The organism is Rhodococcus sp. NPDC059969 (assembly GCF_042738325.1).
Lineage (GTDB): Bacteria > Actinomycetota > Actinomycetes > Mycobacteriales > Mycobacteriaceae > Rhodococcus_F.
This window is the reverse complement of record NZ_JBHWUF010000005.1, coordinates 56497-170011: the sequence shown is the minus strand read 5'-3', so window position 1 is coordinate 170011 and position 113515 is coordinate 56497. Positions and strand designations below refer to the sequence as shown.

Below are 113515 nucleotides of genomic sequence, written 5' to 3'. Positions count from 1 at the left end.
CTCACCAGAAGTCTCGCTGCTGTTGCTCTGCGGTTTGTTCCCAAGGAAGCGGCGAAAGTCGCAAGTTTGGTCGTCGTCTTCGCGTTGGCGATCTTCGTCGTCAACGGCGCCCTCTACAACGGGCTCATCGCGTTCGCGAACTGGAGTTTCTCCGGAGCGGACAACGACACACCAGATGGTATCGATCAGCCTTTGATCGCCGAACGCAGTGGTTCGCCGATGTCTGCCGAGGCGTGGGATTCACTGGGCAAGGAAGGACGCACCTTCATGGGTAGCGGGCCGTCCGCTGGTCAGATTGCCGCGGTGACCGGCCGAGACGCGAAGCAGCCCATCAGGGTGTACGCCGGGCGTGAGTCGTCCGATTCCGTCGACGGCGTCGCGCAGCGGGTCGTCGCCGAAATCGAGCGCACCGGCGGGTTCGACCGTGCCGTCCTGGCAGTGGTGACCACCACCGGCCGCGGCTGGGTCAACGACGACGTGGCGTCCGCCTTCGAATACGTCCAGGGCGGCGACACCGCCATCGCGGCGATGCAGTACTCGTTCCTTCCCAGCCCCTTGGCATTCATCGCCGACCGCGAAACCCCGATGGCCGCAGGCCGGGCGCTGTTCAACTCTGTCTACGCGAAGTGGATCGATCTGCCGCTCGACAAGCGTCCCAAGCTTGTCGTTTTCGGCGAGAGCCTCGGATCGTACGGGGGACAGGCCGCGTTCGCGGGAGCACAGGACATGGCGACACGTGTGGATGGGGCATTGTGGTCGGGCACTCCGAACTTCACCGCTCAATGGCAGGAGATCACGGGCAGTCGTGACTCCGGCTCACAGGAAGCCGTGCCGGTGATCGACGACGGGCAGTCGATCCGTTTCGCTGCCTATCCGGAGGATCTCGAACTGGATGCGCCGTGGAACGACTCTCGCGTTGTGTACTGGCAGCATGCCAGCGACCCGATCGTCTGGTGGTCCTTCGACCTGCTACTGAACAAACCGGACTGGCTTGCCGAGCCTCTCGGCCGTGATGTCGATCCGGGAATGACGTGGATACCGTTCGTGACGTTCTGGCAGGTGACACTCGACATGGTCTTCTCGGCTGACGTGCCGCCTGGTCACGGGCACAACTACGGAGCCGAGGCGGCGGATATGTGGGCGCAGATCCTGCACCCCGAGAACTGGTCGCAGTCGGACACCGACGCGATTCGCGGCGCCTTGACGAACAACTTTCAACCCACCAAGTAGTAGTGCGGAGTACGGACCTCGCGACGGTGTCTCGTCGTTGGACCGGGAGTACTCGCTCTTGATCGTTCGATCACTGTTTGTCAGCTATCTAACAAGGAGCGCGATGCATTCATCAAGAACACTCGTAGCTGCGGTGGCGCTGAGCGCGATCACTGTATTTGCCGGGGCTGGGTCCGCGGTTGCCGCGCCGGCGATCGGATCTGTCGACTTCGGTTCGTCGAGCGGATCCGGAACCGGTTCGTCGAGCGGGTCCCATTCTGGTTCTGTCGATTTCGGATCCGGCGGACCGGACGTCGAGCATCCGGTGTCGACCTGCTTCTGGTCCGTGCCGATCAATCCCGAGCGCGCGGACCCGCAGCTCAACTACGCCTTTCCTGACACCGCGGCGATCTATTGGGCTGCGCAGTTCACAATCCCCGAGGATGCCGAGTTGGTTATCCGAGGGCAGTATGCGCATGCGCGCTATCAGTCGTTGAACTCGTACAACGCGGCAACCGCTATGCCGACCGCCGTCCTCAATGACATTTCGACTGCTCCGGACGCAGGCTCGCGCAATACCTATCTTCCCGGTGCCGATCGATCGAACGAAGGTGCCAGGTCGTACACGGCTTCCGTCCTCAACGAGGCCTCGCCTGCTGAGCCGAAACCCAACACCTTGTATGCCGGTGTGCCAGGTCAGGGCCGGATAAGCCTGCTTTATCGCATCTACCTGCCGGACAATGGGCGTGATCTCACCGGGGGCGTAGGGCTGCCGGAGCCAGAGCTGCACCTTGCCGGTGGTCAGGTGCTGCGGGGGCAGGATCTGTGTTCAGCGGTCGGTGCGGACAACGGAATCTTGAAGCCGGCTTCGCTGCCGCTGGACACGTACAAGGCATTGCGTGACCAACCGGGCAAGCCTGCGACATTCCCTTCCGAGCAGACACCTGTCTGGCGGGCGTACTACAGCGCCGAGTTCACGCTCGGCTGTACCTATCTCGGCAAATGCGATGGCACACCCCAGCGGGTGGGCGGGCAGTACTCCAACATCGACAACAGCTACGTCACAGCCGAAGTCAACCGTGGGTTCGGCGATGTTTTGGTACTTAGGGGAGAGTTGCCGAGGACTCCGAAGACGACTACCGGCGCAAAGAATCTCGACAGCGCTGTCGACATGCGGTTCTGGTCTATGTGCAGCAATGAATCGCTGGCAACGACGAAGGTAGCTACGTGTCTGTTCGACGAGCAGATGGCCACTGATGCGGATGGTCGCTACACGATTGTCGCGTCGCTGCCTGAAGACCGACCCGCAAACGCTACGAAGGAATGTGGGGTGTCATGGCTGTCGCTCTCGCCGGCCGGTGATGGCGCGGGGCATCTCGACGATTCCCTTCTGATCATGCGGAACATGCTGCCGGCCAAGGACTCCAGTCACGCCGCACACGATACCAAGACGCCCGGTGACGAGAAGGCTGTGATGGCGCAGTACTTGCCGGACGGGCAATATACGTCCAAGCTCGCGTTCGAGGAGAGTGGCTGCGCGAAGTAGACCGACTGACTCTAGGAGTGAGTTCAGCGCCTGGGATTGCGTCTGGGCGGTCCTCATCGACGGTGTCGGCTGCGCTCAGTTGCGAGCGCAGCCGACACCGTTTGGCGCCTGTACGCGTCAATCGATTGGACGAGGGCAGTGCCAGTTTGCGTTGGCGATGCACATCGCGAGTGAATCAAGGAGGGCGGTTCGGGCACTCATCCCTTTCGAATGAGGCGTAAACGATGCAGGCGCACAGGGTGTCAGCATTGGCGCGCAGCGGTATCGACTGCGCCCCGATGAGAAACGAGTTTTGACATGGGTTCCGTTATCGGAGATCTCCTCCCCATTGCGGTCGGTGTCGCCGTATCGCCGGTAGCCGTCATCGCCACTATCTTGATGTTGCTCTCCAAGCGAGCGGGTAGCACCAGCGTGGGGTTCGCCGTGGGCTGGTTACTCGGAATCTTCATCGCTACAGTTCTTTTCGTGATTCTGTCCAGTGCCATCAGCACTTCGGACGATGGACCGTCTGCCACGGTTTCGTGGATCAAACTAGCCCTCGGTGTCCTCCTGTTTACGGTCGGGGTCAAGCAGTGGAGGGGGCGCAGCGGCGAGCACGAAACACCGACGTGGATGCAAGCCGTCGACGAGATGACCGCGGTCAAGGGCTTGGGCCTCGGATTCGCGCTCGCAGCGATCAACCCGAAGAACCTGCTCATGTGCATCGCGGCCGGAGTGTCGATCGGTTCGGCATCGCTGGCGACCAGCGGAGTGATCACCTCGATCCTCGTCTTCACGATCATCGCCAGCTCAACTGTCGCGATCCCGGTCATCGGATACCTGGTGGCTGCTGATCGCCTGCGCGAGCCGTTGGCCAATCTCAAAGTCTGGCTCCAAGACAACAACACCACGGTGATGAGTGTGTTGATCCTGGTCGTCGGCGTTGTTCTGATCGGCAAGGGAATCGGCGGAATCTTCTGACACCCACTCTTTCACGTGGTGTGAACGCACAATTCCCGGATGATCGTTCGATCAGGCTGGTTTAACCGCGTAGTCGCCGTCGGCGTGGCCGATCAGTTGCCATCCGCCCTCGATCGGGGACAGTCGGACGTCGGAGAGATTCGTGATCTCGAGCTGTGGCCGGTCGGTTCCTGGGTACCAGGCCTCGACCCTTCCGGAGCCGGCCCCGGTAAACCCGTTGCGCGACACCTCCGTCAGCGTGCCGGGCGCTGCTCGCGGATACGCTCGCGAGAGTGGAACGGCGAATCCCTCGACGAGCCCCAGTGATTCACCGGACGGGCAGTCGATGCGATTCAGATTTCCCTGTGGCTGGTGGGTATTGCCGTCGCGAACGGGGTGGGGGTCACCGCACGCTTGGTTCCATGACCACCACGCGCCGCCCATCCGGTACTTGTCTGTGGCGTCGACGAAGCGTTCGACGTCTGCTCCCTGCTCGTCGGCGTCCCCGAACCAACCCCATTCGCCCGTCCACAACGGGGCGTCGTACCAGGCGGCGGCGCCGTCGGCGATCCGAAATCCGTCTTCGATCGCGGGGAATTCGCTACTGACCGTGATGGATTCGCTGTAGAGGTGGGGCGAGAACACCACCAGAGGATCGGTCAGGTACTTGCGCGGGGGCAGTGCGTCGAAGCCGAATGCCGACCAGATCGCACTGGGTTCGAAGAACACGAGGTGCGGGAACCCGCCTGCTTCGGCTTGCCGGATGGCGTCGGTGGCGCGCTGGTAGAACTGCCCGATCTGGTCTGCTGCAGTGAAGGGGTCGCGCAGACCGGGGTTCGGTTCGTTCAACAGGTCGTATCCGGCCACCGCGGGTTCGTCTTTGAACTCCGCGGCCAACTTCGCCCACGTCGCCACCAAGCGACTCTGGATTCCTTGCTCGTCGTCGTAAAACGCCTGGAAGGCATGGGCGATGGCCGGCGCAGCTTCCCGGAGCCCGCCGATGTTGCAGGTTGTCCATCCGCCGGTCAGGGTTGCCCACTCGGGTGCGCCGTCCCAGCCGACCCCCGGCCGCATGAATGATGGGCACGACTGGTCGCTCGGGGTGCCGACGTGCGGGCCCCATGCGTCCTGGTGCATGTCGAGAACGGTGTAGATGCCGTGGTCTTTCGCATCCTCGACCGCTGCGCGAATGCGGTCGACGTACGCAGTGTCGAATGCTCCGCGGGTCGGTTCGAGGAGTGACCACGCGACGTTGAGTCGTACGACGTTGAAGCCCAGAGCTGCCATGTGCGCGAAGTCCGTTCGTCCCAGCGGAGTAACGGTGGGTAGTCCGGTGCCGTTGGTTGCGTAGTCGTTAAGACCGTTGGCGTTTACGCCGCGTAGCAACACCGTTCGTCCGTCGACGTCCTTGATAGTGCGATCTGCGACGGTCAGTTGGGGGAGGGACCAGCCCGATTCCGGTGGTGCGGCGTGAGCGGCCGGAGCTGCAATCTGAAGTGCCAGGATTGCAAGGGTGGCAAGCAGCAGCGCGCGCATCCGTAAACCTTTCTAGACAAACGTCCAATTCCGAGATGAGGCTAGCGTGACAACGCCCTTTTCCGGCGCGCTTTGCTCATACCTGCCACGGTCGCCTTGTTGCCGAGTACACGTCGGCTACGTGCTGTTGCTGGAGGTGCGATCATTGTCGACAAGTCTCGACCCAAGGGAGCCCCGGTGAAGCTTGCATTGACCGATCTGATCGAACGAGTGTCTCGTGACGATGCGGCGAGTACCCGAGCGTTCTACGAGTCGCGGCCCGCCGGCGTCGGTCCGAGTTCACTGCAGGAACTGCTTGTGGTGCGAGCCTCCCGAGTGGTTGACCCAACACCCGCGACCCGGGCAGTTGAACACACGCTCGACATCGAGGGCCGATCCGTCTCGGTGCGTGTAGTCACGCCGAAAGACGGCGATGTCAACGGGATCTACCTATATCTTCCGGGTGGTGGTTTCTACATGAGTTCAGCGGCTAGCTCTGACGCTCGTAGTATGAGACTTGCCGACGCGATCGGAGTAGCAGTGGTTACCGTCGACTACCGGCTTGCGCCGGAATTCCCCTGGCCGGCAGCGCCGGACGATTGTGAGGCAGCCGCATTGTGGCTGCTTGACGTCGCTGCCGAACGGTTCGGGACGACCAGGCTCGCCATCGGTGGCATGTCGGCGGGAGCAACCTTGGTGACGACGACGTTGCTGCGCCTTCGCGATCGAGGTCTGGCCATGTCATTTTCGGGTGCGGTGCTGGAAGCGGGCACGTACGACGTCAGTGCCCAGACTCCCGCTGGCCGCACCATCGGCGACGAATACTTCATCGAAGCCTATGTGGGCCATGTCGGTGACCGCACTCTCCCGGATATTTCTCCGACATTCGGCGACCTGAGCGGCTTGCCGCCGACCCTCGTTGTCGTTGGATCAGAAGACGTGGTCCTGGCTGAGAACCTTGCGATGGTGGCGCGACTGTCGGCGGCCGGAAACGACGTCGACTTGCGTCTCTATCCTGATGTCCCGCATGGATTTACAAGCCATCCAACGCCTGTTGCCCGCCGCGCTGCGCTCGATATAGGTGCTTGGCTTGGGCATTGTCTCGACGCCGAGCCGGCGTGACAGGCAGGGGCGTGGTTCAGCGTGCAGTGGACACGGGACTTGCGTTCGATGTCAGATGTTGGCAAGTGTTTGACGATGAAACAACTCTAGGCTCACCATCGATTTCATCAGGCCGTCAAGTGTTCGCGCATCCCATCCCGTCAGATGCTGCCAGCGGTCGAGTCGATAAGTGACAGAGTTTGCATGCAGATGGATGTCACGGGCGGCAGCGCTGACGGAGAACCCGCTTCGGGCGAAGGCGCGGACTGCATCCATCAGATGTGAGTGCTCTTCGGCCACGGCCGCCCCAGCCTGCAGGAGTGGCAGAAGCTCGTTCTGGTGGGCGGCAAGGGTGGCGATGAGCCATTCATCGGTAAAACTGACCGTCGTGCCCGGCGCTGTCGCCAACTGCACTGTGCGCTCGGCATCGGTGATGCTTTGAGCTGCGCCGACGAGTCCGACCCGGGGCATCCCGATACCTATTGACGTTCGTGGATGATCTCGCATGATTGCGTGGATGACGTCTTCGATCGGTTCGCCCTGACACATCACGATTACTCGGGTGCCGTGTCGACTGCATTGTGCGACAACGTGCACGGAATCCAGGGTTCGTTGCAGGTGTTCCACTTGTGCTTCTGACCATTCGTCTTCGACGACCGATAGCGCTTGGAACGATTTCTGTGGATCGAACCCGAGGGTTTGTGCCAGCTCTCGGGCGCTGCTCATTTCCATATCCGTTGCACTGTGCAGTGTTTCGAAGAATCGATAGCGAATGCCGGCGCGAATGGCCTGCTCGCTGCGCGTCGCCTCGGAGTGTCCGACCGCGACTGCGCTCGTTGCAGTGTGAACGAGGTCCCAGAGTTTGCCGCCCGCCTGCAGCAGTTCGTGTGTTGGTTTCGTGGACCGCTCGACCATTGTGTTCCAGAGCTCCCGAGAGGCAATGTGATAGGTCTCGATGACATTGGAGAGCGGGAGCCCTTGCATCGCACGGCGGCGCCCGAGCTCGCGGTTTCGGTCGGTGTCTTCTGTGGTGAACGTTTCGTTCTCGGCAACGGCACACAGCATTGCGGACAACTGTTTACGGATGTAGTTGCCTTGCTCGGCCACTGGTACCGCGGAGTAGGCCGGGAGTTCGCTGCGAATCTGCTGTACCGCGCGCTCGGTGAGCGCTTCGAGCTCGTCGGAAACCTCGCGACACAACCGGCGGATCGTGTCCTCTTCTTCGACGTCGGACACGTTCACCGGCTTCTCCTTCATGCGTGCTTGGTGCGTCCCGTGAATATCACGAACGAGCGTCGCGGATTCTGGGGTTCGCCCATGGTCCCGCCATAGTGACGGGAGGCACACTCAACGCTAGACCGGACGACGATTCGACGGCAAAACGCCCCTCGCCTCATCTGCTCCGGATCGATCAACGGCTAAGGAGCCACAATCATGTCCAACGAGGCGAAGAGTGCCTTGCTCGCAATCGGAGTTCCGTTCGTCGGGGTGCTGGGCGGGATAGTTGCGCTCTCCGAATCCGAAATGACTGTTCTCGGATTCCCAATTTTGTTCGCGTGGCTTTTTCTGTGGATGCCCTTGACTTCGCTATGTCTCCATTTGGCATGGAAGTTATTCGACCGCAAGGACTTCGAGGAAGCGGAACGAATCGAACTGGCTCAGGCCAAGGCCGAGATCGGGGATCCGACATGATCGCTGCAACATTTACGCTCGTGCTACTCCTCGCGCTCGGCGCCGGGGTGCTTTCACGCCGTGGAAGCAAGAAGGAGATCTCCGACTACCTGGTGGGTGGGCGATCGTTCGGTCCCGTACTGGTTTTCATCCTGGGGGCAGGTGAGGCGTACAGCATCGGCACGCTCATCGGATTCCCCGGCGGCGTGTACGCCCACGGGGCAAGCTACGGCGTCTGGTTCATCGGATACATCTTGCTTGCCTACCCGATCGGATACTTCTTTGCGCCCTATCTCTGGCGGGCAGGCAAGCGGTACAACGCGATGACGCTACCCGACGTGGCAGGGCGGCACTTTCGCTCGCGCGGACTGGAACTGACAATCGCGATTGCCTCGGTAGTCTTCCTCATTCCCTGGGGGCAGTTGCAGCTTGCCGGCCTCCAGGTCGCACTGAGCGGACTGGGCATCACCATCAACCCGACGGTGGCGGTTTTTGTCGGCGCCGCGCTTGCTCTCCTCTTCCTCCTGCTTTCGGGTGTGCGAGCACCGGCGTTCGTGTCCTACGTCAAGGATGCAGCTCTGCTGTTGGGAGCGATCTTGATCGGACTCGCCGCCACGGCCAAATCGGGCGGCATCACGAAGCTCTTCGCTGATGCAGCAACGCATGGGGCCGGGCAGGCTTCGCAATCCACCGTCACCGGTTCGTCGCTGACCTTCGTGCTCACCACAATCGTGTTCCAGTCACTCGGCTTTTTCGTTTTCCCGTTCATCGTGCAGGCGGTGTTGTCGGCGAAGTCCGAGGCAACCCTCAAGCGAGTCGCCCGATTCAACCCGCTGTACATGCTCATGTATCCCTTCCTCGTCGCTGCAGCCTTCGGCGCAATTTCGTTGCTGCCGAACAAGCTCGAGGGCGCAGAGTCCAATGAGGTGCTCCTGCAACTGTCCCGCCTCGTGCTCCCGGACTGGCTGACCGGAGTGGTGGCGGGTGGTGCGGCACTGTGCGCGATCGTGGTTCTGTGTGGTTCGGCGCTGGGAATCGGCTCGATCGTTTCTCGGAACATCGTTCCTGGAATACCCGAATCAAGTCAGCGAGTGTGGGTGCGTGGGGTGATCGTCGCCTATCTCGGCCTCTCGCTGCTCCTCACGCTCGCCGCACCCCAATTGCTGCTGACGCTGGTGAACACCGCGTACTACGGGGTGACCCAGGCCGTGGTGGTGTTCGCGACGATGATCTTCGGATGGAAACTGCGACCGGCAGCGCTCGCGATGGGCGTGGTACTCGGCGACGTGGTGGTGCTCTGGCTGTACCTCGACACACACGGAGCGGTATCGACGTGGTTGTCGGACCACGGCATCAACATCGGTGCCGCAGCCCTCGTGCTGAACGTGTTGTTCGTGTTCGCTACCCGGCTGATGTGGCCTCCTGTCGAAGCGGTTTCGGGCCTCCGCGCAGAAAATCGATCGGCACCAGCGCCTTGCCCCGTCACCCCGACTGCGAAGGCGGATATCTGATGACCAGGACATTACTCACTGCAGATGCAATCCTCACCCACGATGCGGCGTCACCTCAGGTGGAGGCCCTTGTCCTCGATGGAGGCCTGGTTGTCGCCACCGGAAGTCGAAAGGACATGGGGGAGCACGTCGGACCGCAAACTCGTCGGCTCGATCTACCTGGCGCAACTGTGATCCCGGGGCTCATCGAGTCGCACATTCACCCGACCTACTCCGGCTTGACTGACGGATGGGCTGATTGCCGGACACCCCCGTGCGCCTCGATCGCGGATATCCAAGCGGCGCTGCGGAACTCCGCTCCCACTCACGGCTGGATACGTGGATGGGGGTACGACGACACCCAACTTCGAGAAGGTCGCCATCTCACACGCGATGACCTCGACGCAGTCTGCACTGACCGCCCGATAATCGTTCTGCACATCTCGGGGCACTTTGCGGTGGCAAACACCGTTGCGCTCGCAACTGCAGGTATCGACGAATCGACGGTTGATCCCGAGGACTCGCAGTTTCCGCGTGGGGCGGACGGGAGGCTCACCGGGATGGCCTGGGAAATCGATGCCGTGGCCCGGCTGAGCGCCGCGATCCCAGACCTGACAGAGGCGGAGGTGCAGACCGCGCTGCTGCGTAGCTTGACGCTGGCGCGTTCGCGGGGAATCACGACCGTGCACGATCTCGGGGTCGGCCTGTCGGCGGGCATGCAGGAATTGGCCGCCTATCGTGCCCTGGACGCCATGGGCCAGATGCCCGTGCACACGGTTGGCTTCCTTCGGGGTGATCTCGCGATCGCGGAACTGGAGGGAGGGAACATTGCTTTCGCAGCTAATCCGGACCCAGGGTCACGCTTCCGTTTGGCCGGCGCCAAATTCTGGGCGGATGGGTCCATTCAAGGGTTGTCCGCAGCTCTGCGGACCCCGTACACGTGCAGCCCGAACCATCACGGTGATCTGCTCTATCCTCAGGAGCAACTCGACGCCATGGTTCTCCGGGTCCACCGCGAGGGAGGGCAGGTCGCGGTGCACGCCAACGGCGATGCGGCCGTAGCCGCCGCTATCTCGGCTCTGCGAAGTGCACACTGCAGCGACAATCGTCGAGCGCGGCACCGTATCGAGCATTGCCAGGTCAGTGGGCCTGCGGACCTGGAAGCGATACGTGATGCCGAGATCGGGGTGAGCTTTTTCGTCAACCATGTCTTTCATTGGGGCGATCGTCACCGTGACCGTTTCCTCGGTCCTGAGAGAGCCGGCAACCTGGACCCGCTGGCGTGCGCCGATGACATCGGCTTGAAATTCGGGCTGCACTCGGATTGCCCGATAACTCCGATGGATCCCCTCCAGACGATTAGGACCGCTGTGAATCGACTGACCATGGGCGGTGCCGTGCTTGGCTCCCACCAACGGATCGGAGTGCAGCGTGCAGTACAGGCCATGACCGTGGACAGTGCGTACTTAGTTCACGATGAAGGACGGGCAGGGATGCTGGCGCCGGGTCGCCGTGCGGACCTTGTCGCACTCGACGGCACTCTTGCTGCTCTGGCAGATGCTTCGATCGCCATTCCGCAGCCTGCACTGGTCATGGTCGACGGCCGGTAGCTCGTTAGATTGATTTCTTCGCAACGGTTGCCAGCTCGATGTCGAGATTTGTGCAGTTGCTCGACAGTGAAGTTGTTCAGCGACGGACAGATACGGGTGCCGCCGCGGCCGCGGTCTGTCGTTCGAGCGGGTCCAGCGTGGTCGATGGAACTGCAGTGACGGGATTGTGTTCCTTCCCGCATGATGGCGGCTGTCCGGGCACCTGAACACATGTCCGGTTTCTGGGCCAAAGTCGGGACGAGGAGCGCGCCGCCCTTGTAATCTCGCACGTGGTTTGCGGGGCGCGGGGTCCTCCCGCACAGCGAGTGAGAGGATCAGAATGACGACTGCTTACGCGCGCCGCCGAGGGGTGCGCCCTTTCGGAATTACCCTCGCTGCACTGGTTGCCGTGGGTGCGGCCCTGACCGGTCCCACACTCGCCTCCGCCTCGAGCGACGACCTGCAATTGGGTTCGAGCCAGTTCGGATCGTCCGGGGAGCAACCGCCGCTGCCGGAGATCCCACCGCCGTCCGCGGCCGAGATCAGGCTCGACGAGGCGCGGAACTTCCGCGACATCGGCGGCTACCGGACTACCGACGGCAGGACCGTCCGGACAGGCCTGGTGTTCCGTTCCAACAAGCTCAGCTCGCTCAATGAGACTGATCTGGCAAAACTCACCGCCGCGAACCTGACCCTCGACGTCGACCTGCGCAACGCCTCCGAACGTGCGGAGGATCCCGATCGGATCCCCGCAGGGGTCACCTACCAGGTCGCCGACGTCGTCAGCATCGAACACGGCATCGCGTTCCACGAGTTTGTTCCCCTGACCCTCGGTCGCGCGTTGATCGACGGCGCTGTCAAGGGAACCTCGAACATCGGCCAGAGCATCGGCTACCCGTTCATGGTCAACTACCGTGGTTCCGATGTCGCCTTCCATGACCTGCTGACTGCGATCGCGAACAACTCCGACGGCGCATCCGTCTACCACTGCAGTGCAGGGAAGGACCGCACCGGTTGGGGTACCGCGATCCTGCTGACCATTCTCGGTGTCCCGCGTGAGTTCATCAGTGCCGATTTCATGGCGTCGAACACGTACCTGGGCCGGGACGACGCGGTGGACCTGTCGTGGCTCGATGCGGCGTATGCACAGGTCGACCGACTCTACGGCGGTATGGATACTTACGTACGGGAGGGCCTCGGCGTGGACCAGGGCACTATCGACTCTCTGCGCGCCAAGCTTCTCCTCTAGGGGCAGCCCCACACCTCGGCCTCTTGCCCACTCGGACCCGCTGCTGTCCCAGTGCGACTGATGGTTGCGGAATGCGTACTTGTGGGGCACTGCTCCCGTGGTGGGCCCGAGGTTTCTTGGCCGTGTGCGATCACCAAGTGGCGCAAGCACTTTGCTGGCAGAAAGCGAGCCTGATCATGCACTCGAGGCGGGCCAATTGGTCAGCATCGAATCGAGTGCCTCAAGGATCCTGGACCAGCTTTCGGCGCTGTCCGGTGCGCTGTGGCTGAACGATCCACCCAACTCGAGGCTGGCGTACCCATGGAAAACGCTGCCGAGCAATCGAACTGCGTGGGTCTGATCGAGATCGGTGAGGTTGTACCCGCGAAGAATTGATCGCATCATCTGCGAGTGTCTGAAGCCCGCGCTCGCAGCTGCGGCCTCCGGTGTGAGGCGCATCTGTGACGCGGCGTATCGGCCGGGGTGTGCCCTCGCGTAGTTGCGGTACACGTTCGCGAAGGCGGTCAAGGCGTCGCGGCCGGACCGACCGGCCACGGCGTCGGCAGCCTCGTCGGCCATCTCCTCCAAGGCGAGCAGCGCGATTCTGGTTTTGAGGTCGTTCGAACTCTTCACGTGCGAGTACAGGCTTGCCACCTTGACGTCGAACGCTCTGGCGACCGCCGATACGGTCACCTGCTCGAAGCCCACCTCGTCGGCCAATTCGGCGCCCGCCACGGCGAGGCGTTCGGGTGTCAGTCCTGCGCGAGGCATGTCCGTGGGTCCTGTTCGTCGAGAAGTGAAACCGCTTGCCTAAATAGTATAGGCAAATTACTGTGTGCTGTAGTTAAAACCTTCGCAACTTATCTACAGGTGAATGAGATGAACAGCCAGAGCAGCTGGATTACTACCGCAATTTCCGAGGACATCGTGCGCGGAGCCCTCGAGCTCGAGCGGACCGAACGCGGTGTGCTGACGCACCGTCTGCCCGCCAGGGCTCGCACACAATTCGCTGACGGGCAGATGGCAATGGCGCAATCACAACCGTCCGGAGTGCGGCTGGTGTTCCGAACCAGCGCTACGGCCATCGAACTCGACACTCTGCCGACGAAAATGATCTACAGCGGTGCCCCGCCGAGGCCACAGGGTGTGTACGACCTGCTCGTCGACGGCGAACCAGCCGGGTCCGCAATCGCTGAGGGCGGCAACACGGTGACGATCGACATGGCGACCGGTACCGCTCAGAGACAGTCCGGACCCGTCAGCACCATCCGCTTCGCGGACCTGCCTGCGCGATCAAAGGCTGTCGAGATCTGGTTGCCGCACAACGAAACCACCGAACTTGTCGCACTACGGACCGACGCCCCACTCGAACTCGCGGTCGAGACGAAGCGTCGCGTGTGGCTCCATCACGGAAGCTCGATCAGTCAAGGCTCCGGCGCTGAAAGTCCCTCCCGCACTTGGCCTGCTCTCGCAGCCTCCCTCGGCGGCGTGGATCTGATCAACCTCGGGTTCAGCGGCAGCGCCCTGCTGGACCAGTACACCGCCCGCGCTATGCGAGACACCGCAGCTGACCTGATCAGCATCAAGATGGGCATCAATCTGGTCAACTCCGACGTGATGCGCCTGCGGGCCTTCACGTCGGCAATGCACGGCTTCCTCGACACGGTCCGCGACGGTCATCCAGCGGCTCCACTGCTGGTCGTCTCGCCTGTCTATTGCCCGATTCACGAAGACACGCCTGGGCCTGGTGCATTCGATTTCGACGCGCTTGCCAGAGGCGCAATGCGATTCGTTGCTACCGGCGATCCCGCCGAGCGCGCAGCCGGAAAGCTGACGCTGCGCTCTATTCGGGAAGAGTTGGCGCGCATCGTAACCCAGCGATCGGCGGATGATCCCAATCTGCATTACGTCGACGGCTGCGATCTCTACGGTGCGGCCGAGAACGAAGAGTTGCCGCTTCCCGATCAGCTCCATCCGGACGCTGCGACGCACCGCCTCATCGGCGAACGCTTTGCCCAATGTGTATTCGCAGACGACGGCGCATTCGCACGCACGGTGTGATCGCGCAATCCGGTTCGATCGGATTTCACACGATTTGACCCTGACGTAGCGTGAGGGCTCACGATGACTTCATGACCGATACTTACCCAGCATTCGACATCAGCCCCGTCCCTGTCCCCGCTACAGATGCCGTGCCTCCGGAACAGTTCCGAGGTCTCTACGGAATGCCCATGTTCGTGTCGGTTCCGACTTCGAATCTGGCCGAATCGGCCGACTTCTGGATCCGTGGGCTCGGTTTCTTCGACCTCTTTTCGGTACCGGATCGACTGACGCACCTGCGACGCTGGGCATTTCAAGACGTTCTGCTCGTGCCCGGAGAACGGTCAGATTCATCACCGTCCGTCAGTGTGAGCTTTGCGTGTGTGCTGAGTCAGATCGATCAGATAGCCAAGGCGTGTGAGGAATTGCGGCCCGGATGCACCAGCGGTCCACATCTGAAGCCGTGGAATTCACTGGAGTTGGAGATTGTGACACCGGAGAACGCGCGCGTGATCATGACGGCCGCTCGTCCGTACGACCCGAACAGTGCCGAGGCCGAGCATCTGCGAGGCATGGGAATTGACGGACCCGACGACTGAGCGGCGGTCTGACGCTGTGGCCTCCCGAACCGCGTCTGTCAGACTGGATGCCGTGACGGAGCAACTCTTCGGAGACGACGCAGACAGCGCTCTCACCGTCGGTGCTGCCGCATCACGACTAGGCATAACCGTACGTACCCTTCATCATTGGGACGCAATCGGTTTGGTGCGCCCGTCCGGGCGCAGTGACGGGGGCTACCGGCTGTACACCGACGCGGACCTCGGCCGCATCGGCCGGGTGCTTGTCTACCGAGACGTGGGCTTGTCGCTCGACGAGATCGGGATATTGCTCGATGCGCCCGCAGCCGACGTGGACGAGACGCTGCGTGGGCAGCGCGCCGAGTTGCGGCAACGGATAGCCGACTTGGAGGAACTGGGCGAGTCCTTGGATCGCATTATCGATGCCAGGAAGTCGGGTGTGCTGCTGCCGGCACACGAGCAGGTCTCGATCTTCGGCCGACACTGGCAGCCGTCATGGGGACCTGAGGCGCACGAGCGTTGGGGTGACAGTGCGCAGTGGGCGCAGCACGCGGAACGGTCGGCGGGTAGGACCGCTGAGGATTGGCAGAAGATTGCCGACTGCGTCGAGATGCTCAACGAAGACCTGGCGCTGGCGTGCCGGTCCGGTGTCGAACCGGGAAGCGCCGAGGCGAATTTGCTGGCCGAACGACACCGAGCGTCGATCGGCGTCTACTTCGACTGCACACATTCGATGCAGGTGTGTCTGGGACGGATGTACGTGGCCGATCCCGGCTTCTCCGAGTTCTACGACGCGCTTTTCTACGACACGGTCGAGACCGGTCTGACAGTGTGGCTCCGCGCTGTCATCGATGCGAATGCTCGGGCCAACGGAGTTGACCTCGAATCGGCGACGTGGGTGTGAGTGAGCTGGTGGTCGCTCGTCAGTCCAAAGACGCGCAGGCGGTGCACCACGGTCGGCCGTCGACTCCGGGGGCACGATGGGACACTGCGATGCGCGCGGCCAAAATGCAGCTTTCGTTGTCGTGATAGACGTCGAGATCCGAAGGAACCGTCGAGTGGAACGCCGGGACCTTCATGTCTACCTCCGTTGTGGCTCGCCAGGGAGTTGGCTCGTTGCGGCAATCCTCCCACCACAGAGATCATCTCGCCTGTCGGCAGAAGCAGGGCCGTTGCTCGGCCAAATTGCCAGGGGTCGACACGTGCGGTCCCGTCCTCGCGATTGTGCAGCCCCGCAGTGACTTACAGGTGTGAGTGATTGGTCGCCTTGCCGGCCGAACAGATGCGCACTGCGCGCGCGGTGTGATCTTCGACGGCGCTCACCGCAGAGAATCCCGCAGGGATAGGCTGGACGGATGCGTGGAGAGTACAAGGTTCCTGGTGGAAAACTGGTCGCGGTCGACGTCGAGGTGGCGGACGGTCGGCTGTCCGAAGTCGCAGTCTCGGGGGACTTCTTCCTCGAGCCCGACAGCGCGCTCGACGACATCAACGCGGCGTTGCGCGGAATGCCCGCCGACTCGGATGCAGAACAGTTGGCGCATGCCCTCTCCACTGCGCTCGACGAGTCCGTCTCGATGATCGGCTTCACGCCGCAGTCGGTCGGCATCGCGATCCGGCGCGCACTCGGCCACGCCACGAGCTGGGCGGATCACACGTTCGACCTCATCCCGCCGGTGGTTCTCGATCCCGCGATGCACGTCGCGCTGGACGAGGTCATCGCGCGTGAGGTCGCATCGGGTGAGCGTCCGCCGACATTGCGTTTCTGGGACTGGGACTCGCCCTTGGTCGTGATCGGATCGTTCCAGTCCGTGCGTAACGAGGTCGACTCCGAGGCGGCTGCGCGGCACGGCATCGGGGTGGTGCGCCGAATCTCCGGTGGCGGCGCGATGTTCATGGAACCGGGCAACTGCATCACGTACTCGTTGGCAGTACCGGCGTCATTGGTCGAGGGATTGAGTTTCGAGCAGTCCTACGCGTTTCTCGATCAGTGGGTCATGGGAGCGCTTGCCGAGGTCGGTATCAACGCTCGGTACGTGCCGCTCAACGACATCGCCTCGGACAAGGGCAAGATCGCCGGCGCCGCTCAGAAGCGATTCGCGTCCGGCACCGTGCTCCATCACGTGACCATGGCCTACGACATCGACGCGGAGAAGATGACGCAGGTGCTGCGAATCGGACGAGAAAAGATGTCGGACAAGGGAACCAAGAGTGCGGCCAAGCGCGTCGATCCGCTGCGTTCGCAGACCGGAATGACGCGTGCAGCAATCCTGGAGTCGTTTGCGCAGCACTTCCGAGGTCAATACGACACCCGCGACAGCGACTACACGGACTCGGAGTTGGAGCAGGCGCGCAAGCTGGTGGAGACGAAATTCAGCACCGAAGAGTGGACTCACCGCGTCCCGTGACGCCGTGACCCCGAGAAACCGGGACGAGACCCGAGAGGTCTCGTCCCGGTCGACCTAGGTAGCCGGAGTCGCTGAGTTCGCGCCGAGAAGTTCAGCGTCGTCGGCGCGGGAGTTCCGCTTCGGAATGGTGAAAGTTGCGCTCACGCACAGGATTGCGATGACGAAGCACGCCAGTGTATACCACAGGTTCCCGATGGGATCTCCAGCGCTGGTGGAACCGTCGACTGCGTCGAAGAAGTCGGGAAGCGCACTCGCCCACAGGATTGCCATGACAACCAGGTACACCACGCTGTAGATCTGGACGAACTTGTTGGTGTGGGCAGGAGCGTTCGATTCTACCGAGCGCAGGTGCGTCCATTGGCGGACGAGAACCACTATCGCGACCACCGTGAGGACGGCAAGTTCCGCGGCGTAGAGGAACCCGCGAACGGTGTCGCTACCCATTCCGAAGACCGTCGCCGGGAGCGGGAGGATGAACGTTCCCAGTGACGCCAGAAGGCCGATCACGATGGTGCGCCATACCAATTGAAGTCCCGAGAAGTGCTTGCCGGCATCGACGTGCCGCCCGACGAAGTACTGGACGCAGAATGCCAGCGACATGGGCCACAGAGCGGCGAAGACGACCACGCTGGGCAGTGGAACCGCGTCGAACATGGGTTGGTTGATCGGGTTCGACGTCGACCACTCCCACCAACGCAACTGGGGTCCGAGGTGGTCGAAGATTTCGTAGAACGCGTGGTGGACGAAGCCGACGCAGACTGCGCCCAGTAGTGGACCGTATTTGCGGAAAACGCCGAGCATTCTGACTATTTCGAAGGCCAACGTCGCCATCAGTGGATAGATGGCAACGATGTACAGCGGCAGTCGGCCCCACATGAAGTCGACGGTGAACACGTTGTGCGCGAACATCGTGTCCACTTGTTCTTCGATGCCGAATGCCGCCGGGAAGTACAGCGGAGGCTCGATGATGAACAGGTAGGCGGTGGCGCCGAACCAAAGGACCAGGTTGGTGGGGTCGCCGTTGCGGCGCAGTCGCACGATCGCCAAGACCAGTGCGAGCACCGAGCCGACGATGATCGTCCATTCGAGTACGGGCAGGGTCCAGTTCTCCAGCGCCGCCGGGTTACGGAACTCGACGAGTCCACCTGCTTCCTGACAGGAGAAACCGAGTTCTGTTGCCAGTTGGGCAAACGTGGGGGAGCAGTGCTCTGCCATCAGTTGGCCCCTGACGTGATCGACTCTTGTGCCTGAGATTCAGCGGTGTACCAGCGTGTGCAGTCGTAGCCGTCGTCGTAACGCTTGAACCACTGGTCGGCGAGTGCGGGGAGTTTCTCGAGGTCCGGGTTGTGATTGGGCATCTGGCTGCGGAAGACACCGCCGAGTGCGACGAGTTGTTCTCCGAGTTGAAGGTGATCGAAGGCGCGAGGCATCGTGCCCTTGGTCAGATACGGAGCGAACGACGTCAGAATCTTCTGCTTGGTGCGGTGGGTGGCGAACATCGACAGTGAGTCGACTTGCCGCTCGGAGAGCGGAACGTGCTGGTTGAAGCCTGCGCAGGCGATGCGAATCACCTTCATCACGTGCGCGAAGATCGACGGTGCCATCCGCATCCGGTAAAGCTCGCTTCCGACAACGGAATTGAAGATGATCAGAGCCGAGCTACGATGCTCGACCTCCTCGACGAAGTGCCAGATGAACAGCGACGCGACGCGGTCGTCTCCCGGGCGGAACAAGGTCGCCTCGTTGTCGAGCATCAGCTTGAACACCGGCGTGAAGGTCGCCTCCAGATCAGCGGTGTATGCGAGCCGGTAGTTCAGCGAGGTTGCCTCGGTCAGTAGATCGAATTCACCGATCACGGCGTCGAGTGTGTTCTGCAGTCCGGGGTATCGCCTGATCAGAGCCTTCACATGCTGGCGGTGCGCGGTCGAGTGATGGCCTTCTTGACGCATGAACGCCACGGCTTCCTCGGCCACCTCGGGATCGCTGATCCGCGACTTGGTCTGCATGATCATCTTCACGATCATCTTCTCGAAACCGATGGCCAGGAACGAGACCGCGTTGGACATGCTCGACCAGGCCGGGTTCTCCGGGTTCCACAGGAAGGGAACGTCATGATCCTCGAATCCGAAATCCATCTTTCGGGGCTGAAGGTTGGTCACTTGTCGAACCTCGTCTTTCGGAGGGGCTGGTCAGGTGGCCGCTCTGGCACTGGAAGCCACGTGTGGCGGTAATCATACATATTGGTGTGCAGTTGTATGTTCACTTTCGCCGACGGAGGGAAATTCAAGCGGTCCGGATGCAAATCTCGCCTGTGTTAGCCTGTGGCTCTTGGACTTCGAGCGCAAAGACATGGTTCGAGCCTCGTTCGAGCGAGGAAGTGGGCAGTGGCACGAAGGCGTGGGTGGGGCGGCAATCCACCGGACAGTGACGAAGATGCGTCTCGTCGCATTGTCGAGGCCGCGGTCGAGCTGATCGGACGGACGAGTTCGGAAATCAGTATCGGCGACGTCGCCGAGTCGCTGGGCGTGATCCGGCAGACCGTGTATCGATACTTTCCCAGCGCCGACGCTCTGATGAGGGCAGCTGCGATCGCGTCGGTCGACGGCTATCTCGATCGACTGACCACGCACGTGAGCGGCATCGAAGACCCCGTCGAGGCGATGACCGAGGGTGTCGTCTACACCCTGACCCAGGTCCACCGAACGCCCCATCTCGGCATTCTGCTCACAAGCACGAATTCGAGTCTTCATCCCGAAGGTCTGACCTCTCAGGAGGCGCAGGCCTTCGGAATGGCGATGATCACCCGCTTCGACGTGGACTGGCTGAGCTACGGATACGACGACGCATCACTTCAGGAACTGGTCGAATACGTCCTGCGGACTATGCAGTCGTTTTTCCTCGCGCCCGGCGATCCGAAGCGGAGCGACGAGGAACTGCGGCGATACTTACGACGCTGGATGGGTTCCGCGATCATCGCGCAGTCGGGTTCGATGAAGAGTGACCCGGTCAGCGCAGAGTTATCGTCAAAGCGACCGCGCTCGCGCACGCAACAATGACTACGACCAAGGCGAACAGGTCGGCCAGCTGAGGGCGCTTGGGGTACGCCGCGATCAATCCGGTGCCCCCGCGAGCGGAGATCGCTTCGCCCATTTCGGCAGATCGCCGAATTGCCACCGACATGGTTGTGGTGATCAGGTCGACTATCGAGTTGTCGGCAGCGCTGTTCACCACAGCTTTCGGGCGCAGTCGCCGTGCTGCAACGAGAGTGAGCATCTCGTCGATCAACAGCGGAAGCGAACGAATGCAGAGGGCTGTCGCGATCGCCCACTCGTCGACGGGAATCTTGAAGAATCGAAGCGGTCGGCCCAGAGTGGCCAGGGCAGGGGCCACATCGCTCATCGACGTCGTCCACGCCAACATCAGTGAGACACAGAGCAATACAAGGCCGAAGGTCACGGCTTGCAGGTACAGGAACACCGCGTCGAGGCCGATCGGAAGGTTGATCAATGCGCCGAGCAGAATAAGCGCCCACAGCCACCACGGAGGGTGGGGAACTGCTGTCGGGGGAATGCGTCCGATCACCGCGGTCAGCAGCAGCAGTCCGAGCACGACGCCGATCGTCGGCCAGGACGGTGTCACAACCACCACGATGCTGACGAGTACGACGGCCACGATCTTCGTTCCGGCCCACAGTCGATGGACCGGAGAAGAAGTCGGAACTTCACGCAGGAGGGTGGTCACGTTGTCGATCCTTCCAAAGCTGCGCCGGCGGACGGATCGAGTATGCGACCCTGCGACAGTCGAATCGTTCTGCTGCACACGGCATCCATGCCGTCGACGTCGTGGGAGATGACGACAACTGCTGTTCCGTTCCGACGAATCCAGCGGAGTACGTTCAGGATTTCGTGGCGGCCGGGTGGATCGAGACCGGCGAGAGGTTCGTCGAGAATGAGCACTCGGGGTTGGCGGACGAGGAGACCGGCCAGCACGACGCGTCGCATCTGCCCGCCGCTCAACTCGTCGATACTGCGGCCGGCGACGTGACGGTCGAGTCCGACGGCGTCGAGCGCCCAGGACACTTGTACGGATCCGATCTCCGGACCACCGGCGGCCTCGATGTCTTCGGCGACGGTTCGGCGTTGCAATTGCAGCCGCGAATGTTGGAACGTGAGCCCGACGGTGCCTAGTTGGCGCGAGACAGGTTTGCCGTCGAAGACTGCGGTTCCCTTGCTCGGTGTGATCAGGCCGGCCATGATCCAGGCCAGAGTCGATTTACCGGAACCGTTGCCGCCCAGGATCAGTAGCCCGTCCCCGTCGTCGATGGTCAGGTTTACCTCCGACAGTGCACGTCTCGACCACGGAGTCCGGTCGTTGTAGGTGTGCGTCACATCGGTGAGTTGGAGGACCGTGCGAGTGCCGGCCGGCCAAGGCGCGGCGGGCGGACCTGCAAACGTCGACGTCATCCAACCGGGTTGGTGGTCGATCTGCCGTCCGCGTTGCAGTTGAATCACCCGATCTGCCGCGCGGGTGTCGGCGTGGTGATGTGTCACGAGTACCACGGCCATGGGATGGCGTCGTGGAAGTTCGGCGAGGAGTGCGACCAATTCCTCCCGGCCGGCCTGATCGACCATCGCGGTGGCTTCGTCCGCGATCAGGAGAGCGGGGCGCCGCGCCAGAGCGGCAGCAACCGCCAGACGTTGCATCTCGCCACCGGAGAGCCCCGAGGTCTCGCGCATACCCATGCCGGCGAGCCCTACTTCAGCGAGCAGTGCATCGACGTCGGGATGTGACTCTGGGGGAAGCCCCCAGACGACGTCGTCCGCGACGCGGGTTCCGAGGATCTGGCTCTCCGGGCGTTGCAGGACGACGGCGGTTCCGCCCTGTCGGCCGAGGCCGGCGGACCCGGGTCTCGTCAGGGCCCCGATGGTCGGTGCGCGACCGGCGAGCAACCGGGTGAGTGTGGACTTGCCCGAGCCGTTGTGGCCGACGACAGTGACGAACTCTCCGCGTCGGACGGTGAAGTTGACATCGACGAGGGCCGGCGTCGATGCACCCGGATAGGTGAAGCCCACGTGATCGAAAGTCACCGGCAACGGATCGATCGGACGGTCGTCGGGTGTTGTCTCGAGTGGGTCGGACGAGGGGAGTGCAGCCAATCGATCGAGGACGGCACCGAGGACAAAATAGGAGATGACGGTGCTCAGGACGATCCCGGAGATGATCGACGCGGCGATCCACAACCACCAGTAGTCGATGATCGAGCCGATGCTGTTCTCGATCCACTCGGCTGCCCCGACCAGGGAGGGCGCACGCTTCAAGATTGTGGCCACACCCAGCGCGGTGTTCTCGAGCGAGTTCAACAACAAGTTGCGCAGGGGCGCGAGAACGAGCAACAAGACTATGGAGAACAACGCCAGCGCCGGCCCGATGACAAATGACGACAGCAATGCGGAGATGAAGCCGAGACCACGCCGCTTGACCGTGCCGATGATTCCGCCGAGGAGGGCGCACAGTGCCACCGCCCATGCTGACCCGGAACCGGCGGCGACAAAGGCGACCGCAGTAGCCGACACTCCGGCCGTCACTACCGCACGGACCCGAAAGCGCTGGGCAACAATTCCCATCGGAACCGCAGCCACGAGGTTGAGGGCGCTGGCCATGGGGATGACCGTGGCGATGACGGACAACGCGACCGTGAATCCAGCCATGACGGCACCCGTTGCCAACTCGAGTGGTCGAAGGCTGCCGGTTTCGCGGACTTGCGGACGGTTGCTCACCACGTCCAGTGTGCCAGTGGTGACATAACTCCTGCCCGACTGATGGTGAGCGCATCAGCGCGATTGCGTAGGCTTCACCTCAAACAATGCATCGGACGGAGCGTGGAAGACGTGAGTGCAGCACCCATCAGGGTCGGGGTTCTGGGAGCCAAGGGCAAGGTCGGTCGAGCGATCTGCGAGGCAGTGGAAGCTGCTCCCGATCTGGAACTTGTTGCGCAGGTCGACACCGGTGATCGCATCGAGACGTTCGTCGACGCCCGCACTCAGGTAGTGGTCGACTTCACTCACCCCGACGTCGTCATGGGAAATCTGGAATTCCTCGTGGCCAACGGAATTCACGCTGTGATCGGCACCACCGGTTTCGACGAGTCCCGGCTCGCGACTGTGCAGTCCTGGCTCGACGCCCAGCCGGCAACGGGTGTTCTGATCGCGCCCAACTTCGCCATCGGTGCGGTGCTGTTGATGCGTTTCTCGGCCGCGGCGGCGCGCTTCTTCGATTCCGTCGAGGTCATCGAACTTCACCATCCCAACAAGGCCGACGCGCCTTCGGGCACCGCATACAGAACGGCCGCCATGATTGCCGAGGCTCGCGCGGAAGCAGGCGTTGGACGCAGTCCTGACGCCACCACGACCGAACTCGAGGGTGCGCGCGGAGCCGACGTCGACGGCGTCCGGGTTCACTCCGTGCGCATGGCCGGCCTGGTTGCGCATCAGGAAGTGATTCTCGGAACGCAGGGCGAGACGCTGACCATTCGGCACGACTCCATCGATCGGAATTCGTTCGCGCCGGGCGTTCTGCTCGGTGTTCGTCAGATCGGTTCGCATCCGGGTCTGACGGTCGGTATCGATTCCTTCCTCGATCTATGAACAAGACCACCCGCACCCTCGCGCTGATCGTTGCGATCTGTATCGCGCTCGCGGTGTACTTCGTGCTGCTCGGTCAGCGCGGAATCCAGCTCATCCAGGACGGCGGTGGCGCCGCAATCGGTCTCGGGATCGGAGTGCTGATCCTGCCGTTCCTGGGGCTGTGGCTCGTCATCGCCACGCTCCGTGCGGGGTTCACGCACCAGCGTCTCGCGCAGCAGATCCACGACGAGGGCCTCACGGTCGACGCCTCTTCGCTTCCGAAATTGCCTTCGGGTCGGATCGAGCGAGCGGCCGCCGACGAGTTGTTCGCTCAGATCAAGGTCGACTGGGAAGCAGATCCGGACAACTGGAAGCAGAACTTCCGACTCGCTCGCGCCTACGACTACGCCGGTGATCGAAGCCGGGCGCGGGAAACCATGCGCCGGGCAGTGGAACTGGAACGTCGTTCGCGAGGCAAGTAGTTTCCTCTGCTGAGACCAGGGGATCGGTGAGGTGCTAGCGCTCCGGAACCGTTGTGGGAGAAGACGGATCCGGAGTGGTGGGGTCGAATGGCGGCGGGTTGTTCGGGTCGAAGCTCGTTACCGGCACCGAACACGTCGCGCCCACTTCGGGATACGTGTTCGGATTGACCCGCAATGCCGAGACGAATTGATCGATGCGAGCGTCCTCGGCGTTGTCGAGCTTGAGTTGACGGCCCCATGACTGCAGCGAGATCGGCGAATCCAGGGTCGGGTACGGCGACATCAGTGTGTAGCTCATGCCCTCGACTCGCTGCGCCAAGCGGGTCTGATCCTCGCCCGAGACGAGGTCGGGGTTGTACGTGATCCACACAGCTCCGTGTTCGAGAGAATGAACCGCATTCTCGGTCCGAATCGCTTGCGGATAAACAACTCCGGTGCAGTTTGCCCAGACCGAATCATGACGGCCGCCGAAAGGCGGTGAATGCGTGTACGCCACACGTTCGTTCGGGCGTACGTGTTGAGCGGCTGGGTAATCGACCGCGACAACTCCGTCGATGGCTTCGGACGGATCCGGGTTGTCGACGCTCGGAACAAACGCATCCGGACGAGGTGTTCCTTCGACGGAATTCGCGCACGAAGCCAGCGCGAGAACTGCCGAGATCGCCACTGTCGCTCGAAGTTGTTTGTTCACTCGGTCATGATAGCGGCGTCCGATCGGTTTCCCTGGGACGTGAATCGACTACGAGCCGAGAGAGCCGCTCGCACCGCCCGACAGTGCGATGTCACTGGCACCGCGAAGAATTCGCAGCGGCGGCAACGGCCCTTTGTATGCCTCGGAACCGCTGATCAGATCACCCGCAGCGTCGAACGCGATCGCTTCACCTTGTGGCTCGTCGGGAAGGGGAACACGAATCGGTTTGGTGGTCAACGCTTTCACGACATCACCATCGGGAGCTGAATACAGGTAGACGTCCGTGTACGTGCGAAGCGCTACTACCGTGCCGTCCTTGCTCACAGCGCCGCCCGTGACGGCCATCGTGCCGGCATGAGGAACCGGCCCACCGGAAGTGAGGGTGGGTGTCATCATCAGCTGGCCCACTTCGGCCAATATGGTCGGCGACGACGTACTCAGATCTTGAACATGCTGTCGCTCAGCGGTTGTGTAGACGACGCTTGCGCCGAAATAGTCCTTGGTGACGATGACGGGAAGGCCGTCGCTCTGGATCAACAGTGTCTCGGCGTCGTGCGCCCCGTCCGGATAAACAAGGGGGTAGGAGGTAGCGGTACCTGAAGTCGGATCGAGTTCGATCAGCCCGATCGACGTTCGTACCGCGTTGTTGTCGCCGATGTCTGCCAGCCACAGATGGCCGTCAGGAGTCGACGAGAGATCCTCGACATCGACGCGAGGAGTGCCCACATTGATCCAGCGCTGAACGTGGCAGTTCGAATCGAGTTCGGCGACGCGATCGTCAGAGCCGCTGTCGCCGATTGCGTACATCCCGGCCGCGGTGACGGTGAGTCCGGACAGCTCGGAAAGGCCCGCATCGATGGGTGTGCACAGTGCGTCGAAGACGCGCGAGGCCTGGTGCGCCGCCGCCGGAGCAGCGTGAACGCCGACGATTGCGGCGGCGAGAGCAACCGAGCCGGCAGCCGCGGAGATCGAATGGGCAAGCGCGCGATTCCACATCACAATTTCCACATCACAATGGAGTCCTTCTTGCCGAAAATCGGGACTTAGTACCCAGACAATACTGGACGTCCGTCTCGGTTTGTCAGAAAGAGCAAGAAATGGTCTACGCCTCGACGTCGTGATGCGTCAGTGGTTCGCCGAATGAATGTGGGTGCCGGAGGGGATACTCGACTCACCGGCGATCGGCGACAACGAGCAGGAAGTGACGAAGCGATGGCGAAGAGTGATCCCGAAAAGCAGAGTGATCCCGAAAAGCAAGGCGCAGACTCCCCGTCTCAGTTGATCGACAAGCGAATCGAGGAACTCGGAGATTGGCGGGGCGAGACGCTCTCGCGGATACGCACTCTGATCAAAGAGACGGATCCGGATGTAGTGGAGGAATGGAAGTGGCGAGGAGTTCCGGTGTGGTACCACGCCGGAATGATCTGTACCGGTGAGACGTACAAGAGTGCAGTCAAGGTGACTTTTGCCAAAGGCGCATCACTCGAGGACTCCTCAGGTCTCTTCAACTCCAGCCTCGAGGGCAATACGAGGCGGGCGATCGACTTTCACGAGGGCGAAGCCGTCAACGAAAAGGCGTTCAAGGCACTCGTTCACGCCGCGATTGCCCTGAACACCTCGAAAAAGTGACTTCTTGTCAGAGTTGATATTCAGCGAGGTCGAACGCGCTGAGTAGCGTGCGGAATTTTGTACTGGTCTCTCGCAGTTCGGTTTCAGGATCGGAAGAAGCGACGATGCCGCCACCGGCGTAGGCCCGCGCCGAGAGGCCGTCTGCTGCGATCTCGGCGCAACGAATAGCTACCATCCACTCGCCGTCTCCAGTCCGGTCGCACCACCCCACGGCACCGGCATAGAACCCACGATCGGCTTCGGTTGCGGTGATGTGCTCGCGTGCGGCGACCGTCGGTGTGCCGCAGACAGCCGGAGTCGGGTGCAGCGCCATTGCCAGTTCGAGAGAGGTCAGGCTCGGGTCGATCAGGACTCCTTCGATCTTGGTCCCGAGGTGCCACAGTTGCGGTGTCCGAAGGATTTCCGGTGCGCTGGGTGCATTGAAGGACGTGCACAGTGGTCCGAGTATCGCGCTGATGGAGTCGACCACAAACGCGTGTTCGGCGAGATCTTTGGTCGACGCGCGGAGTTGCTCGGCATTCGCCGGGTCCTGATCCGAATTCGGGTGGCGCGCAATCGAGCCCGCCAAAGGGTGGCAGGTGACGACGCCGCCTCGCCTTTCGATCAGAACCTCGGGCGTCGAACCGACCAGCGAACGCCCGCGGTACTTTCCTCCGGCGGGGGACAGGTCGACGCAGAAACCGTTGTGCGCGTGATCGAGTGCAATCAGTGTCTCGGCCAGAGCGACGGGGAAGATCGTGGACTCGGCCTCGAGTGTCAGGGAGCGTGCGAGGACAACTTTGTCGAGTTCGCCTGCTCGAAGATGTTCGATGGCTACGCGGACCCTGTCGGTGTGGATCTGCGGGCTCGGTTCGAATCCGGCAACTCGCGCAGTGGGGAGAGCCTGAATGTTCGAGTGATGGAGATCACCCCTGACTCGCGTGAAGCTCAGTGGCGCAGTGAGGGCGGACGGCGTCTCCGAAGAAAAAGGAAGGGCGCCGACGACCGAGTCGATACGCCCGGTTTTGAGGGCTTCAGCCGCGTCGAAGGCCGAGTCGAATTCTTCGACTACTCCCGAAGTGCGGATCGACGTTTGCCTACGTGAGAGCAGGAAAACGGAGTCCGATTCATCGTCAGTCCGGTTGTTGCGCAACGGGAACTCGGATACTTCGGCGAGTGCTGACATGGACACCCTTCCAGTTCGATCGGAACATCTGCTATGTTGAGGCTAGCCTAAGTTTGCGCGATTTACGTCGCCACGATTTCTGTCGATGGGGACAGAAATTGTGGGTGGCGGACGCGTTCGTGTACTCGAATTTGTCCGCTACTTCACGGCAACGGTCGTCGCTACCTACGGCGCGGTTTTGCGGCACGTTCGCGTCGAATCGCCGTAGTGTCGGACTGGTGAAGACGCTCTTGGTGGTTCACCACTCACCCTCGCCTGGAACACATGAACTTCTCGATGCTGTTGTGGCCGGTGCCCACGATCCTGATATCGAGGGTGTTGAAGTCAAGGTGATTCCGGCATTGGCTGCAACGGTGCCCGACGTATTGGGTGCAGACGGCTATATCTTCGGAACATCGGCGAACTTCGGATACATGTCCGGCGCCTTGAAGTATTTTTTCGACACCACCTACTACCAATGCCTCGGTGCGGTAGACGGCAGGCCGTACGGGTTGTGGGTTCACGGCAATAACGACACCGCTGGTGCGGTCGCTTCCGTGGACAAGATCGTGAAAGGACTCGGTTTGAATCGCGTAGCCGACATTCTCGAAAGTGCTGGCAGTGTTGACAGATCGGTCCGAGAGCGATGCTATGAATTGGGGGCAACGGTCGCTGCTGTCATGACTATCTGATCGATTATGCGATTCTTCGCCGGTGGATTTCGAAAGAGAAATTTCCGGTCGTCGAGCTTCTTAGTTTAGGCTACCCATATTCGGTGAGTGCTGCTCCCAGCAGCCTCTAGTGGAACGCCCCGGTATTCGTGTGCCGGGTCACGTCACAAACTGAAGAATCCACATGGGAGACGGCTCAGTGCGAAAGAAGAGTGCAGGAGAAAGTAGGACAACCTCCACGCCACCGTTGGCGATACGGAGTTGGCGACGATTCGTGGCCATCGCAGGGTTGCTGATTGTCGCTCTCGTGGCGATGATCGGTTGCAGTAGCGATTCGAACGACGAACCGACCAAGGCTGCAGAGCCCACGACCCGCGTGATCGAAACCGAGAAGGGTTCGGTCACCGTGCCCGCGTCGGCGGAGCGCATCGTGGTTCTGAGCGGCGGACTCGCCGGATACCTGTACGCCCTGGACGCACCGGTAGTGGCCACGGATACTCGCGTCCTCGGTGTCACCAACTTCGAGGGCGGATTCCCGCCGGCATGGTCGGATGCCGCAAAGGCGCAGGGCACCAAGGAATTGCCTGCCGGCGAGCAGCTCAACATCGAAGCCGTCGCGGCAGCTGAACCCGACCTGATCATCGGCGGTGGCCAGGGAATCACCTCTGTTCAGTCCGAGGAACTCTACGATCAGCTCACTGCTATCGCACCCACCGTCCTGGTCCCCAAGACGGTCGCCGCGTGGGACAAGCAGCTCGAGATCGTCGCCGACGCCGCTGGCCGTTCCGACCAGGTTCCGGCACTGATGAGCGCGTACGAGGACAAGGTCAAAGAGGTCAAGGGCAAGATCAAGGTTCCCGAGGGCAACGTCGTCTACTTCCTCTCGGTCTCGAGCAACAAGCCGTACCTCGTGCCACCGACGGCCGCGCTGCCCGCGATGCTCGCCGAGCTCGGTTTCAAGGCCGACGACGTCATGGCCAAGGCCGGCAACCCGCAGCTCTTCGGCTCGGGTGACTCGTTCGAGGTCAGCCCGGAACTGCTCTCGCAGGTCGCCGATGCGCCTGTCGCCTTTGTCATTCCGGTATCCGGTCGCCCGATGGCCGAGCTTGCCACCGATCCGCTTTACTCGCAGTTGCCGTCGTTCAAGGCAGGCACGACGTTCGAGCTCCCCGCCAGCAGCTACCGTCCTGACTACGACGGCGCAATGGCTACCCTCGACCTGATCGGCCAGACCTTCGCATGACTCGATTCGGTGGGCTGGTGATCGATGTTTCACCCTTGCGCACCAGCCGTCCCTTCAGGTACGCCTTTTCCGCACGATTGATCTCGCTGCTCGGGATCGGACTGCTCGTCGTAGCCGTCCCCGCGCAGACGTACCAGCTCACCGGGTCGACTTTGCAGGTTGCCGGAGTGTCCACGGCGATGGCCATCGCCATGTTCTTCGGCAGCCTGTTCGGCGGCGTGCTCGCTGATCGTTACGACCGGCGACGCACAATCCAGTTGGCCCGCAGTGCTGCGGGTCTCGGCTTTGTCATTCTCGGGTGCAATGCGCTTATGCCGCACCCGTCGATGTGGGTCATCTACGTCGCGGCCGCTGTCGACGGCTTGGCCGGCGGTGTCAGCAGCTCGGCCTTGATGGCTTTGATGCCGATGTTGTTGCCGCGCAACAAGATGGCTGCGGCCGGCGCGTTGGTAGCGCTGACCACCGACATCGGGACGATGATCTCGCCGGCAATCGCCGGCGTGATCATCGCCTCCGGCGGCATCCCCGCGACATACTTTGTTGCCGCGGTGGCCACCGCAGCAACTGTCACGTTGTTCCAAGCCATCGGCCCTTCCCCTGCGCCGGGCACGAGTCACGAAAGCCCGATGCGCGCTCTCGTGACCGGCGTGAAATTCGCCGGCACGCACACAGTCATTCGCGGCATCCTGATCAGCGGACTGTTGGTCATGTTCGTCAGCGGACCGATGGTGCTGCTGCCGGCATTCGTCGACCAGGTTCTCGGCGGCGGACCCACCATGCTCGGTCTGCTCTACGGCGCACCCGCTGTCGGCGCTGTGATCGGTTCACTTACCAGTGGTTGGACGGGACGGGTCCACCACAACGGCGCCGCCATGTTGATCTCTGTTGCGCTGATGCCTCTCGGCCTGGTGGTACTGGGTGCGTCGGGAGCAGCGATCGTATCGTTCCTGGGCCTGGCCGGCTTCGGCCTTGGCCGCGCACTCAACGACATTCTGAGATTTGCAGTCCTTCAACAGAACACGCCGGACGAATTGCGCGGACGCGTGTCCAGTCTGTGGGTGGTGCAAGCCGTCACGGGTACGGCGATCGGTTCGATGGCAGCCGGGTTCCTCGGGCAGTGGCTCGAGCCTGGCGCTGCGCTGCTGGCCTTGGGTCTCGCCGGTCTGACATTGGGCCTGCTGCTCCTGGCAGCATTGGGTTCGGTGCGCCGGGTAACTTCGGAGATCAACGAAGTCGATCACTCCGAAAACACTGTGCCGGTGGGGAATGCTCCGCCGGAAAAGGAAGGTAGTTCATGAACCGAGGAGACCACCTCGCGACCATCGCCGAAGTTCTGGCGGGAACCACCGGCGCAAAAGTGCCGTACCCAATCGGTATTCGCGAACTCGAAGTTGTTCGCAGCGAAATGGTCGGGACAGGACTGTTGCGTCTGACCTTGGGTGGACCGGAGTTGGCGGGCTTCGAATCGCACGCTCCCGACGAGCATGTCCGCCTGGTCTACCCGGATGCAGACGGAACTTTGCGACTGCCCGAACGAGACGGATTCAGCCTGAAATGGCCTCGTCCGCTGCCGATTTCGCGTGAGTACACCGTCCGTCGCTACGACGCCGAAGCAGGAGAGTTGGACCTCGATTTCGCGCTCCACGAAGGTGGGTACGCCTCTGACTGGGCTCAGGCCGCAACGATCGGCACTCGGGTGCACGTGGCCGGGCCGCCCGGCGGCGTCGTGGTTCCGTGGACGTACGACCGCTACCTGCTCGCCGGCGACATCACCGCCCTTCCTGCCATTGCTCGTTGGCTCGAGATGATGCCCGCTGCTGCAGCTGGGTGGGTGTTCGTCGAGATCACCGACCCTTCGCAGGAAATCGAACTCACCGTTCCGGAAGGCGTCGAGGTGCGATGGCTGCACCGCGGCGACGTCCCAGCCGGTCACTCGGATCTGCTCGAGCAGGCAGTGCGGACGGTCACCGTCCCCGAGGGCAAACGCGTCTACGCCTGGATCTCCGGTGAGGCCACCAGTCTCAAGCCGATACGCAGATTCGTGCGCGACGAACTCGGCCTGAGTTCGGGCGACCACCTGATCACGGGCTACTGGAAGCGCGGAGTCGCGGACTTCGACGAGGACGACGACGACCACTGAACATCGGTTGACGCCGGTTTCGGCATCGTCACCGCGACAACGAGTCCGACAATCGCAACGATTGCCGCTACTCCGAAAGCCGTGGCGAATGCCGAGTGCTGGGGAAGGCCGCCTGACGATGTCGCGCCCGCGATGATCCCGGCGGCAATCTGGGTTCCGACGGCGGAACCCAACGATCTGGCGATTGTGATGATCGCCGTGGTGACACCGACTCGGTCTGCCGGTGCGCTGTCGGCGGAGATGACGAACACTGCCGTCGACGCGGCGGCAACGCCGGTACCCGCCAGGATCAGCACCACAACGATCTGCCACATTGTCGTTGCAAAGACGCCGACGGCGCCGCTGAGGCCGAGGAAGGCAACTCCCGCTACTGCAACGGCTTTCGTACCCACACGTTGTGCCAACTTTCCGGAGATCACCGAGGCGATCACCGCTGCGCCGTAGCCGATGCACAGCAGGAATCCGATGGCACTGGTCGACGCGCCGCGGCCGAATCCGCTCTCCTCCGGTACGGCGAGTTGTTGCGGAAGTAGATAGACGACTGCGCCGTAGGTGAACCCGAAAACCACGCCGACGACCACAGCGCTCCACATCGAACGATGCCGCATCATCGTCAGGTCGACCATCGGCTCGTGTGTCCGGCTCTGATACCTGGCCCAGATCGAGAACACCGCAGCGGCAGCGAGAACAAGCAGCATCGACGTCGGTGCGCCCCACCCGTTGCTCGACGCGCTCGCCAGCCATGCTGTCAGCGTCAGCAACCCCAGGGCCAATCCGGCCGCTCCCGGCCAATCGAGTCGGCCGCCGATGTTCGAGTTGTGATCCCGTGGTGTGCTCACGGCAAAAGCAAGAGCGCCGAGGAGGACGAAGGCGGTCGGCACTGCGTACATCGCTGTGCGGGAGATGTTTTCGGCTACCGGTCCCGCCAGCACGACTCCCAGAGCCCCGCCCGCGACGACGACGGCACCGAGCAATCCGGTAGCAGTTTTCAGTTGTTCCGAGGACAGAGTGCGTCGCAGGACCACGAAGCTCACGGGCAACAACCCGAGCCCAAATCCCTGGAGAAACTGGCCGAGGACAAATAGCGGGAAGATCGTTGCGAGAGCGGACACACTGCCGCCGAGGACGACGATGGTCGTGATCGCGAGCAACGTGGGACGGGCGCCGTAAACGTCGGCTATTCGGCCGGCCATCGGCGTGACGAGAACGGTGCTCAACGTCAGAGCGACGGATGCCAACGCCCCGACGTCGGCACTCACCCCGAAGTCCCTCTGTACCAGGGGGAGTGCGGGGACGATGATGCTTTCGAGAGCGGCGACCGCAGCGATCAGCAATGTCAGGCTGGCAATTGTTGCTACCGGTCGCTGCCGATTTCCGGAGTTGCTCTCAGTGGTCATCGGGCTCTCTTTCGATCGGGGAGTGAGGAGCTTCTGGACGCGACGAAGCGCCACCCCACCAAGAGTCCGGAAGGGTTGTGGCACTGGTTGTATCGGGCAGTGCAGTAGAGCCTCTTGTTATTTCGTTACGCGTATCGTTATTGTGGAGAAATGTAGTCGGAGTCAGCGCACAAAGCAAGAGTCGAATGGGGCGGAAGTGGCGCCAGGTATCGCGAGACCACGACGGGCGAAGTTCGCCGTCGCCGTCGGCCAGTGTCAGGTGATGTGACGATCGGGCCTATTTCTCGACAAGCATGACGCTGGTCACCAAAATGATTCTGCGAGCAGGGAGTTCATCTGCCGGACACATCCAAGGTCCCCGTTTGAATGCCGGGTTTGTTAGCTTTCTGCCTGTGACGCGACGTCACGGAAAGTTCACGAATTACGGAGGATCACCATGGGTTCCATTTCGACGATCATCGGCATCTTCGAGCTCTACAAGCTTCTCGAGCCGCTGCTGAGCTCGCTGAGCTGATTCAGGTGTGAGATCCGCTGTCGAGCCGGGGCGCCGAGGGACTCGGCTCGACAGCGGACGTCGACGATTCGGCCGCGATCAGGATCCGTGGAACGGATGTCGGCACCGGCAGAATTCCATCGCTCCGGTGTAGTGGTCCATTACCAGTATTTCTGCGCACCGAGCGGGCTGCGGTGCGAGCCTGAGGCAGCGCTCGATCCATCCGCGCTCCAGCGAAGGGGCGGGATGTGTGCAGTTCGTGCATCGACCGGGACGTTCTGCGACACGAACGGAACCATAGTGCTCCGGGGGCATGCAAGCATCTTGGTGGTGCGAGGTTTCAACGACAATGGTTCCGCTCGAGCGGAAGCAATGTCACGAAAGCGCCGGCGGCGACGTGCGAGGACCGAGAATGGCTTGCCTGCGCTCCTGGCTACCTGACGATCCGAATGCACACTGCGTTCTTCGGTGTAGCTGGGAATACTGCGCCGACACTCGGTCTTTCAAGCGTCGATCATGTGGTGGTAACCGCGAACAGAATCCGATCCGGTTCGCGTTGCATGCGGGTGATCGCGACGCGGCCGCCGACCCATGCACCAAGGGCGCCAATCGCAACAGCAACAGGGACGGCGCAATAGTTCACCGGGGTCGGCAGCAGCGCTCCGAGTAGCACCCCGGGCGCCGTTGTCGCGGCGAAGATGACGATGGCGAGGATGATCAGTCCGAAGGACGAGCCGTTGAAGGACCCGCGGGTATTGAGGGAGAACGTCTTCTTCATCTCCGGAACCGGGTAGGGGGCCTTGGCGGATATCATTACTGCCAGCCCTGCGCCGACTCCGATCATCGAAATGCCGACGGCGATCGGCACGGCCAGTCGGTCTGTCCCGAGGTCTCCGAAGACGCGTACGGCCGTCGTCGCGACGACCGCGAAGGGTGTCATCACGATTACCCAGGCGATTTGTCGGCCCCGAACGTCAGCGGCAGCGGCTTCGGGGATCATCACCAGATGCCACATCGATGCGCCGTCGAATCCGTACAGATTCGATCCCGCCGCCATCGCCAGGTAGATCACGAACCACGCACCCCATGCGGCGGAGAACGGAATCGACGGCGAGACCAGCGGCCCGAAGCCGGAAAGCAGCGTCATGATGGCGACGGAGAGCAGTTGCGTTCGTCGGCGCATATCTCCGCGCCAGAGCGAAAGCTCGCGGGAGATCACGGTGCCCAGTCGGGATGCGCGCCAACCGGTTCGAATGTCACGCCCCTCGTTCTTCAATTGTACGGAGGTGGCGCCCGCTGATTCTGCGACCTTCCCGTTGAAGTAGCGAACGACCAGGCGTTGCCATGACCACAGCAGTGCGAGATCGACCAGCACCAGGGCGAGTAGCGCTCCGGCGGCGAGGAGCCAGGCACCACCTGCTGCTGCGTCGACACTGGTGATTCCCCACGCGAACGGTATCGAATGCGCGACCGTGAGCGGCCACGTGACATCGCCGTCCACGACCGTGCCGAGTCGACTCTGCAGCGGAAACTGCAGCAGATACAGCCCGCCGAAGAACGCGCTGAAGGCCAACAGTGCCAGTTCGCGACTGCGCCGGCTCCGTAGGAGCTGCGACATCGTCAGCGTCGCGACACGTGAGGTTCCGACCATAAGCAGGACCGTTGCGGGCCACGCGACAATGGCCAGGGGCAGTGCGGCAGAGTGGTGCGTCGCTGCATAGATCGGTATCGCTGCGGCAGCCAACGCGGTAATCGGCACTGGCATGCCGATCAACGAAGTTGCGAACAGTGCTCTGGCGAGTCGGGCAGGTTCCAGGGGGAGTAGTTGGAAATGTCGTGGGTGCAGATTGTCGTCCGAGAGACCGGACATGATCGGCATCAAGATCCACATCACGCCGATAGCGGACAGTGCGAGACTGGTTGTGCCGCCGACGAGTTCGGGAGCATCGCCGCTCGTTCCCGACGCTCGCAGGCACAGCAGCGTTGCCCCCAGAACCCCGAACAGCGCTGCAATGACTTTGAGTACAGCTCTTCCGCCGGTGAACTGGCGTTTGTAGAGGGTCACGCGCATTCGAAGGATCGTGCGCCACACAGAGGCCGACGTGTTCCGGTGCGTCGGTGAAAAGCTGGTGGTGGTCATGCGCGCATCCAGGACAGTCCGTCCGGATTGGGACTGCGGCTACCGACAAGGCGAACGAATGCCTCGTCTAGTGTGTTGTCGCCGCGCACCTCGTCGACCGTTCCTGACGCCACTACACGACCGTCTGCGATGACTCCGATGTGAGTACACAGTTGTTCGACAAGGGCCATAACGTGACTGGAAAGAATGACCGAGCCGCCCGAGTGGACGAACGAGAGCAGAATGCTCCGAATTCCGGCCGAAGAAATGGGGTCGACAGCTTCGAACGGCTCATCCAGGACCAGCAGGCGAGGACCGTGCAACAATGCCGAGGCCAACCCGATCTTCTTCGTCATGCCCGCTGAATAGTCGGCGATGACCGTTCCACCTGCATCGGCAAGGTCGAGAGCGGCCAACAATTCGTCTCGTCGCGACGCGATGACGTCCTCTGGCATGCCGCGCAGGCGTCCGAAATAGGTGAGCAGTTCGTGACCGGTGAACTGGGCGGGCAGGGCCAAACCGTCGGGTAGAACGCCGAGCAGACTCTTCGCTGCCACAGCGTCGTTCCACACGTCGTAGCCGTACACCAGGCTGCGACCGTAGTGCGGGCGGAGCAATCCGACAGCCATCGACAGTGTGGTCGTCTTTCCCGCTCCATTCGGCCCCACCAGGCCGAACAACGAACCTGAGGGCACCGCGAGGGAAAGGTCGTTCACAGCAACTTTCGCGCCGAACGCCATGCAGAGGTGTTCCACCTGCAAAGCCATCGGTCCGGGAGGTAACTGTCCTGTCTCGGGGAGAGGGTGCATCGATCGAGGGTAACTGTCCGGAGTGCTCTGCGCGGAGACGGAGGGAGTGATGCAGGCTGCGTGCATCGAATGTCATTGGTAGGGGGCTGGTTGCGTCATGAGGCGCTGGTTCACAAGGGGAGCGGATGGCAGGAGTCGAACCTGCGTGGACGGTTTTGCAGACCGCTGCCTTGCCTCTCGGCCACACCCGCATTGATCCAATTGTGTTCGTAGTGAACAACAATCGCCATGATTGCGATCAGGGTGAGTTGATCGCAGCGTGACGGGTTGCAGGCCGGAAGGCAATTGCCGGGCTAGAAGCGCGAGAACACCGCGACGAGGAATTCGGAATTGTCCTTGAACGGGCGCAGATCCCACGTGGAGAGCAGCAGATCAGCCTCGAGGCCACTCGCGGCCGCGTCGGCGAGAAACTCGGGGAACTCGTAGCCACGGCCGGCCCCGAATCCGATAACCACTCGGCCGCTCGGAGCGAGATGACGAGCGAATCCCGCCAGTACTGCTTGCCTGGTGGACGGGGCGAGAAATGCCATCACGTTGCCTGCCGACACGATGACGTCGAAATCTGCCTCGACACCGCGGGCCGGCAGATCGAGTTCGGCGAGATCGCCGACAAGCCACGTCGGGCCGGAATGGTCCTCCTCCGCGGCAGCGATGAGAACCGGGTCGACATCGACTCCGACAACCACGTGACCGACGTCGTGCAGGTAACCGCCGAGTCGGCCCGGCCCGCACCCTGCATCGAGAACCCGACCCCCGCGTCCGAGCATCGCGTCGATCAAACGTGCTTCCCCGACAATGTCCTTGCCGTCCGCTCTCATGGAACGGAAACGCTCGACATATCGTGTGGAATGCGTCGAGTCGGCTGCAGTGATCTCTTCCCACTGGCTGGGGGTGCGCTCGTTCGGGGCCTGTGCAGTCATCTTCCGAGGGTACCGACAGCTCACCTGGTGCCGACGACCGTCCCGTCTGCGGCATATCCGACGAGGGTTGGTCGCGGGAAGGTGAGCGTCAATGGAATCCAACCGTAGAAGCGGTCTTCGGCAAGAACAGTCGGATAGATCTTGCCGTCAGCGGTGTGGAGTTCGGCCCGAACGGCTCCTCCCGCCCCTGCGTCGTAGGTTGCCTCGTGCGGACCGGCAACCATGATGCCGGCTCCGCCTCCGAATGAATCTGCGCCGTAAAAGTCATCGCTAGATCTGCAGCCGTGTCCGAGGCTGATGAATTTCGACGGTCCAACCTTGTCGACGTCGGCTGACGCCTCGAAAACCGGGGCGACGCACCTCCATCCGTCCGCGCCGTGGGCAACGAAGACGCTGAACAGAGATCCGTCAGGTCCGGGGATGGACCCGACCCGCTCGGCGGTGGACGGATCGATTCCGCCGTTGGTTCCCGGCATGGTCTGCCAACCCGAGTACATGTCGGTGAACGGTTTCGGCATCATCACCGTGGCAGCAGTGCAGCCCGCCACTCCCGCAGCGCAGATCGCTGCGACGAGAACGATGACACTGACTCGGCGGCGCGGAGCTTTGGTTGCCCCAATGTTGTTTTCGGTAGCCATAATTCGGGTGCGGGCGGCAGTTTGGACGTTCGCGGGCCAGAATTCGGCGGAAACCGTATCGGTCGGCCGCAGCTTCTCGAGCGTGGTCAGCAGATCTTTGCTCATGGGGTACTCCCGTGTTCAGCGGCAGCGCAAGGTCGGGCGGTGTTCATCGGGATTACGGAGACGGATTCTGAAGTCAACCCGGCGCGCAATCGACGCCGAGCGCGAAAGAGACGAACATGCATGGCCGGAACCGAACACCCGGAGACCCGCGCGGCTTCGGTGGCGGTCAATCCGTCCCAGGCAGTTAGGAGCAGGGCTTCACGTTCGGTGACGGTGAGTGTTGCCAGTGCTTCGAGCAGTTCCGTGCGTTCGGTGACAGTGACGTCGGCGCCCGGCGTCGATGCCGCAATCTGCTCGATGCGTCCCATCTTCTCGGTGAGCGCGTCAAGGCGCCGAACGCTGCGACGGTTGTTGTTCACGGTGTTTCGAGCCACCACCAACAGCCACGGCAGTGCCTGCTCGGGCACTTCGTCCAAGCGTCGCCAGGCTACGAGGAATGTCTCGGCGACAACTTCCTGCGCGCTGTGATGATCGACGTGGCGGTAGGTGTACGCGAACACACGATCGGCGTAGGCGTCCCACAGGGCATTGAACCGCTCTTCGTCTCTCGGCGGCGGCTGTTCCTCGGATTTCGGGGTCATATGAAGAGATGTCCAGCTGGTTGCTGATCCTTACAGTCTCTGAGCTAATGGACGGTTTGTCGTATTACTCCGGCCGAGAACTCCGACTGTCAGAAGCAACAGAGCGAGGATGTACAGCGTCATGATCCAGATGCCCGCAGCGGCAGGCTGCCACCTGTTGGCCTGACCGAGCAGGATGAGGGCGTCGGAGACGAGGAAGAGAGCGCCGCCGATACCGGTGATCGTGTTGTACGCCAGTGCGGTTGATGCAGTTCCCACCAGGATTGCGGCGTACACGGGGACAGCAATTCGAAGTTCAGGTTCGAGACCGGTCCAGGTGTACGACACAAGAGCGATTCCAGCGACGGTGTAAGCGCACAGAAACCATGGCCGCCTTCGTATCTCCCGAAGAGCGCCGCTTGAGAGAAAGAATCGGATGAAGCAGAGGTGACCGATCGCGAAGGCTGCCATCCCGATGACAAACGTGCTCTCCCAGATCAGGAACAAATCTCCGAAAGCACAGGCAATCAGTGCCGCAGCCACAATTCGAGGTCCGCGGCGGGCGACAACCCAGGCAGCCAGAATCGGAGCGAGCATGACCTTGGTGATCCCGTCCCAGGGCGCAGCATCAGCGGCATTGAGGATCAGATGGACAATCGCTACCGCTGAAAACCCCACGAACCATGGCGACCGGATGGTGCTCGGCAGTCCGGCGTCCCAATCAGATTCACGCATCGGCTCAGTGTAGGAAGTCCGCTGCACGCTCGGCGAGGTCGAGCGCCGGCTGGGGGAGTATGCCGAGGATGAGCGTGACACCGGCGCCGAGGCCGATCACACTGCTGGTCAGTGCACTCGGCACCACGACGGTCGGAGCGTCTGCGGCCGATTCGGTGAAGAACATCAACACGATCACTCGCACGTAGAAGTACGCGGCGATCGCGCTGCACAGGACGCCGACGATCACGAGAGGTGCGGCACCACCCTCGGCGGCCGCGCTGAACACGGCGAACTTTCCGATGAACCCACTGGTCAACGGGATCCCGGCGAAAGCCAACAGGAACAGTGCAAACACAACCCCGACCAGCGGTGAGCGCCGGCCCAATCCGGCCCAGCGCGAGAGCGTCGCGACCTCACCGTCTGCGTCCCGAACCAGACTCACGACTGCGAACGCGCCCACTGTGCTGAATCCGTAAGCCAGAAGGTAGAACATCGCCGAGGCCAGGCCGGCGTCCGAATCCGCAACCACAGCGGTCAGAATGAATCCGGTGTGCGCGATGGCCGAATACGCGAGCATCCGCTTCATGTCGGTCTGCGTCACAGCGACGATCGATCCGACAACCATGGTGAGTATCGCGACCGCCCACATCAGTGGACGCCAGTTCACGTATTCGTTGGGCAGAGCCACATAGAAGACACGAAGGATGGCACCGAATGCGGCGATCTTGGTCGCGGTCGCCATGAAACTGGTGATCGGCGTCGGCGCCCCTTGATAGACGTCGGGAATCCACGAATGGAACGGCACCGCACCGACTTTGAACAACAATCCCACGGCCACGAGTGCTGTCCCGAGCCACAGGAAGGCATCGGTACCCGACCCGATGCGTGCTGCGTCGGCGATACCGGAGAGTGTGACCGTCCCGGCATAGCCGTACAGCAACGCGATTCCGAAAACGAAGAACGCCGACGAAAATGCTCCGAGGAGAAAGTACTTGAGCGCAGCTTCCTGGGAGAGCAGACGACGTCGACGTGCCAGACCGCACAGGAGATACAGAGGCAGTGAGAAAACTTCGAGCGCAACGAACATCGTCAGTAGATCGTTCGAAGCGGGAAAGAGGAGCATGCCGCCGACCGCGAAGAGCGTGAGCGGAAAGACCTCGGTCTGGGCGATACCGACTTTGACCGCTTCTTGTTCCGCAACACTTCCCGGGACGCTCGACGCTTGAGGGGTGAAACTGCCGAGCGCGTCGTGTTGCGCGATCACCTCGGCGGTGTTGCCCGAGCCTCGCTCGGCGACCAGCAGTACTGCGGGGATCGACACGAGAAGGATCGTGGCCTGCAGGAAAAGGGTCGGACCGTCGACCGCTACAGAACCCATCATCGCCGTCGACCGCGTGCCGGCGAGCAGAAGCACTGCCACGAATGCGGCCGCCAAGCCTGCGACACCGAGGACGAGTTGCACGGGGTATCGAAAACGCCGGGGTGCAAATGCCTCGATGAGAACGCCCACAATCGCAACACCGAACACGATCAACATCGGCGAGAGCAGGCTGTATTCGACACTGGGTGACGCCGTGCCGGCTGAGCCGAGGACGGTCACGTCGTTGAAGGAACTCATTTGTGGGCACCTCCTTCGTGGTCGGCGACGAGCGGGGTCGGCGCCTCGTCGACCGCTGTGTGACTCACTGCAGGAGTGATGACGTCCAAGGCAGGCTTGGGGTAGATGCCCAGTAGCAGCAGGAGAGCGATCAGAGGGGCGACCACCACGAGTTCGCGTCGAGCGAGGTCGCGGATCGTTCCCTGCCCTTCCTTCACGGGTCCGCCCATCATGCGCTGATAGAGCCAGAGGATGTAGATCGCGGACAGCACGAGCGCGGCGGTGGCTGCGATAGCGGCCACGTGGTAGCGCGAGTACGTTCCGATCAGCACCAGGAACTCACTGATGAACGGAGCCAGACCCGGCAGCGACAGCGTTGCCAACCCCGCAACGAGGAATGTGCCTGCCAGGACGGGTGCGACTTTCTGGACGCCGCCGTACGCTGCGATCGATCGAGTACCTCGCTGTGAGACGAGGAATCCCGCGATCAAGAACAGTGCCGCAGTGGAGACTCCGTGATTGACCATGTACAGCGCGGAACCCGCCTGGCTCTGGCTGGTCATCGCGAAGATTCCGAGAATGATGAAGCCGAAGTGTGAGATCGACGTGTAGGCGATCAGTCTCATCACGTCTGTTTGCGCGATCGCCAGTATCGCCCCGTAGACGATCCCGATCACGGCGAGCGTGATGATCCACGGTGCAAAAGTCGACGACGACTCCGGGAACAGTTGAAGGCAGTACCGAATCATCGCGAAGGTGCCCACCTTGTCCACGACCGCCATCATCAACACCGCTGTCGACGGAGTCGACTCCACCGCGGAGTCGGGCAACCAACTGTGCAACGGCCAGAGAGGTGCTTTCACCGCGAACGCGAACATGAATCCGAGGAACAAGGCGTTGAGCACCCCGGGGCCCACGCCGAGTTCACCGCTGCTTGCCGCTGAGGCGATCGCCCGGAAGTCGAAAGTACCGCTGGTGAAGGGACTCTCGTCGCGAGTGGTGACCACGTACAGACCGATGACGGCAGCGAGCATGACCAGGCCACCGAGGAGGTTGTAGAGCAGAAACTTCACGGCGGCGCGAGATCTACCCACTCCACCGAACCCGCCGATGAGGAAATACATCGGTATCAGCATCGCCTCGAAGAAAATGTAGAACAAGAGAATGTCCAAGGCGCTGAACGAAATCATCACCATGGACTCGACAACAAGGATCAGGGCGAAGTAGGTGTGCGGCATTCTCTTGGGTGATGCCGGGTCTGCCGGGACGTCATTCCAGCCCGCGATCAGAAGTAATGGAACCAGCACGGCGGTGAGAAGAACCAGAACGAGAGCGATCCCGTCGAGTCCAAGTGTGTAGCTGGTACCGAAAGCCGGTATCCAGCTGTGGCTTTCGACAAACTGAAATTGTTCGCCGCCGCGGTCGAACGCAACTCCGAGAACGGCGGCGACCACCAGGACCGCCACGGACACAGTCAACGCGAGAGACTTGGCAAATTGGTACGACCGTGCCGGTAGGGCGAGGACTACACCCGCTCCGATGAGCGGAAGCAGCCAGAGCACCGTCAGCGCAGGGAAGCCGGCATTTGTCACAGAGTCGCTCACCGCCGCTTCGATCACCACAGTGTCACCGCCATCATTGTCGCGACCACGAGTGTTGCTCCGACAAACATCACCAGCGCGTACGAGCGAACAAACCCGGTCTGTAGCTTCCGCGTGAGCGCAGACAACCCGGTGACTACCACCGCAAAGCTGCCCACCACGCCGCCTATTCCCTTGGTGTCGACCACTTCCAACGACTTGGTGAGTTGTCGACCGGGCTTCATGAACACCGCCTCGTTGAAGGCATCGCCGTAGAGATCGTGGCGAGCCGCAACGGTCAACGGGGAGGCCGGAGTCGGCGGCGCGAGTGGAATCTCGCGGGTGGCGTACTCGCGGTAAGCAATCGCGACGCCCGCGGCAACTGCGAGCAGCGCCAGCGCGGTGATGGACCATGCTGGTATGGGCGGTTCGACGTGATGGGAGCCGACTACCGGTTCGAGCCAGTTCTGCAAGCTGGACCCGATGGTCAGGAGCATGCCGGCCCCGACGGACCCCACCGCCAAGATGATCATCGGAGATGTCATCACCGCGGGAGATTCGTGAGGTTTCTGGTCTTCCCAGCGGGCCTTCCCGAAGAAGGTCATCAGCATCACACGGCTCATGTAGAAGGCAGTGAGCGCTGCGCCTAACAGGGTGACAAGGCCCAGCACGACACCCTTCACGCCGCCCTCGCCGATCGCAACTTCGATGATCTTGTCCTTGGAGAAGAACCCTGCGAACGGCGGAACACCGATGATGGCAAGGTAACCGAGTCCGAAGGTGACAAAAGTCAGTGGCATGAACGCTCGGAGTCCGCCGTAGCGCCGCATGTCGGTTTCGTCGTTCATCGCGTGCATCACCGAACCTGCGCCGAGGAACAGACCCGCCTTGAAGAATCCGTGGGTGATGAGGTGCAAAATCGCGAAGGCATACCCGGCCGGCCCGAGACCCGCGGCCAGGACCATGTATCCGATCTGACTCATGGTCGATGCGGCGAGCGCTTTCTTGATGTCGTCTTTCGCGCAGCCGATGATCGCACCGAACAAGAGCGTCACTGCACCGACGATGACAACCACGTGCTGAGCGTCGGGTGCGAGATCGAAGATCGGATTCGAGCGCACGATCAGGTACACACCGGCAGTGACCATCGTGGCGGCGTGGATCAGCGCCGATACAGGGGTGGGGCCCTCCATCGCGTCGCCGAGCCACGACTGCAGCGGCACCTGCGCCGACTTCGCGCACGCAGCGAGGAGGAGCATCAGACCGATCGCTGTCAGGACACCTTCGCTTGCACCCGATGCGTCGCCGAAGACATTGCTGAACGAGAGCGATCCGAATGTGCTGAACATCAACATCATTGCGATCATCAAGCCGATGTCGCCGACACGATTGACGACAAATGCTTTCTTCGCCGCGGTCGCCGCCGATGGCTTGTGCTGCCAGAATCCGATGAGCAGGTACGACGCCAGACCGACGCCTTCCCAGCCGACGTAGAGTCCGAGGAAATTGTCGGCGAGCACCAGGAGCAGCATCGCTGCCAGGAATAGATTGAGGTACGCGAAGAACTTACGACGCTCGGGGTCGTGCGCCATGTAGCCGACGGAGTAGATGTGGATCAGCGAACCCACACCCGTGATGAGCAGGACGAAACACATCGACAGTTGGTCCAGCTGTAGTCCGAACTCGACTTGAAGACTGTCGACCGGGACCCAACTGATCAGGTGCTCGGTAACGGTGCGGTCGGCGGTGTCGCGGCCGAGCATCGCGATGAAAAATACTACTGCCACGACGAACGACGCGAGAGCCATGACGCAGGCGAGTAGGTGACCCCACGCGTTCGTGCGGCGACCGGCCAGCAAAAGAACAGCGGCGCCGCACAGCGGCAGGGCGGGGAGCAACCAGATGGCGGACGTGATTCCTCCTGACATGTCAGTACTTCAGCAGGTCTGCGTCGTCGACGGATACAGAACGCCGAGATCGGAAGATGATCATGATGATTGCCAGGCCGACGACGACTTCGGCTGCAGCGACCACCATCGTGAAGAAGGCGAAAATCTGGCCGTCGAGATTGCCGTGCATACGCGCGAAAGTCACGAACGCCAGATTGGCGGCGTTGAGCATCAGCTCGATGCACATGAACACCACGATGGCGTTGCGTCGCAGGAGGACTCCCGCAGCCCCGATGGTGAACAACAGGACCGACAGATACAGGTAGTTCTCGGGATTCATCGCGCAGACTCCTCACCGGTACTCGGATCCGGGGATCGTGGAGTGAGCGCACTGCTGACGGAGAGTGTCGAGAACGATCCGTCCGGCAACAAAGCCGGCATGTCCACCGCGTTGTGTCGTGCGTACACACCGGGGCTCGGGAGTGGAGTGGCCGAGCCTTTTTCGGGATTGTTCTCATCGCTGCCCAGGTACGCGAACCGTTGCTGCGAGAGTTCGCGTTGGCTGAGTGTGGCTCCGGTCTTCTCCCGATGCGCGAGCATCATGGCGCCGAGTGTCGCCGTGATCAGTAGTGCGCCCGTCAGTTCGAAGGCCCAGACGTAGCGGATGAAAATGAGATCGGCGAGTTCGTCGATGTTGCCCTGCTCGAGTCCGGTGAAGCCGGTGAAGCCCGAGATCGACGCATTACCGAGGCCACCGATGAGCAGCAGCCCGAATCCGACGCCGATCACGATCGCGCTGACTCGTTGTCCCCGTAGAGTTTCGATCAAGGAATCCGAAGAATCCACGCCCACCAGCATCAAGACGAACAAGAACAACATCATCACTGCGCCGGTGTAGACGACGATCTGGACGACGCCCAGGAACAGTGCACCCTGCACGATGTAGAACACGGCCAGGATGATCATCGTCGTTGCAAGGAAGAGTGCAGAATAGACGGCTTTGGGAGCGGCCACGACACCCAAAGCGCTGATCACCGCCAAGGTTCCGAGGATCCAGAACTGCACCGCTTCGCCGGTGGAGGTCGAAGTCATCGTTCCCTCCGCCAGGATCGTGGTCGTGACCGCCGCGATCATTTCTCGGTCTCCTGGCTCGGCTCCGGTTCGGGTGCTGCTTGCTCGGCAGCTGCTGCGATGTCGCCGCGGTAGTAGTCGTCCTGAGTTGTGCCGGGACGCAGCGCGTGTGGTGGTGCGGTCATGTCGGGCTTCAATGGTGCGAGGAGGCGGTCCTTCTCGTAGATCAACCCGGCTCGGTTGTCGTCGGTCATCTCGTACTCGTTGGTCATCGTGAGGGCCCGAGTGGGGCAAGCCTCGACGCAGAGGCCACAGCCGATGCACCGCAGGTAGTTGATCTGATACACCTGCCCGTAACGCTCACCTGGGGAGAACCGTTCTTCTTCGGTGTTGTCAGCGCCTTCGACGTAGATTGCGTCGGCGGGGCAGGCCCACGCACACAGCTCGCACCCGATGCACTTCTCGAGTCCGTCCGCATACCGGTTGAGTTGGTGGCGACCGTGATATCCGGGGGCGGTGGGGCGCTTCTCCTCCGGATAGAACTCTGTCTCGGGCTTCTTGAACATTGTCGAGAGCGTCACTCCGAAACCCGCGATAGGTCCGAGGAAATCAGGCATGGGAGTCCTCCGATGTGTCGGAAACATCTGTCCGCCGCGGCGGTGGCACGTTCTGACCCGGTAGTTTTCGGTCCGGCACCGTTTGACCAGACAGCGTTTGACCAGGTATGGGTGGAACCGGGAAGCCGCCCGACATCGCATCGAAAGGCCGGGTCCCCGAATCGGGCACCAACGCGGCGGTTCGGCGACGGCCCCGGTAGGTTCCGGCCAACACCATGAGCAGCGCAGCTCCGAGAACCAGTGCGACGCAGAGCAGTACGAGCCACGTGTTGTAACCCTCGTTGCGGAAGGCGCGAACAGTCGCGATCACCATCACCCACACCAAGGCTGCGGGGATGAGAATCTTCCAGCCGAGATTCATGAACTGGTCGTAGCGCAACCTCGGAAGGGTGCTGCGCAACCAGATGAATACGAAGAGGAAGCCCCACACCTTGGCGACAAACCACAGCACGGGCCACCATCCGGAATTGGCTCCGTCCCACAGGTTGAATGGGAATGGTGCATGCCACCCGCCCAGAAACAGCGTCGTGGCCAGAGCGGACACCGTCACCATGTTCACGTATTCGGCGAGCATGAACATCGCGAACTTGAGCGAGGAGTACTCGGTGTGGAACCCACCTACCAGTTCGCCCTCGGCCTCCGGAAGGTCGAAGGGCGCTCTGTTGGTTTCGCCGACCATCGCTGTCACGTAGATCAGGAAAGACGGCAGGAGGAGAAAGACGTACCAGGCACCTTGTTGGGCACTGACGATTCCGGACGTGGACATCGTTCCGGCGTAGAGGAAGACTGCGGCGAAGGACAGTCCCATCGCTACCTCGTAGGAGATGACCTGCGCGGTCGATCGAAGTGCGCCCAGTAGTGGATATGTCGATCCCGAGGACCAGCCGGCAAGCACGATGCCGTACACACCGATCGAGGTCACGGCGAGGATGTAGAGAACTCCGACCGGCAGATCGGTCAGTTGCAGGGGTGAAAGGGTTCCGAAGATCGACACCTGCGGACCGAACGGAATGACGGCAAAAGCCATGAACGCGGGCACGACTGCGATGACGGGCGCGAGGAGGTAAATCGGTTTGTCGGCTCCGGTAGGAGTGATGCCTTCCTTGAGGGCGAGTTTGATTCCGTCGGCGAGACTTTGGAGCATTCCGCGGGGGCCGACGCGGTTCGGTCCGACACGCATCTGCATACGCGCCATGACTTTTCGTTCCGCGTAGATCGCCACCAGCGGAGTGAGTACGAGGAACACGAAGATGGCGAGAGCCTTGCCGATCACCAACCACCACGGGTCGTGCCCGAACGCCGACAGGTCGACCGGAGCGGCGACGGTATCGGCGTTCGCGAAGTACTCGTAGCCAGTCATTGCGCCGTCACCTTCGCGATCCTCACCACGGACCCCACGGAGGCGCAGAGCGTTTCGTAGACGGTGCTACCCGGTGAATTGAGCGGCAACCAGACTGTTCGAGGCGGTAGCTCGGTGATCTCCAACGGCAATGTGACGACGCCGGATTCAGTCGATACGGCAACCTGATCGCCGCTCACGGCGTCGATCTCGGCCGCGGTCTCGGCCGACAAACGCACGAGCGGGGACCGTGCAGTACCCGCCAGGTTGGGCTCGCCGTCCTGCAAACGGCCGTTGTCGAGCAACATCCGCCAACTCGACAACACCGCCTCGCCTGGCGCCGGTGTGGGCACGGTGCCTACGGGTACCTGAGGTGAAGTGGGGCGCAATCCGGACCACACCCCGAGGCGGCGTATCTCTGCGCGCGCGGAAGCTGCGTCGGGCAAGCCCAGGTCGATACCCATCTCGGCTGCGATCGCGTGAAGGACGCGCTGATCTGGCATGACTCCTGTCGTTCTCAATGCGGTGTCGAACACGCGCTCGCGGCCTTCCCAATCGAGGAAGGTTCCGGGCTTCTCGGCGACCGGCGCCACCGGGAAGACGACGTCGGCGAGTTCGGTGATTTCGCTGTGACGGATCTCCAAACTCACCACGAACCCGGCGGCTTCGATCGCGGCTCGTGCCTTTGCCGGGTTCGGGAGATCACCCAACTCCACGCCGCCGACAAGTAGCGCCGCGGTCGACCGCCCTGAACCCAGGAGGCTGGAGACATCGCGACCGTCGGATGCCGGGACGGAGGCGCCCCACATCGATTCCACCTCTTGACGTGCCGCCGGGTCGGCAATGGGGCGTCCACCGGGAAGCAATCCCGGCAACGCGCCGGCCTCGACGGCGCCGCGATCACCAGCGCGGCGTGGGACCCAAGCCAAACAAGCTCCCGTCGCTTCGGCGAGACGTACCGCCGCCGAGAAGCCGCCCGCCACCTCACTGAGTCGTTCGCCCAGCAGGATCACTGCGCCGGGTTGTCGGAGGAGCTGACCATCCGCACTTCCAGGGCCTGCCAACGAATCCATCAGAGCTGCTTCACTTCCGGGAACGGTCCGAAGCAAAGCACCCCCCATCTTCTGCAGGCCTCGCGTGGCGAACGGCGCGCTGGCGAGCACTGTTGTCTTGCCGAAACGAGCGGCTTTGCGTAGCCGCAGGAAGATGATCGGTGACTCCTCCTCCGGCTCGAGAGCGACCAGCAACGCGGCCGGAGCTGATTCGAGATCTTGGTACGTCACCGACTCTTCGAGCGTGCGGCCCGCGACGTGAGCTGAGAGAAAGCTGGTCTCTTCGGCTGAGTGAGCGCGGATCCGGAAGTCGATATTGTTGGTAGCGAGAGCAACTCGCGCGAACTTGCTGTAGGCGTACGCGTCCTCCCGAGTCGAGCGTCCACCGACGAGTACGCCCGCGTCGCCGTGGGCCTGCGCGAAGGTTCGCGCAACGAGGTCGAGTGCCATGGGCCACGACGCCGGAATCAATTCGCCGTCAGCGTTGCGGATGAGGGGGGTGGTGATCCGATCGCCTTGGGTCGTGTACGTGAAAGCGAAACGTCCCTTGTCGCAATACCACTCCTCGTTGACGTCGGGGTCGTCCCCGGCGAGACGGCGAAGAACCTTGCCGCGACGGTGGTCGGTGCGCTGGGCACAACCGTCGGCGCAGTGCTCGCACACGCTGGGGCTGGACACCAGATCGAACGGTCGCGCCCGGAATCGGTATGCCGTGCTGGTGAGTGCACCGACTGGGCAAACCTGAATGGTGTTGCCCGAGAAATAGGACTCGAAAGGCTCGTTGGCGTAGATCCCGACCTGTTGAAGCGCACCGCGCTCGAGGAGATCGATGAACGGGTCGCCGGCGATCTGGCCCGAAAACCTTGTGCACCTGGCACAGAGGACGCAACGCTCGCGGTCGAGGAGGATCTCGGACGAGAGTGGGATGGGCTTGGGGTAAGTCCGTTTCTCCTCACCGAACCGCGATTCCGTGCGACCGGTCGACATCGCCTGGTTCTGGAGCGGGCACTCGCCGCCCTTGTCGCACACGGGGCAGTCCAACGGGTGGTTGATGAGCAGGAGTTCCATCACCCCCCGTTGCGCCTTCTCCGCCACCGGCGACGTGAGTTGCGTGGTGACGACCATTCCGTCCGCAACCGGTGTCGTGCAGGACGCCACCGGCTTGCGTTGACCTTCGACCTCCACGATGCACTGGCGGCACGCCCCGACCGGATCCAGAAGGGGATGATCGCAGAACCGCGGAATCTGGGTGCCGATCATCTCTGCAGCGCGAATGATCAACGTGCCCTTGGGAACCTGAAGTTCTCGGCCGTCGATAGTGAGGGTGACCAGATCAGCAGGCGGTGCCGTATCGGCCTTGGTAGCGTCGGCTGCAGTCATGAGACGAACGCTCCTGTCGCGAGAACGGACCGGCGAGGATCGAACGGGCATCCGTTGCCGTCGAAATGCGCGACGTATTCCTCGCGGAAGTAATTCAGGGAGGACATGATCGGGCTGGTCGCTCCATCACCTAACGCGCAGAAGGACTTTCCGAGGATCGTGTCGGAGATGTCGAGAAGTTTGGTGAGATCGGCTTCGGTTCCTGTTCCGCCTTCGAGTCGCCGCAGGATCTGCACCAGCCAGTACGTGCCTTCCCGGCACGGCGTGCACTTACCGCAGGATTCGTGGGCGTAGAACTCGGTCCATCGCAACACCGCGCGCACGATGCAGGTTGTGTCGTCGAATATCTGCAGTGCCTTGGTGCCCAGCATCGATCCCGCGGCGCCGACGCCCTCGTAGTCGAGTGGGACATCGAGGTGTTCCTCGGTGAAGATCGGTGTCGAGGATCCGCCGGGAGTCCAGAACTTGAGGGTGTGGCCGGCCCGAACGCCACCTGCGTAGTCGAGAAGCTCTCGCAAGGTGATGCCGAGCGGCGCCTCGTACTGGCCGGGCGTGGTGACATGACCCGAGAGCGAGTACAGCGTGAATCCCGGTGACTTCTCACTTCCCATCGACCGGAACCACTCCGGACCGCCGAGGACGATCGACGGAACACTTGCGATGGACTCGACGTTGTTGACGACGGTCGGGCAGGCGTAGAGGCCTGCGACAGCGGGGAACGGCGGCCGCAAGCGAGGCTGACCGCGCCGCCCCTCCAGGGAATCGAGAAGGGCTGTCTCCTCCCCACAGATATACGCGCCGGCTCCGGCGTGAACGACGAGATCCAGATCGAATCCCGAACCGAGGATGTTTCGGCCGAGATATCCGGCCGCGTAGGCCTCGGCCACAGCAGTCTGTAGGCGTCGCAGGACAGGGACTACCTCGCCCCTGACGTAGATGAACGCCTTGGCTGCTCGAATTGCGTACGCCGCGATGATCACTCCCTCCACCAACGTGTGGGGAGTCGCCATCATCAATGGCATGTCCTTGCATGTGCCAGGCTCGGACTCGTCGGCATTGACGACGAGGTAATGAGGTTTGCCGTCTCCGGGCGTGTCTTCGGAGACCTGCGGGATGAAGCTCCACTTGAGGCCCGTCGGGAAGCCGGCGCCACCGCGCCCGCGAAGGCCCGCGTCCTTGACCGTCTCGATCACGGCATCGGGGGAGCCGTCGAGTGCTGTGCGTAGGGCCTGGTAGCCGTCGTGACGAAGGTAGCTGTCGAGGGTCCACGAGTTCGGTTGATCCCAGTGACGACTCAGAACGGGGGCGAGTGTCATGTCACTTCCCTTCGCCGGGAGCGTCGACCGCGGAAGCCGGGCCTGGTCGGTTGTCGTCGAGAGATCGGCTGACACGCAGTCCGGCAAGAGTCGCCCCGCCGACGGTCTGCGCTTCGGCCGCTTCGATTCGCGTATCCGGGAAACCGGCCAGGGTGCGTGCGGTCTGTCGGAACGAACACAGCGTCGCACCGCGACTGGGCGTCACGCGCTCTCCGGCGCGTAACGCATCGACAAGTGAGCGCGCCGATTCCGGAGTCTGGTTGTCGAAGAACTCCCAGTTGATCATCACGACGGGCGCGTAGTCGCACGCCGCATTGCATTCGATGTGTTCGAGGGTGATCTTGCCGTCGGACGTCGAGATGGTGTGTCCGCCTTCGTCCCTGGAGCCTGCCGAGCCCAGGTGCTCTTCGAGCGCCGCGAGGATGTCGTCACCGCCCATGATCGCGCACAGCGTGTTGGTGCAGACTCCGACCAGATACTCTCCCGTCGGACCACGGCGATACATGGAGTAGAAAGTGGAAACGGCGGCGACCTCAGCGCCCGTCAAACCTAGCTTGGCGCTGCAGAAATCGATCCCGGCCGGCGTGATGTACCCGTCCTCCGATTGCACGAGATGAAGGAGCGGCAGGAGGGCCGATCGACTGGTTATCGCAGCGGCGTCAGGCTCGCGATAACGAGCGATGACGGTGTCGGCATCGGCGTCGAGTCGGGCGAGTACGTCGGGGGGATAGCTCGACCGTGCGCCTGGGCGTACCAATTGAGTGGGTTCCTCCGGTCGCGGTCCGAGTTCGACGAACACCCGCGACGAACCGTTCGGGCCGGTCATCGGTCCACTCCGCCCATGACGGGATCGATACTGGCGACCGAAGCGATCACGTCGGACACCATGCCTCCCTCACACATCGCCGCTACCGCTTGAAGGTTTGTGAACGACGGATCCCGGAAATGGACGCGGTACGGCCGGGTTCCCCCGTCGCTGACCATGTGCACCCCCAGTTCGCCACGCGGAGACTCCACGGCGACGTACACCTGACCGGGCGGCACGCGGATGCCTTCGGTGACCAATTTGAAATGGTGAATCAGACCCTCCATGGACGACTCCATGATCTTGGCGATGTGCTTCTGCGAGTTGCCGAGGCCATCGGGTCCGACGGCGAGATCGGCAGGCCAGGCGATCTTCTTGTCGTCCACCATGACCGGCCCCGGTTGCAGCTTGTCGAGGCACTGCTCGACGATCTTGAGGGACTCCTTCATCTCCTCGACGCGGATGACGTACCTTCCGTAGCAGTCGGATCCGTCGTGCGTGACGACATCGAACTCGTAATTCTCGTAGCCGCAGTAGGGCTGCGCTCGACGCTGATCGTGGGGGAGACCTGTGGCGCGCAGGACCGGTCCCGTCACTCCGAGCGCCATGCAACCGGTGAGATCGAGATATCCGATTCCCTGGGTGCGGGCCTTCCAGATGGAGTTGTCGCTGAGCATCAGTTCGACGTCGCGCAACCGTTTCGGAAGGACTTTCAACAGTTGTCGTACCTTCGCCACCGAGCCGTCGGGTAGATCTTGCGCGAGACCGCCAGGCCTGATGTACGCGTGATTCATCCGCAGTCCGGTGATCGTCTCGAACACGTCCAGAATCAGTTCGCGTTCGCGGAATCCGAACAACATCGCCGTCACGGCGCCCAGTTCCATTCCGCCGGTCGCCAGGGCGACAAGATGTGAAGAGATCCGATTGAGCTCCATCATCATCACGCGAATGACGGTGGCTCGCTCGGGAATGTCGTCGGTGATGTCGAGAAGTTTCTCGACCCCGAGGCAGTAGGCGGTCTCGTTGAAGAACGGTGACAGGTAGTCCATCCGAGTAACGAAAGTGACGCCCTGCGTCCAGTTCCGGTATTCGAGATTCTTTTCGATTCCGGTGTGCAGGTAGCCGATTCCACACCGTGCTTCCACGACGGTCTCACCCTCGATTTCGAGAATGAGGCGCAAGACGCCGTGCGTGGACGGGTGCTGCGGGCCCATGTTGACCACGATCCGCTCAGCCTCGCCGGTTCGCTGCCGGGCGGCCGCGGTGACGATGTCGTCCCAGTCCTGACCGGACGCCGTCACGATGGTTTCCGTCGTAGCGCCGGCGCTGCTTCCTGTCGTGTTGTTCATCAGTTGTACGACCTACGCTCGTCGGGTGGTGGAGTCTGGGCGCCCTTGTACTCGACCGGGATACCGCCGAGCGGATAGTCCTTCCGCTGCGGGTGGCCTTTCCAGTCGTCGGGCATCTCGATGCGGGTCAATGCCGGGTGACCGTCGAAGACGATTCCGAAGAAGTCGTAGGTCTCACGTTCGTGCCAGTCGTTGGTCGGGTAGATCCCGACGATCGACGGAATGTGCGGATCGGAATCCGGCACAGACACTTCCAGCCTGATCCGGCGATTGTGCGTAATGGAGGCGAGTGGATACACGGCGTGGAGTTCGCGACCGGTGTCCTGCGGGTAGTGCACTCCGTCGACACCCAGGCAGAGTTCGAAGCGAAGATCCGGTTCGTCGCGCAGTCTGCGCGCGACCTGCGGGAGGTGAGAACGTTCGACGTGCAGCGTCATCTCGTCTCGAAAAACTGTTACTCGCTCGATTGCGTCAGTGAAAGTGTCACCCGCGCTGCGCAATGTGGCGTCCAAGGAGTCTGCAACCTCGTCGAAGTATCCACCGAACGGTCGAGAAGCCTTGTCTTCTACAGAGATCGGAGGGGCAAGACGGCTGTAGCCTGAGGTGTCGCCACTGCCGCGGACCCCGAACATCCCTCTCGCGCCGGTGTTGCCCGAGGTCATCGCAGCAACCCCTTCATGTCGATGGTGGGGGTGGATGCCAGTGCGGCGCGCTCGGCTGCCGCGCGAGCCTCTTCGCGGTTGACGCCGAGGGGCATCTCCTGAATCTTCCGGTGCAGCTCGATGATCGCGTTGAGGAGCATCTCCGGCCGCGGCGGACAGCCGGGCAAGTAGATGTCGACCGGAACGATGTGGTCGACGCCCTGTACCACTGCGTAGTTGTTGAACATTCCGCCGGAAGACGCGCACACACCCATGGCCAGAACCCATTTCGGCTCGGCCATCTGGTCGTAGACCTGACGAAGTACCGGGCCCATCTTTTGACTGACCCTCCCGGCCACGATCAGAAGGTCTGCCTGGCGCGGCGACGCACGGAAAGCCTCCATGCCGAACCGTGCCAGGTCGAAGCGGCCGGAGGTGGTTGCCATCATCTCGATGGCGCAGCACGCGAGCCCGAAGGTGGCAGGCCACAGTGATCCTTTGCGGACGTACCCGGCAAGGCCTTCGACCGTTGTCAGTAGAAATCCGCTGGGGAGCTTTTCTTCGAGACCCATATCCGACTCTTTTCAGTCGTAACAGCTTCGGTATGACCGGTTTTGTCTGATTTCTTTGTGTTGATCGTGTCTTCGTCCAGCTAGTCCCAACCGAGACCGCCTCGTCGCCATTCGTATGCGTATGCCACCGAGACGTTGACTATGAAAAGGCCCATGGCCGCGAGACCGAACAAGCCGAGCGAATCGAAGTGCACGGCCCACGGATAGAGGAAGACGATCTCGATGTCGAAGATGATGAACAGCATCGCCGTCAGATAGAACTTGACGGGAAACCGGCCGCCACCAGAGGCGCGGGGTGCCGGTTCGATTCCGCATTCGTAAGCTTCGAGCTTTGCCCTGTTGTACCGTTTCGGGCCGACCACGGACGCGAGAACAACCGACACCACGGCGAAGGCCATCGCGATGACCCCGAGAACGAGAATGGGGATGTAAGCGTTCATGTCACCCGAACTCCTCTCTGCTGTGCGGATGTCCGCCTAGCCCGAAGGTGCCGTTAACCCGAAGGTGCCGTTAACCCGAAGGTGCCGTTCGATTTCGATACTGCCAGCAATTCGATACTTATGTGACCTGCGACACCCACACTAGGGGAGGCCTCCGACATTGGGTTGATTTTCGGGGTGCCGAGTTTCGCTCTCGAAAGTCCGAAGTAGTCGGCGCCGCAACGAATCACCGCTGCAACGGGTGCTCACCGGCTTAGTTGCCGACGGAGAAGCGCGATGACGGTGGAAGCGAGTTCGATCGGATCTATCGGCTGCGGCACTGAGGCTTCCGCTCTCGACCACGACGCCAGCCATGCATCGTCGGGTCGACCGGTCAGTACGAGGATCGGTGGACAGTCGGCGATCTCGTCCTTGAGTTGTTTCGCCACGCCCATGCCGCCGGCCGGACTGGCCTCGCCGTCGAGGATGGCGAGATCGATTCCGCCGGCATCGAGCTTGTCGACGACGATCGGCGCCGTCGCGACCTCGACGTAATCGATGGTGGGCATCGAGGGATGTGGACGCTCGCCGAGTGCGAGCCGGACTTGCTCGCGCGTGTGCGCGTCGTCGCTGTAGACGAGGATGCGCACGGGTGCCATGGAGTTGGGCTCTGCGGTCTCGGCGGACACGCGGCCGACGTTACTCCGGGCAGTCCCCGGCTACCGGCGAATCTTCAACATCGGCAAGAACTTCCGCGAAATCGCAGCTCGGCTTCACAGCAAACGGCCCCTACCCGGCGATGAACGCCGAAGTAAGGGCCGCCTGAATTGCGTGTGCGCTCAGAAGTTTTCGACGAACTTCGTCAGGCCCTTGCTTGCCGTTTCCAGGGCCGTCTTCTGTGCCTTCTTCACCAGGAAACCCGGCAGCGGGATCTTGGGATCGATGGTCAATTCGAAGGTGACTTTGGTTCCACCGTCGGTGGGCGTCAAGATGTACGAGCCGTCCTGCTGGTTCTGCTGGCCGCTCTCGACGAGGGTCCAGGTCACCTTCTCGTCGCCCTCGAAGGTGTAGTCGACTACCTGCTCGTCGTTGATTCCGAGAATGGACACGGCCATGCGAACGCGATGGGGGCGACCGTCGTCGTGGGTGCTCTCGATGGTGATCTTCTTGTGCGCAGACGACCACTCCGGCAGTCGATCGACCGCGGCGACGGCCTGCATCACCGTTGCCGGATCAGCCTTGATCTCGAATTCCTTGACGCCCGAAACGGCCATGAACGTGCTCCTTCTCGCCTTGCGGCAACGGTTCGTGATTACTGCAGTTGCGCAATTAGATCATTCGGCGATCGGGGTGGCGTCGAACTAGTCCATGCCGTTCTTGCGCATCTGGTCCCGTAGTGCGCCCTGTACGGCCTGTGAAACCCACGAGTTGAGGGAGACTCCGTTCTGATTGGCTGCCTCCTCGGCGCGGGCCTTGATCTGCTCCATCATCCTCAACGTCACTCGGCTGATATCCCCGCTGACGTCGTCGAACGAGTAGGTGGAGTCCTTCTTCTCGTCGTCTGCCTTCTCGTTGTCTGCGGCCTCGCCGCCAGTCGAACCGGGCGGGCGAACGACATCGACCAGCAACTCGCTGCCGTCGAGATTGACCTTGACCTCTCGATCGCCGAGCTTCGCCCCGATCTCCTTGGCCAGCTCAGTTGCCGCGGCCAGCAAGACCAGGCGGACCGAGGGTTCGATGGCGGCGGACAGCGACGCCGCAATCCGGCGCGTGTGATCGTCGCCGAGTTCGGCTGCGGTGACGAGGTCGTTCTGCAGCTTTGCGGTGTACTCCGAAATGTCCATGACACCAGAGTGGCGTCAAAAGTGACGTCAGTCAAGGATGCTTGTGACGTCACTCGATCTGGAGGGTGGTCGACCGCTATAGAGTTGCCCCCGCACCTGAGGCGAACAGCGTCCGGGTTTCGTGCTGGTTGTTTCGTGCTTGTCGAGGAGTGGGTTGTGCCGAACACGGTGTCGCTGAAAGTGCAGTTGGTGGCGAAGTCCGAGTTCTTCCCGCCCGAGGACATTCCGTGGGAGACGGATGCCGACGGCGGCGAAGCACTTGTCGAGTTCTCCGGTCGAGCCTGCTATCAGAGTTGGTCCAAGCCGAACCCGCGCACGGCAACCAACGCCGGCTACCTGAGGCATCTGCTCGAGGTCGGACACGTTTCGGTGCTCGAGCATGCAACCGTGAGCTTCTACATCACCGGTATCTCGCGCTCGTGCACTCATGAATTGATTCGTCACCGGCACTTCTCGTACTCGCAACTCTCGCAGCGATTCGTCCGCGAGAACGATGCGAACGTCGTCGTACCTCCGGCTGTCGAAGGCGATCCCGAACTCGAAGCGCTGTTTCTGTCGGCCACCGACGAAAGCCGTCGCGCTTACGGTGAACTGCTCACCGCCCTCGAAGGGAAACTGCAATCGGTGCCCGGCGCCCCGATGCGAGGGAAGCAAGCCAGGCAAGCTGCGCGCTCGGTGCTGCCCAACGCCACCGAGACTCGCTTGGTCGTGACCGGGAACTATCGGGCCTGGCGGCACTTCGTCGAGATGCGTGCCACCGAACATGCGGATGTGGAGATCCGGCGAGTCGCGGTCGAGTGCCTGCGTCAGCTTCGCGACGTCGCGCCAAATGTGTTCGGGGACTACGAGATTCTCCGCGGAAGCGACGGATCGGAAATCGCCGTCAGTGCATTTGCGGCCGAGTCGTGACTCGTGTGCAGAAGTAAGAGCTGAACCGGGTAACCTTCTGACCATGACCTACGGTGATTCCGCTTCTCTTGTCGAGCGTCCGTTCGGCACCATTTCCGTTGCGATGGTGACCCCGTTCACTGCCGACGGGAAGTTGGACGTCGACGCGGGAGTGCGCCTCGCAGCCCATCTCGTCGACAACGGCTGCGACGGCCTTGTCCTTGCCGGTACCACCGGTGAATCTCCCACCACCACCGAGTCCGAGAAGCTCGACCTGCTCCGCGCGGTGATCGACGCCGTCGGCAACCGCGCGAAGATCGTCGCAGGCGCCGGCAGCAACGACACCGCCCACAGTGTCGAACTCGCCCGTGACGCGGCTCGCGCCGGAGCGCACGGTCTGCTCGTCGTCACCCCGTACTACTCGCGTCCGCCCCAGGCCGGACTTTTTGCACACTTCACCGCCGTCGCCAACGCGACCGACCTGCCCGTCATGTTGTACGACATTCCGCCCCGCTCCGTCGTCCCCATCGAGACCGAGACGATCCGTCGACTCGCCGAGCACCCGCGGATCAAGGCTGTCAAGGACGCCAAGGGCGACCTCAACGCCGGCGCAGAGTTGATCGGCACCACCGAACTTCAGTTCTTCTCCGGTGACGACCCGCTGAACCTGCCGTGGCTCGCTGTCGGTGCTACCGGCTTCGTCAGCGTCATCGGCCATCTTGTTCCGGGTCGCCTCCGCGACCTTCACACCGCGTTCGTGTCCGGCGACATCGCCCGCGCCCGCGAGATAAACCTCAGTTTGATCCCTGTGATTCGTTCCGTTGCCCGCCTCGGCGGTGTCAGCGCTTCGAAGGCGGGTCTGCGACTCATCGGAATCGATGTCGGAGAACCACGCCTTCCGCAGGTTGCACCCACTAAAGAGCAGATCGACGGTCTTGCCGCCGATCTGCATGCGGCAGGAGTTTTGTAAATGACCCGTCCCCCCCGACGTCGTAGTGCCAGTCGTCAAGCCGGTCCGCCTTCGCCTCCGGCTCCCGAAACGGCCGCGAAGGCCGCACCGGTAGAGGCACCAGCTGCGCCGGCGGCAGAAGCGGCCCCCGCCGCAGCCGCCCCGCCCAAGAAGGCCGCAGCAACCAAATCCGCAGCGACGAAGTCTGCAGCGACCAAGTCCGCTGCCACCAAATCTGCTGCACCCAAGAAGTCGACCGAAGACAGGTCGCCGCGCAAATCTTCCGGCGGCAACCGTCCGGCAGCGTCGAAGGCGGGCAACGGGCGCGGAAACAAGCGCCCCGAGAACCGTCCGGCCGTCGATCCCACGGGTCGACTCGGAACACCCCCGAAGGCGCCGGCATCAGGTCTGCGCATCGTCGCTCTCGGCGGCATCGGTGAAATCGGTCGCAACATGACGGTGTTCGAGCACCGCGGCAAGCTGCTGATCGTCGACTGCGGTGTGCTGTTTCCCGAGGACCAGCAGCCTGGCGTCGACCTGATCCTCCCGGACTTCCGCTACATCGAAGACCGTATGGACGACGTCGAAGCCGTCATCTTGACTCACGGACACGAGGACCACATCGGTGCTCTGCCGTTCTTGCTGCGCCTGCGCGCGGACATTCCGGTCATCGGCGCGAAGTTCACTCTCGCCCTCGTTGCCGCCAAGTGCCGCGAGCATCGCCTGCGACCGAACCTCGTCGAGGTCGTCGAAGGAAACACCACCACCCACGGCCCGTTCGACTGCGAGTACTTCGCCGTCAACCACTCGATTCCCGACGCCCTCGCGATCGCGATTCGCACCGACGCCGGCGTCGTACTGCACACCGGTGACATCAAGCTCGATCAGCTGCCTCTCGACGGCCGCCTGACCGACCTCGCCGGTTTCTCCCGACTGGGCGACGAGGGTGTCGACCTGTTCCTCGTGGACTCGACCAACGCCGAGGTCCCGGGATTCGTCACGCCCGAGCGTGAAATCGGGGGAGTGCTCGACAACGTCATCGGCAAGGCGAAGCAGCGCGTCATCGTGGCTTCGTTCGCCAGCCACGTGCACCGCATCCAGCAAGTCGTCGACGTTGCCGCTCGGTACAACCGCCGCATCGTCTTCGTCGGCCGCTCGATGGTCCGCAACATGCAGATCGCACAGGATCTCGGCTACCTCACGGTGCCCGACGGCCTGGTCGTCGACATCGACACCGCCGCGACGCTTCCCGACGATCGTCTGGTTCTGATCTCCACGGGTTCGCAGGGTGAGCCGTTGGCAGCGCTCTCGCGGATGGCACGAGGCGAACACCGCCAGATCAACATTCGCGCCAACGACCTGGTCGTTCTCGCGTCCTCGCTGATCCCGGGCAACGAGAACTCCGTTTTCGCCGTGGTCAACGGTTTGGCCAAGCGCGGTGCCACCGTCGTGACGCAGCAGAGCGCCAAGGTTCACGTCTCGGGCCACGCGTCCGCCGGTGAGTTGCTCTACCTCTACAACGCGGTTCGGCCCACCAATGCCATGCCTGTTCACGGTGAATGGCGCCACCTGCGTGCCAACGCCGCACTTGCCAAGGCCACCGGCGTTCCGGAAGAGCGCATCGTATTGGCCGAGGACGGCGTCGTGGTCGACATGGTCGACGGACTCGCCGAGATCGTCGGACGGGTACCGGTCGGACACGTATATGTAGACGGTCTGTCCGTCGGTGACGTCGGTGAGCCGACGCTTTCCGATCGCCTGGTGCTCGGTGAGGGCGGCTTCATCGCCATCACCATTGTCATCAACGAGTCGACGGGCCGCGCGGTCAGCACTCCCGAGGTGTCCGGTCGCGGTTTCTCCGACGATCCGACAGCCCTCAAGGCCGCCGCGGATCTCGTGGAATCGGACCTGGCACGGTTGGCGAGCGAAGGCGTCATCGACGCTCATCGCATCGCGCAGTCCGTGCGCCGAGTCGTCGGACGCTGGGTCGCGGACAAGTACCGCCGCCGTCCGATGATCATTCCGACGGTCATCGCGGTTCCGTAGATCGGCACAGCAGGTCGCTTGCGCTCGAACCCGGTCCGGTTCGAGTACTTTGGCGAAGGTGACCTTCGCTCATGACGAACGACTCGCCCTGGTGGACAGCATGGTCGAATTCGGCCCCGATGCTCCGACGCTGTGTGGGGAGTGGACCAATCGTGACCTGGCAGCACATCTGATCGTCCGGGAGCGGCGTCTCGACGCCGCTCCCGGAATCATGTTCAGCCCTCTGGCCGGTCACACCGAGAGCGTGCGAAAGGCCGCAGCGGCGCGTCCGTGGGAGGACATCCTCGATGACGTTCGCAGCGGGCCGCCTCGGTGGTCGCCGATGTACTGGCTCGACGCGCAGGTCAACACCACGGAAATGTTCGTCCACCACGAAGATGTACGACGCGCACACCTGAACTGGGCGCCGCGACCGCTGTCGGAGGGTCGGCAGGCTCAACTGTGGAAGTACGCGCGGCAAATCGGCAAGATGGGCTACCGCAAAGCCGCTGTCGAGGTGATTTTCGAACTTCCGTCCGGGGAGAGCGCGGTCGTCCACAAATCCGGCTCTCGCAGTGTTGTCCTGCAGGGTGAACCTGCCGAGTTGCTGCTTCACGCTTTCGGTCGCAACGAAGTGCAGATCGAAGCAAAAGGCGAACTCGGCGACGTTCAATCGGTGATGGCGCTCGATCGCAGTTTCTGATGGCCTTCTTCTACCGGAGTAGAACTCGACAGACGGGTTGTGAAGATCACGTTTCGCACTCGCGACCTGTGTTGCTGGTGTTGCGGATGGTCCAGATGGGGTCGCACAGACTAGCCTGAACTCCATGGCAGGTAAGTCGAGCGCCCGGGGATCCAGTACAAGCACGTCCACGTCCAGGGCATCGACCAGGTCGTCAGCGTCTGCGCCGAGCGCGCGGGCGACCGCAAAACCTCGCACATCGCGCACCACAAGGACCGTCTCGACTCCTCGAAATGTCACGACGTCGGCCAAGGCCGGTGGCCGCCCCGCTTCGGGGAAAGGCTCCAAGCCGGCTCCGAAGAAGTCGTCCGGTACGCCTTCGGCTTCGCGCCGACCCGTGTCGAAAACGTCTCAGCGGGCCAGCCCGTTGGCGGCGGTCGGCAAGGGGATCGGCGCCGGGTGGTCCCTGGCTGCCCGCGGTGTCGGCGCCACTACGCGCACGGTCAGCAAGGTCGGCGAGATCGAAGCCGGCCATCGCCGCGACGGAATAGCGCTCGGCCTGATCGCATTCAGCGTCGTCATCGCCGGGGGAGTCTGGTTCAAGGCCGGAGGTCCGATCGGCGGTGGCATCGACACTCTCGTGCGTGCGATCTTCGGCGCGGCTTCGGCTGTGCTCCCCATCGTCGGCGTCGGCCTCGCGATCCTGTTGATGCGCACCGAACCCAAACCTGAGATCCGACCTCGACTGATCATGGGATCGCTGCTGGTCGGTCTTCCTGCACTCGGCCTGTGGCACATCATCTCCGGATCGCCGACAGACGCGACCGGCCGCTCCAACGGCGCAGGTTTTGTCGGATACGTCGTGGGAGGCCCGCTGACCAACGGCCTCACCGTCTGGCTGTCGGCGCCGCTGTTGGTCATCGCCGCCGGATTCGGAATCCTGCTTCTGACCGGAACGACTCTGCGTGAGGTTCCGAGCAAGTTCCAGTCCTTCTTCGGTGCCTCGTATCGCTCGGACGAATACGGCGACTACGGATCCGAATTCGACGAGGACGGCGAGCACCACTACGGCGAATCTGCTTACGATCCTTCGCTGTTCGACGCCGACGGCTACCCGGTGGACACCTACGCCGAGCCTCCGCTCAAGCCCGCCAAGCGGACCAGCCGGCGCGCGCCGATCGACAACTATCCGACGGACGAGTTCGAATCCGGAGACAAGAAGACCGAAGTGCTCGGTCTGTGGAACGCCGACGAAACCGCAGAGCCCGACGAGCCCGTCGTGGCTGCGGCAGCGCCCGTCGTGGAGACGCCGGCGCCGCGCCCCAAGGTGCCGGCACGTTCGGTCCCCATCGCCAAGCCCGTGCCGAAACCCGAACCGGAGCCGGAGGAGAAGGAACACTTCGTCACCGATCGCGTCACCGACGGCGACTACAACCTCCCACCGACGACGTTGCTGATCGAGGGTGATCCGCCCAAGCTCCGCAGTTCTGCGAACGACGCGATGATCGAAGCGATCAGCGAGGTCCTCGAACAGTTCAAGATCGACGCCGCCGTTACCGGATTCACCCGCGGACCGACAGTGACGCGCTACGAGGTCGAACTCGGACCCGGCGTGAAGGTCGAGAAGATCACTGCGCTCGCCCGCAACATCGCCTACGCGGTGGCAACCGACAACGTCCGCCTCCTCGCCCCCATTCCGGGTAAGTCCGCGGTGGGTATCGAGGTACCGAACTCCGACCGTGAAATGGTTCGCCTCGCCGACGTGCTGAACGCGCCGAGCACCAGACGCGATCACCATCCACTGGTGATCGGTCTGGGTAAGGACATCGAAGGTGACTTCGTCAGTGCGAACCTCGCGAAGATGCCCCACCTGCTGGTGGCAGGTTCGACCGGCTCGGGTAAGTCGAGCTTCGTGAACTCGATGCTCGTGTCACTACTGACCCGGGCGACGCCGGAAGAAGTACGGATGATCCTCATCGACCCCAAGATGGTCGAGCTCACGCCGTACGAAGGTATCCCGCACCTGATCACGCCGATCATCACTCAGCCCAAGAAGGCAGCGGCCGCGCTGGCCTGGTTGGTCGAGGAGATGGAACAGCGCTACCAGGACATGCAGGCCAACCGAGTGCGTCACATCGACGACTTCAACTCCAAGGTCAAGTCCGGGGAAATCACCGCGCCGCTGGGCAGCGAGCGCGTCTACCGTCCGTACCCGTACATCCTGGCGATCGTGGACGAGTTGGCGGACCTCATGATGACCGCTCCGCGCGACGTCGAAGAAGCAATCGTCCGCATCACCCAGAAAGCCCGCGCTGCCGGTATCCACCTGGTGCTGGCAACGCAGCGCCCGTCCGTCGACGTCGTCACCGGCCTGATCAAGACCAACGTGCCTTCGCGTCTGGCGTTCGCGACGTCCTCGCTCACGGACTCGCGAGTCATCCTCGATCAGCCCGGCGCCGAGAAGCTCATCGGTATGGGTGACGGGTTGTTCCTGCCCATGGGCGCCGGCAAGCCGACCCGTATGCAAGGCGCGTTCATCACCGACGAGGAAATCTCTGCGGTTGTCGACTTCGCGAAGAACCAGGCCGAGCCCGAGTACACCGAAGGTGTCACCGCACAGAAGGCCGGGGAGAAGAAGGACGTCGACCCCGACATCGGCGACGACATGGACGTCCTCTTGCAGGCCGTGGAACTGGTGATCACGAGTCAATTCGGTTCGACGTCGATGCTGCAGCGCAAGCTGCGCGTCGGGTTCGCCAAGGCCGGTCGACTCATGGATCTCATGGAAAATCGTGGCGTCGTCGGCCCCAGCGAGGGCTCGAAGGCGCGCGAGGTTTTGATGAAGCCTGAGGAACTCGACGGTCTGCTGTGGTCGATTCGCGGTGGCGACCCGGACGAGGCACCCGCAGACGAGTAGCGACACCTCGGCGGACAAGCCGTCGACAGACGACCGGAGGAACCCGTGCATGTGACGCCGTTGGCTTGGGGAATCACGATCGTGGTGATCCTCGGCCTGTTCGTCTTCGACTTCTTCGCCCACGTCCGCACGCCACATGCGCCCACGTTCCGGGAGTCGGCATTCTGGTCGACGGTCTACATTTCGATAGCCATAGTCTTCGGCCTGGTCGTGATGTGGATCTGGGGTACGACGTACGGCGGTGAGTACTTCGCCGGCTACGTCACGGAAAAGGCGCTCTCGGTAGACAATCTGTTCGTCTTCGTGATCATCATGTCGACGTTTGCCGTCCCGCGAGAGTTCCAGCAGAAAGTCTTGCTGATCGGCATCGTCCTCGCGCTGGTGATGCGCGGAATCTTCATCGGAGTCGGCGCGGCCGCCATCAATGCGTACAGCTGGGTGTTCTACCTTTTCGGTGCATTTCTGATCTACACCGCGTACACCCTGATCCGCGATCACGGCCACGAGAAGGAAGCCGAGGAGAAGCGCGACAGTCGCATCATCTCGCTCGTGAAGCGGGTGCTGCCCACCACCGAGGAATACGACGGCGACAAACTGATCACCCGGATCGACGGCAAGCGCGTCGTGACGCCGTTGTTGTTGGCGCTCATCGCAATCGGGTTTGCCGACGTGCTCTTCGCGCTCGATTCGATTCCGGCGATCTACGGTCTGACGCAGGAACCGTACCTGGTGTTCACCGCCAACGCCTTCGCGCTGATGGGCCTACGACAGCTGTACTTCCTGATCGGCGGGTTGCTCGAACGACTGGTTTACCTCTCGTACGGGCTCTCGATAATTTTGGCGTTCATCGGCGTGAAACTGGTCCTGCACGCGTTGCACGAGAACACGCTCTCGTTCGTCAACGGCGGTGAACACGTCTCGGTGCCGGAAATCTCGACGGCACTCTCACTCGGAGTGATCATCGGAGTGCTCGCGGTGACAACGGTCGCGAGCCTGTTGAAGACTCGCGACCGGGCCGGGGAGTAAAGCCGGGGCCTGTGTCCGTCAGGCGCTGAACTGGCCCAGAACCGGCACCCACTCGGTGATCCGGACGTTTTCGATCAGGTCGGCGATCGCGAACGGATCGTGGGTGAAGAGAAGCGAAACGGTATCGGTGTCCGCGGCGTCGACGATGATCAGCGCGCCGTTTCCATCTGCAAACGGACCTGAAGACAACACGATCGAGCGGGAAACCAGATCGGCGAGCCACGCGCGGTGATCGCTGCGGAGTTCGTCGCGCTGAGGATTCTTCTCGGGCGCATAGGTGTATTCGACGAGGAACAACGACATCGTGAACCGCTTTCGGGACGGGGATCGAGACAGGGATGTGTGAAGAGTCTGAACGGTTCAGAGAGTGAGGAGCATGCGAGTATTGCCGAGTGTGTTGGGTTTCACATAGCTCAGATCGAGGAACTCGGCGACGCCGGCGTCGTAGGAACGACACATTTCGGCATAGACCTCGGCGGTGACGGGAGTGCCGTCGATCTCCGCGAATCCGTGACGGTGGAAGAACTCGGTCTCGAACGTCAAAACGAACAGTCGTTCCAACTCCAATTCCTTGGCGACCTCGATGAGTTTGTCGACGACGTGGAAACCCGCACCCTGCCCCTTGGCTGTCGGATCGACTGCGACGGTGCGGATCTCACCCAGGTCTGCCCACAGCACATGCAGTGCGCCGCAAGCGATTACCTGGTCACCCCGCTCAGCGACCCAGAACTCCTGGACAGCCTCGTACAGCGTCACGAGATTCTTCTCGAGCAGGATCTTGCCGGCGTAGATGTCGATCAGGCGCTTGATTTCGGGGATGTCCGACGTTCGCGCGCGACGCACGATCAACTGGCTCTCGGTATAGGTCGGCGCGGTCGAAGTCATGTGGTGCACATTAGTCAATGGCCCTACCGATATTCTAAGTCGCGTGCCTGTCCGCCCCACGCAATTCCCGCGCCGCTCGGCTGTATCCCGGGTTCGGCTCACCGCCCGTGCGGTGATCCGATGAGTACCCCGCGCGATCAGACCGACGCCCATCGCGCCGCCGTCGGTCCGTCCGACGGCACACCTGTCGCGGACAACCCGGTTCCGTTGCTGAACATCGCCAACATTCTCACGATGGTGCGAATGGTTCTCGTTCCGGTGTTTCTCGTTGTTCTGTTCGTCGACGGCGGACACTCGACGTGGTGGCGTCTCGGAGCGATGGGCGTGTTCATCGTCGCCGCGATCACGGATCGGATCGACGGCCAATTGGCTCGGAAGTACGGTCTGGTCACCGATTTCGGCAAACTCATGGACCCGATCGCGGACAAGGCCTTGATCGGAGCCGCGCTCATCGGGCTCTCGGTTCTCGGCGATCTGTCGTGGTGGGTGACCGGAGTGATCATCGCCAGAGAACTCGGAATCACGCTGTTGCGGTTCGCGGTCTTGCGGCACGCGGTCATCCCGGCAGGCAAGGGCGGCAAGCTCAAGACACTCGTCCAGGCCGTCGCGATCGGCTTCTACCTCTGCCCGCTGCCGAGCAGTTGGGACATCGTCAGCGGACTGCTGATGGCTGCTGCCGTCGTACTGACGGTGGCGACGGGAATCGAATACATCGTGCAGGCGATCAGGCTTCGCGCCGGAGTTCGCGCAGTCGAGTCATGACCGACCCGCTGCTCGGACTCGGGGTGGTCGAACTCGTCGACGCCCTCGCCGCCGCGAGGCAGACTGTCGCCGCCGCTGAATCTTTGACGGCCGGATTGTTCACGGCTGCGATCGCGTCGGTGCCAGGGTCGAGCGCGGTGCTGCGTGGGGGCCTGGTCGTGTATGCGACCGACCTGAAAGCAACGCTGGCGGGCGTGGATCCTGAGCGCCTGGCGTCGGACGGTCCCGTGTCCGAGAGCACCGCCGTGGCCTTGGCGCTCGGCGCCCGGACGAGGTGCGGTGCCGACTGGGGAATCGGACTGACCGGAGTTGCCGGTCCGAGCGAGCAGGACGGACACCCGGTCGGAACGGTGTTTCTCGGGATCGCCGGCCCGGACGGAACCGAATGCGTACCGCTCGCGCTCGGCGGCGAACGGTGGGAGATTCGGACAACGGCAGTCGCGACTGCCGTGTCGCGGTTGCGTGATCGTGTCGTAGAGCGTGCGGCACGATAGGCTCGGGAACCAATCGGATGTGTTCGGACGTTGACGATTGTGAAGACGTACGACCATGCACGATGAGGTCACGGATGAAGGAGGAGCGAGATGGCGCTGCTATTGCGTGAGGCAATCGGTGACAGTCTCCGGCGTACGCGCGTTTCGCAGAGCCGCACGCTACGTGAGGTGTCGAACAGCGCGCGTGTGAGCTTGGGCTATCTGTCCGAAGTGGAACGTGGACGTAAGGAAGCATCGAGCGAACTGTTGGCAGCGATCTGTGATGCGCTCGCAGTCCCGCTGTCCGACGTGCTGGTCGATGTGAGCGAGACCTTGGCCACCAAGAAGAGCTCTCCGGTAGCTGGTCGACAGGTCGCCGAACCTGCCGTGTCGGCATCCGGCACTGTCTCGGCTTCCGGTTCGCCGACTATCGCACGCGACACTCGCGTCGTGATTCCGGCACCGAACGCTCGAAGGTTGGCGGCGGCGTAGCCACTACCGGCCGTAACCGATAGATTTTGTACGTAACCGCCGGTTTCCAGCAGGTGGGGTCAGAGCAGATAGGGCGCAGCCCTTGTTTCGGTGCGCGACGGTCGCGCTCCGGGTCGCGTTCGGCGCGGCGCATCAGATGGAGGCAGGATCAAACCAATGGCTAATCCTTTCGTCAAGGGCTGGAAGTACCTGATGGCGCTCTTCAATTCGAAGATCGATGAGAAGGCAGATCCAAAGGTTCAGATTCAGCAGGCGATCGAGGACGCACAGCGCCAGCATCAGGCGTTGTCCCAGCAGGCTGCGTCGGTGATCGGTAATCAGCGTCAACTCGAGATGAAGCTCAGCCGTCAGCTCGACGAGGTCGAGAAGCTCAACGCCAACGCGCGCCAAGCCGTCAATCTTGCCGATCAGGCTGCTGCTGCCGGCGACAACGACAAGGCGATCCAGTACACCAACGCCGCCGAGGCTTTTGCGGCTCAGTTGGTGACGGCCGAGCAGGGCGTCGAGGATCTGAAGGCACTGCACGACCAGTCCTTGCAGGCAGCCGCTCAGGCCAAGAAGGCCGTCGAGCAGAACGCGATGACCCTGCAGGCAAAGGTTGCCGAGCGTACCAAGCTGCTCAGCCAGCTCGAGCAGGCCAAGATGCAGGAGCGCGTGAGCGAGTCGCTTCGTTCCATGGACAGCACGCTGTCGGCTCCCGGCAACACACCCAGCCTCGATGCTGTGCGCGACAAGATCGAGCGCCGCTATGCTGACGCACTCGGCTCAGCCGAGCTCGCCCAGAACTCCGTCCAGGGCCGCATGATGGAGGTCCAGCAGGCCTCGGTTCAGATGGCGGGGCACAGCCGCCTCGAGCAGATTCGTGCGTCCATGAAGGGCGAGGCACTGCCTTCCGGCGGTGCAGCAGCCACTCCCGCGACTCCGTCCGTCGAGAAGCAGCCCCCGGCTGCCGGTCAGACCGGGCAGTAGCCGAATCCTCGATGTCGGCAGTGATGCTCTGATGTTTTCTTCGCGAGACGGTCGATCTGGGCGTGAGCCCCGGTCGGCCGTTCCCGTTTCCGTATCCGGCGCTTTCGGAGCGTTGGGACGCACTGCGGACACATTGCGTGAGGTCGGTCTGTCTGCGGCGGATGCCGCTCGGCGGTGGCAGGATCCGCGCGCCAAGTTCGAGCGCAAGCGTGCCCGTGCGCGTCGGCGCGCGCAGCGTTGGGGTTTCATGTCCGGCGGATCAGTGGTCGGCACGGCAGGCCTCGCGGTTGCGTCGGCCCCCGAGTGGTCGGTGGTCGTGGCAGGCGGGGGAGCGGCACTGTTCGCGGTTCCCGCCGTCATCGCGGTCGGTCGTTACCGTTCGATGAGCTCCGGTCCACCGCCGTCGGCGCCGATTCGCCGACGATTGCCACCGTCGTCGTCTCGTGCCTTCATTCCGATGTCGCGCCTCATCGGTGCCGAGACGTCGCTGTTCGAGATTCTGAGTGTTCTCAGACGCGCCGACACCATCGACCCCGGTGAGCTGGACGAAATCACCGCTACCGCCGATTCGGCACTCAGAGCGATGTTCGCGGTGTCTACGGACGTGGTGGCGATGGAACGTGCGGTGGCCGCAACGCCCAAAGTGACTGCGCCTCTGGATCCCACCATCGACGGCGCAGTTCGTGAGTTGCAGTCGGGGTTGGACCAATACGAGGATCTGGTGACCTCAGCCGCCGCGCTGACTGCGCCTCACAGCCCTTCGGCGCTCGTGGGATTCAACCGGGAACTCTCGGCGCTGCACGCGGCCGCCGAGCGACTTTCGGCGCTTGCCGACGCCATCGGCGAGGTCGACGACATCACCCGCAAGTACAACTGACAGCCCTGGTCTGATCGGCGCTCAGTCGTCGGCGCCGCGGGCTGCCAATGCTTCACCCATCGCATCTGCGGTCATCAGGGTGCCGACGATGACCGGCACTGCGAAGGAGCGCAGCGAGAAGCCGAGCCCTCGTGCCTTGCGTGCCTCGGACACCTGTGTGATGACCTCGAACATCAGCGGAATGCACCGGATTGTCATTGCCAGGAGCAAGGCGATCCGTTCGGGATTGACGCCGAAGCGTCGCAAGGGTGTCAGGAATCTGGTGATCGCGTCGAGCATCTCCGAGATCCGCGTGGTCAGACCCATGATCGCCGCGAAGGCGATCGAGATGATCAGGACGCCGCACACGACGGCCGCTCGCTGCCACCCCGCGACCACCAGCTGGAACGCGCCGATGAACAGCAACATCCACAGTGCGGGTCGCAGCTGCCGGATCGCCGTCATCGGCGGGATGCGCGCAATGACGTACAGGGCGACGACGACGATCGCGGGAGCTGCCAGTTGCCACGGCTCACGTACGAAGATCGAGACGGCGAGGATCGCCACGACCAATCCGAGGAGCTTGATCCCCGTCGGCATCCGATGCAGGAGTGACGAGCCCGGGCGATAGACGCCGAGTGTGGTCACGAGACCAACGACCGGTAATGGCCGATCGAGTCGGCGGGGAAGCCGTCGGCGACGACACGGCCTTGGTCGACAACCAACACCCGTTCGAAGGATTCGAGGAGATCGAGTTGGTGGGTCACGACGATCAGCTGCTGATCGAGTGACTCGAATACCGAGCTGATGAGTCGCGAGTTGCGAAGGTCGAGGAGCGTGGTGGGCTCGTCGGCGACGAGTATGTTCGGCTCTGTCACCATGATGGCCGCGAGCGCGAGTAGCTGCTTCTGCCCACCGGAAAGCTGGTGGGTGGGATGGTCGGCGTGCCCGGCGAGACCGTAGCGCTGCAGGACCGAGCTGACCTTCGCGGCGCGCTCGGTTTTACCCAAACCGCTACGGCGGAGCGAGAATTCGATGTCCTCGGCCACCGTCGGCATCACGATCTGATGGTTGGGATCGGTGAAGACGAACCCGACCTGCTTGCGTACGTCGCGGCCCTTCTTCGCGGTATCCAGGCCGTTCACCTGGACGCGCCCTTCGGTTGGAACGACCAGGCCGTTGATCATGCGAGCGAGGGTCGACTTGCCGCTTCCGTTCGCACCCACGATCCCGATTCGCTGCTCGCTCAGTCGCAGATTTATCTGCTGCAGGACTGTTCGTTCACCGAAGCTGTGGCCGACGTTCTCGAAGACGATCTCACTCATCGGAGATTAATTCGCCACCACGGTCTTGGTGGACGAGATCACCGAATCACGCAGGAGCGCCGGATATGCGCGATGGACCTGGGACGCGACGAGCGCGGTGACCACGGCCTTTGCTGCGTCGAGAGGAATGAAGGCAGCATTGGCCGACCAGGCGGCCACGAAGCTCATGTGTCCGCGGACCATCATTCCGACGATGCCGAAGGCGTAGAGGATGACAACCCCGCCGAGAAGATTGATGCCGATGCCCGCGATGATCCGGTACTTGGGCAGCATCTTGGCAGTCAGCCACCCGATGACGAATGCCGTCGGGATCCAACCGATGAGGAATCCGGCTGTCGGGCTCGAAAGAGACACGAGTGCGGTGCGACCGCCGGCAAGGACCGGTAGCCCCACCAGTCCCAGGGCGATGACCGTCAGGACGGCGAGAACACCCTTGCGCGGTCCGAGCAGAGCGCCGGCCATCATGACGCCCATGGACTGAAGTGTGATCGGTACGCCGGAAATGCCGATGTTGATCGACCCGGGTAGGCCCAGCGCGATGATGAGTGCGGCGAAGACGGCTACATGCGCGAGATCGCGAGCGGGGAAACGGGTCGTAGACACTGCGGACGTGCTCCTTCGGCGTACGGGATGGAACTTCGCGAGTTTACGCCAGTCGCACGCTGCAGTGGGTTGGACACCTGACCTGCGTGAGGGGCGGTCTCGGGGTGAACCCTGATCTTTACCTGAACTTGCCGCTGAGCTGCTGCTTTGTCGCGCCAGACCTGTCAGGCTGGTTCTACGGACGACGCAGCACCTGTCCGATTCGACCGATTGTTCAATGGCCCATTGGAGGCAAGCATGTTTTGGAAGATCGTTTTGGCCGTCGTACTGGTGTGGGTTGCACTCGCGGTGGTCGGCGCCCTGATCAAAGGGCTTTTCTGGGTTCTGGTGGTCGGCGCGGTCGGCTTCGGAATCTACTTCCTGGTGAAGGCGATGTCGGGAAGTGACGACAATTCGCCCGCTTCGCGGTTCTGACAGGCAAGATCGGCCCTATGGAAAACTTCCCCGAGGACTGGCAGCGCGCGATTGTCATCGTTGCGCATCCCGACGACATCGAATACGGCGCAGCCGCGGCGGTGGCGCAGTGGACGGATCGCGGCAAGGACGTCCGATACGTGCTGGCCACGCGAGGTGAGGCCGGAATCGCTGGTCTGTCGCCCGCGGAGTCCGGCCCGGTCCGTGAGGAAGAAGAGCGCCGCTCGGCCGCGATCGTCGGTGTCACTGAGGTGGAGTTCCTCGGACTACCCGACGGTCGTCTCGTTGAAGGCCTGGAATTGCGCTCGACTCTTGCCGCTGCAATTCGTCGCCACCGTCCGGAGTTGGTGGTCACGATGAACTTCTCGCACACCTGGGGGCCCGGCTACCTCAACAGTGCGGATCACCGCGCGCTCGGGATCAGCGTCCTGGATGCAACTGCCGACGCAGCAAACGAATGGATCTTTCCGTCATTGACGGCTCAGGGGTTGGCGCCGTGGTCCGGCGTTCGGTGGGTCGCGGTGAACACGATGACTCCCACACACTGCGTCGACGTGACGTCGACGGTCGACCGCGCCGTGGATTCGCTCGCGGAACACGCACGCTATCTGGCGGCATTGAGTTCTGTGCCGATCCGGGAACAGGCCCGCGCACAGATAGATATGGTCAGCGGACCGAAGCCTGGGTTTGATGCCGAGCGCGCAGTTGGTTTCGAGTTGTACTATTTCTGATGAGCTTTGAGCGAGAAAAGTCGCAAGTCCCGACGGGATTGCCGGTGACTTGTCCGGTATTGTGTTACACACGATGGTAATCCGTAACGCAGATGACCCAATTGCCCCTCGCAAGGCCGACGGTCAGCGCATCCCCAGCCGCGAGATCGACGACGTGATTCTCGACGCCGCAAGATCGTGTGTCCTCGATTTCGGAATGCAGCGAACCACACTTGCCGAGATCTCCCGTCGAGCCGGCGTCAGCCGACCTACGGTCTACCGGCGTTGGCCGGACACGCGGGCCGTGGTCGCGGACCTGCTCACCCGGGAGATCCGATCGGTGCTGCCCGAGGTGACCCTCACCGGGTCTGCGGGCACGTTGCTCGTGGAGGCGATCGGTGACGTCGTCGGCCAGATCCGCGACCATCCGCTCTTCGTGAAAATTCGGCAAGCCGATCAAGAGTTGCTGACCACGTACATCGTGGACCGACTCGGCGCGAGCCAGAAGTCGATTCTCGAGCTGATCACCTCCGTCGTCGCGGCCGGTCAACAGGACGGTTCGATTCGTGAGGGAAGCGTCACCGAGATCGCGGCGATGGTTCTACTGATGGCACAGTCCGTTGTCATCTCCGCACCGACTCTCGAGGCTGAGCTTTCTTCCGACGCGTCTGTCGAACAACTTCGATATGCGGTCGCTGCGTACCTGGCACCTGTCAAGAATTCGGGAGAATAGCTGTGAGCCCCCTAGGTTCAGCAGGCAGTGATTCAGCAAGCGGTGATTCAGCGCTCAATGCACAGCGGCGTACTCGTGAGCTCGAGCAGTTGGCGAACGGCGATTCGGTCGACGTCCTGGTTATCGGTGGCGGAATCACGGGCGTCGGTGTTGCTCTCGATGCCGTGACTCGTGGGCTGAGTGTTGCGCTGGTCGAAAAGCACGACCTCGCGTTCGGCACCAGCCGTTGGAGTTCGAAACTGGCGCACGGCGGCCTTCGGTACCTTGCTTCCGGCAATGTCGGCATCGCCCGTGAAAGTGCGGTCGAGCGCGGAATTCTCATGACGCGCACCGCGCCGCACCTGGTTCGCGCCATGCCTCAACTCGTACCGCTGTTGCCGGAGACGTCGTTCTTCGGAAAGGCCCTGGTGCGTACCGGTTTCCTGGCCGGTGACGCTCTGCGCATGTCGGCGCGAACCCCGGCGTCGGTACTACCCAGATCACGGACGGTCAGTGCTGCTCGCGCTCGCGAATTGGCCCCTGCGGTCAAGCAAGAGAATCTACGCGGCGCCTTGACGGCCTTCGACGGGCAGCTCATCGACGACGCCCGTCTTGTCGTCGGCATCGCGCGAACAGCGGCGTCCCACGGCGCGCGAATCCTGACCCGGGTCGGTGCGTACGACGTATCCGGAACATCGGCCACCTTGCGCGACGAGTTGACCGGGTCCGAGTTCTTGATGCGTGCCCGCGTCGTGATCAATGCGACCGGGGTATGGGCTGATCAGGTCGACTCCAGCATCACTCTTCGCCCCAGCCGCGGAACGCACCTGGTGCTCGACGCGGCGCGATTGGGGAACCCCACTGCAGCACTGACGGTGCCGATTCCCGGCGAGACCAACCGATTCGTCTTCGCCCTACCCGCGCAGCTCGGCCGGATCTACCTAGGGTTGACCGACGAAGCAGCGCCGGGGCCGGTGCCCGACGTGCCGACGGCGTCCGAGGACGAGATCGACTTCCTGCTCAGCACCGTGAACACGGCGTTGGAAGTTCCGCTGACACGTGCGGACGTTTTGGGGACTTTTGCGGGTCTGCGCCCCTTGCTGGACACCGGTGAAGGCTCGACTGCCGACCTCTCCCGCAATCACGCTGTTGTTCGTTCGGCTTCGGGCTTGGTCACGGTGGTGGGCGGCAAGCTCACGACGTACCGCAAGATGGCCGAAGACGCTGTCGACGCTGCGATCGAGGTCGGCTCGCTGAATGCCGGTGCGTGTCGGACACGCGCGTTGCCGCTGGTAGGTGCTACATCGGCGGCGGATTTGAAAAAGATCAAGGCTCCCGCCTCCCTCGTGGCGCGATACGGCACCGAAGCGGAGTTCGTTGCCTCCGCGAGCAGTGATCGTCTTCGGCCGGTTGCGGACTTGGAGATCTGCGGCGCCGAGTTCGATTTCGCCGTATCGCACGAAGGTGCCCTCGATGTCGACGACGTCCTTGATCGCAGGACCAGAATCGGATTGGTGGCTTCGGATCGCGAACGCGCACTGGGTGCGGCAGAACAGGCGTTTCACTCGGTGTGACACTCTGATCCGGTGCGTGTAGCCGTCGTTGCCGGGCCGGACCCGGGTCATGCTTTTCCCGCAATAGCGTTGTCGCTGGCGTTGATCCAGGCCGGCGACGACCCCATCCTCTACACCGGGACCCGGTGGGTGGAGGCAGCGCGAGCAGCGGGTGTGGAAGCGGAGCCTCTCAAGGGCTTGGCTCCGAGGCCGGGAGACGACGATCTCGATGCAGGCGCTCGGATTCATTCGCGCGCCGCCTATATTTCCACCGAACTGCTTCCCGACCTGAAATCCGTCTCCCCGGATCTTGTCGTCTCCGACATCCTTACTGCCGGAGGTGGATTGGCCGCGGAACGGCTGGGCATCCCGTGGGTGGAGCTCTCGCCTCACCCGTTGTACTCACCCTCGCGCGGTCTGCCGCCTATCGGCAGTGGGCTCGCGCCCGGCGTCGGAATTCGCGGTCGACTCCGCGACACCCTGATGCGCGCAGCGACGGGACGTTCGATCAAGCAAGGGTTGGCCCAGCGCTCGCAAGCCCGTGTCGGTGTCGGACTGCCCGCTCTCGATCCCGGCCCTCATGCGCGGCTGATCGCAACGCTTCCGGCACTGGAAGTGCCTCGCCCCGACTGGCCGGAGCACGCACACGTCGTCGGACCGCTTCTCTGGGAGCCGACCGAGGTCATTCTGGATCCACCGCCAGGTGACGAACCGCTGGTCATGGTGGCGCCGTCCACGGCACACACCGGCGCAGTGGGAGTGTTCGAGGGCACGGTCGAAGGACTCGACGGCGCCGGTGTCAGGCTGATCGCGTCGATGCTCGACGGAGCTGAAGGCGAGCATCCTGATTGGGTTCGTGCAGGTCTCGGACGCCAGGACGCGATGCTGCGTGACGCGGCGGTATTGGTGTGCGGCGGCGGGCACGGCATGTTGGCAAAGGCGCTGTTGGCCGGAGTACCGACCGTCGTCGTTCCTGGGGGAGGGGACCAGTGGGAGCTGGCCAATCGCGCTGCGCGGGCAGGCACGTCGGTGATCGTGCGGCCTGCGGATGCGCAGTCGATTCGCGATGCAGTACTACAGGTTCTTTCCGATGAGCGATTCACGGAAGCGGCGAGGGCGGCTGCCGCTACTGCGTCGCAGGTCGTCGATCCGGTCGTGGTGTGCCGACAGGTGGTCAATGGCGGTGTGTCGGCGTGAGCCGACTGTGCCTGGGTGCAGATACATCACCCTGTGGACTACGGTGGCGGCTGTGCGGTTGACCGAATTTCATGAAATGGTGCGCGAAGAGTTCGGGCAGGTACGAGGCGACTCGATGCTGATCGACCATGTACTCCAGAGTCTCGACGGAATGACTGCCGCGGAGGCCGTCGAGGCAGGTTGGGAGCCTCGCGAAGTGTGGCGTGCGCTCTGTGTGGAGTTCGACGTACCGCCCGCCCGCCGCTGATTTTTTCGGCGTGTCGAACGTCTCTCGTCTTCTGTTCGAACACGTGTTCGTCTATGCTGGAGCTGTTCGGTGGTGACGCTCCTTTCGTAACTGCGAACTTTCGGTTATCGACAAGCACAGTGTTGGACAAGCACATTGTTGGACAAGCACAGTGATCGACAAGCGCGAAAGCAAGATCGAAAAGTCTGTCGGTGGCCGGATCTACTCTGATCGCAACACACCAACAGGGTCGGCTCAGGCAGGCGCTGAAGAGACGGAGTCTGCTCAGGCAGGCACTGAAGACTGAAACAAGGATGGGGATCACGATGGCACCACAGGCACCTGATCGGGACAAGGCACTCGACCTCGCGTTGGCGCAGATCGACAAGAACTTCGGCAAGGGTTCGGTGATGCGCCTGGGTGAGGGTGTCCGCCAGCCCATCGCCGTCATTCCCACCGGTTCCATCGCGCTCGACGTCGCGCTGGGTATCGGCGGACTGCCGCGTGGCCGCGTCATCGAGATCTACGGCCCGGAATCCTCGGGTAAGACCACCGTGGCACTGCACGCAGTTGCCAACGCTCAGGCCAACGGCGGCATCGCGGCCTTCATCGACGCGGAGCACGCGCTTGATCCTGACTATGCAGCCAAGTTGGGTGTCGACACCGACGCGCTTCTGGTCTCGCAGCCCGATACGGGTGAGCAGGCTCTCGAGATCACCGACATGCTGATTCGTTCGGGCGCCCTCGACATCGTCGTGATCGACTCCGTGGCCGCTCTTGTTCCTCGCGCCGAGATCGAAGGCGAGATGGGTGACAGTCACGTCGGCCTGCAGGCTCGACTGATGAGCCAGGCGCTGCGCAAGATCACCGGTGCCATGAACAACTCGGGCACCACCGTCATCTTCATCAACCAGCTTCGCGAGAAGATCGGCGTGATGTTCGGTTCTCCCGAAACCACCACCGGTGGTAAGGCACTGAAGTTCTACGCTTCGGTTCGCCTCGACATCCGTCGCATCGAGACTCTCAAGGACGGTACCGACGCAGTCGGTAACCGCACTCGCGTCAAGGTCGTCAAGAACAAGGTCGCTCCGCCGTTCAAGCAGGCCGAGTTCGACATTCTCTACGGTCAGGGCATCAGCAAGGAAGGCTCGCTCATCGATATGGGTGTCGAGCACGGGTTCATCCGCAAGTCCGGCTCCTGGTACACCTACGAAGGTGACCAGTTGGGTCAGGGCAAGGAAAATGCTCGTAAGTTCTTGCTGGAGAACACCGATATCCGCGACGAGATCGAGAAGAAGATCAAGGAAAAGCTCGGTATCGGTGCTGACGTCACTGCAACCGACGAAGCTCCCGCCGACTTCTGAGTTCAGTCATGAGCTTCGACGACGGTGACAACGGCGAGAATGCTCGTGAAGAGTACGGCGCGCCTCGGCGTCGATCCCGTCAACGATCCGAGAAGCCGTCGCAACGCACAGAAGGTGGGACGGAGGCGCAGGCCAAAGATGCTTGCCTACGCCTCCTGACCGACCGGGCGCGCAGTCGTTCCGAACTGGAAACAAAGCTGAGCGGGCGCGGCTTCGAACCTGAGATCATCACGAACGTTCTCGATCGGCTCCAGGAAATCGGCTTGATCGACGACGCAGACTTCGCGAATCAGTGGGTTCATTCGCGCCACACGTACTCAGGCAAGGGAAAGCGCGCCCTGGCAGTCGAACTGCGGCTCAAAGGTATCGACCAGGATGTGGCTTCCGAAGCGCTCTCACAGATCGATCCGGAAGACGAGCGCGAGCGAGCAGCGGAGCTGGTTCGGCGGAAGCTGAAGAACAAGCCCGTCGACGATCGCGACAAGGTCACGCGCCGACTGGTCTCGATGCTTGCTCGCAAGGGATATTCAGCGGGGATGTCGTACGAGGTGGTCAAGGCCGAGATGGCTGCCGCAGAGTCGTAGGCAACCAATGCCGTAGGCAAACAATGCCGTAGGCAACTAATACCAGGAGCGGGGTGTGTCACCGAATTCGGTGACACACCCCGCTCCTCGTGTCAGTGGAACAGCAGGTCGATCAGCTCACGGCTTGGTCAAGTCCATGCCCGGAACCGAAACGGCTGGGTCGGCGGACGGCGCCGCGATGGGGCCCTTACCCTTTCGCTTTCCCGAACGCAGGCGCTTCTCCACCTTGGTTGCCAGGAAGGTCAGAGCCGAGTTGAGAGCGATCATGATCGCTGCGACCACGATGAGCGCCGGCAAGAAGTTTCCGTAGAAGGTGCCGAGCTGTTGGGCCTGACGCACCAACTCGACATACCCGATCAGGTAACCGAGGGCGGAGTCCTTCAGCGCCACGACCATCTGCGAGATCAGTGCCGGGAGCATGGCGGTAACCGCCTGGGGGAGCAGGATCGTCACCATGATCTGCGTCTTGCGCATGCCTAGTGCCTTGGCGGCCTCACTTTGCCCTCGTGGGAGTGAGTTGATTCCGGCACGGACGATCTCGGCGATCACTGACCCGTTGTACAGAGTCAGACCCACGACGACTGCCGCGAGTGCGAGGTACTTGGACTTGAAGACCTCGTATTCGGCGAACACCTGATACGAGAAGATCATCAGAATCAGAACCGGTACTGCTCGGAACAATTCGACGATGACGCCGCAGATCTTCCGAATGATGTTGTGCTCGGAGAGCCGGCCGATACCCAGGGCAGAACCGAGGATGAGCGCGAAGACGATGGACATCGCAGCCGCGATCAGCGTTCCCCGAATGCCGGGTATCAGATACGTTGTCCACGAGGTGGATTCGAGGAACGGATCCCACTTCGCTGCTGTCAGCTGGCCCTTCTCGTCGAGTGCGCGGTAGACGACGTAACCGATTGCGACCATGAGTGCAGCGACGACCAAGGACGCGAATCGGTAGAGATTTCGCGCTCTCGGACCGGGCGCGTCATAGAGAACTGTTGCGCGGTTGCTCATCGTGAAACCTCGAATCGCTTGCTCAGCTTGCCGAAGATCAAGCCCATGGGAAGTGTCAGGATCACGAAACCGACAGCGAAGATTCCACCGACGACGAAGATCGCCGCTTCGTTCTCGATCATCTTCTTCATCAGCGCTGACGCCTCGGAAACGCCGATCACCGCGGCGATGGTCGAGTTCTTGGTCAGTGCGATCAGCACGCTACCCAGCGGTGCTGTGACCGCGCGAAAAGCCTGAGGCAGGACGATCAGCCGAAGATTTTGTGCAAACGACAGACCGAGTGATCGGCCCGCTTCGGCCTGGCCGACCGGAACGGTATTGATTCCCGATCGAAGTGACTCACACACGAACGCGGCAGTGTAGACACTGAGGCCGAGTACGGCGAGTCGGAAGTTGTTGTCTGTCAAGAACGTCGGTGAGTCCGACTTGGCGAGGTTGACTCCGAGCGTCTGCGAAAGACCGAACAGGCAGAACAGCAGAATCAGTGTCAGGGGGGTGTTTCGGAACACGGTCACGTACGCGGTACCCAGGAATCGGGCGACCGGGACCGGTGACACGCGCATTGCCGCAATCAGGACACCGATGATGACGGCGCCGATCGCGGAGAAGAACGTCAGCTGGATCGTGGTCCAGAAGGCTTCCAGAATCTGGTCGCCGTACTTGCTCAGAAGGTTCACTTGCCGTCTCCCCAGATCACGGGATCTCCGTTGGTGGCGTCACGCGCTGCGGCTCCCGAAGTGGGGAGCCGCAGCGAGATTGACGGTGAAAAAAGCAGGTCAGTAACGATCAACGGTGGGCGGTGCCGGGATGGGGTAGCCCGAAGCGCCAACAGTGTTGTTGAAGGCTTCTTCCCATGCGCCGGTGGAGATCATCTTCTCGATGGCGTCGTTGATCTTGCCGCGACCCTCGGAATCGTCCTTGGCCAGGCCGACACCGTACTTTTCGGTCGTGAACGGTTCTCCGACGACCTTCAGCTCGCCCGGGTACTGGGCAGCGTAGCCGGCGAGGATGATGTCGTCGGTGGTGACAGCGTCGACAGCGCCGTTACGCAGAGCCTCGACACAAGCGGAGTAGGTGTCGAGCGGCTGGAGCTGGACGTCCTTGGCGTAGTTGTCCTGGATGTTCTGCGCCGGAGTGGAACCCGACACCGAGCAGAGCTTCTTTCCGCCGGTGAGCGAATCGGGGCCGGTGATGTCGGTGTTGTCGGAGCGAACGAGCAGCGACTGGCCCGCGATGAAGTACGGGCCGCCGAAGCTGACCTTCTCCTTGCGTGTATCGGTGATCGAGTAGGTGGCGACGATGTAGTCGACCTCGCCGTTCTGGATCAAAGTCTCACGCTGAGCCGAAGGTGATTCCTTGAAAGTGATGCCATCGGGCTTCACGCCGAGTTCGTTGGCGATGTACCGGGCCACCTCGACGTCGAAACCGGAGAAAGTGCCGTCCGGATTACGCTGCCCGAGGCCGGGCTGATCGAACTTGATGCCGACGGTGAGGGTGCCGTCGGAAGCGCTCTCGGTGATCGACTTGTTCTCCTCGCCGCCACCACAGGCGGTGGCAGCGAACGCGATAGCCATGATTCCGATTCCGAAACGGACGGAACGATTGATCTTCATGAAGATCCTCTCGGTTGTCGACATGCAAACGGTGCAGTCGAGATGAAAAGTGCAGTCGAGCGAGTTGTCTTGTGGACGAGAGCAGGACTGTGTCGGAGGGGGGACTGTGTCGGAGGGGGGACTGTGATCAGTGAGTGAGGATCTTGCCGAGGAAGTCCTTGGCCCGATCCGACTTGGGATGAGTGAAGAACTCTTCGGGTGTTGTGTCTTCGACGACCTGACCGTCAGCCATGAACAGCACACGATCGCCGGCCTTACGTGCGAAGCCCATCTCGTGCGTGACCACGAGCATGGTCATGCCTTCCTTGGCGAGGGAAGTCATGACATCGAGGACCTCGTTGACCATCTCGGGGTCGAGAGCGGAGGTGGGCTCGTCGAAAAGCATCACCTTGGGCTGCATCGCAAGAGCGCGAGCGATCGCGACACGCTGTTGCTGGCCACCGGAGAGCTGTGCCGGGTACTTGTCAGCCTGATTGGCGATACCGACGCGCTCGAGCAACGCCTGCGCCGTCTTCTTGGCGTCGTCCTTCTTCGCCTTGCGGACCTTCATCGGTGCGAGCATGACGTTCTCGAGGATCGTCTTGTGCGCGAACAGGTTGAAGGACTGAAAGACCATTCCGACGTCGGCACGAAGTGCGGCAAGTGCTTTGCCCTCCTCGGGGAGCGTCTTGCCGTCGACGGCGATGGTGCCCGAGTCGATGGGTTCGAGGCGATTGATGGTGCGGCACAGAGTCGACTTACCGGAGCCCGACGGACCAAGGACGATCACTACTTGGCCCTTGGGTACCTCGAGATTGACCTCTTGCAGGACGTGAAGTTCCCCGAAGTGTTTGTTCACCGAGGTCATCGAAATCATGGATGTGGAATCGCCGGAGGTGGTCGGCGTCGTCGCATCGTCGGCTTGGGTCATAAACGAGAACCTTAGGCGTAGTTTGCGTCGACGCCCGTGATTTCGCCATGGTTCTTGCCATATGTAATGGAAATTTTACTGTGACGACGTTTATGTCGCGTTTCGGCTGTTTATCAGGGCGTTATTACGCGTCGTAGTGGACGTGAGCTAGGCTGAAGCGTGTCACTGATCGACGAAATGTCCCCTGCACTTCCGGAGCCGACTGCAGTTCCGGAGCCGACTGCGAAGTCTGTTCGCACCTACGAGGTGCGGACGTACGGCTGTCAGATGAACGTCCACGATTCCGAGCGACTGTCCGGTCTGCTCGAGGACGCCGGGTACTCGAAAGCGGAGACCGGAACCGATCCTGACCTTGTCGTCTTCAATACGTGTGCGGTTCGTGAGAACGCGGACAACAAGTTGTACGGCAACCTCAGCCAGCTCGCCCCGAACAAGGAGGCGAACCCCGACATGCAGATCGCAGTCGGTGGGTGCCTGGCTCAGAAGGATCGTGACACCGTCGTCAAGAAGGCACCGTTCGTCGATGTCGTCTTCGGCACCCACAACATCGGCTCGCTGCCCGCGCTGCTCGATCGTGCGCGTCACAACCAGCGTGCCGAAGTCGAAATCCTCGACGCACTGGAGGCCTTTCCGTCGACATTGCCGGCCAAGCGTGAATCTGCCTATGCGGGATGGGTTTCCATCTCGGTGGGTTGTAACAACACGTGCACGTTCTGCATCGTTCCGGCCCTGCGTGGCAAGGAAGTGGATCGGCGTCCCGGAGACATTCTGGCCGAGGTTCAGGCGCTCGTCGACGAGGGTGTCTCCGAAGTGACTCTGCTCGGGCAGAACGTCAACGCCTACGGCGTGTCGTTCGCCGATCCGGAGCAACCGCGCGATCGCGGCGCCTTCGCCTCCCTCTTGAAGGCGTGCGGACACATCGACGGCCTCGAACGTGTGCGGTTCACGTCCCCGCACCCGGCGGAGTTCACCGACGACGTCATCGAAGCGATGGCAACCACCCCCAACGTCTGCCCGCAGCTGCATATGCCTCTTCAGTCCGGTTCGGACAAGGTTCTCAAGGCGATGAAGCGCTCGTATCGCAAGTCGAAGTACCTCGGGATCATCGAGAAGGTGCGCGCCGCAATGCCACACGCCGCCATCACCACGGACATCATCGTCGGGTTCCCGGGGGAGACGGAAGAGGATTTCGCGGAGACGCTGGACGTCGTACGCAAGGCGCGATTCTCGAACGCCTACACCTTCCAGTACTCCAAGCGCCCGGGTACGCCGGCGGCCGAGATGGCCGATCAACTTCCCAAAGAGGTTGTCCAGGAACGTTATATGCGATTGCTCGCGGTTCAGGAAGAAGTGAACATCGAGGAGAATCGCAAACTCGTCGGCACCGAGGTGGAACTCTTGGTGGCAGCAGGGGAGGGCCGCAAGAACGCAGCGACTCACCGCCTCAGCGGTCGTGCGCGAGACGGTCGCCTGGTGCATTTCCGACCTGAGGGAAACCTCGACGGCACAATCCGACCCGGCGACGTGGTGACGGTCGTCGTCACCCACGGAGCCCCCCATCACCTCGTGGCCGATGACGGGGTGCTCACGCACCGTCGAACGCGCGCCGGTGATTCGTTCGAAAAGGGCATCACACCCAAGACCCCGCCCATCGGCGTAGGTCTCGGACTACCGAAGATCGGTGCCCCAGCCCCACAACCCGTCCAGATGGGATGCAACGCATGACCTCGCAACACGAGAACAAGACACCTCAGCCGGGCGACGACGCCTTCGAGGGCTACCGCAAGGATCTCGACGACGCAGAACGCAAGGTCGCGGGAGAAATCGATCCGGGTGCACGCGCCATGGTTGTCGCGGTTGCGGTGCTCGTGCTGGTCGGAACCCTTGCGCTGCCCCACACGGGAGTTGCGAACGGCTGGGATGTGCTCGCGTACAACCAGGACGCGGAAACCGAACGAATTGCACTCTTCTCACGCTTGTTCGTGTGGTTCGTCGTCGTCTTCGGCATCGGATTCTCGATGCTCGCGCTGGTCACGCGGCGCTGGAGTCTGGCCTGGGTCGCACTCGCCGGCAGCGCCGTGGCGAGCGCCCTCGGCATGATGGCCGTCTGGTCGCGTCAGACCATTCCTGCCGGTTTCAATGTGGCAGGGCCGTCGATCGGGCTGGTCATCGGATGGTTTGCCGTGGTGTTCTTGACATTCCACTGGCTCAAGGTGGTCTGGACACGAACCAACATTCAGCTCGCTGCCGAGGAACAACGCCGGATCGCTGCGGCTGAAGCCGAAAAGCATCAGGAATGGAACGTCGGCTGACACAGCGGGCCGTCTGTCCAAAGCGCAAGACAACGCCGGCTGACTCTTTCGGGGTCAGCCGGCGTTGTGGTTGTCTCAGCAGCTCGTCGTCGATTACTCGTTGACAGCGCTCTCGGCAGCTTCGGCCCACTCGCGCCACTGCTTTGCCTGAGCTAGAGCCTTCTCGGCGTCCTTCGTCTTTCCGGCAGCCTGAGCCTTGGCGGCCTGCTCCTCGAACTGGCTCACCCGCTCCTTGAACTGCGCGACGCGGGCCAGCGCTTCCGGATCGGTACGACGCCACTCGGCGTCGACTGCGTCGCGCACCTTGGTTTCGATGGCCCGGAGCTTCGCTTCGAGTTCCTGCATTCGTTCGCGCGGCACCTTGCCGATCGCGTCCCACTTCTCCTGCAGGTCTCGCAGCGCTGCACGAGCGTTCTCGAGTCCGTGTGCCGGATCGATGTTCGCGTTCGCAGCGAGCAGCTCTTCCTTCGCGACTGCGTTCTGCTCGAATTCGGCGTCGCGCTCGGATGCAGCAGCGTTGCGTGCGGCGAAGAACACGTCCTGAGCGCCCTTGAAGCGCTTCCACAGGTTGTCGTCGGCCTCGCGCGGTGCGCGGCCGGCAGCCTTCCACTCGCTGAGCAGATCGCGGAATTCTCCAGCTGTCTGTCCCCATTCGGTGGAGGTCGACAGCTTCTCGGCGCGCTCGACCAGTTCTTCCTTCGTCGAACGGGCGCTCGCACGATCGCGATCGAGTTCCGCGAAGTGGGCTCCACGTCGTCGGTTGAAGGACTCACGAGCCTTCGAGTACCTCTTCCACAGTGCGTCGTCGACCTTGCGGTCGATTCCGCGAATCGTCTTCCACTCGTCGAGAATCTCGCGCAGTCGATCACCCGCGGTCTTCCACTGGGTCGACTCCGAACCGATCTGTTCGGCCTCGACTGCGAGGGCCTCCTTGCGGGCGGTGCTCGCCGCGCGAGACTGTTCCTTCTCTTCCTTCGCGTGCGCCGCGGCCTCGTCGGATCCGGCGATGATCACGTCGAGTCGGCGGGCCAAAGCGTCGAGGTCACCGATCACGGCGGCGGTCGAGAGGGATTCGGACAGAGCGATGGCGGCAGCCTTGGTCTTCTTTGCGTCTCCGGCGCCCGACGTCAGTCGCGCCTCGAGCAGCGAGACCTCGGTCGCGAGATCGTCGTAGCGACGACCGAAATGGGCGAGGCCCTCGGTGGCGTCGCCGGCCTGCCACGAACCGATCTGACGTTCACCGTCAGCGGTCTTCACCCAGGCGGTGCCGTCTTCCTCGACGCGGCCGAATTTGCTCGGATCGCTGGTTGGTGCAGCGGTGACGGCATGCGAGGCCGCCGGACCGGGGCGAGGTGCTCCGGGGCGGGGCGCACCGGGGCGTGGTCCACCAGGTTTGGGTGCTCCGGGTTTGGGAGCAGCCGGGCTCGGGCTGGCCGAACTGCTGTCGGCGCCGGTGGTGGGTTCACTGTTCTCGGTCATCGGTCCTCGTCTCTGCCGCGCGTCACGGCTGCCTGATCGCATTCCTGGTTCCATTGAACCCGGTACTCACGTTCTCCGACTATTGAATCAGGTAAGAGGGTGTGAGGTCGCCACCTCGGGGTCGACTAGCGTGGCAACTGTGTTGACTTCCGCTGTTCTCGTCCCCTCGGCGCCGTTGCTCGTGCCGGAATTGTCCGGTGATTCGGCCGAGTCCGCCCAGGTGCGCGCTGCGGCATCGGCCGCCGTGCGCCGGCTGTCTCACGAGGCAGTTCAATGGGTAGGCGTCGGTGTCGACTCCGAGAAAGCAGCTGACGAACTCTGGCGAACTGGCGTCGGACGTGGACAGATCGGGACTTTCGCCGGATTCGGCGCCGATGTCCGGACGTCTCTGGACGCAGATGCGGCAGGCGAACCGGTGCCATCACTCGAACTCTGCGCCCTCGTGGCCGGCTGGCTGCGTGCCCAGACGGACGTGGAGTCCACCGTCGACATGCACGTTGTCAGCCCGGAGGCGTCTGCGAGTGAGTGCCGTGAATTCGGGTATCAACTCCGCAAGCAACTCGACAGCGACGATCGACCGCAGGGACTTCTGATCGTGGCTGACGGTGCATCCACATTGACGGCAAAGGCTCCGGGAAGCTTCGACGAGCGTGCGGCGGGTGTGCAGTCGATCATCGACGATGCCCTGGCTGCCGGTGACCCGGAGGCACTTCTTGCTCTCGATCCGCAGCTTTGCCGCAGTGTCGGAGTTCAGGGGCGTGCGGCATGGCAGGTCCTGGCCGGTGTCTTCACGGACTCGCCCGGGTCAGCTCGTCCTCGTTCGACGGTGGATTACAGCGGTGCGCCGTTCGGTGTCGGCTACCACGTCGGGACGTGGCGGCCGTGAACGTCCCTGAAGAACTTCGCCCGATTGCAGTTGTCGGTCCGACGGCGTCGGGAAAGTCCGATCTCGCATTGGCGTTGGCCGAGGAATTCGGCGGCGAGATCATCAACATCGACGCGATGCAGCTCTATCGCGGTATGGATATCGGGACGGCGAAACTGACGCTCGCCGAGCGCCGTGGGATTCCTCATCACCTGCTCGACGTTCTCGACGTGACAGAGACCGCCACCGTCGCGCGTTATCAAAGCGACGCGATCGCGGTCGCCGAGAACCTGATCGCGGCAGGCAAGGTTCCGGTGATCGTCGGCGGCTCCATGATGTACGTCCAGTCTTTGCTCGACGAATGGTCTTTTCCGGCAACGGATCCCGACGTTCGTGCAAAGTGGGAAGCGGTGTTGGCCGAGGGTGGGGTCGATGCGGTGCACGCGGCCCTCGTTGCTGCCGATCCAGTCGCGGCGGCGTCGATACTGCCGACGGACGGTCGGCGGATGGTTCGGGCGCTCGAAGTCGTCGAACTGACAGGTCAGCCCTTCGCGGCCTCGGCGCCTCAGATCGGTGACCCTCGTTGGGGGACCCGCATTCTCGGCGTGGATCGTGACACCGAAGAACTCGACGCCCGGATTCGCTTGCGAACGGAGCTGATGTTCTCAGGCGGACTTGTCGACGAGGTTTCCGCACTTGTCGAGCAAGGATTGCGTGAGGGCGTCACAGCGCCGCGAGCGATCGGCTACGCGCAGGTGCTCGCATATTTCGACGGCGAATACGATCTGGCCGAGGCGCTCGAACGGACGTTCATCGGGACGCGGCGCTACGTTCGCCGCCAACGATCGTGGTTCCGTCGTGACACCCGCGTGCAGTGGCTCGACGGTGCCGATCCGGAGCTGGCCAACTCCGCCTTCGCGGCCCTCGCAGATCGCGGTCTGTAACACGGTCGAGCCGATCAGCTATCTTACAGTTAGCTGTTCGCGATCGATCCGTTTCGCGATCGACGGAGTGAAGGGCAACGAACATGGCGCAGACCGGGACACACGCGCGTCCGACACGTCGACGCGCGGGCCGGTTGCCGCTGGTTCTTCTGCTCGTCACATTTCTTGCTGTCGGCGGGGTGTTGATCTACTTTGCGGTGAGTGCGGCCGGGAAACCCATCAGCGCGCCTGTTCCCGAAGCGCCGTTCGACGTAGGAGCCCCAACCGATCCGGGGGCAACGTGGGCGCCCGCACCCACAGATCTACCGCCGAACACCTTGGCGATTCCTGACCTGGATGTGCGTGCCGACATCGTGACCAGTGGGTTCGGTGCGAACCGCGGAATGATCCTTCCTCATCCTGACAAGGTCTCGCACTTCACCAACGGTGTGCAGTTCGGATCTTCGGAGGGTATGAATCTTGTTGCCGGTCACGTCGACGACGGTGATCGCACACACGGCGCTTTGTGGGCGCTGCACCAGATCGAACCGGGAACACCGATCTACGTGAGCGACGACGCCGGAACGATGTTCACCTATCACGCAGCGAGCCTGAAACTGTACGAAAAGGTGGCTTTGCCTGCGGAGTTCTTCTCCGAAACTGGTGCGCCCAGGCTGGTCCTCGTGACCTGCGGGGGCGAGACGGTGCCCGACCCCTCGTTGCCGTCCGGATTCACGTACGAACAGAACGTGGTGGTCACCGCGTTACCCGCGTAGGTCGGTCGGTACGTCCGGATAGGATGGCGACCATGGATTTCAGTAAGGGCCACGGCACGCAGAACGACTTCGTCGTTCTCCCTGACCTCGACGTTCGGATCGATCTCGAACCGGCGCGGGTTTCCGCGTTGTGTGATCGTCAGCGTGGTCTCGGCGCCGACGGCATCCTCCGCGTTGCACGGGCAGGCGCTCTGACGGACGCGGGCGTGCTCACCGCGCTTCCGGACGGCGTCGCTGCTGAAGACTGGTTCATGGATTACCGCAACGGCGACGGATCCACCGCGGAGATGTGCGGAAACGGCGTTCGCGTGTTTGCGCACTATCTCAAGGCCTCCGGCCTGGAGAGCACGGACGAGTTCGTGGTCGGCAGCCGCGCGGGAGCGCGTCCGGTCGTGGTGCACAGCTACGACGCCACACGCGGCGACGTGACCGTGGCGATGGGCCCGATCAAGGACCTCGGCACCAGTTCGGCAACAATCGACGGCCGCGTCTTCTCCGGCGTCGGCATCGACGTCGGCAATCCGCATCTGGCGTGTGTCGACGAGCATGTGACGGCCGAGGTTTTGAGTGCACTCGATTTGACTGTCTCTCCGGGCTTCGACCCCGGGTTCTTCCCGCACGGGGTCAACATCGAGATCGTGACACCGATCCACGACGGTGGGGTCCACATGCGCGTTCACGAGCGCGGTGTGGGTGAGACTCGTTCCTGCGGAACCGGAACGGTCGCGGCTGCGGCTGCGGCGCTGAAGTACGACGGCCGCGAGGAGGGTTCGGTCCTGGTGCGCGTCCTCGGCGGCGAAGTGCAGGTCACCGTCGAAAGCGGCGAAGGGTCCTTGCGAGGGCCCTCGGTTCTGGTGGCGAGCGGAACGATCAGCGACGCCTGGTGGCAATCGCTTGTGTGATAACGCCCGCGTGAAATACGCCTGCAGGAAATACGGATGCATCGTGTCAGGGTTTCGTGGGACCATGGATCTTGTATGACGAACACACAGGAAAACGAAGAGTCCACCGCTCGCGAGCAGTCCGAGTACGCGCAGGCCGAATACACGGCAGCGTCCGCATCGGACAACCCGTCGACCGGTGAGATGCAACTCGCAGATCGCGGCGCCCTACGCCGCGTGGCCGGTCTGTCGACCGAGCTCGAGGACGTCACCGAAGTCGAGTACCGCCAGCTTCGACTCGAAAGAGTTGTCCTGGTCGGCGTCTGGACGCAGGGAACAGCCGAGCAGGCTCAGGCGAGCATGACCGAATTGGCCGCACTTGCCGAGACGGCCGGTTCCGAGGTCCTCGAAGGACTGGTCCAGCGGCGCGACAAACCCGACGCCGCCACGTACATCGGTTCCGGCAAGGCGCAGGAACTGCGCGAAGTCGTGTTGGCGACCGGTGCCGACACCGTCGTCTGCGACGGTGAACTGACGCCTGCCCAGCTCACCGCGCTGGAGAAGATCGTCAAGGTCAAGGTCATCGACCGAACGGCTTTGATTCTCGACATCTTCGCCCAACACGCCACTTCCCGTGAGGGCAAGGCGCAGGTCGCTTTTGCTCAGATGGAGTACATGCTCCCGCGTCTGCGTGGTTGGGGCGAGTCGATGTCTCGCCAGGCCGGTGGCCGCGCCGGAAGCAACGGCGGCGTGGGTCTACGTGGTCCGGGTGAAACCAAGATCGAAACGGACCGTCGCCGTATCCGTGAGCGCATGGCAAAACTGCGCCGCGAGATCAAGGGCATGAAGGCCGCTCGCGACACCAAGCGCACACGTCGACTGCAGAGCGACATCCCGTCGATCGCCATCGTCGGATACACGAATGCGGGCAAGTCGAGTCTGCTCAACTCGCTCACCGGATCCGGTGTGCTCGTGGAGAACGCGTTGTTCGCCACGTTGGACCCGACAACCCGACGCGCTGCGCTCGACGACGGCCGTGAGTACGTACTGACCGATACGGTCGGTTTTGTGCGGCACCTTCCGACTCAGCTGGTCGAGGCATTTCGCTCGACCCTCGAGGAAGTGACCGACGCGGATCTGCTGCTACACGTCGTCGACGGCGCGGATCCGTTGCCGACCGAGCAGATCAAGGCTGTGCGGGAAGTTGTGACCGACGTTCTGCGCGAGACGGATTCGAAGGCTCCGCCGGAGTTGATCGTGGTCAACAAGATCGACGCGGCAGATCCGGTTACCTTGACGCAACTGCGTGGTCTGCTGCCGGGCGCGGTGTTCGTCTCGGCGCGGACCGGAGAGGGAATCGCCGAACTGCGAGCACATCTCAGCGAGGTTCTGGTTCGGCCGGAGGTCGAGGTCGACGTGCTGGTGCCGTATACGCGCGGTGATCTGATGGCTCGAATCCACTCGGACGGAACGATCTTGGAATCGACTCACGAAGAGGCGGGGACGCGGGTGCACGCACGCGTGCCGCAGATGTTGGCCTCGGCTTTGGTGGAGTACGCACCTAGTGCGTAGTTTCGGCGCAGTGGTCTCGGCGCTTGCTGTGACCACTGCGACTGTGCTGCTTCCCGGAGCGCTCGCACAGGCGTCGTCGTTCGAACCGAGCGAGTTCGCCCCGCTCTGTACACCTACTGATCCTGCGCTCCAGGAGTTGTCGGGGATGGTCGTCGTCGACGATCGGATCTACGCGATGGGCGACGGCGGCAGTGACGACTACGTGTTCGAGATGGATCTGAACTGTGTTGTCCAGAAACAGATTCCGGTCCCGATCGATCCCTACGACGTCGAAGATCTTGCGGTCAGTGGTCGGACGCTCGTTCTGTCGGACACCGGAGACAACCTCCGAACCCGCGAAACAGTGGCGTTCATCACGATGGACCTCGATTCAGGCGACGGTACGTTGCACCGCCTGACGTACCCGGACGGTGCGCACGACACCGAGTCGATTCTGCTCGACCCCGACGGCCATGTCTTTGTCGTGACCAAGGAATTGTTCGGCGAAAGCAGTGTCTACACACCGGTCGGGGATCAGAAACTGAGTGACTTGGCGCAGCCCGGCCCGACGCCGCTCGAGCGTGTCGGAGCCGTGTCCCTCGGACCGGAGAAGCCCGTGTCGGTGATGTTCACCGGGGGAGCTGTGTCGTCGGACGGTTCGGCGATCGCACTTCGGAGTTACTCCGACCTGTACCTGTACGAAGTCGTGGACGGCGGAATCGGCGCGACGCTCACCGGTACCGAACCCCTGCGGATCGCGCTCCCGACGGAGCCTCAGGGTGAGGCGGTGGCATTCAACAATGCGGGCGATGTTCTGATCGGTTCGGAATCTGCCGGTGGAGCGTTGCCGCCGGTGTACGTGATGCGCGCGCTCGTGGACGCGACGGAAGCGACGGCTGACTCGTCTGCCGGTTCGGTCGGTGTCGGGGTCGATCCGTGGACATTCGTGTGGGCTGGACTGGTCGCGGCAGGATGTGCGATCGGGGCCGTGGCGTTCGTGAGATTACGACGACGCCGCTGATTCCCGAAAGTTCCACGAATTCGCAGACCGCCGGTAGATGTGGATACTGGAACGAATGCACGGGCATCAACTCCTGACGCGGCTCTCGCGTATGTCACTCGAGCACGGACACATCACCGCCGCGCTGCTCGTGGGTTCCGTCATCGTCGGCGTAGGTGCGCTGCTTCTGCTTCGGTGGTTGCCGCGTAGGGCCGCGTTAGCCGCGCTGGGTCTGTCAGTGGGCGGGTCGGCCATCGCTGCGATGTTGGTGTGGCTCAGCTTTCGGCCGTTGCCCGCGCAGCTACCGGCGTCGAGTTTTGTGTGGATAGCGCTGGCGATGTTCGGAGTCGTCGGCGCCGCACTTGTTCTCCTTCGGCGCCCGGGGCTTGCTCGTGGTCTTTCGGTGACGGCATTCGCCGGGCTGGCCGCGATCGTCGCGGTAGGTCAGGTCAACGCTGCGACCGGCACGTATCCCACACTCGGCTCACTGGTCGGGCACTGGCCGGTCGGCTCGGTCGAGAATGTTGCCTTCGATTCACTCCCCGGGGCCGAACCTCGGGTGCAGCGGGGACTGCCCACCGAAACTCATTGGCAGGTTCCGGTGCGGATGCCAAGCAACGGTGTCGTGACGGAGGCGGCGATTCCGGGAAACATCTCGGGATTCGACGCGAGGCCTGCGACGCTGTATCTCCCGCCGGCCTACCTTGCCGATCCGCGTGCCGAGTTGCCCGTCCTGGTGTTGGTGGCAGGTGAGCCCGGCAGCCCCAGCGACTGGCTCGACAGTGGCCGGCTCGCGACCACCGTCGACGCCTATGCGTCGAGGCATTCCGGGCTTGCTCCCGTGGTGGTGGTCCCCGACGCGTTGGGGGACTACGACGCCAACCCCGGCTGCATGGATTCTGCGCTCGGCAACGTCGCGACGTATCTGGACCAGGACGTCCCGAACTGGATCGAATCGAACCTTCAAGTGAATCCGGATGCAACTCAATGGGCTATCGGCGGGTTTTCCTACGGTGGAACCTGCGCGATCGAGATGGCCGTGAACTTCCCGGACCGATACCCCTCGTTCCTGGACTTCTCCGGCCAGGACGAACCGTCGACCGGTGATCACGAGGACACCGTGGCGGCCATGTTCGACGGTGACGAAGACGCGTTCGACGCAGTCAATGCCCGAGACCTGATGGCGCAGAATCGGTATCCGCAGTTGTCGGGTGTATTTGTCGCGGGTGAAGACGACGACACCTACCGTCCCCAGCAGGAGATCATGTACGAGGCTGCGCGGGCCGCCGACATGAACGTGGAGTACTACACCCTCCCCGGTGGACACTCGGGTGATGTGTGGGGCACTGCTCTGGAACTCGAAATGGACTGGTTGGGCCGGACACTCGCACTGACTCCGTGAGAGTGTCCGGCCCACTACACAGCACCGGCGGAAATCGGGTCAAGCGTCGAGATCAGCGGCTACCAGTTCGGCGACCTTGGCGAGCGCGTCGGCGTCGTCGGATTCGATCGTGACTTCGGTGTCCTTGGCGGCTCCGAGCGTCATGATCATCAGTGCCGAACCTGCATCCACGGGTTCGCCGTCGGCGACGGCGAGGGTGACCGTGGCGCCGGAGGCTCCGACTGCTTCGGCGATGAGGGCGGCGGGACGGGCGTGCAGGCCGACTGCGGAACCGACGGCAACTGTCTTGCTGGGCATGGGATCTCCTCGTTGTAGAGCTGTCGTTGCGGACGTTTTGGGGTGTTCGGGCGGATCTGGTGACTTCGGTGGTGACTGCAGTGTTGCCTGCTGTCGATCATGCCGCAGCGGGCACGATTTCGGGGTCGAGTTCGGCATCGGAGGGCCCCTTGCGGAAGAACTCCTTGGCTCCGACGACAGCGAGCGCAGCTACCACGGTTCCCGCGGCGAGCGAGACGAGGAACCAGCCGATGCCGCCGACTGCGAAGAAGACGAAGATCCCGCCGTGTGGAGCGCTGAGAGTGACGTCGAAAGCCATGATCAGTGCGCCGGTGACGGCGCCGCCCGCCATCATCGAGGGGATCACGCGAAGCGGGTCGGCAGCGGCGAACGGAATCGCGCCCTCGGAGATGAATGCTGAACCGAGCAACCAGGCAGCCTTACCGTTCTCACGTTCGGCTTCGCTGAAGAGCTTGGGACGCAACACTGTCGAGGCAAGTGCCATGGCGAGCGGCGGAACCATACCGGCGGCCATGACTGCCGCCATGATGCGCAAGGTGGCGGGGTCGTTGACATTGAGTCCGGCGACGGCGAAGGCGTAAGCCGCCTTGTTGACCGGTCCGCCGAGGTCGAAGCACATCATCAGGCCGAGAATGATGCCGAGGAAGATGGCCGAGCTGCCGGACAATCCGTTGAGCCAGTCGGTCAGACCGGAGGTGATCGCAGCGAGCGGACGACCGAGGACGATGAACATCAGCGCTCCGACGACCAGCGTCGCGAACAGCGGGATGATCACCACTGGCATCAGGCCTCGAAGCCACTGCGGGACGGCGATCCGGCCGATGTAGAGCGCGACCACACCGGCGATGAGACCACCGACCAGGCCGCCGATGAAACCGGCACCGACGAACACGGCGACCGCGCCGGCCGTGAAGCCGGGAGCGATGCCAGGCCGGTCGGCGATGGCAAAGGCGATGTAGCCCGCCAACGCGGGGACCAGGAAGCTGAATGCCAACGAACCGATCTGGAACAGAACTGCGCCGAGATAGGTGGCCAGACCACCGTCGGGAAGGTTGGTGATCGAGTTGTTGAGAACGATGTCCTTGGCAGGACCGGAGATCTCGTATCCACCGAGCAGGAAGCCGAGTGCGATCAGCAGACCGCCGGCCGCGACGAACGGGATCATGTAGCTGACACCGGTCAGGAGGACCTGACGGAGGTGGGTGCCGAACCCTACGGAACCGGCATCGGAATCCGCAGCCGCGGCGGCAGTGCCGTCCACGGTGGCGGCGGCGGGATTCTCGGAGGCGCGCAATGCTTCTGCAAGCATCTTGTCCGGCTCGTTGATCGCCCGTTTCACACCGGAAGCGACGACGGGTTTGCCGGCGAATCGTTCGCGGCCCTTCACCCCGACGTCGGTGGCGAAGATGACAGCGGCGGCTCCGGCGATGACCGACGGGTCCAGCGGGGTGCTTCCGCTCGAGCCCTGCGTTTCGACGTGAACCTTGACGCCGGCGCGTTCACCCGCGGCGACGAGTGAGTCCGCCGCCATGTAGGTGTGAGCGATTCCGGTCGGGCAGGCGGTGACCGCGACGATGTGACGCTCCGCGGTCGCTGGTGCCGGGGTCTCGTCGGTGGCGTGTTTCCCGGCGGAAACAGGTGGCGGAGGCGTCACTGCTGCGGTCTTCGGGGCGGAATCCTTCTGTGCGGAATCCTTCGGTGCGGGATCCTTCGCTGCGGGATTGAGGACCTCGTCGACCAAGCGCACGATCTCGTCCGGCGTCGATGCTTCACGAAGTGACGTGACGAACGCGGGCCGAACGAGTGCTCGGGCCAAGGAGGAGAGCAGCTTCATGTGCTCGGCTCCGGCGCCTTCAGGTGCCGCGATCAGGAAGACCAGGTCGGCGGGGCCGTCGGGTGCGCCGAAATCGACCTTCGGATCGAGTCGAGCAAACCCCAGGGACGCGGCCGAGACGGCCTCGGCGCGGCAGTGAGGAATTGCGATTCCGCCGGGCAACCCGGTCGCGGACTGAGCTTCGCGAGCGAGTGCTGCATCGACCAGTCCCGCGGCGTCGCTCGCCCGACCCGCAGCAGTCAATCGCGCTGCGAGAGAACGAATGACATCTTCCTTGGTCGAGCCCAGGTCGGTGTCGAGTGAGATCAGATCGGGACTGATGATCTCCGGGCCGGAACTGCCGGCTGCGGTGGTATCGGACATGTCAGGTTCCTTAGGGCGTCAGGCGAGTTCGGTGGGGACGGGGATGGGAGAGGCGGCATCTGCTGCAGATACCGAAACCGCTGCCAGATCGATCTGTTCGGGTGTGGGAAGGGTTGTGCCGGGAAGGGAGGCAGCGGCGCTTCCGTAGGCGACCGCGTGACGTAGCCGCTCGGATTCCGAGCCGCCGCCCGCTTCGGCGAGGATGTAGCCGGCCAGCGACGAATCGCCTGCGCCGACGGTACTGACTGCGACAATCGGGGGAGCGGTGGCGATCCACGCGCCGTCGGCCGTGACGAGGACGGCACCGGCTGCACCGAGCGTGGCGAGCACACTGCCGACGCCGCGGTCGACCAATCGCTGTGCTGCCGTGATTGCAGGCCTGGGATCACCGTTCTCTGCAGCACGTTCGAGGACGTGGCCGTCGACGCCGGTCAGTTGCGCGAGTTCCTCGCCGTTGGGTTTGAGCAGGTCAGGTGCCGAGCCGGGGAAGCCTTCGGCGAGCGCCGTCAGTGGAGCGTCCGAGGTGTCGACCGCTACCTTGCACGGGTGATCGCGCAGCGCAGCGACAAGTTCGCCGTACCAACCGAGCGGAACGCCGGGGGGCAGCGATCCGGACAGTGCGAACCACAGCGCGGTATCGGCGCGAGCGATCAACTCCTGAGCCAAAGCGTCGAGCGTCGAACCGGACAGTGTTGCGCCGGGCTCGTTGATCTTCGTCGTAGTCCCGTCTGGTTCCGCGATGGTGATGTTGGTGCGCGCCAGACCCGTTGTGGCGACGCCGATGTGGGGAATCTCGCCGGCCGCGAGCGCCGAGAGTAATGGGTCGCCGCCGTTCCCCGGTAGGACCGCGAGGACGTCGAGGTCGGCTGCGGCGAGAACACGTGCGACGTTGACCCCCTTGCCGCCTGGGTCACTGCGAGTGGAGTGCGCGCGTAGGACGGAGCCTCGTTCGAGCCGTTGCTCGAGTTGCACGGTCCGATCGATACTCGGGTTGGCTGTCAGTGTGACGATCATGCGATCACCACCTCGATTCCGTGGTCGTGGAACTCGGATGTGTCTGTGGGACTGATGTCTTCGTCGGTGATGAGGACGTCGATGCTGTCGAGTGGGGCGAAGCTGATCAAGTGCTCGCGGCCTACTTTGGTGGAATCGGCCACCACGACAACATGATTGGCGGCTTTGACCATCGCTCGTTTGACCGCGGCCTCCTCGCTGTCCGGCGTGGAGAGTCCATGCCCGACGCTGATCGCGTTGGTTCCGATGAAGGCGACGTCGACCCGCAACGTGCTCAGCAGTCGTAGGGCGTCCTCGCCGACCGCGGCTTGCGTCACCCCGCGTACTCGTCCGCCGAGCAGGATCAGGGAAATCGAGTTCATCGACGCCAGTCGGGCGCCGATCGGGACGGAATTGGTGACGGCTGTGAAGTCGTTCTCGGTCGGTAGTTCGGGGATCATGCGGCCCGTGGTCGTGCCCGCGTCGAAGATCACGCTGCCGCCGGTGGGGGGAAGGTAGGTGACCGCACAGCGGGCGATCCGGTCCTTCTGTTGCGCGCGGGTCTGATCGCGTTCCGCCATGCCCGGTTCGGTCACGTGGAGGGATCCGGTCGGAACGGCGCCGCCGTGCACGCGCCTTATCTGTCCGATCCGTTCGAGGAAGGCCAGATCGCGACGCACGGTCTCGGTGGTTACACCGAAGGTCTCCGACAGAGCCGCCACGGACATGCGTCCGCGCTGCGACACCATGGTGCCGATCGCTTGTTGGCGTTCTTCCGCGTACACGTTCACTCCGATTCCGAAATGTGATCCGACGGTGCGGTGTGGATCACAACGAATGTTGCTTTATGTTGTTTTACGCCCGAGTGTGTTGACATGTCAAGAGTTGGGAGTAATCTTCGTCACAACGAAGGTGTGGGCTTTACGCGCTCGAGGTGCTCCGGTGTGACACCGGGCCCATCGCTCAAGGAGGACAGATGACCGAACAGCTCAATCGCATCACCGTGCACGGCACTCCCGTCGTGCCCGGAATTGCCTACGGCCCGGCTATCTGGCCGTCCAGCCGACCAGAACTTGTCACCGATGCGCCGGCCCTCGACGAGGCGGATCGAGAGGCCGCCGCCGATGCCTTCGCCGCAGCGGCGAAGGCTGTCGAGAACCGCCTTCTCGGACGGGCAGCCGAAGCCACGGGCGCTGCCGCAGAGGTCTTGCAGGCCAACGCGGCCATGGCAGCCGATCGAGGCTGGATCGGAGCGGCCAAGAAGTCGATCGCGGGCGGAGTTCCTCCGGTCCAGGCGGCGATCGCGGCGACGGAGCAATTCGTGGTGTTGTTCACCAAGGTCGGCGGTGTGATGGCGGAGCGCGTCACCGACCTCGAGGACATCCGCGATCGCGTGATCGCAGAACTCTCCGGATTGCCCGAACCCGGAGTTCCGATGCCCGAGACGCCGTCGGTGCTGTGCGCGGACGATCTTGCTCCCGCCGACACCGCCGGCCTCGATGCAACCAAGATCATCGGACTCGTGACCATCTACGGCGGCCCGACCAGCCACACGGCAATCATCGCGCGGCAGTTGGGCATCCCGTGCATCGTGGCCGCGAAGGAATTGGAATCCGTACCGGCAGGAACACCGATTCTGATCGACGGAACCACCGGCGACGTGATCGCGGAGCCGGATCCCGAGCAGGCGCGCGAACTGGTCGAGCAATCCCGAATCGATCGCGAACGCGTCAGCACGTGGACCGGACCCGGCCGGACGTCGGACGGCCGGCCGGTGGACGTCCTCGCCAATGTCCAAGACGGCGCCGGCGCTCGGGCGGCGGCGTTGACCGCAGCGGGAGGTATCGGGCTCTTCCGGACCGAACTCTGTTTCCTCGGCCGTGAGACCGAACCGACCGTTGACGAGCAGGCGGCAATCTACGCCGAGGTTCTCGAGGCATTCGCGGGCAAGAAGGTCATTATTCGCACGTTGGACGCGGGTTCGGACAAGCCACTCAAATTCGCCAACCACCAAGAGGAAGCGAATCCGGCACTCGGCGTTCGTGGGGTCCGAATCGCCTGGCAGGACATGGGTATTCTCGACCGCCAGCTCGACGCGATCGCCGCAGCCGCGGCGTCGACGAACTCTTCGCCGTGGGTCATGGCGCCGATGATCGCCACCCCGGCTGAAGCACAACGCTTTGCCGACGCGGTGCGGGCGCGCGATCTTGTTCCCGGTGTGATGGTGGAGATCCCGGCGGCGGCGCTGCTGGCCGACCAGATCCTCGAACACGTCGAGTTCCTCTCGATCGGTACCAACGACCTCGCTCAGTACACGATGGCCGCTGATCGAATGTCCTCCGAACTCGCCGACCTGACCGACCCGTGGCAGCCCGCCGTGCTCGCCCTGGTGGCACGTACGGCCCAGGCTGGTCAGGCGGCAGGCAAGCGCGTCGGGGTCTGCGGTGAGGCGGCTGCCGATCCGCTGTTGGCATGCGTACTTGCCGGTCTCGGTGTTTCGTCACTGTCGTGTGCTGCGGCGTCGGTTGCCGGGGTGGGAGCGAAGGTCGGGTCCGTCACCATGGCGCAATGTGAGGCGGCTGCGGCGGCGGTGCTGGCAACCGGTGATCCGGTGGCGGCACGCAAAGCGGCGGCTGACGCAATCAGCTGAAGCGGTTTCGTCGGTCTCGGTCGGCGAGCGAGTGCCTGACCTCTAGTATTTCGACCTGTGATCGAACGAGAAACAATGACCGGGGCCGGCGGAATCGGCTGGACTGTCCATGGCGACGGCAAGCGGATCGCCGACGGCGCCGTCGTGGCGCCGGATGAACGACTGAGTTGGCCGCGCACCATCGGGATCGGGATGCAGCACGTCATCGCGATGTTCGGAGCGACACTGCTCGTTCCGACCATCACGGGCTTCCCCGTCACCACGACGCTGTTGTTCTCGGGTATCGGCACCGCGCTGTTCCTACTCATCACCCGGGGCCGGATCCCCAGCTACCTCGGTTCGTCGTTCGCGTTCATCGCCCCACTGACAGCGTCGGCAGGATCGGGGCCGGCGGCACAGCTCGGCGCCGTCATGGCTGTCGGCATCGTGTTGATGTTGATCGGCGTCGCCGTACGTCTGATCGGCGGTCGGGTCATCGACGCGGTCATGCCACCGGTGGTGACGGGTGCCGTCGTCGCGCTGATCGGTCTCAACCTCGCTCCGACTGCGGCCGGTTCCTTCGAATCGCAGCCGTTGATCGCCACGGTGACGCTCTTTGCGATCCTGCTCGTCACGGTCGTGGGGCCCGGTCTGCTCGGCCGGTTGGGCATTCTGGTCGGCGTAGTGATCGGCTGGGTCTTCGCCGCGGTCGTCGGCGGACTCGACAGTGAACGAGTGTCGGCTCTGCGTGATGCGGACTGGTTCGGGCTGCCGAGTCTGCACGGACCGTCGTTCGACTGGTCGGTGATCGTGCTCGCGCTGCCCGTGGTGATCGTTCTGGTCGCCGAAAACGTCGGACACGTCAAGGCAGTGTCCGCCATGACAGGTAAGTCGCTCGACGACCTGGCCGGCAACGCACTCTTTGCAGACGGCCTCGCCACTACCTTGGCAGGTGCCGGTGGTGGCTCCGGAACCACCACGTATGCCGAGAACATCGGCGTGATGGCAGCGACCCGGGTGTACTCGACCGCTGCGTACTGGGTAGCCGCCGCCACCGCCGTGATCCTGGCATTCTCGCCCAAGTTCGGTGCGCTGGTCTTCACGGTTCCGAACGGGGTCATCGGCGGCGCGACGATGGTTCTCTACGGCCTCATCGGCATTCTCGGTGTGCGTATCTGGATGGACGCGAAGGTCGACTTCACCGATCCGGTCAACCTGACGGTCGCTGCGGCTGCGCTGGTCGCCGGCATCGGAAACTTGACGTTGACCATTGGTTCGGTCGAGCTGGGCGGCATCGCCTGGGGGTCGATCGGCATCCTTGTCGCGTACCCGATCATGCGGTATCTCGCCAAATTCCGTACTTCGAGTAACAGATAACCGCTACAGTCACGAATCGTGATCGTTCGGGTCATCGACGGGTATCGCAACAGGTTCTACCGTCGGAGGCAGTGACGTGGGCCCGCTAACTTCGGCGTGCCCGGTCTCAGCGTAAACATCCCGACCGGGTACATCATCCCCACCGGGTACATCACTGAAGTGCCGTATATCGAATTGCAAGGAGTCGGCGTGGAGCGCACCCTGTTCGAACCGGAACATGAACTCTTCCGGGAGTCGTACCAGAAGTTCTTGGCACAGCACGTTGCACCGAACCACGAGAAGTGGGAAGAACAGAACATCGTCGATCGTGATGTCTGGGTCGAGGCCGGAAAGCAGGGCTTCCTGGGAACCGCGGTACCCGAGGAATTCGGCGGCGGCGGCGTCAAGGATTTCCGCTACAACGCGATCATCACCGAGGAAACCACCAAGGGTGGCTTCAGTGGTATCGGCTTCACACTGCACAACGACGTGGTGGCGCCATACCTCCTCGACCTGAGCAATGACGAGCAGAAGCAGCGTTGGCTGCCCGGATTCGCGTCGGGCGAGCTGATTTCCGCGATCGCGATGACCGAACCGGGTACCGGTAGCGACCTGCAGGGCATCAAGACCAAAGCGGTTCGCGACGGGGACCACTGGGTTCTCAACGGCTCGAAGACCTTCATCACCAACGGCATCAACGCCGACATCATCATCGTCGTCGCCTGTACCGACCCGGACAAGGGAGCGCAGGGCTTCAGCCTGCTCGTCGTCGAGCGGGACATGCCGGGCTTCGAGCGTGGACGCAACCTCGACAAGATCGGCATGAAGGCTCAGGACACTGCCGAACTCAGCTTCACCGACGTGCGCGTTCCCGCCGCCAACTTGCTGGGCGAAGAGGGAATGGGCTTCTTCTACTTGATGAAGAACCTTCCCCAGGAACGACTCTCGATCGCAGTTGTTGCCGCTGCCGCAATGGAATCGGTTCTCGAGAGCACGATCCAGTACTGCCGCGACCGCAAGGCATTCGGCAAGTCGATCGGCAGCTTCCAGAACACCCGATTCGTACTGGCCGAACTGGCAACGGAGACCACCGCGGTACGCATCCTGGTGGACAAGTTCATCGAGCAACTCAATGCCGAGAAGCTGACCGTGCAGGAAGCTGCGATGGCGAAGTGGTGGACCACCGAAGCTCAGGTCAAGCTGATCGACCGCTGTCTCCAGCTGCACGGAGGCTACGGCTACATGAAGGAATACCCGGTTGCCAAGGCGTACATGGACTCTCGTGTGCAGACCATCTACGGTGGCACGACCGAGATCATGAAGGAGATCATCGGGCGTTCGCTGAATCTCTGATTCCGATCATGCGTCGCTGATCTTCACCAAAAACTCTGGGCCCCGACAAATGTCGGGGCCCAGAGTTTTTCGATCGGGGGTGCGAGCGAACTCAGATCTTCCGCATGACGGTGACAACCTTGCCCAGGATGACAGCGTTGTTGCCGGGAATCGGTTCGAAGAGTTCATTGTGCGGCATCAGCCACACCTCCTTCTTCGTGCGCTTGAACGTCTTGACGGTGGCTTCACCGTCGATCATGGCGGCCACGATGTCACCGTTCTCCGCCACGTTCTGCTGGCGGACGACAACCCAGTCGCCATCGCAGATCGCTGCATCGATCATCGACTCGCCGACAACCTTGAGCATGAAAAGCGAACCCTGGCCGACGAGCTCACGGGGGAGTGGGAACACGTCCTCCACGGCTTCCTCGGCGAGGATCGGTCCGCCGGCGGCGATGCGGCCCAGGATGGGGACGAACGCCGGCTCGGGTAGTGGGTCGGCGCTGTTGTACTCGCCGGAATGCTTCGACACCGACGCAATGGCGGTATCGGCAGCAACCTCGTCGAGACCCCGAACATCGACGGCGCGAGGCCGATTGGGATCGCGCCGAAGGAAGCCCTTGCGCTCCAACGTCCGCAGCTGATGTGCGACCGACGAGGTGGAGGTGAGCCCCACTGCATCACCGATCTCGCGAATGCTGGGCGGGTAACCGCGCTCGGTCACGGAATCGCGGATCACTTCGAGAACGCGCCGCTGGCGCTCGGTGAGGGTCTCGCTCGACGGAGACGGAACTGCAGAAGCTCCTGCCTCCGCGGCACTGCTGGAGCGATCGTCCTTCATGGCCTGTTGCCTCCGTGTCTAGAGAAAGTGCGTGTCTGAAGAAAGGGCGTGTCTGAAGAAATGGCATGTCTGTAAAAGCGTCTGGCGTAAATCGTGTGGTGCGTATCGCGCGGAAACTTGTCGGTGCCCCCTGCCAACATTCGAGCTGTCGACAAACACGGAGGCTTTCGCAATTCCCGCTGTGTGGTCTGACACGAATCTAGCCGGATTTGCTCGCGTTTTCAAACATCTGTTCGATTCGTGTCGTTCGAAGTAGAGACATTGTCGGCCAAGCGTGGTAGAAATTCGAACATGCGTTCCATCGAACGCATGATCGAACACATCGATCGGTGTCGACCAGCGGAGGTCACGATGGGTAACGCAGCAGTTAAAGGCAACAGGGTTTTCGACGATGGGATCGGTTTCGACGGCACGTCGGCGTTGAAGTATCACCCGTCGTTCTACGGGCCCGATGCTGATGATGCGGCTTTCGAAAGGCGCGGCACCGCCGAAATGCGGGGTGTGCCCAGGCATGTCGAAGACGAACCGCGGGTGGCCGTTGTTCGTCGTTTCCCCGTCACAGGCGGAACGTCAGGTTCGCGTTCGTTGCGTGAATCTCCTCGCCGATGGGACAGCGAGCAAGATTCGTCACGCCCGTACGGAGGCAGTTTCGCGCACCGAAACAGGGTCGGTGTCTCGCGGGTCGAGCACGAAGTGCAGGCCGAGGACGTCAGTTGGAAGACGATGTTCCTGGGCGCCGTGTTCACTGCGATGGCCGTTTTGGCGCTGGTCGGGATCGGCGCTTTGTCCAGTGGTGATGTTGCTGCGACAAACGGAGCGACCGATGTGGTTCGCGTCGCTGCGGGTGAATCCCTCAGTGATATTGCTGCCAAGGTTGCGCCTGGCCAGGCTGTCGGCTCCGTGATCGAGCAGATCATGGATCTCAACGCGATGTCGAGTTCCGGACTGGCCGTGGGGCAGACGCTGATCGTGCCGGCCTCGGGTCGCTGACCCATACCCGTAGCAGGCGGGAGCGTACCGAGCGTGAGAGCAGTCCGTTCGCAGCGAGTAAGCTGTCCAGTTGACAGTCCCACCACCTCGGGTGGTCGCGTTGAGTACGTGGATCTGCTCTGTAAATCGTCGGAGGATTTGCAGTCGGTAGCGAATCTGAGTTGCGGCCATTTCGGCGACAACGAAGGAACCCCGATGCATTGCCCGTTCTGCCGGCACCCTGATTCCCGAGTGGTCGATTCGCGCGAGGCCGACGAGGGCCAGGCGATCAGGCGGCGCCGTTCGTGCCCCGAGTGTGGACGTCGATTCACTACGGTCGAGACGGCAGTGCTTTCGGTCGTGAAGCGTAGCGGCGTGACGGAGCCGTTCAGTCGGGAAAAGGTTGTCAAAGGTGTGCGGCGCGCATGCCAGGGTCGCCAAGTGGACAACGATTCGCTGAATTTGCTGGCGCAGCAGGTGGAAGACGCCGTGCGTGCTTCGGGTTCTGCCGAAATTCCCAGCAACGAGGTAGGCCTCGCGATTCTCGATCCGCTTCGAAATCTCGACGAGGTTGCGTACCTGCGGTTTGCATCGGTGTACAAATCCTTCAGCTCTGCCGCGGATTTCGAACGTGAGATCACGGACATGCGCGAGCATGCCGAGACCCGTGCCGCCGACAAGGCTCCCGGTGCCGAGACCGTTTCCGTCGATTGAGGTCTTCGCCTCAGGTAACGCTGAGAGCACAAAGCGGTATTAGATAACGCTGAGAACACAAAGCGAACAAACGAACAAATCGGGCATGTTATTCGCTTAGTGTCTACCGGGTACGTTCGTCCGCATCTCGGATCTTCACGGAGGCGTTATGAACTTAGTTGCAGTCCTCGGAGTCGTGAACAGCCTGGTGACCCTCGGGTTCGCCAATACTGTTGCCACCTTTGGTGGTTTCCTCACCAACGTCAACATTCAGACAATCTACTGATCGCGCAATCTCACCGATCACGCTGAGCATCATCGCTTGATCGCTTCGATAGCTTTCAGGACTCGCTTTTCGGAAATCGGTGTGGGTGTACCGAGGGACTGCGCAAACAGGCTCACGCGCAGTTCCTCGATCATCCAGCTGATCGCGTCGACATCTCGAGCAGTGCGACGCTCTTCGGGCAACGAACCCAACAACCGGTCGTACGCTGCGTACACCCGGTCGAGGACATCCATCGCCTGCTGATCTCGTTGTGCGCTTGCAGGCAGAGCTTCGAGTCGGAATTTCGCTGCGGCAAGATATCGCGGCAAATCGCGTAGGCGCGCTGAGCCCAATTCCGCGACGAATCCCGGAAACAACAGTGAGGTCAACTGTTCTCGGACGTCGTCGGCTGCCTCGCCGCGGGAGCGGTCGAGGACGACGCTCAGTTGGTGTGCTTGTTCGAGGATCGGGACAATCATGCGCAGGATCGCGGAGACGCGTCCTGCCAGTTCGGAGCGTGCGATCTTCACCAGGGCTTCGAACGCCTCAGGTGTGCGTACCGGTCCACCGTGGGCCGCAATCACTTCGTTGGCAGCTGCCACTCGGCAATCGTCGACGAGGGCCTCCAATCCGCCGTCTGGATTCTGGCCAAGCGCCAGACGCTGAGTGTTCGACAAGCCGGCGGTCACTGCCTTGAGTTGGGTGGGAACGGCCGCCAGAAGGAGCGCTCGCGTTCCCTCCCTCATCGCCTGCGCCTGCGCAGCCGGCGTACTCAGGACACGGACGGCTACTCCGCCGTTTTCCGGCACTAGCGCTGGGTAGCCCGTCACCTGCTGTCCACCGATGGAACGGGTGATGGTCGGCTCCAATGCGCCGAGTGTCTCGGACGTCCAGACGGCAGCGGCTGCTCGTTCGGTTCCGGTGGCCGCCTTGGCCACTTCCTTCTGCACGCGCGGTGCGAGCGTGCGTCGTAGCTGCGCCAGATCCTTGCCCTTCGCGAGGACCTTGCCTGATTCGTCCTCGACGACAAACGTCATCTTGAGGTGATCGGGCAGCGCGGCCGGATCGAAGTCCTTGGCGCCGATCTGAATTCCGCCCAAATGCGAGAGTTCGCGGGCCATTGCGGTCATCAACGGCTCGGATCGAGGTTTGACTGCTGCCAACGCTGCGGCGGCGTAGTCGGGTGCCGGCACGACGGCGCGTCGAATGTTCTTGGGCAGCGTCTTGATCAGAGCAGTAACCAGATCGACGCGCATACCGGGGACCAACCAGTCGAAGCCGACCGGCTGAAGCTGCGCAAGTAGGCCGACCGGGATGTGTGCGCTGACGCCGTCGTCGTCCTTGCCCGGCTCGAATTGGTAAGTCAGCGGGAACTGCATGTCGCCCTGGCGCCAGGCGTCCGGGTACTCCCCACCCAGTACGGCAGCCGCGTCGGAGTTGACCACGGTTTCCGGGGTGAAGGTCAGCAGACTCGGATTCTTGCGCCGCTCGGACTTCCACCACTGGTCGAAATGCTTGGCGGATACGGCTTCCTGGCCGATGCGTTCGTCGTAGAACTCGTAGAGAGTCTCGTCGTCGACGAGGATGTCGCGGCGGCGCGCACGGTTCTCGAGCTCCTCGACGTTGTCGAGGAGTGCGCGGTTCTCGTGGAAGAACTTGTGGTTCGTCTGCCACTCGCCCTGCACGAGCGCATGGCGGATGAAGAGATCGCGTGAGGCCTCGGGATCGATTCGCGAGTACGTCACTGCGCGGCCGGTCACCAGCGGAACGCCGTAGAGAGTGACCCGCTCGTATGCCATCGCGGAGCCGCGCTTGGAGGACCAGTGCGGTTCGGAATAGGTGCGTTTCACCAGGTGCGGGGCGAGCTTTTCGGCCCATTCCGGTTCGATACGCGCGGACATGCGCGCCCACAGCCTCGACGTTTCCACGAGTTCGGCGGCCATGACCCAGCGTGGTGGCTTCTTGAACAATCCGGATCCGGGGAAGATCGCGAAGTGGCTGCCCCTCGCGCCGAGATAGTCCCGCTTCTCACCTTCGCGCAACCCGATGTGCGAGAGCAATCCGGCGAGCAGTGACTGATGGATTGCGTTCTCGCTTGCGGGGGTGTCGCCCACGGTCCAGCCGAGACCGCGGGTGATCTGCCGCAGCTGCCCGTGCAGATCCTGCCATTCGCGGATACGGAGCCAGTGCAGGAACTCGTTCCGGCACATCTTGCGAAACTGGTTGGAGGACAGATCGTTACGCTGTTCACGTAAGTAGTCCCACAGTTTCAGGTAGGCCAGGAAGTCGGAGTTCTCGACGTTGAAGCGGGCGTGCTTTTCATCGGCGGCCTGCTGGAACTCGGCGGGCCGCTCGCGAACGTCCTGGATGGACAACGCCGCGACGATGACGAGGGTTTCGTGAAGGCACCCGTTGTTCTTGGCTTCCACCAGCATTCGTGCCATTCGCGGATCTACCGGAATCTGGGCCAATTCGCGGCCGACCGGCGTCAGTTCGGGGTGGCTGGCCTCGGAACCTCGCGCAATGGCGCCGAGTTCTTCGAGGAGTCCGATTCCGTCCTTGACGGCGCGCTGGTCCGGCGGCTCGACGAAGGGGAAGGCAGCGATGTCGCCCAGACCGAGGGCCGTCATCTGCAAGATGACCGATGCGAGATTGGTCCGCAGGATCTCGGGCTCGGTGAACGCCGGCCGTGACTCGAAGTCCTCCTCGGAGTAGAGGCGGATGCAGATTCCTTCGGCGACGCGGCCGCAACGTCCGGAACGCTGACGAGCTGACGCCTGCGAAATGGGCTCGATCGGCAATCGTTGAACCTTGGTGCGCACCGAATATCGAGAGATGCGCGCGGTTCCCGGATCGACGACGTAGCGAATGCCGGGCACGGTCAGTGAGGTCTCTGCCACGTTGGTGGCAAGGACGACGCGTCGGCCGGTGTGCGGCGAGAACACCTTGTGTTGCTCGGCAGCAGACAACCGCGCGTACAGCGGGACGATTTCGGTGTTGCGAAGACGCCGGTCACGCAAAGCGTCTGCGGTGTCGCGAATTTCGCGTTCGCCGGAAAGGAAGACCAAGATGTCGCCTTCGCCCTCCGAGCTCAGTTCGTCGACAGCCTCACAGACCGCGTCGACGGGATCGCGGTCGAAGGTGATGTCGCCGGATTCGACGGTCAGTGGCCGGTAACGCATCTCGACGGGGAAGGTTCGTCCCGAGACCTCGACGATCGGCGCAGGCTTACCGTCGACGGCGAAGTGCTTGGCGAAGCGTTCGGGATCGATGGTCGCCGACGTGATGATCACTTTGAGATCGGGTCGGCGGGGGAGCAGCTGCGCCAGGTAACCGAGGATGAAGTCGATGTTGAGGCTGCGTTCGTGCGCTTCGTCGATGATCAGCGTGTCGTAGCGTCGGAGCATGCGGTCGCGCTGAATCTCGGCGAGGAGAATGCCGTCGGTCATGAGCTTGACGTAGGTGCGGTCCGACACCTGGTCGGTGAATCGCACCGTGTATCCGACGGCGTCGCCCAGCTCGGTGTCGAGTTCTTCGGCGATACGTTCGGCCACGGTGCGTGCAGCCAACCGGCGAGGCTGCGTGTGTCCGATCAGGCCGCGGACGCCGCGCCCGAGTTCGAGACAGATCTTGGGGATCTGAGTTGTCTTACCCGAGCCGGTCTCGCCGGCGACGATGACAACTTGATTCTCCGAGATCGCGGTGGCTATATCGTCTTTGCGCTGACTGACGGGCAGTGCTTCGGGGTACGAGATCGCGGGGACGTTCGCGGCGCGGTTCGTCAATCGAGTGCGTGCGGCATTTATTTCTTCGGCCAGCGCCACCAGAGCGTCGGGTGTGCGGGCACGGTCGAGTTTGCGACGGAGTCGACTCTCGTCGCGGAGTGAGACCTGCGCCAGTGCGCTCTTCAGGTCACTCCGCTTGGGGGAGAGCGGGGCCGGTGGTGTTGTAGACATGCTGATGACAGCCTATCGAACGCATTGACAACTACCGCTCGCAGATCGTGCTGATGTGCAAATATCGACCAGTGACGACAAATACCGCAAATGAGTCATCGGTGCCTGTCTTGTCGACGCCGATCGCCGTGCGAGTCCTGAGACTGTTGTTCGCGGTGTTCGGACTCGCCGCGTTGCTGTGGATCCCGATCCGCGACGCGACTGATCTGTCTCTGTCGAACTATCTGAGCTACTTCACCATCGAGAGCAACATTCTTGCGGTGATGGTGTTGCTGGTCGGTGCAATTCGAGATCCACAATCGCAGGCGTGGCAGTCGATCCGAGGGGCGGTGACGCTGTACATGGTGATCACCGGGATCATCTACGCCGTGCTCCTGGCGGATATCGACGTCAATTTGAACGATGCCTGGATCAACTCGGCACTGCATCGGATTCTTCCGCTGGTCATGCTGCTCGACTGGGTGTTCTTCGCCTCGAGGCACAGGATCTCCGAAGCACGTTCACTGCAGTGGTTGCTGTTCCCGGTCGTGTACGGCGTGTACACGTTGATCCGAGGCTCGATCGTCGACTGGTATCCCTACCCGTTCATGGATCCGCGCCACCAGGGCTATCTGGCCCTGTTCATCGGGTTTGTCGTGCTGGCCATCGCGATGGCCCTGATGGCGTTGGCAGTCAATGCCGTCGGACGGTTGGGTGCCGGGCTACGCGGCCGGAACGCCCCGCAGTCCTAGCCCGTTTCCGGTGGAGATCACCTGATCGAGTCGGTCGATGTTCGGGTGCTTGCCCGGGTTCGCTCGCGCGTCCTCGGTGTGTTCGGCGAAGATCGTCAGTCCTGCTGTCGCGGCTTCGGGTGTCAGTGCGCCGTAGACCGCAGCGAGATGGTTGTACACCTTGACCGAGCCGGACTTTCCGGGCTTGTTCTCCACAGTGTCGATGACGTTTCCGTCGGCGTCGAGTACCTCGATGGCGGCCAGATGATCGATGGCGGGCAGTGCTGCAAGATTGTCGGCAAAAGTCATGGTCGACAGATTACGTGTTCGCCCGTGAAAGCCGGTGCCGGGCGAGCGCCGTCGTGCGCGGATTTCCGGTGTCGATATAGTCGCAGCACATCGTTTGCACACCAGCATCGTTTGTATTCGAAGGGGACAATGATGGCTTCGGCATTGTGGCACGGGTTCGCGGACATGGGCGCTGTGGAGAAGAACGGCGCGTTTGTCGTCTCACGCGGTGAGGGCGCGTACATCTGGGATTCCGAGGGCACGCGGTATCTGGATGCGACGGCGGGCCTGTGGTTCACCAATGTCGGGCACGGGCGCACCGAGATCGCGGATGCGGTGGCGGCTCAGTTGTCGAAGATCGCTCATTTCTCCAACTTCGGTGATTTTGTTCCCGAGACCACGCAGGTGTTGGCGGAGCGTTTGGCGGCCATCGCGCCGGTTGCCGGGAGCAAGATCTTCTTCACTTCGGGTGGTTCGGATTCGGTGGACACTGCGGCGAAGCTGGCTCGCCGGTACTGGCACGAGGTGGGGCAGCCGGAGAAGACGATCATCGTCGGACGCCAGAAGGCGTACCACGGAATGCACGTTGCGGGAACGGCTTTGGCCGGTATTCCGGTGAACCGCGAGGGTTACGGCGAGCTGATGGCGGATGCGGCGACCGTCGGCTGGGACGATGCGAAGAGCCTGCTCGAGTTGATCGAGAAGACCGGTGCGAACAAGATCGCTGCGTTCTTCGCGGAGCCGATCATCGGTGCGGGTGGGGTGTATCTTCCGCCGGAGGGGTATCTGGCCGAGGTGCGTGACATCTGCCGTGAGCACGACATCCTCTTTGTCGTCGACGAGGTCGTGACCGGTTTCGGCCGGATCGGTGGTGAGTGGTTCGCGTCCACTCGTTTCGATTTGCAGCCTGACATGATGACCACGGCAAAGGGTTTGACTTCGGGTTACGTTCCGATGGGTGCGGTGTTCATCGCGCCGCGGGTGGCGGAGCCGTTCTATGCCGGTTCGTGGTGGCGCCATGGGTACACCTACGGCGGGCATGCCGGTGCTGCTGCGGCGGCGATGGCGAACCTCGACATTCTCGAGCGTGAGAATCTGCTTGGGGAGTCGAAGCGTTTGGAGGCGTCGTTGCATACGCATCTGCAGCCGCTGGCCGAGCATCCGCGGGTGGCGGAGGTTCGTAGTGGGCTCGGTGCGGTCGCGGCTGTGCAGTTGGCTGATCCGGCGGAGGCATTGCCGTTTGTGAAGACGCTTCGCGAGCATGGTATTTCGGGTCGCGCTGCGGGTCAGGGTGCGATGCAGATTTCGCCGACGTTTGTGATGACCGACGATCAGGTCGCGGAGATGGCCGCGGGGATCCTCGCAGCCCTCGGCTGATGTCAGCTGCGGCGCCGAAAGAGTTTCTCGATTCGGCGCCGCACTGCGTTGGGCGCAGGTTCCAGTTCCAGAACCTCTTGCTCCGACTGCTTGGCGTATGCCTGGGTGTAGCGCTCGTGTAGCACCGAGCGAATCTCGTCCGGAGAGTAGGCCCGACGCTGGCGTTCGCCGCGCGCAACGAGGACCCCGGTTGCGGCAATGCCCATGGCACCGGCGAGGCCGACCAGTTTCCATACGTGCGAGGCGCGCAGAGGAGTCGTGAGTTTCATCCCTCTACGCTAGAGGCATGGACCGACGATTGCTTTCGCAGGTGAGTCTCGACGAGGCCGCCGCCGCGACCCGCACGGGTGACATCTGGATCTTCCGCGGAGAGTCGACGGCCGATCGAGCCATCCAGACGCTGACCAACAGCCCGGTCAATCACGTGGGAATGTCGGTGGTGATCGACGACCTCCCGCCGCTGATGTGGCATGCGGAACTCGGTCATTCGCTGCAGGACATGTGGACCGGACGCTTCCAGCGTGGTGTCCAACTGCACGATCTGAGATCGGCGGTTCAGGTGTGGGGCGCCAAGTACGGGCAGCGCGGATGGTTGCGCCAGCTCGACCACGAGATCACCCGTGAGCAGGAAGACGCTCTGCTGAAGACGATCGCGCGACTGGACGGCACGCCGTTCCCGTCCACGGCCAAGCTCGCCTCACGCTGGTTCGGAGGCCGGATTCCGAAGCTGCGCAAGAAGTCCGACGTCTCCGCGGTGGCCGTCGAAAGCGCTTACTGCGCCGAAGTTGTTGCCAAAACCTATGAGGCGATGGGTCTGCTTGTCGGTAATCGTCGTATCAACTGGTTCGATCCGGGCAAGTTCTGGAGCGGCGATCAACTGCCGCTTGCACCCGGAGTTGCCCTCGGCGACGAGATCTCGGTGTCGCTCAGCGCAGGCGATCTCGAAGCCGGACGTAATCCGGCCGGGTACTCACAAGGTTCGTGACGGCTCGGCAACCACACGTCCGCCGACTTCGAGCCACCCTTCCGGGGAGAACGTGGTGTGCAGTACCGATCCGCGTCCCTGGGTGATGAGGAGTGATTTCCTCAGCCGGTCCGTGATGCGCAAAGCTGCGGATCCGGTTGCCTCGTCCTCGGCGATTCCCATCACGGGTGCGAACATGCGTGCGCGGATCGCAGCTTCGAGCTTGTCCTGCCAGGCCCACAGATACGAATGATCCGCCTCGTAGTCGGACGGATCGGCGCCGATGACCTCGTCGACCGTGTCCATCGGGTAGATCGCGAATTCCGGTGCCAATTCGGCACGGGCGCGTACCCACGTGAGAGCGCCGGATTGGCGGACGTCGACCCTGCCGGCTGGAACGTCGAGGGCGCTCACGCGACGGCCCTGCTCGCTCAGCCACCACGTCGCCCCGACGGTGGGGTGCCCGGCGAAGGGGAGTTCTGCTGCCGGAGTGAAGATCTGAGCCCGGGCACGCGAGGCGCCGTCTTCCGGGACGTCGATGAAGATGGTCTCGCTGTAGTCGAGTTCCTTCGCAACGGCTTGTCGATCCGATTCTGCAACCGTGGATGCGTCGACGATTCCCAGCGGATTGCCGTGCTTGCCGTTTTCGTCCGCGAAGACCCGGACCACACTCACCTCGATACCCATCGGTCCACCCTAGCGCGCGAAAAGCCCTCCCCACCGTCATGGTGGGGAGGGCTCGTCGAACTGCAGTCAGGTACGAGGATCAGACCTGTGCGGCAGAGAGGATTTCGTTGGCTTCGACAGCCTGTGCGACGCCCGCGACGATGGAACCGGCGCGGATTGCTTCGAAGATGACCTCGCGGTCGACACCTTCCTGGCGGAGGGTGTTCTCGTGAGCTTCGAGGCAGTGGTTGCAGCCGTTGATCGCGGACACTGCAAGCGACCACAATTCGAAGTCGGCCTTGTCGACGCCCGGGTTGCCGATGATGTTCATCCGCAGGCCGGCACGAAGATCGTCGTACTTACCGTCGAGGTAGCCCTTGGTGCGGTAGAAGACGTTGTTCATGCCCATGATCGACGCTGCGCCGAGAGCGGCGTTGTACGCCTCTGCCGACAGGTTGTCGGCAGCCTCGGATGCAATCTC

Annotated in this window: 112 protein-coding genes and 1 tRNA gene (2 of these 113 running past the window's edge); 57 read left to right on the top strand and 56 right to left on the bottom strand. The window is 62.6% G+C overall.

Annotation, left to right across the window (positions count from 1 at the left end):
- The 3 genes from ACFWAD_RS16610 to ACFWAD_RS16600 form a co-directional block, all read left to right on the top strand.
- Positions 1 to 1230 carry the 3' portion of an alpha/beta hydrolase gene (locus ACFWAD_RS16610; protein WP_378545663.1) on the top strand. The gene continues 435 nt to the left of window position 1, outside the view, so 1230 of the gene's 1665 nt are visible here — the last part of the coding sequence; its start codon lies off the left edge, out of view; the stop codon is at positions 1228 to 1230.
- A 103-nt stretch (positions 1231 to 1333) separates the two neighbouring features.
- A complete protein-coding gene (locus ACFWAD_RS16605; RefSeq protein WP_378545660.1) occupies positions 1334 to 2755 on the top strand; it encodes a hypothetical protein in 1422 nt (473 codons plus the stop codon).
- A gap of 297 nt (positions 2756 to 3052) precedes the next feature.
- Positions 3053 to 3715 (top strand): GAP family protein, encoded by a 663-nt coding sequence (locus ACFWAD_RS16600; protein WP_378545657.1) that lies wholly within the window; start codon positions 3053 to 3055, stop codon positions 3713 to 3715.
- Between the two features lie 51 nt (positions 3716 to 3766).
- Here ACFWAD_RS16600 and ACFWAD_RS16595 read toward each other — a convergent pair whose 3' ends face one another.
- A complete protein-coding gene (locus ACFWAD_RS16595; protein WP_378545654.1) occupies positions 3767 to 5230 on the bottom strand; it encodes a glycoside hydrolase family 5 protein in 1464 nt (487 codons plus the stop codon).
- A gap of 177 nt (positions 5231 to 5407) precedes the next feature.
- Here ACFWAD_RS16595 and ACFWAD_RS16590 point away from each other — a divergent pair, with 177 nt between their 5' ends.
- Positions 5408 to 6331 (top strand): alpha/beta hydrolase, encoded by a 924-nt coding sequence (locus ACFWAD_RS16590; protein ID WP_378545651.1) that lies wholly within the window; start codon positions 5408 to 5410, stop codon positions 6329 to 6331.
- Positions 6332 to 6382: 51 nt separating this feature from the next.
- Here the strand turns inward: ACFWAD_RS16590 and ACFWAD_RS16585 are convergent, their stop codons facing one another.
- Positions 6383 to 7552, bottom strand: a complete 1170-nt coding sequence (locus ACFWAD_RS16585; RefSeq protein WP_378545648.1) for a PucR family transcriptional regulator — start codon at positions 7550 to 7552, stop codon at positions 6383 to 6385.
- 192 nt (positions 7553 to 7744) lie between these two features.
- Between ACFWAD_RS16585 and ACFWAD_RS16580 the strand changes: the two genes are divergently transcribed.
- The 4 genes from ACFWAD_RS16580 to ACFWAD_RS16565 all read left to right on the top strand — a co-directional run bounded on the left by ACFWAD_RS16580 (position 7745) and on the right by ACFWAD_RS16565 (position 12309).
- On the top strand, positions 7745 to 8002 hold the full coding sequence (locus tag ACFWAD_RS16580; RefSeq protein ID WP_378545645.1) for a DUF3311 domain-containing protein: 258 nt from the start codon (positions 7745 to 7747) through the stop codon (positions 8000 to 8002).
- The gene (locus tag ACFWAD_RS16575; protein WP_378545642.1) at positions 7999 to 9492 is read left to right on the top strand and encodes a sodium:solute symporter; all 1494 of its coding nucleotides are present in this window, start codon (positions 7999 to 8001) and stop codon (positions 9490 to 9492) included. Before ACFWAD_RS16580 ends, ACFWAD_RS16575 begins: the two co-directional genes overlap by 4 nt.
- Positions 9492 to 11081, top strand: a complete 1590-nt coding sequence (locus ACFWAD_RS16570) for an amidohydrolase (protein WP_378545639.1) — start codon at positions 9492 to 9494, stop codon at positions 11079 to 11081. The genes ACFWAD_RS16575 and ACFWAD_RS16570 overlap by 1 nt, the downstream gene beginning before the upstream one ends.
- 313 nt (positions 11082 to 11394) lie before the next feature.
- Positions 11395 to 12309: a tyrosine-protein phosphatase gene (locus ACFWAD_RS16565; RefSeq protein WP_378545976.1), complete on the top strand. Its 915-nt coding sequence runs from the start codon at positions 11395 to 11397 to the stop codon at positions 12307 to 12309.
- 174 nt (positions 12310 to 12483) lie between these two features.
- Here ACFWAD_RS16565 and ACFWAD_RS16560 read toward each other — a convergent pair whose 3' ends face one another.
- Positions 12484 to 13059 (bottom strand): TetR/AcrR family transcriptional regulator, encoded by a 576-nt coding sequence (locus ACFWAD_RS16560; RefSeq protein WP_378545637.1) that lies wholly within the window; start codon positions 13057 to 13059, stop codon positions 12484 to 12486.
- A 108-nt stretch (positions 13060 to 13167) separates the two neighbouring features.
- Here ACFWAD_RS16560 and ACFWAD_RS16555 point away from each other — a divergent pair, with 108 nt between their 5' ends.
- The 3 genes from ACFWAD_RS16555 to ACFWAD_RS16545 all read left to right on the top strand — a co-directional run bounded on the left by ACFWAD_RS16555 (position 13168) and on the right by ACFWAD_RS16545 (position 15810).
- Positions 13168 to 14349, top strand: a complete 1182-nt coding sequence (locus ACFWAD_RS16555) for a GDSL-type esterase/lipase family protein (RefSeq protein ID WP_378545634.1) — start codon at positions 13168 to 13170, stop codon at positions 14347 to 14349.
- Positions 14350 to 14420: 71 nt separating this feature from the next.
- Positions 14421 to 14927, top strand: a complete 507-nt coding sequence (locus ACFWAD_RS16550; protein WP_378545631.1) for a VOC family protein — start codon at positions 14421 to 14423, stop codon at positions 14925 to 14927.
- 52 nt (positions 14928 to 14979) lie between these two features.
- Entirely contained in the window at positions 14980 to 15810 is an 831-nt protein-coding gene (locus tag ACFWAD_RS16545; RefSeq protein WP_378545628.1) for a MerR family transcriptional regulator, read from the top strand.
- A 19-nt stretch (positions 15811 to 15829) separates the two neighbouring features.
- Here ACFWAD_RS16545 and ACFWAD_RS16540 read toward each other — a convergent pair whose 3' ends face one another.
- Positions 15830 to 15985 carry a hypothetical protein gene (locus ACFWAD_RS16540; RefSeq protein WP_003942131.1) on the bottom strand — a complete coding sequence of 52 codons (156 nt, stop codon included), beginning with the start codon at positions 15983 to 15985 and terminating at the stop codon, positions 15830 to 15832.
- Positions 15986 to 16261: 276 nt separating this feature from the next.
- On the opposite strand from ACFWAD_RS16540, the gene ACFWAD_RS16535 reads away from it, so the two are divergent.
- Positions 16262 to 17311: a biotin/lipoate A/B protein ligase family protein gene (locus ACFWAD_RS16535; RefSeq protein WP_378545625.1), complete on the top strand. Its 1050-nt coding sequence runs from the start codon at positions 16262 to 16264 to the stop codon at positions 17309 to 17311.
- A gap of 54 nt (positions 17312 to 17365) precedes the next feature.
- Here the strand turns inward: ACFWAD_RS16535 and ACFWAD_RS16530 are convergent, their stop codons facing one another.
- Together ACFWAD_RS16530 and ACFWAD_RS16525 are read right to left on the bottom strand one after the other, a co-directional pair.
- The gene (locus tag ACFWAD_RS16530) at positions 17366 to 18526 is read right to left on the bottom strand and encodes a hypothetical protein (protein WP_378545622.1); all 1161 of its coding nucleotides are present in this window, start codon (positions 18524 to 18526) and stop codon (positions 17366 to 17368) included.
- Complete coding sequence (locus ACFWAD_RS16525; RefSeq protein WP_317827709.1) at positions 18526 to 19470, bottom strand: metal-dependent hydrolase; 945 nt, start codon at positions 19468 to 19470, stop codon at positions 18526 to 18528. Before ACFWAD_RS16525 ends, ACFWAD_RS16530 begins: the two co-directional genes overlap by 1 nt.
- 225 nt (positions 19471 to 19695) lie before the next feature.
- Here ACFWAD_RS16525 and ACFWAD_RS16520 point away from each other — a divergent pair, with 225 nt between their 5' ends.
- The gene (locus ACFWAD_RS16520) at positions 19696 to 20367 is read left to right on the top strand and encodes a TetR/AcrR family transcriptional regulator (RefSeq protein WP_378545618.1); all 672 of its coding nucleotides are present in this window, start codon (positions 19696 to 19698) and stop codon (positions 20365 to 20367) included.
- Here the strand turns inward: ACFWAD_RS16520 and ACFWAD_RS16515 are convergent.
- Complete coding sequence (locus ACFWAD_RS16515) at positions 20318 to 21052, bottom strand: energy-coupling factor transporter transmembrane component T family protein (RefSeq protein WP_378449847.1); 735 nt, start codon at positions 21050 to 21052, stop codon at positions 20318 to 20320. The two genes, ACFWAD_RS16520 and ACFWAD_RS16515, sit on opposite strands and share 50 nt — an antisense overlap.
- Entirely contained in the window at positions 21049 to 23088 is a 2040-nt protein-coding gene (locus tag ACFWAD_RS16510; protein ID WP_378545615.1) for an ATP-binding cassette domain-containing protein, read from the bottom strand. Before ACFWAD_RS16510 ends, ACFWAD_RS16515 begins: the two co-directional genes overlap by 4 nt.
- Positions 23089 to 23190: 102 nt before the next feature.
- Between ACFWAD_RS16510 and dapB the strand changes: the two genes are divergently transcribed.
- Both dapB and ACFWAD_RS16500 read left to right on the top strand, forming a co-directional pair.
- A complete protein-coding gene (gene dapB / locus ACFWAD_RS16505; RefSeq protein WP_378533533.1) occupies positions 23191 to 23955 on the top strand; it encodes a 4-hydroxy-tetrahydrodipicolinate reductase in 765 nt (254 codons plus the stop codon).
- Positions 23952 to 24416 carry a hypothetical protein gene (locus ACFWAD_RS16500; protein ID WP_283303888.1) on the top strand — a complete coding sequence of 155 codons (465 nt, stop codon included), beginning with the start codon at positions 23952 to 23954 and terminating at the stop codon, positions 24414 to 24416. The genes dapB and ACFWAD_RS16500 overlap by 4 nt, the downstream gene beginning before the upstream one ends.
- Before the next feature lie 34 nt (positions 24417 to 24450).
- On the opposite strand, the gene ACFWAD_RS16495 is transcribed toward ACFWAD_RS16500, so the two are convergent.
- A complete protein-coding gene (locus ACFWAD_RS16495; RefSeq protein ID WP_378545612.1) occupies positions 24451 to 25107 on the bottom strand; it encodes a DUF3105 domain-containing protein in 657 nt (218 codons plus the stop codon).
- A gap of 48 nt (positions 25108 to 25155) precedes the next feature.
- On the bottom strand, positions 25156 to 26115 hold the full coding sequence (locus ACFWAD_RS16490; RefSeq protein ID WP_378545609.1) for a hypothetical protein: 960 nt from the start codon (positions 26113 to 26115) through the stop codon (positions 25156 to 25158).
- 204 nt (positions 26116 to 26319) lie between these two features.
- Here ACFWAD_RS16490 and ACFWAD_RS16485 point away from each other — a divergent pair, with 204 nt between their 5' ends.
- Positions 26320 to 26736, top strand: coding sequence for a DUF1801 domain-containing protein (locus ACFWAD_RS16485; protein WP_378545606.1), 417 nt, complete (start codon positions 26320 to 26322; stop codon positions 26734 to 26736).
- 7 nt (positions 26737 to 26743) lie between these two features.
- On the opposite strand, the gene ACFWAD_RS16480 is transcribed toward ACFWAD_RS16485, so the two are convergent.
- Complete coding sequence (locus ACFWAD_RS16480) at positions 26744 to 27901, bottom strand: isochorismate synthase MenF (protein WP_378545603.1); 1158 nt, start codon at positions 27899 to 27901, stop codon at positions 26744 to 26746.
- An 85-nt stretch (positions 27902 to 27986) separates the two neighbouring features.
- Here ACFWAD_RS16480 and ACFWAD_RS16475 point away from each other — a divergent pair, with 85 nt between their 5' ends.
- From ACFWAD_RS16475 to ACFWAD_RS16455, 5 genes are all read left to right on the top strand, one after another.
- Positions 27987 to 28109 (top strand): hypothetical protein, encoded by a 123-nt coding sequence (locus tag ACFWAD_RS16475; protein ID WP_378545600.1) that lies wholly within the window; start codon positions 27987 to 27989, stop codon positions 28107 to 28109.
- 10 nt (positions 28110 to 28119) lie between these two features.
- On the top strand, positions 28120 to 28572 hold the full coding sequence (locus ACFWAD_RS16470) for a flavodoxin family protein (protein ID WP_378545597.1): 453 nt from the start codon (positions 28120 to 28122) through the stop codon (positions 28570 to 28572).
- Between the two features lie 163 nt (positions 28573 to 28735).
- On the top strand, positions 28736 to 29794 hold the full coding sequence (locus tag ACFWAD_RS16465; protein WP_378545594.1) for a Fe2+-enterobactin ABC transporter substrate-binding protein: 1059 nt from the start codon (positions 28736 to 28738) through the stop codon (positions 29792 to 29794).
- Positions 29791 to 31092, top strand: a complete 1302-nt coding sequence (gene entS / locus ACFWAD_RS16460) for an enterobactin transporter EntS (protein ID WP_378545591.1) — start codon at positions 29791 to 29793, stop codon at positions 31090 to 31092. The genes ACFWAD_RS16465 and entS overlap by 4 nt, the downstream gene beginning before the upstream one ends.
- The gene (locus tag ACFWAD_RS16455) at positions 31089 to 31934 is read left to right on the top strand and encodes a siderophore-interacting protein (RefSeq protein WP_378545588.1); all 846 of its coding nucleotides are present in this window, start codon (positions 31089 to 31091) and stop codon (positions 31932 to 31934) included. The genes entS and ACFWAD_RS16455 overlap by 4 nt, the downstream gene beginning before the upstream one ends.
- Here ACFWAD_RS16455 and ACFWAD_RS16450 read toward each other — a convergent pair.
- The 25 genes from ACFWAD_RS16450 to ACFWAD_RS16330 all read right to left on the bottom strand — a co-directional run bounded on the left by ACFWAD_RS16450 (position 31883) and on the right by ACFWAD_RS16330 (position 57163).
- Positions 31883 to 33331, bottom strand: a complete 1449-nt coding sequence (locus ACFWAD_RS16450) for an MFS transporter (protein ID WP_378545585.1) — start codon at positions 33329 to 33331, stop codon at positions 31883 to 31885. The two genes, ACFWAD_RS16455 and ACFWAD_RS16450, sit on opposite strands and share 52 nt — an antisense overlap.
- 1007 nt (positions 33332 to 34338) lie before the next feature.
- Entirely contained in the window at positions 34339 to 35964 is a 1626-nt protein-coding gene (locus ACFWAD_RS16445) for an ABC transporter permease (protein WP_378545582.1), read from the bottom strand.
- Complete coding sequence (locus ACFWAD_RS16440) at positions 35961 to 36752, bottom strand: ABC transporter ATP-binding protein (RefSeq protein ID WP_378545579.1); 792 nt, start codon at positions 36750 to 36752, stop codon at positions 35961 to 35963. Before ACFWAD_RS16440 ends, ACFWAD_RS16445 begins: the two co-directional genes overlap by 4 nt.
- Before the next feature lie 120 nt (positions 36753 to 36872).
- Positions 36873 to 36943 (bottom strand) — tRNA-Cys (locus ACFWAD_RS16435).
- Between the two features lie 102 nt (positions 36944 to 37045).
- The gene (locus ACFWAD_RS16430) at positions 37046 to 37672 is read right to left on the bottom strand and encodes a class I SAM-dependent methyltransferase (RefSeq protein ID WP_378545576.1); all 627 of its coding nucleotides are present in this window, start codon (positions 37670 to 37672) and stop codon (positions 37046 to 37048) included.
- A 20-nt stretch (positions 37673 to 37692) separates the two neighbouring features.
- On the bottom strand, positions 37693 to 38415 hold the full coding sequence (locus tag ACFWAD_RS16425) for a hypothetical protein (protein WP_378545573.1): 723 nt from the start codon (positions 38413 to 38415) through the stop codon (positions 37693 to 37695).
- The gene (locus tag ACFWAD_RS16420) at positions 38412 to 38996 is read right to left on the bottom strand and encodes an RNA polymerase sigma factor (protein WP_378545570.1); all 585 of its coding nucleotides are present in this window, start codon (positions 38994 to 38996) and stop codon (positions 38412 to 38414) included. The genes ACFWAD_RS16425 and ACFWAD_RS16420 overlap by 4 nt, the downstream gene beginning before the upstream one ends.
- Before the next feature lie 30 nt (positions 38997 to 39026).
- Entirely contained in the window at positions 39027 to 39710 is a 684-nt protein-coding gene (locus ACFWAD_RS16415) for a lysoplasmalogenase family protein (RefSeq protein ID WP_378545567.1), read from the bottom strand.
- 4 nt (positions 39711 to 39714) lie between these two features.
- The gene (nuoN, locus tag ACFWAD_RS16410) at positions 39715 to 41310 is read right to left on the bottom strand and encodes an NADH-quinone oxidoreductase subunit NuoN (protein WP_378545564.1); all 1596 of its coding nucleotides are present in this window, start codon (positions 41308 to 41310) and stop codon (positions 39715 to 39717) included.
- A complete protein-coding gene (locus tag ACFWAD_RS16405; RefSeq protein WP_378545561.1) occupies positions 41307 to 42911 on the bottom strand; it encodes an NADH-quinone oxidoreductase subunit M in 1605 nt (534 codons plus the stop codon). The genes nuoN and ACFWAD_RS16405 overlap by 4 nt, the downstream gene beginning before the upstream one ends.
- The gene (gene nuoL / locus ACFWAD_RS16400; protein ID WP_378545558.1) at positions 42905 to 44797 is read right to left on the bottom strand and encodes an NADH-quinone oxidoreductase subunit L; all 1893 of its coding nucleotides are present in this window, start codon (positions 44795 to 44797) and stop codon (positions 42905 to 42907) included. Before nuoL ends, ACFWAD_RS16405 begins: the two co-directional genes overlap by 7 nt.
- 1 nt (position 44798) lies before the next feature.
- Complete coding sequence (gene nuoK, locus ACFWAD_RS16395) at positions 44799 to 45098, bottom strand: NADH-quinone oxidoreductase subunit NuoK (RefSeq protein WP_003942238.1); 300 nt, start codon at positions 45096 to 45098, stop codon at positions 44799 to 44801.
- On the bottom strand, positions 45095 to 45892 hold the full coding sequence (locus tag ACFWAD_RS16390; protein WP_378545555.1) for an NADH-quinone oxidoreductase subunit J: 798 nt from the start codon (positions 45890 to 45892) through the stop codon (positions 45095 to 45097). Before ACFWAD_RS16390 ends, nuoK begins: the two co-directional genes overlap by 4 nt.
- Positions 45889 to 46446, bottom strand: a complete 558-nt coding sequence (gene nuoI, locus ACFWAD_RS16385) for an NADH-quinone oxidoreductase subunit NuoI (RefSeq protein ID WP_378545552.1) — start codon at positions 46444 to 46446, stop codon at positions 45889 to 45891. Before nuoI ends, ACFWAD_RS16390 begins: the two co-directional genes overlap by 4 nt.
- Positions 46439 to 47806 (bottom strand): NADH-quinone oxidoreductase subunit NuoH, encoded by a 1368-nt coding sequence (gene nuoH / locus ACFWAD_RS16380; RefSeq protein ID WP_378545549.1) that lies wholly within the window; start codon positions 47804 to 47806, stop codon positions 46439 to 46441. Before nuoH ends, nuoI begins: the two co-directional genes overlap by 8 nt.
- Entirely contained in the window at positions 47803 to 50217 is a 2415-nt protein-coding gene (locus ACFWAD_RS16375) for an NADH-quinone oxidoreductase subunit G (protein ID WP_378545546.1), read from the bottom strand. The genes nuoH and ACFWAD_RS16375 overlap by 4 nt, the downstream gene beginning before the upstream one ends.
- Positions 50214 to 51533, bottom strand: a complete 1320-nt coding sequence (gene nuoF / locus ACFWAD_RS16370; protein WP_378545543.1) for an NADH-quinone oxidoreductase subunit NuoF — start codon at positions 51531 to 51533, stop codon at positions 50214 to 50216. The genes ACFWAD_RS16375 and nuoF overlap by 4 nt, the downstream gene beginning before the upstream one ends.
- A 1-nt stretch (position 51534) precedes the next feature.
- A complete protein-coding gene (gene nuoE / locus ACFWAD_RS16365; RefSeq protein WP_378545540.1) occupies positions 51535 to 52359 on the bottom strand; it encodes an NADH-quinone oxidoreductase subunit NuoE in 825 nt (274 codons plus the stop codon).
- A complete protein-coding gene (gene nuoD / locus ACFWAD_RS16360) occupies positions 52356 to 53687 on the bottom strand; it encodes an NADH dehydrogenase (quinone) subunit D (protein WP_378533479.1) in 1332 nt (443 codons plus the stop codon). The genes nuoE and nuoD overlap by 4 nt, the downstream gene beginning before the upstream one ends.
- The gene (locus ACFWAD_RS16355; protein WP_378449813.1) at positions 53687 to 54349 is read right to left on the bottom strand and encodes an NADH-quinone oxidoreductase subunit C; all 663 of its coding nucleotides are present in this window, start codon (positions 54347 to 54349) and stop codon (positions 53687 to 53689) included. Before ACFWAD_RS16355 ends, nuoD begins: the two co-directional genes overlap by 1 nt.
- Entirely contained in the window at positions 54346 to 54900 is a 555-nt protein-coding gene (locus tag ACFWAD_RS16350; protein WP_095970587.1) for an NADH-quinone oxidoreductase subunit B family protein, read from the bottom strand. The genes ACFWAD_RS16355 and ACFWAD_RS16350 overlap by 4 nt, the downstream gene beginning before the upstream one ends.
- Before the next feature lie 80 nt (positions 54901 to 54980).
- Positions 54981 to 55340 (bottom strand): NADH-quinone oxidoreductase subunit A, encoded by a 360-nt coding sequence (locus ACFWAD_RS16345; RefSeq protein WP_378449812.1) that lies wholly within the window; start codon positions 55338 to 55340, stop codon positions 54981 to 54983.
- 245 nt (positions 55341 to 55585) lie between these two features.
- Complete coding sequence (locus tag ACFWAD_RS16340; protein WP_230817164.1) at positions 55586 to 55978, bottom strand: hypothetical protein; 393 nt, start codon at positions 55976 to 55978, stop codon at positions 55586 to 55588.
- A gap of 180 nt (positions 55979 to 56158) precedes the next feature.
- Positions 56159 to 56593 (bottom strand): SRPBCC family protein, encoded by a 435-nt coding sequence (locus tag ACFWAD_RS16335; RefSeq protein ID WP_378449811.1) that lies wholly within the window; start codon positions 56591 to 56593, stop codon positions 56159 to 56161.
- An 87-nt stretch (positions 56594 to 56680) separates the two neighbouring features.
- Positions 56681 to 57163 (bottom strand): toxin-antitoxin system HicB family antitoxin, encoded by a 483-nt coding sequence (locus ACFWAD_RS16330; protein WP_378449810.1) that lies wholly within the window; start codon positions 57161 to 57163, stop codon positions 56681 to 56683.
- Between the two features lie 156 nt (positions 57164 to 57319).
- Between ACFWAD_RS16330 and thyX the strand changes: the two genes are divergently transcribed.
- The 6 genes from thyX to ACFWAD_RS16300 all read left to right on the top strand — a co-directional run bounded on the left by thyX (position 57320) and on the right by ACFWAD_RS16300 (position 65650).
- On the top strand, positions 57320 to 58072 hold the full coding sequence (thyX, locus tag ACFWAD_RS16325; RefSeq protein WP_095970584.1) for an FAD-dependent thymidylate synthase: 753 nt from the start codon (positions 57320 to 57322) through the stop codon (positions 58070 to 58072).
- 43 nt (positions 58073 to 58115) lie between these two features.
- Positions 58116 to 59021, top strand: coding sequence for a 4-hydroxy-tetrahydrodipicolinate synthase (gene dapA, locus ACFWAD_RS16320; RefSeq protein WP_003942142.1), 906 nt, complete (start codon positions 58116 to 58118; stop codon positions 59019 to 59021).
- Positions 59022 to 61046: a ribonuclease J gene (locus ACFWAD_RS16315; protein ID WP_378449809.1), complete on the top strand. Its 2025-nt coding sequence runs from the start codon at positions 59022 to 59024 to the stop codon at positions 61044 to 61046. It begins immediately after the preceding gene.
- Between the two features lie 58 nt (positions 61047 to 61104).
- Positions 61105 to 61728, top strand: coding sequence for a TIGR03085 family metal-binding protein (locus tag ACFWAD_RS16310; RefSeq protein WP_283303926.1), 624 nt, complete (start codon positions 61105 to 61107; stop codon positions 61726 to 61728).
- A 124-nt stretch (positions 61729 to 61852) separates the two neighbouring features.
- On the top strand, positions 61853 to 64624 hold the full coding sequence (locus tag ACFWAD_RS16305) for a DNA translocase FtsK (protein WP_378545537.1): 2772 nt from the start codon (positions 61853 to 61855) through the stop codon (positions 64622 to 64624).
- Between the two features lie 45 nt (positions 64625 to 64669).
- The gene (locus ACFWAD_RS16300; RefSeq protein WP_019748181.1) at positions 64670 to 65650 is read left to right on the top strand and encodes a TerC family protein; all 981 of its coding nucleotides are present in this window, start codon (positions 64670 to 64672) and stop codon (positions 65648 to 65650) included.
- A gap of 18 nt (positions 65651 to 65668) precedes the next feature.
- On the opposite strand, the gene ACFWAD_RS16295 is transcribed toward ACFWAD_RS16300, so the two are convergent.
- Together ACFWAD_RS16295 and ACFWAD_RS16290 are read right to left on the bottom strand one after the other, a co-directional pair.
- A complete protein-coding gene (locus tag ACFWAD_RS16295; RefSeq protein ID WP_230817127.1) occupies positions 65669 to 65953 on the bottom strand; it encodes a YciI family protein in 285 nt (94 codons plus the stop codon).
- 57 nt (positions 65954 to 66010) lie between these two features.
- On the bottom strand, positions 66011 to 66535 hold the full coding sequence (locus ACFWAD_RS16290; RefSeq protein WP_019748183.1) for an amino-acid N-acetyltransferase: 525 nt from the start codon (positions 66533 to 66535) through the stop codon (positions 66011 to 66013).
- 120 nt (positions 66536 to 66655) lie between these two features.
- Between ACFWAD_RS16290 and pgsA the strand changes: the two genes are divergently transcribed.
- From pgsA to ACFWAD_RS16265, 5 genes are all read left to right on the top strand, one after another.
- On the top strand, positions 66656 to 67297 hold the full coding sequence (pgsA, locus tag ACFWAD_RS16285; protein ID WP_003942125.1) for a CDP-diacylglycerol--glycerol-3-phosphate 3-phosphatidyltransferase: 642 nt from the start codon (positions 66656 to 66658) through the stop codon (positions 67295 to 67297).
- Positions 67294 to 67791 carry a CinA family protein gene (locus tag ACFWAD_RS16280; protein ID WP_378545534.1) on the top strand — a complete coding sequence of 166 codons (498 nt, stop codon included), beginning with the start codon at positions 67294 to 67296 and terminating at the stop codon, positions 67789 to 67791. Before pgsA ends, ACFWAD_RS16280 begins: the two co-directional genes overlap by 4 nt.
- Positions 67792 to 67881: 90 nt before the next feature.
- Complete coding sequence (locus ACFWAD_RS16275; RefSeq protein WP_378545531.1) at positions 67882 to 68262, top strand: helix-turn-helix domain-containing protein; 381 nt, start codon at positions 67882 to 67884, stop codon at positions 68260 to 68262.
- A gap of 156 nt (positions 68263 to 68418) precedes the next feature.
- The gene (pspA, locus tag ACFWAD_RS16270) at positions 68419 to 69231 is read left to right on the top strand and encodes a phage shock protein PspA (RefSeq protein ID WP_003942098.1); all 813 of its coding nucleotides are present in this window, start codon (positions 68419 to 68421) and stop codon (positions 69229 to 69231) included.
- A 31-nt stretch (positions 69232 to 69262) separates the two neighbouring features.
- Entirely contained in the window at positions 69263 to 70108 is an 846-nt protein-coding gene (locus tag ACFWAD_RS16265; RefSeq protein WP_378545528.1) for a hypothetical protein, read from the top strand.
- Between the two features lie 21 nt (positions 70109 to 70129).
- Here ACFWAD_RS16265 and ACFWAD_RS16260 read toward each other — a convergent pair whose 3' ends face one another.
- From ACFWAD_RS16260 to ACFWAD_RS16250, 3 genes are read right to left on the bottom strand one after another with little or no spacing between them, the layout of a single operon-like run.
- On the bottom strand, positions 70130 to 70735 hold the full coding sequence (locus tag ACFWAD_RS16260) for an energy-coupling factor transporter transmembrane component T family protein (RefSeq protein ID WP_378545525.1): 606 nt from the start codon (positions 70733 to 70735) through the stop codon (positions 70130 to 70132).
- Positions 70732 to 71412 carry an energy-coupling factor ABC transporter ATP-binding protein gene (locus tag ACFWAD_RS16255; protein WP_378545522.1) on the bottom strand — a complete coding sequence of 227 codons (681 nt, stop codon included), beginning with the start codon at positions 71410 to 71412 and terminating at the stop codon, positions 70732 to 70734. The genes ACFWAD_RS16260 and ACFWAD_RS16255 overlap by 4 nt, the downstream gene beginning before the upstream one ends.
- 6 nt (positions 71413 to 71418) lie before the next feature.
- Complete coding sequence (locus tag ACFWAD_RS16250; protein WP_378533464.1) at positions 71419 to 72015, bottom strand: biotin transporter BioY; 597 nt, start codon at positions 72013 to 72015, stop codon at positions 71419 to 71421.
- A 237-nt stretch (positions 72016 to 72252) separates the two neighbouring features.
- On the opposite strand from ACFWAD_RS16250, the gene ACFWAD_RS16245 reads away from it, so the two are divergent.
- The 8 genes from ACFWAD_RS16245 to recX all read left to right on the top strand — a co-directional run bounded on the left by ACFWAD_RS16245 (position 72253) and on the right by recX (position 78775).
- Positions 72253 to 72429: a hypothetical protein gene (locus tag ACFWAD_RS16245; protein ID WP_003942133.1), complete on the top strand. Its 177-nt coding sequence runs from the start codon at positions 72253 to 72255 to the stop codon at positions 72427 to 72429.
- Between the two features lie 17 nt (positions 72430 to 72446).
- Positions 72447 to 73160 carry a PIG-L deacetylase family protein gene (locus ACFWAD_RS16240; RefSeq protein ID WP_378545519.1) on the top strand — a complete coding sequence of 238 codons (714 nt, stop codon included), beginning with the start codon at positions 72447 to 72449 and terminating at the stop codon, positions 73158 to 73160.
- A gap of 73 nt (positions 73161 to 73233) precedes the next feature.
- Positions 73234 to 73872, top strand: a complete 639-nt coding sequence (locus ACFWAD_RS16235; RefSeq protein ID WP_378545516.1) for a TetR/AcrR family transcriptional regulator — start codon at positions 73234 to 73236, stop codon at positions 73870 to 73872.
- A 2-nt stretch (positions 73873 to 73874) separates the two neighbouring features.
- The gene (locus ACFWAD_RS16230; RefSeq protein WP_378545513.1) at positions 73875 to 75425 is read left to right on the top strand and encodes a glycerol-3-phosphate dehydrogenase/oxidase; all 1551 of its coding nucleotides are present in this window, start codon (positions 73875 to 73877) and stop codon (positions 75423 to 75425) included.
- Positions 75426 to 75437: 12 nt separating this feature from the next.
- Complete coding sequence (locus tag ACFWAD_RS16225; protein ID WP_378545510.1) at positions 75438 to 76601, top strand: glycosyltransferase; 1164 nt, start codon at positions 75438 to 75440, stop codon at positions 76599 to 76601.
- 52 nt (positions 76602 to 76653) lie between these two features.
- A complete protein-coding gene (locus ACFWAD_RS16220) occupies positions 76654 to 76848 on the top strand; it encodes a DUF3046 domain-containing protein (protein ID WP_003942185.1) in 195 nt (64 codons plus the stop codon).
- Positions 76849 to 77153: 305 nt separating this feature from the next.
- Complete coding sequence (recA, locus tag ACFWAD_RS16215) at positions 77154 to 78191, top strand: recombinase RecA (RefSeq protein ID WP_007735170.1); 1038 nt, start codon at positions 77154 to 77156, stop codon at positions 78189 to 78191.
- 8 nt (positions 78192 to 78199) lie between these two features.
- A complete protein-coding gene (gene recX / locus ACFWAD_RS16210; RefSeq protein WP_378545507.1) occupies positions 78200 to 78775 on the top strand; it encodes a recombination regulator RecX in 576 nt (191 codons plus the stop codon).
- 117 nt (positions 78776 to 78892) lie between these two features.
- Here the strand turns inward: recX and ACFWAD_RS16205 are convergent, their stop codons facing one another.
- The 4 genes from ACFWAD_RS16205 to gluA all read right to left on the bottom strand — a co-directional run bounded on the left by ACFWAD_RS16205 (position 78893) and on the right by gluA (position 82258).
- The gene (locus tag ACFWAD_RS16205; RefSeq protein WP_054188531.1) at positions 78893 to 79789 is read right to left on the bottom strand and encodes an amino acid ABC transporter permease; all 897 of its coding nucleotides are present in this window, start codon (positions 79787 to 79789) and stop codon (positions 78893 to 78895) included.
- Positions 79786 to 80466, bottom strand: coding sequence for an amino acid ABC transporter permease (locus ACFWAD_RS16200; RefSeq protein WP_019748198.1), 681 nt, complete (start codon positions 80464 to 80466; stop codon positions 79786 to 79788). The genes ACFWAD_RS16205 and ACFWAD_RS16200 overlap by 4 nt, the downstream gene beginning before the upstream one ends.
- Before the next feature lie 99 nt (positions 80467 to 80565).
- A complete protein-coding gene (locus tag ACFWAD_RS16195) occupies positions 80566 to 81402 on the bottom strand; it encodes a glutamate ABC transporter substrate-binding protein (RefSeq protein ID WP_378545504.1) in 837 nt (278 codons plus the stop codon).
- 127 nt (positions 81403 to 81529) lie between these two features.
- Positions 81530 to 82258 carry a glutamate ABC transporter ATP-binding protein GluA gene (gene gluA, locus ACFWAD_RS16190; RefSeq protein ID WP_283303996.1) on the bottom strand — a complete coding sequence of 243 codons (729 nt, stop codon included), beginning with the start codon at positions 82256 to 82258 and terminating at the stop codon, positions 81530 to 81532.
- A gap of 231 nt (positions 82259 to 82489) precedes the next feature.
- Here gluA and miaB point away from each other — a divergent pair, with 231 nt between their 5' ends.
- The gene (gene miaB / locus ACFWAD_RS16185; protein WP_378545971.1) at positions 82490 to 84037 is read left to right on the top strand and encodes a tRNA (N6-isopentenyl adenosine(37)-C2)-methylthiotransferase MiaB; all 1548 of its coding nucleotides are present in this window, start codon (positions 82490 to 82492) and stop codon (positions 84035 to 84037) included.
- Positions 84034 to 84624 (top strand): hypothetical protein, encoded by a 591-nt coding sequence (locus ACFWAD_RS16180; RefSeq protein WP_378450057.1) that lies wholly within the window; start codon positions 84034 to 84036, stop codon positions 84622 to 84624. Before miaB ends, ACFWAD_RS16180 begins: the two co-directional genes overlap by 4 nt.
- A 93-nt stretch (positions 84625 to 84717) precedes the next feature.
- Here ACFWAD_RS16180 and ACFWAD_RS16175 read toward each other — a convergent pair whose 3' ends face one another.
- Positions 84718 to 86103 carry a DUF349 domain-containing protein gene (locus tag ACFWAD_RS16175; protein WP_378545501.1) on the bottom strand — a complete coding sequence of 462 codons (1386 nt, stop codon included), beginning with the start codon at positions 86101 to 86103 and terminating at the stop codon, positions 84718 to 84720.
- 139 nt (positions 86104 to 86242) lie between these two features.
- On the opposite strand from ACFWAD_RS16175, the gene ACFWAD_RS16170 reads away from it, so the two are divergent.
- From ACFWAD_RS16170 to ACFWAD_RS16140, 7 genes are all read left to right on the top strand, one after another.
- Positions 86243 to 86989: a class III extradiol dioxygenase subunit B-like domain-containing protein gene (locus tag ACFWAD_RS16170; protein ID WP_378545498.1), complete on the top strand. Its 747-nt coding sequence runs from the start codon at positions 86243 to 86245 to the stop codon at positions 86987 to 86989.
- Positions 86977 to 87912: a tRNA (adenosine(37)-N6)-dimethylallyltransferase MiaA gene (miaA, locus tag ACFWAD_RS16165; protein WP_378445782.1), complete on the top strand. Its 936-nt coding sequence runs from the start codon at positions 86977 to 86979 to the stop codon at positions 87910 to 87912. Before ACFWAD_RS16170 ends, miaA begins: the two co-directional genes overlap by 13 nt.
- 83 nt (positions 87913 to 87995) lie before the next feature.
- The gene (locus ACFWAD_RS16160; RefSeq protein WP_378545495.1) at positions 87996 to 88667 is read left to right on the top strand and encodes a class F sortase; all 672 of its coding nucleotides are present in this window, start codon (positions 87996 to 87998) and stop codon (positions 88665 to 88667) included.
- Between the two features lie 32 nt (positions 88668 to 88699).
- Positions 88700 to 89569 carry a diaminopimelate epimerase gene (dapF, locus tag ACFWAD_RS16155; RefSeq protein WP_378545492.1) on the top strand — a complete coding sequence of 290 codons (870 nt, stop codon included), beginning with the start codon at positions 88700 to 88702 and terminating at the stop codon, positions 89567 to 89569.
- A 75-nt stretch (positions 89570 to 89644) separates the two neighbouring features.
- Positions 89645 to 91120 carry a GTPase HflX gene (gene hflX, locus ACFWAD_RS16150; protein ID WP_378545489.1) on the top strand — a complete coding sequence of 492 codons (1476 nt, stop codon included), beginning with the start codon at positions 89645 to 89647 and terminating at the stop codon, positions 91118 to 91120.
- Positions 91113 to 92120, top strand: coding sequence for a hypothetical protein (locus ACFWAD_RS16145; protein WP_378545486.1), 1008 nt, complete (start codon positions 91113 to 91115; stop codon positions 92118 to 92120). Before hflX ends, ACFWAD_RS16145 begins: the two co-directional genes overlap by 8 nt.
- A gap of 55 nt (positions 92121 to 92175) precedes the next feature.
- A complete protein-coding gene (locus ACFWAD_RS16140) occupies positions 92176 to 93501 on the top strand; it encodes an alpha/beta hydrolase (protein ID WP_378545483.1) in 1326 nt (441 codons plus the stop codon).
- Between the two features lie 39 nt (positions 93502 to 93540).
- Here ACFWAD_RS16140 and ACFWAD_RS16135 read toward each other — a convergent pair whose 3' ends face one another.
- The 4 genes from ACFWAD_RS16135 to ACFWAD_RS16120 all read right to left on the bottom strand — a co-directional run bounded on the left by ACFWAD_RS16135 (position 93541) and on the right by ACFWAD_RS16120 (position 97773).
- Positions 93541 to 93798, bottom strand: a complete 258-nt coding sequence (locus ACFWAD_RS16135; RefSeq protein WP_003942144.1) for an HPr family phosphocarrier protein — start codon at positions 93796 to 93798, stop codon at positions 93541 to 93543.
- A gap of 97 nt (positions 93799 to 93895) precedes the next feature.
- The gene (locus ACFWAD_RS16130; protein ID WP_378545480.1) at positions 93896 to 95995 is read right to left on the bottom strand and encodes a fructose-specific PTS transporter subunit EIIC; all 2100 of its coding nucleotides are present in this window, start codon (positions 95993 to 95995) and stop codon (positions 93896 to 93898) included.
- 18 nt (positions 95996 to 96013) lie between these two features.
- Complete coding sequence (locus ACFWAD_RS16125) at positions 96014 to 97009, bottom strand: 1-phosphofructokinase family hexose kinase (RefSeq protein ID WP_378533429.1); 996 nt, start codon at positions 97007 to 97009, stop codon at positions 96014 to 96016.
- Complete coding sequence (locus tag ACFWAD_RS16120) at positions 97006 to 97773, bottom strand: DeoR/GlpR family DNA-binding transcription regulator (RefSeq protein WP_317554800.1); 768 nt, start codon at positions 97771 to 97773, stop codon at positions 97006 to 97008. Before ACFWAD_RS16120 ends, ACFWAD_RS16125 begins: the two co-directional genes overlap by 4 nt.
- Positions 97774 to 97964: 191 nt before the next feature.
- Here ACFWAD_RS16120 and ACFWAD_RS16115 point away from each other — a divergent pair, with 191 nt between their 5' ends.
- The 3 genes from ACFWAD_RS16115 (at position 97965) to ACFWAD_RS16105 (ending at position 102326) form a co-directional block, all read left to right on the top strand.
- Positions 97965 to 99638 (top strand): putative PEP-binding protein, encoded by a 1674-nt coding sequence (locus ACFWAD_RS16115; protein ID WP_378545477.1) that lies wholly within the window; start codon positions 97965 to 97967, stop codon positions 99636 to 99638.
- A 75-nt stretch (positions 99639 to 99713) separates the two neighbouring features.
- A complete protein-coding gene (locus ACFWAD_RS16110; RefSeq protein WP_378445791.1) occupies positions 99714 to 100994 on the top strand; it encodes a uracil-xanthine permease family protein in 1281 nt (426 codons plus the stop codon).
- Between the two features lie 189 nt (positions 100995 to 101183).
- Entirely contained in the window at positions 101184 to 102326 is a 1143-nt protein-coding gene (locus ACFWAD_RS16105; protein WP_378534527.1) for an acyl-CoA dehydrogenase family protein, read from the top strand.
- Between the two features lie 91 nt (positions 102327 to 102417).
- Here the strand turns inward: ACFWAD_RS16105 and lexA are convergent, their stop codons facing one another.
- Positions 102418 to 103146 (bottom strand): transcriptional repressor LexA, encoded by a 729-nt coding sequence (gene lexA / locus ACFWAD_RS16100; protein WP_230817157.1) that lies wholly within the window; start codon positions 103144 to 103146, stop codon positions 102418 to 102420.
- Positions 103147 to 103437: 291 nt separating this feature from the next.
- Here lexA and ACFWAD_RS16095 point away from each other — a divergent pair, with 291 nt between their 5' ends.
- Positions 103438 to 104136 carry a LysM peptidoglycan-binding domain-containing protein gene (locus tag ACFWAD_RS16095; protein WP_378533425.1) on the top strand — a complete coding sequence of 233 codons (699 nt, stop codon included), beginning with the start codon at positions 103438 to 103440 and terminating at the stop codon, positions 104134 to 104136.
- Between the two features lie 195 nt (positions 104137 to 104331).
- Positions 104332 to 104829, top strand: a complete 498-nt coding sequence (gene nrdR / locus ACFWAD_RS16090) for a transcriptional regulator NrdR (protein ID WP_283303956.1) — start codon at positions 104332 to 104334, stop codon at positions 104827 to 104829.
- 294 nt (positions 104830 to 105123) lie between these two features.
- On the opposite strand, the gene hrpA is transcribed toward nrdR, so the two are convergent.
- Positions 105124 to 109029 (bottom strand): ATP-dependent RNA helicase HrpA, encoded by a 3906-nt coding sequence (gene hrpA / locus ACFWAD_RS16085; protein ID WP_378545472.1) that lies wholly within the window; start codon positions 109027 to 109029, stop codon positions 105124 to 105126.
- A gap of 101 nt (positions 109030 to 109130) precedes the next feature.
- Here hrpA and ACFWAD_RS16080 point away from each other — a divergent pair, with 101 nt between their 5' ends.
- On the top strand, positions 109131 to 109760 hold the full coding sequence (locus ACFWAD_RS16080) for a Pr6Pr family membrane protein (RefSeq protein WP_378545469.1): 630 nt from the start codon (positions 109131 to 109133) through the stop codon (positions 109758 to 109760).
- Here the strand turns inward: ACFWAD_RS16080 and ACFWAD_RS16075 are convergent.
- A complete protein-coding gene (locus ACFWAD_RS16075; protein WP_317554792.1) occupies positions 109731 to 110048 on the bottom strand; it encodes a DUF2322 family protein in 318 nt (105 codons plus the stop codon). The two genes, ACFWAD_RS16080 and ACFWAD_RS16075, sit on opposite strands and share 30 nt — an antisense overlap.
- Positions 110049 to 110180: 132 nt before the next feature.
- Between ACFWAD_RS16075 and ACFWAD_RS16070 the strand changes: the two genes are divergently transcribed.
- Positions 110181 to 111404 (top strand): aspartate aminotransferase family protein, encoded by a 1224-nt coding sequence (locus ACFWAD_RS16070; protein ID WP_378545465.1) that lies wholly within the window; start codon positions 110181 to 110183, stop codon positions 111402 to 111404.
- A gap of 2 nt (positions 111405 to 111406) precedes the next feature.
- Here the strand turns inward: ACFWAD_RS16070 and ACFWAD_RS16065 are convergent, their stop codons facing one another.
- Complete coding sequence (locus ACFWAD_RS16065) at positions 111407 to 111673, bottom strand: hypothetical protein (RefSeq protein WP_378445797.1); 267 nt, start codon at positions 111671 to 111673, stop codon at positions 111407 to 111409.
- Between the two features lie 17 nt (positions 111674 to 111690).
- Here ACFWAD_RS16065 and ACFWAD_RS16060 point away from each other — a divergent pair, with 17 nt between their 5' ends.
- Positions 111691 to 112389, top strand: coding sequence for a hypothetical protein (locus tag ACFWAD_RS16060; protein ID WP_378545462.1), 699 nt, complete (start codon positions 111691 to 111693; stop codon positions 112387 to 112389).
- Here the strand turns inward: ACFWAD_RS16060 and ACFWAD_RS16055 are convergent.
- Together ACFWAD_RS16055 and ACFWAD_RS16050 are read right to left on the bottom strand one after the other, a co-directional pair.
- Positions 112375 to 113055: a PhzF family phenazine biosynthesis protein gene (locus tag ACFWAD_RS16055; protein WP_378545459.1), complete on the bottom strand. Its 681-nt coding sequence runs from the start codon at positions 113053 to 113055 to the stop codon at positions 112375 to 112377. The two genes, ACFWAD_RS16060 and ACFWAD_RS16055, sit on opposite strands and share 15 nt — an antisense overlap.
- A gap of 79 nt (positions 113056 to 113134) precedes the next feature.
- Positions 113135 to 113515, bottom strand: partial view of a carboxymuconolactone decarboxylase family protein gene (locus ACFWAD_RS16050; RefSeq protein WP_003942122.1) — the 3' portion only. Its footprint extends 159 nt past the window's final position; only the last 381 of its 540 coding nucleotides appear in the window; the start codon falls outside the window, past its right edge — the gene reads right to left on this strand; its stop codon occupies positions 113135 to 113137.

Coding starts and splice junctions, on each gene's coding strand:
- pgsA (WP_003942125.1), top strand. CDS start 66,656: ATGAGTACCCCGCGCGATCAGACCGACGCCCATCGCGCCGCCGTCGGT.
- ACFWAD_RS16570 (WP_378545639.1), top strand. CDS start 9,492: ATGACCAGGACATTACTCACTGCAGATGCAATCCTCACCCACGATGCG.
- hrpA (WP_378545472.1), bottom strand. CDS start 109,029: ATGTCTACAACACCACCGGCCCCGCTCTCCCCCAAGCGGAGTGACCTG.
- nuoI (WP_378545552.1), bottom strand. CDS start 46,446: ATGCCTGATTTCCTCGGACCTATCGCGGGTTTCGGAGTGACGCTCTCG.
- ACFWAD_RS16605 (WP_378545660.1), top strand. CDS start 1,334: ATGCATTCATCAAGAACACTCGTAGCTGCGGTGGCGCTGAGCGCGATC.
- ACFWAD_RS16480 (WP_378545603.1), bottom strand. CDS start 27,901: ATGTCAGCACTCGCCGAAGTATCCGAGTTCCCGTTGCGCAACAACCGG.
- ACFWAD_RS16065 (WP_378445797.1), bottom strand. CDS start 111,673: ATGAAACTCACGACTCCTCTGCGCGCCTCGCACGTATGGAAACTGGTC.
- ACFWAD_RS16115 (WP_378545477.1), top strand. CDS start 97,965: ATGACCGAACAGCTCAATCGCATCACCGTGCACGGCACTCCCGTCGTG.
- ACFWAD_RS16425 (WP_378545573.1), bottom strand. CDS start 38,415: ATGAGCAAAGATCTGCTGACCACGCTCGAGAAGCTGCGGCCGACCGAT.
- hflX (WP_378545489.1), top strand. CDS start 89,645: ATGACGAACACACAGGAAAACGAAGAGTCCACCGCTCGCGAGCAGTCC.
- nrdR (WP_283303956.1), top strand. CDS start 104,332: ATGCATTGCCCGTTCTGCCGGCACCCTGATTCCCGAGTGGTCGATTCG.
- ACFWAD_RS16500 (WP_283303888.1), top strand. CDS start 23,952: ATGAACAAGACCACCCGCACCCTCGCGCTGATCGTTGCGATCTGTATC.
- nuoK (WP_003942238.1), bottom strand. CDS start 45,098: ATGAATCCCGAGAACTACCTGTATCTGTCGGTCCTGTTGTTCACCATC.
- ACFWAD_RS16345 (WP_378449812.1), bottom strand. CDS start 55,340: ATGAACGCTTACATCCCCATTCTCGTTCTCGGGGTCATCGCGATGGCC.
- pspA (WP_003942098.1), top strand. CDS start 68,419: ATGGCTAATCCTTTCGTCAAGGGCTGGAAGTACCTGATGGCGCTCTTC.
- ACFWAD_RS16600 (WP_378545657.1), top strand. CDS start 3,053: ATGGGTTCCGTTATCGGAGATCTCCTCCCCATTGCGGTCGGTGTCGCC.
- ACFWAD_RS16070 (WP_378545465.1), top strand. CDS start 110,181: ATGGCTTCGGCATTGTGGCACGGGTTCGCGGACATGGGCGCTGTGGAG.
- nuoH (WP_378545549.1), bottom strand. CDS start 47,806: ATGACTGGCTACGAGTACTTCGCGAACGCCGATACCGTCGCCGCTCCG.
- ACFWAD_RS16195 (WP_378545504.1), bottom strand. CDS start 81,402: ATGAAGATCAATCGTTCCGTCCGTTTCGGAATCGGAATCATGGCTATC.
- ACFWAD_RS16355 (WP_378449813.1), bottom strand. CDS start 54,349: ATGACCTCGGGCAACACCGGCGCGAGAGGGATGTTCGGGGTCCGCGGC.
- ACFWAD_RS16530 (WP_378545622.1), bottom strand. CDS start 18,526: ATGGCAGAGCACTGCTCCCCCACGTTTGCCCAACTGGCAACAGAACTC.
- dapF (WP_378545492.1), top strand. CDS start 88,700: ATGGATTTCAGTAAGGGCCACGGCACGCAGAACGACTTCGTCGTTCTC.
- ACFWAD_RS16390 (WP_378545555.1), bottom strand. CDS start 45,892: ATGATCGCGGCGGTCACGACCACGATCCTGGCGGAGGGAACGATGACT.
- ACFWAD_RS16110 (WP_378445791.1), top strand. CDS start 99,714: ATGACCGGGGCCGGCGGAATCGGCTGGACTGTCCATGGCGACGGCAAG.
- ACFWAD_RS16295 (WP_230817127.1), bottom strand. CDS start 65,953: ATGTCGTTGTTCCTCGTCGAATACACCTATGCGCCCGAGAAGAATCCT.
- ACFWAD_RS16595 (WP_378545654.1), bottom strand. CDS start 5,230: ATGCGCGCGCTGCTGCTTGCCACCCTTGCAATCCTGGCACTTCAGATT.
- nuoF (WP_378545543.1), bottom strand. CDS start 51,533: ATGACACTCGCCCCCGTTCTGAGTCGTCACTGGGATCAACCGAACTCG.
- ACFWAD_RS16375 (WP_378545546.1), bottom strand. CDS start 50,217: ATGACTGCAGCCGACGCTACCAAGGCCGATACGGCACCGCCTGCTGAT.
- ACFWAD_RS16290 (WP_019748183.1), bottom strand. CDS start 66,535: ATGACTTCGACCGCGCCGACCTATACCGAGAGCCAGTTGATCGTGCGT.
- ACFWAD_RS16550 (WP_378545631.1), top strand. CDS start 14,421: ATGACCGATACTTACCCAGCATTCGACATCAGCCCCGTCCCTGTCCCC.
- ACFWAD_RS16330 (WP_378449810.1), bottom strand. CDS start 57,163: ATGGACATTTCGGAGTACACCGCAAAGCTGCAGAACGACCTCGTCACC.
- ACFWAD_RS16555 (WP_378545634.1), top strand. CDS start 13,168: ATGAACAGCCAGAGCAGCTGGATTACTACCGCAATTTCCGAGGACATC.
- ACFWAD_RS16415 (WP_378545567.1), bottom strand. CDS start 39,710: ATGCGTGAATCTGATTGGGACGCCGGACTGCCGAGCACCATCCGGTCG.
- ACFWAD_RS16445 (WP_378545582.1), bottom strand. CDS start 35,964: ATGACCACCACCAGCTTTTCACCGACGCACCGGAACACGTCGGCCTCT.
- ACFWAD_RS16075 (WP_317554792.1), bottom strand. CDS start 110,048: ATGACTTTTGCCGACAATCTTGCAGCACTGCCCGCCATCGATCATCTG.
- lexA (WP_230817157.1), bottom strand. CDS start 103,146: ATGAAGGACGATCGCTCCAGCAGTGCCGCGGAGGCAGGAGCTTCTGCA.
- gluA (WP_283303996.1), bottom strand. CDS start 82,258: ATGATTTCGATGACCTCGGTGAACAAACACTTCGGGGAACTTCACGTC.
- ACFWAD_RS16350 (WP_095970587.1), bottom strand. CDS start 54,900: ATGGGTCTCGAAGAAAAGCTCCCCAGCGGATTTCTACTGACAACGGTC.
- ACFWAD_RS16420 (WP_378545570.1), bottom strand. CDS start 38,996: ATGACCCCGAAATCCGAGGAACAGCCGCCGCCGAGAGACGAAGAGCGG.
- nuoE (WP_378545540.1), bottom strand. CDS start 52,359: ATGACCGGCCCGAACGGTTCGTCGCGGGTGTTCGTCGAACTCGGACCG.
- ACFWAD_RS16430 (WP_378545576.1), bottom strand. CDS start 37,672: ATGACTGCACAGGCCCCGAACGAGCGCACCCCCAGCCAGTGGGAAGAG.
- ACFWAD_RS16450 (WP_378545585.1), bottom strand. CDS start 33,331: ATGACCACTGAGAGCAACTCCGGAAATCGGCAGCGACCGGTAGCAACA.
- ACFWAD_RS16575 (WP_378545642.1), top strand. CDS start 7,999: ATGATCGCTGCAACATTTACGCTCGTGCTACTCCTCGCGCTCGGCGCC.
- ACFWAD_RS16535 (WP_378545625.1), top strand. CDS start 16,262: ATGCGTGGAGAGTACAAGGTTCCTGGTGGAAAACTGGTCGCGGTCGAC.
- recA (WP_007735170.1), top strand. CDS start 77,154: ATGGCACCACAGGCACCTGATCGGGACAAGGCACTCGACCTCGCGTTG.
- ACFWAD_RS16255 (WP_378545522.1), bottom strand. CDS start 71,412: ATGAGTGAGATCGTCTTCGAGAACGTCGGCCACAGCTTCGGTGAACGA.
- ACFWAD_RS16465 (WP_378545594.1), top strand. CDS start 28,736: ATGGGAGACGGCTCAGTGCGAAAGAAGAGTGCAGGAGAAAGTAGGACA.
- ACFWAD_RS16340 (WP_230817164.1), bottom strand. CDS start 55,978: ATGGCACCCGTGCGCATCCTCGTCTACAGCGACGACGCGCACACGCGC.
- miaB (WP_378545971.1), top strand. CDS start 82,490: ATGTCCCCTGCACTTCCGGAGCCGACTGCAGTTCCGGAGCCGACTGCG.
- ACFWAD_RS16235 (WP_378545516.1), top strand. CDS start 73,234: ATGGTAATCCGTAACGCAGATGACCCAATTGCCCCTCGCAAGGCCGAC.
- nuoD (WP_378533479.1), bottom strand. CDS start 53,687: ATGAACAACACGACAGGAAGCAGCGCCGGCGCTACGACGGAAACCATC.
- dapA (WP_003942142.1), top strand. CDS start 58,116: ATGACCTACGGTGATTCCGCTTCTCTTGTCGAGCGTCCGTTCGGCACC.
- ACFWAD_RS16540 (WP_003942131.1), bottom strand. CDS start 15,985: ATGAAGGTCCCGGCGTTCCACTCGACGGTTCCTTCGGATCTCGACGTC.
- ACFWAD_RS16280 (WP_378545534.1), top strand. CDS start 67,294: ATGACCGACCCGCTGCTCGGACTCGGGGTGGTCGAACTCGTCGACGCC.
- ACFWAD_RS16265 (WP_378545528.1), top strand. CDS start 69,263: ATGTTTTCTTCGCGAGACGGTCGATCTGGGCGTGAGCCCCGGTCGGCC.
- ACFWAD_RS16125 (WP_378533429.1), bottom strand. CDS start 97,009: ATGATCGTCACACTGACAGCCAACCCGAGTATCGATCGGACCGTGCAA.
- ACFWAD_RS16315 (WP_378449809.1), top strand. CDS start 59,022: ATGACCCGTCCCCCCCGACGTCGTAGTGCCAGTCGTCAAGCCGGTCCG.
- ACFWAD_RS16175 (WP_378545501.1), bottom strand. CDS start 86,103: ATGACCGAGAACAGTGAACCCACCACCGGCGCCGACAGCAGTTCGGCC.
- nuoL (WP_378545558.1), bottom strand. CDS start 44,797: ATGTCAGGAGGAATCACGTCCGCCATCTGGTTGCTCCCCGCCCTGCCG.
- ACFWAD_RS16130 (WP_378545480.1), bottom strand. CDS start 95,995: ATGTCCGATACCACCGCAGCCGGCAGTTCCGGCCCGGAGATCATCAGT.
- ACFWAD_RS16455 (WP_378545588.1), top strand. CDS start 31,089: ATGAACCGAGGAGACCACCTCGCGACCATCGCCGAAGTTCTGGCGGGA.
- ACFWAD_RS16060 (WP_378545462.1), top strand. CDS start 111,691: ATGGACCGACGATTGCTTTCGCAGGTGAGTCTCGACGAGGCCGCCGCC.
- entS (WP_378545591.1), top strand. CDS start 29,791: ATGACTCGATTCGGTGGGCTGGTGATCGATGTTTCACCCTTGCGCACC.
- nuoN (WP_378545564.1), bottom strand. CDS start 41,310: ATGAGTTCCTTCAACGACGTGACCGTCCTCGGCTCAGCCGGCACGGCG.
- ACFWAD_RS16135 (WP_003942144.1), bottom strand. CDS start 93,798: ATGCCCAGCAAGACAGTTGCCGTCGGTTCCGCAGTCGGCCTGCACGCC.
- ACFWAD_RS16580 (WP_378545645.1), top strand. CDS start 7,745: ATGTCCAACGAGGCGAAGAGTGCCTTGCTCGCAATCGGAGTTCCGTTC.
- ACFWAD_RS16485 (WP_378545606.1), top strand. CDS start 26,320: ATGGCGAAGAGTGATCCCGAAAAGCAGAGTGATCCCGAAAAGCAAGGC.
- ACFWAD_RS16275 (WP_378545531.1), top strand. CDS start 67,882: ATGGCGCTGCTATTGCGTGAGGCAATCGGTGACAGTCTCCGGCGTACG.
- ACFWAD_RS16140 (WP_378545483.1), top strand. CDS start 92,176: ATGCACGGGCATCAACTCCTGACGCGGCTCTCGCGTATGTCACTCGAG.
- ACFWAD_RS16160 (WP_378545495.1), top strand. CDS start 87,996: ATGGCGCAGACCGGGACACACGCGCGTCCGACACGTCGACGCGCGGGC.
- ACFWAD_RS16095 (WP_378533425.1), top strand. CDS start 103,438: ATGCGTTCCATCGAACGCATGATCGAACACATCGATCGGTGTCGACCA.
- ACFWAD_RS16305 (WP_378545537.1), top strand. CDS start 61,853: ATGGCAGGTAAGTCGAGCGCCCGGGGATCCAGTACAAGCACGTCCACG.
- ACFWAD_RS16055 (WP_378545459.1), bottom strand. CDS start 113,055: ATGGGTATCGAGGTGAGTGTGGTCCGGGTCTTCGCGGACGAAAACGGC.
- ACFWAD_RS16240 (WP_378545519.1), top strand. CDS start 72,447: ATGGAAAACTTCCCCGAGGACTGGCAGCGCGCGATTGTCATCGTTGCG.
- ACFWAD_RS16245 (WP_003942133.1), top strand. CDS start 72,253: ATGTTTTGGAAGATCGTTTTGGCCGTCGTACTGGTGTGGGTTGCACTC.
- ACFWAD_RS16560 (WP_378545637.1), bottom strand. CDS start 13,059: ATGCCTCGCGCAGGACTGACACCCGAACGCCTCGCCGTGGCGGGCGCC.
- recX (WP_378545507.1), top strand. CDS start 78,200: ATGAGCTTCGACGACGGTGACAACGGCGAGAATGCTCGTGAAGAGTAC.
- ACFWAD_RS16180 (WP_378450057.1), top strand. CDS start 84,034: ATGACCTCGCAACACGAGAACAAGACACCTCAGCCGGGCGACGACGCC.
- ACFWAD_RS16335 (WP_378449811.1), bottom strand. CDS start 56,593: ATGGCCGTTTCGGGCGTCAAGGAATTCGAGATCAAGGCTGATCCGGCA.
- ACFWAD_RS16440 (WP_378545579.1), bottom strand. CDS start 36,752: ATGCACCCTCTCCCCGAGACAGGACAGTTACCTCCCGGACCGATGGCT.
- ACFWAD_RS16205 (WP_054188531.1), bottom strand. CDS start 79,789: ATGAGCAACCGCGCAACAGTTCTCTATGACGCGCCCGGTCCGAGAGCG.
- ACFWAD_RS16475 (WP_378545600.1), top strand. CDS start 27,987: ATGGGGACAGAAATTGTGGGTGGCGGACGCGTTCGTGTACTCGAATTT.